General features: G+C 60.8%; 105 protein-coding genes, 3 tRNA genes and 2 pseudogenes (1 of these 110 cut by a window edge). 54 read left to right on the forward strand and 56 right to left on the reverse strand.

The features are described from left to right. Together HMPREF2743_RS00640 and HMPREF2743_RS00645 are read left to right on the forward strand one after the other, a co-directional pair. Positions 1-462 carry the 3' portion of a peptidylprolyl isomerase gene (locus HMPREF2743_RS00640; RefSeq protein ID WP_039672975.1) on the forward strand. Its footprint begins 69 nt before the window's first position, so the window shows 462 of its 531 coding nt (coding positions 70-531); its start codon lies off the left edge, out of view; its stop codon occupies positions 460-462. A gap of 70 nt (positions 463-532) precedes the next feature. Beyond that, positions 533-1,177, forward strand: a complete 645-nt coding sequence (locus HMPREF2743_RS00645) for a rhomboid family intramembrane serine protease (RefSeq protein WP_070817999.1) — start codon at positions 533-535, stop codon at positions 1,175-1,177. 668 nt (positions 1,178-1,845) lie between these two features. Here the strand turns inward: HMPREF2743_RS00645 and HMPREF2743_RS00650 are convergent. The 13 genes from HMPREF2743_RS00650 to HMPREF2743_RS00710 all read right to left on the reverse strand — a co-directional run bounded on the left by HMPREF2743_RS00650 (position 1,846) and on the right by HMPREF2743_RS00710 (position 13,542). Beyond that, on the reverse strand, positions 1,846-2,088 hold the full coding sequence (locus tag HMPREF2743_RS00650) for a hypothetical protein (protein WP_039672984.1): 243 nt from the start codon (positions 2,086-2,088) through the stop codon (positions 1,846-1,848). A gap of 2 nt (positions 2,089-2,090) precedes the next feature. Next, positions 2,091-2,336 (reverse strand): ribbon-helix-helix domain-containing protein, encoded by a 246-nt coding sequence (locus HMPREF2743_RS00655; RefSeq protein WP_070818000.1) that lies wholly within the window; start codon positions 2,334-2,336, stop codon positions 2,091-2,093. 51 nt (positions 2,337-2,387) lie between these two features. Beyond that, entirely contained in the window at positions 2,388-3,041 is a 654-nt protein-coding gene (locus HMPREF2743_RS00660) for a response regulator (protein ID WP_070818001.1), read from the reverse strand. Positions 3,042-3,050: 9 nt separating this feature from the next. After that, on the reverse strand, positions 3,051-3,263 hold the full coding sequence (locus HMPREF2743_RS00665; RefSeq protein WP_070818002.1) for a hypothetical protein: 213 nt from the start codon (positions 3,261-3,263) through the stop codon (positions 3,051-3,053). 51 nt (positions 3,264-3,314) lie between these two features. Further along, the gene (locus HMPREF2743_RS00670; RefSeq protein ID WP_070818003.1) at positions 3,315-4,391 is read right to left on the reverse strand and encodes a sensor histidine kinase; all 1,077 of its coding nucleotides are present in this window, start codon (positions 4,389-4,391) and stop codon (positions 3,315-3,317) included. A 15-nt stretch (positions 4,392-4,406) separates the two neighbouring features. After that, positions 4,407-4,682 carry a cell division protein CrgA gene (gene crgA, locus HMPREF2743_RS00675; protein WP_010188168.1) on the reverse strand — a complete coding sequence of 92 codons (276 nt, stop codon included), beginning with the start codon at positions 4,680-4,682 and terminating at the stop codon, positions 4,407-4,409. 68 nt (positions 4,683-4,750) lie between these two features. Next, positions 4,751-6,691 carry a Stk1 family PASTA domain-containing Ser/Thr kinase gene (pknB, locus tag HMPREF2743_RS00680; protein WP_070818004.1) on the reverse strand — a complete coding sequence of 647 codons (1,941 nt, stop codon included), beginning with the start codon at positions 6,689-6,691 and terminating at the stop codon, positions 4,751-4,753. Positions 6,692-6,697: 6 nt separating this feature from the next. Next, complete coding sequence (locus HMPREF2743_RS00685; protein ID WP_070818005.1) at positions 6,698-8,110, reverse strand: serine/threonine-protein kinase; 1,413 nt, start codon at positions 8,108-8,110, stop codon at positions 6,698-6,700. Continuing rightward, the gene (locus HMPREF2743_RS00690; protein ID WP_070818006.1) at positions 8,110-9,540 is read right to left on the reverse strand and encodes a penicillin-binding transpeptidase domain-containing protein; all 1,431 of its coding nucleotides are present in this window, start codon (positions 9,538-9,540) and stop codon (positions 8,110-8,112) included. Before HMPREF2743_RS00690 ends, HMPREF2743_RS00685 begins: the two co-directional genes overlap by 1 nt. Then, on the reverse strand, positions 9,537-10,889 hold the full coding sequence (locus tag HMPREF2743_RS00695) for an FtsW/RodA/SpoVE family cell cycle protein (protein WP_070818007.1): 1,353 nt from the start codon (positions 10,887-10,889) through the stop codon (positions 9,537-9,539). Before HMPREF2743_RS00695 ends, HMPREF2743_RS00690 begins: the two co-directional genes overlap by 4 nt. Continuing rightward, a complete protein-coding gene (locus HMPREF2743_RS00700; RefSeq protein ID WP_070818008.1) occupies positions 10,890-12,224 on the reverse strand; it encodes a PP2C family protein-serine/threonine phosphatase in 1,335 nt (444 codons plus the stop codon). Beyond that, positions 12,221-12,673, reverse strand: a complete 453-nt coding sequence (locus HMPREF2743_RS00705; RefSeq protein WP_070818009.1) for an FHA domain-containing protein FhaB/FipA — start codon at positions 12,671-12,673, stop codon at positions 12,221-12,223. Before HMPREF2743_RS00705 ends, HMPREF2743_RS00700 begins: the two co-directional genes overlap by 4 nt. A 44-nt stretch (positions 12,674-12,717) precedes the next feature. After that, entirely contained in the window at positions 12,718-13,542 is an 825-nt protein-coding gene (locus HMPREF2743_RS00710; protein WP_070818010.1) for a DUF3662 and FHA domain-containing protein, read from the reverse strand. 190 nt (positions 13,543-13,732) lie between these two features. Here HMPREF2743_RS00710 and HMPREF2743_RS00715 point away from each other — a divergent pair. Further along, positions 13,733-13,817: transfer RNA gene (locus tag HMPREF2743_RS00715), tRNA-Leu, on the forward strand. Positions 13,818-14,341: 524 nt separating this feature from the next. On the opposite strand, the gene HMPREF2743_RS00720 is transcribed toward HMPREF2743_RS00715, so the two are convergent. Then, a complete protein-coding gene (locus HMPREF2743_RS00720) occupies positions 14,342-14,707 on the reverse strand; it encodes a VOC family protein (protein ID WP_046648644.1) in 366 nt (121 codons plus the stop codon). A gap of 118 nt (positions 14,708-14,825) precedes the next feature. Between HMPREF2743_RS00720 and HMPREF2743_RS00725 the strand changes: the two genes are divergently transcribed. After that, positions 14,826-15,791: a helix-turn-helix transcriptional regulator gene (locus tag HMPREF2743_RS00725; RefSeq protein ID WP_046648642.1), complete on the forward strand. Its 966-nt coding sequence runs from the start codon at positions 14,826-14,828 to the stop codon at positions 15,789-15,791. Positions 15,792-16,177: 386 nt separating this feature from the next. Here HMPREF2743_RS00725 and HMPREF2743_RS12570 read toward each other — a convergent pair. The 6 genes and pseudogenes from HMPREF2743_RS12570 to HMPREF2743_RS00755 form a co-directional block, all read right to left on the reverse strand. Continuing rightward, a pseudogene (locus HMPREF2743_RS12570) lies at positions 16,178-16,466 on the reverse strand (IS6 family transposase); the annotation flags it as partial. Between the two features lie 267 nt (positions 16,467-16,733). Beyond that, positions 16,734-17,348, reverse strand: coding sequence for a YdhK family protein (locus HMPREF2743_RS00730; RefSeq protein WP_049151221.1), 615 nt, complete (start codon positions 17,346-17,348; stop codon positions 16,734-16,736). A 47-nt stretch (positions 17,349-17,395) separates the two neighbouring features. Next, complete coding sequence (locus tag HMPREF2743_RS00735; protein ID WP_070524992.1) at positions 17,396-19,630, reverse strand: copper-translocating P-type ATPase; 2,235 nt, start codon at positions 19,628-19,630, stop codon at positions 17,396-17,398. 51 nt (positions 19,631-19,681) lie between these two features. Then, positions 19,682-20,008 (reverse strand): heavy-metal-associated domain-containing protein, encoded by a 327-nt coding sequence (locus tag HMPREF2743_RS00745; protein WP_019193801.1) that lies wholly within the window; start codon positions 20,006-20,008, stop codon positions 19,682-19,684. A 144-nt stretch (positions 20,009-20,152) separates the two neighbouring features. Further along, the gene (locus HMPREF2743_RS00750) at positions 20,153-21,280 is read right to left on the reverse strand and encodes a sensor histidine kinase (protein WP_070524994.1); all 1,128 of its coding nucleotides are present in this window, start codon (positions 21,278-21,280) and stop codon (positions 20,153-20,155) included. Beyond that, positions 21,277-21,999 carry a response regulator transcription factor gene (locus HMPREF2743_RS00755; protein WP_141761377.1) on the reverse strand — a complete coding sequence of 241 codons (723 nt, stop codon included), beginning with the start codon at positions 21,997-21,999 and terminating at the stop codon, positions 21,277-21,279. Before HMPREF2743_RS00755 ends, HMPREF2743_RS00750 begins: the two co-directional genes overlap by 4 nt. Before the next feature lie 403 nt (positions 22,000-22,402). On the opposite strand from HMPREF2743_RS00755, the gene HMPREF2743_RS00760 reads away from it, so the two are divergent. Both HMPREF2743_RS00760 and HMPREF2743_RS00765 read left to right on the forward strand, forming a co-directional pair. Continuing rightward, on the forward strand, positions 22,403-22,978 hold the full coding sequence (locus tag HMPREF2743_RS00760; RefSeq protein ID WP_070520399.1) for a CueP family metal-binding protein: 576 nt from the start codon (positions 22,403-22,405) through the stop codon (positions 22,976-22,978). 71 nt (positions 22,979-23,049) lie between these two features. Continuing rightward, entirely contained in the window at positions 23,050-24,531 is a 1,482-nt protein-coding gene (locus HMPREF2743_RS00765; protein ID WP_070524996.1) for a multicopper oxidase family protein, read from the forward strand. Positions 24,532-24,776: 245 nt separating this feature from the next. Here the strand turns inward: HMPREF2743_RS00765 and HMPREF2743_RS12900 are convergent, their stop codons facing one another. Continuing rightward, complete coding sequence (locus tag HMPREF2743_RS12900) at positions 24,777-25,055, reverse strand: hypothetical protein (RefSeq protein WP_246818764.1); 279 nt, start codon at positions 25,053-25,055, stop codon at positions 24,777-24,779. Between the two features lie 263 nt (positions 25,056-25,318). Between HMPREF2743_RS12900 and HMPREF2743_RS00775 the strand changes: the two genes are divergently transcribed. After that, positions 25,319-26,035, forward strand: a complete 717-nt coding sequence (locus HMPREF2743_RS00775; protein ID WP_070524997.1) for an ASCH domain-containing protein — start codon at positions 25,319-25,321, stop codon at positions 26,033-26,035. 48 nt (positions 26,036-26,083) lie between these two features. Then, positions 26,084-26,497, forward strand: a complete 414-nt coding sequence (locus HMPREF2743_RS00780) for a hypothetical protein (protein ID WP_070524999.1) — start codon at positions 26,084-26,086, stop codon at positions 26,495-26,497. Between the two features lie 2 nt (positions 26,498-26,499). On the opposite strand, the gene HMPREF2743_RS00785 is transcribed toward HMPREF2743_RS00780, so the two are convergent. Further along, on the reverse strand, positions 26,500-26,946 hold the full coding sequence (locus tag HMPREF2743_RS00785) for a hypothetical protein (RefSeq protein WP_246818765.1): 447 nt from the start codon (positions 26,944-26,946) through the stop codon (positions 26,500-26,502). A 182-nt stretch (positions 26,947-27,128) separates the two neighbouring features. Here HMPREF2743_RS00785 and HMPREF2743_RS00790 point away from each other — a divergent pair, with 182 nt between their 5' ends. Then, on the forward strand, positions 27,129-27,956 hold the full coding sequence (locus HMPREF2743_RS00790; protein ID WP_070525003.1) for an esterase/lipase family protein: 828 nt from the start codon (positions 27,129-27,131) through the stop codon (positions 27,954-27,956). Beyond that, complete coding sequence (locus HMPREF2743_RS00795) at positions 27,956-28,252, forward strand: CHY zinc finger protein (protein ID WP_070525004.1); 297 nt, start codon at positions 27,956-27,958, stop codon at positions 28,250-28,252. The genes HMPREF2743_RS00790 and HMPREF2743_RS00795 overlap by 1 nt, the downstream gene beginning before the upstream one ends. Positions 28,253-28,256: 4 nt before the next feature. On the opposite strand, the gene HMPREF2743_RS00800 is transcribed toward HMPREF2743_RS00795, so the two are convergent. Both HMPREF2743_RS00800 and HMPREF2743_RS00805 read right to left on the reverse strand, forming a co-directional pair. Beyond that, positions 28,257-28,727 carry a hypothetical protein gene (locus HMPREF2743_RS00800; protein ID WP_371441221.1) on the reverse strand — a complete coding sequence of 157 codons (471 nt, stop codon included), beginning with the start codon at positions 28,725-28,727 and terminating at the stop codon, positions 28,257-28,259. A gap of 41 nt (positions 28,728-28,768) precedes the next feature. Next, a complete protein-coding gene (locus HMPREF2743_RS00805) occupies positions 28,769-30,085 on the reverse strand; it encodes a M20/M25/M40 family metallo-hydrolase (RefSeq protein ID WP_070710488.1) in 1,317 nt (438 codons plus the stop codon). Between the two features lie 78 nt (positions 30,086-30,163). On the opposite strand from HMPREF2743_RS00805, the gene bioB reads away from it, so the two are divergent. From bioB to HMPREF2743_RS00820, 3 genes are read left to right on the forward strand one after another with little or no spacing between them, the layout of a single operon-like run. Beyond that, on the forward strand, positions 30,164-31,144 hold the full coding sequence (gene bioB, locus HMPREF2743_RS00810) for a biotin synthase BioB (protein WP_070745377.1): 981 nt from the start codon (positions 30,164-30,166) through the stop codon (positions 31,142-31,144). Further along, entirely contained in the window at positions 31,144-31,398 is a 255-nt protein-coding gene (locus tag HMPREF2743_RS00815; RefSeq protein WP_070525011.1) for a biotin synthase auxiliary protein BsaP, read from the forward strand. Before bioB ends, HMPREF2743_RS00815 begins: the two co-directional genes overlap by 1 nt. 11 nt (positions 31,399-31,409) lie before the next feature. After that, on the forward strand, positions 31,410-32,333 hold the full coding sequence (locus tag HMPREF2743_RS00820; RefSeq protein WP_070525013.1) for a Sir2 family NAD-dependent protein deacetylase: 924 nt from the start codon (positions 31,410-31,412) through the stop codon (positions 32,331-32,333). Here the strand turns inward: HMPREF2743_RS00820 and HMPREF2743_RS00825 are convergent. Further along, a complete protein-coding gene (locus tag HMPREF2743_RS00825) occupies positions 32,330-33,079 on the reverse strand; it encodes an esterase/lipase family protein (protein WP_070525015.1) in 750 nt (249 codons plus the stop codon). The genes HMPREF2743_RS00820 and HMPREF2743_RS00825 overlap by 4 nt on opposite strands. A gap of 168 nt (positions 33,080-33,247) precedes the next feature. Here HMPREF2743_RS00825 and amn point away from each other — a divergent pair, with 168 nt between their 5' ends. The 6 genes from amn to HMPREF2743_RS00855 all read left to right on the forward strand — a co-directional run bounded on the left by amn (position 33,248) and on the right by HMPREF2743_RS00855 (position 38,239). Beyond that, the gene (gene amn, locus HMPREF2743_RS00830) at positions 33,248-34,651 is read left to right on the forward strand and encodes an AMP nucleosidase (protein WP_070525017.1); all 1,404 of its coding nucleotides are present in this window, start codon (positions 33,248-33,250) and stop codon (positions 34,649-34,651) included. A gap of 53 nt (positions 34,652-34,704) precedes the next feature. After that, positions 34,705-35,220, forward strand: a complete 516-nt coding sequence (locus tag HMPREF2743_RS00835) for a phosphoribosyltransferase (RefSeq protein ID WP_070525018.1) — start codon at positions 34,705-34,707, stop codon at positions 35,218-35,220. Further along, the gene (locus HMPREF2743_RS00840) at positions 35,220-36,668 is read left to right on the forward strand and encodes a SulP family inorganic anion transporter (RefSeq protein WP_070525021.1); all 1,449 of its coding nucleotides are present in this window, start codon (positions 35,220-35,222) and stop codon (positions 36,666-36,668) included. The genes HMPREF2743_RS00835 and HMPREF2743_RS00840 overlap by 1 nt, the downstream gene beginning before the upstream one ends. Positions 36,669-36,786: 118 nt before the next feature. Then, positions 36,787-37,269, forward strand: a complete 483-nt coding sequence (locus tag HMPREF2743_RS00845; protein WP_070525023.1) for a ferritin — start codon at positions 36,787-36,789, stop codon at positions 37,267-37,269. Positions 37,270-37,332: 63 nt separating this feature from the next. Beyond that, a complete protein-coding gene (locus HMPREF2743_RS00850) occupies positions 37,333-37,728 on the forward strand; it encodes a hypothetical protein (RefSeq protein ID WP_070525025.1) in 396 nt (131 codons plus the stop codon). Further along, positions 37,661-38,239, forward strand: a complete 579-nt coding sequence (locus HMPREF2743_RS00855; RefSeq protein ID WP_070818014.1) for an HAD-IA family hydrolase — start codon at positions 37,661-37,663, stop codon at positions 38,237-38,239. The genes HMPREF2743_RS00850 and HMPREF2743_RS00855 overlap by 68 nt, the downstream gene beginning before the upstream one ends. Here the strand turns inward: HMPREF2743_RS00855 and HMPREF2743_RS00860 are convergent. Next, positions 38,236-39,312: an ROK family protein gene (locus HMPREF2743_RS00860; RefSeq protein ID WP_070818015.1), complete on the reverse strand. Its 1,077-nt coding sequence runs from the start codon at positions 39,310-39,312 to the stop codon at positions 38,236-38,238. The genes HMPREF2743_RS00855 and HMPREF2743_RS00860 overlap by 4 nt on opposite strands. A 97-nt stretch (positions 39,313-39,409) precedes the next feature. Here HMPREF2743_RS00860 and HMPREF2743_RS00865 point away from each other — a divergent pair, with 97 nt between their 5' ends. Further along, complete coding sequence (locus HMPREF2743_RS00865; RefSeq protein ID WP_070818016.1) at positions 39,410-39,979, forward strand: LOG family protein; 570 nt, start codon at positions 39,410-39,412, stop codon at positions 39,977-39,979. Positions 39,980-40,049: 70 nt separating this feature from the next. Further along, positions 40,050-41,711, forward strand: a complete 1,662-nt coding sequence (locus HMPREF2743_RS00870; protein WP_070525031.1) for a DUF885 domain-containing protein — start codon at positions 40,050-40,052, stop codon at positions 41,709-41,711. Here HMPREF2743_RS00870 and HMPREF2743_RS00875 read toward each other — a convergent pair. Next, on the reverse strand, positions 41,708-42,754 hold the full coding sequence (locus tag HMPREF2743_RS00875) for an AbrB family transcriptional regulator (RefSeq protein WP_246818767.1): 1,047 nt from the start codon (positions 42,752-42,754) through the stop codon (positions 41,708-41,710). The genes HMPREF2743_RS00870 and HMPREF2743_RS00875 overlap by 4 nt on opposite strands. A gap of 16 nt (positions 42,755-42,770) precedes the next feature. Here HMPREF2743_RS00875 and HMPREF2743_RS00880 point away from each other — a divergent pair, with 16 nt between their 5' ends. Then, positions 42,771-43,547, forward strand: a complete 777-nt coding sequence (locus HMPREF2743_RS00880) for a TSUP family transporter (protein WP_371441222.1) — start codon at positions 42,771-42,773, stop codon at positions 43,545-43,547. Here HMPREF2743_RS00880 and HMPREF2743_RS00885 read toward each other — a convergent pair. Together HMPREF2743_RS00885 and HMPREF2743_RS00890 are read right to left on the reverse strand one after the other, a co-directional pair. Continuing rightward, the gene (locus HMPREF2743_RS00885; RefSeq protein ID WP_070818017.1) at positions 43,544-45,733 is read right to left on the reverse strand and encodes an ATP-dependent RNA helicase; all 2,190 of its coding nucleotides are present in this window, start codon (positions 45,731-45,733) and stop codon (positions 43,544-43,546) included. The two genes, HMPREF2743_RS00880 and HMPREF2743_RS00885, sit on opposite strands and share 4 nt — an antisense overlap. Further along, a complete protein-coding gene (locus HMPREF2743_RS00890; protein ID WP_070818018.1) occupies positions 45,726-46,349 on the reverse strand; it encodes a sugar O-acetyltransferase in 624 nt (207 codons plus the stop codon). The genes HMPREF2743_RS00885 and HMPREF2743_RS00890 overlap by 8 nt, the downstream gene beginning before the upstream one ends. A 100-nt stretch (positions 46,350-46,449) precedes the next feature. On the opposite strand from HMPREF2743_RS00890, the pseudogene HMPREF2743_RS00895 reads away from it, so the two are divergent. The 8 genes and pseudogenes from HMPREF2743_RS00895 to HMPREF2743_RS00930 all read left to right on the forward strand — a co-directional run bounded on the left by HMPREF2743_RS00895 (position 46,450) and on the right by HMPREF2743_RS00930 (position 50,338). Continuing rightward, a pseudogene (locus HMPREF2743_RS00895) lies at positions 46,450-46,987 on the forward strand (NADPH-dependent FMN reductase). 5 nt (positions 46,988-46,992) lie between these two features. Next, positions 46,993-47,685, forward strand: a complete 693-nt coding sequence (locus HMPREF2743_RS00900; RefSeq protein ID WP_070818019.1) for an SDR family oxidoreductase — start codon at positions 46,993-46,995, stop codon at positions 47,683-47,685. A gap of 80 nt (positions 47,686-47,765) precedes the next feature. Next, on the forward strand, positions 47,766-48,413 hold the full coding sequence (locus HMPREF2743_RS00905) for a LysE family translocator (protein WP_083298938.1): 648 nt from the start codon (positions 47,766-47,768) through the stop codon (positions 48,411-48,413). A gap of 19 nt (positions 48,414-48,432) precedes the next feature. Then, a complete protein-coding gene (locus HMPREF2743_RS00910) occupies positions 48,433-48,711 on the forward strand; it encodes an RNA-binding S4 domain-containing protein (RefSeq protein ID WP_046648682.1) in 279 nt (92 codons plus the stop codon). Continuing rightward, entirely contained in the window at positions 48,711-49,415 is a 705-nt protein-coding gene (locus HMPREF2743_RS00915; RefSeq protein ID WP_070525044.1) for a VOC family protein, read from the forward strand. The genes HMPREF2743_RS00910 and HMPREF2743_RS00915 overlap by 1 nt, the downstream gene beginning before the upstream one ends. Then, on the forward strand, positions 49,387-49,680 hold the full coding sequence (locus tag HMPREF2743_RS00920) for an MGMT family protein (protein ID WP_070818020.1): 294 nt from the start codon (positions 49,387-49,389) through the stop codon (positions 49,678-49,680). The genes HMPREF2743_RS00915 and HMPREF2743_RS00920 overlap by 29 nt, the downstream gene beginning before the upstream one ends. Before the next feature lie 2 nt (positions 49,681-49,682). Further along, complete coding sequence (locus HMPREF2743_RS00925) at positions 49,683-50,033, forward strand: DMT family transporter (protein WP_070525048.1); 351 nt, start codon at positions 49,683-49,685, stop codon at positions 50,031-50,033. After that, positions 50,030-50,338 carry a DMT family transporter gene (locus HMPREF2743_RS00930; protein ID WP_070525049.1) on the forward strand — a complete coding sequence of 103 codons (309 nt, stop codon included), beginning with the start codon at positions 50,030-50,032 and terminating at the stop codon, positions 50,336-50,338. The genes HMPREF2743_RS00925 and HMPREF2743_RS00930 overlap by 4 nt, the downstream gene beginning before the upstream one ends. A 38-nt stretch (positions 50,339-50,376) precedes the next feature. On the opposite strand, the gene HMPREF2743_RS00935 is transcribed toward HMPREF2743_RS00930, so the two are convergent. Then, a complete protein-coding gene (locus tag HMPREF2743_RS00935) occupies positions 50,377-51,654 on the reverse strand; it encodes an HNH endonuclease signature motif containing protein (protein WP_070525051.1) in 1,278 nt (425 codons plus the stop codon). 273 nt (positions 51,655-51,927) lie between these two features. On the opposite strand from HMPREF2743_RS00935, the gene HMPREF2743_RS00940 reads away from it, so the two are divergent. Then, complete coding sequence (locus HMPREF2743_RS00940; RefSeq protein ID WP_141761375.1) at positions 51,928-52,695, forward strand: hypothetical protein; 768 nt, start codon at positions 51,928-51,930, stop codon at positions 52,693-52,695. A gap of 45 nt (positions 52,696-52,740) precedes the next feature. Here the strand turns inward: HMPREF2743_RS00940 and HMPREF2743_RS00945 are convergent, their stop codons facing one another. Next, positions 52,741-53,583, reverse strand: coding sequence for a PrsW family intramembrane metalloprotease (locus HMPREF2743_RS00945; RefSeq protein WP_070525054.1), 843 nt, complete (start codon positions 53,581-53,583; stop codon positions 52,741-52,743). Then, the gene (locus tag HMPREF2743_RS00950; protein WP_070520291.1) at positions 53,580-54,071 is read right to left on the reverse strand and encodes a hypothetical protein; all 492 of its coding nucleotides are present in this window, start codon (positions 54,069-54,071) and stop codon (positions 53,580-53,582) included. The genes HMPREF2743_RS00945 and HMPREF2743_RS00950 overlap by 4 nt, the downstream gene beginning before the upstream one ends. A 42-nt stretch (positions 54,072-54,113) precedes the next feature. Between HMPREF2743_RS00950 and HMPREF2743_RS00955 the strand changes: the two genes are divergently transcribed. Then, positions 54,114-56,030, forward strand: a complete 1,917-nt coding sequence (locus HMPREF2743_RS00955) for a M13 family metallopeptidase (protein WP_070818022.1) — start codon at positions 54,114-54,116, stop codon at positions 56,028-56,030. A 14-nt stretch (positions 56,031-56,044) separates the two neighbouring features. Next, positions 56,045-56,875: an alpha/beta hydrolase gene (locus HMPREF2743_RS00960; RefSeq protein ID WP_070525058.1), complete on the forward strand. Its 831-nt coding sequence runs from the start codon at positions 56,045-56,047 to the stop codon at positions 56,873-56,875. A gap of 3 nt (positions 56,876-56,878) precedes the next feature. On the opposite strand, the gene HMPREF2743_RS00965 is transcribed toward HMPREF2743_RS00960, so the two are convergent. From HMPREF2743_RS00965 to HMPREF2743_RS00985, 5 genes are all read right to left on the reverse strand, one after another. Next, the gene (locus HMPREF2743_RS00965; RefSeq protein ID WP_070818023.1) at positions 56,879-60,223 is read right to left on the reverse strand and encodes an arabinosyltransferase domain-containing protein; all 3,345 of its coding nucleotides are present in this window, start codon (positions 60,221-60,223) and stop codon (positions 56,879-56,881) included. Positions 60,224-60,254: 31 nt separating this feature from the next. Then, a complete protein-coding gene (locus HMPREF2743_RS00970) occupies positions 60,255-62,180 on the reverse strand; it encodes a galactan 5-O-arabinofuranosyltransferase (protein ID WP_070745412.1) in 1,926 nt (641 codons plus the stop codon). 38 nt (positions 62,181-62,218) lie between these two features. Next, positions 62,219-62,977 carry a decaprenylphospho-beta-D-erythro-pentofuranosid-2-ulose 2-reductase gene (locus HMPREF2743_RS00975; protein ID WP_070525064.1) on the reverse strand — a complete coding sequence of 253 codons (759 nt, stop codon included), beginning with the start codon at positions 62,975-62,977 and terminating at the stop codon, positions 62,219-62,221. A 14-nt stretch (positions 62,978-62,991) separates the two neighbouring features. Then, on the reverse strand, positions 62,992-64,395 hold the full coding sequence (locus HMPREF2743_RS00980; protein WP_070525066.1) for a decaprenylphosphoryl-beta-D-ribose oxidase: 1,404 nt from the start codon (positions 64,393-64,395) through the stop codon (positions 62,992-62,994). Positions 64,396-64,543: 148 nt separating this feature from the next. Continuing rightward, positions 64,544-64,822: a hypothetical protein gene (locus tag HMPREF2743_RS00985; protein ID WP_070525068.1), complete on the reverse strand. Its 279-nt coding sequence runs from the start codon at positions 64,820-64,822 to the stop codon at positions 64,544-64,546. 36 nt (positions 64,823-64,858) lie between these two features. On the opposite strand from HMPREF2743_RS00985, the gene HMPREF2743_RS00990 reads away from it, so the two are divergent. The 4 genes from HMPREF2743_RS00990 to HMPREF2743_RS01005 are packed head-to-tail and all read left to right on the forward strand — an operon-like array spanning position 64,859 to position 67,057. Continuing rightward, positions 64,859-65,281, forward strand: a complete 423-nt coding sequence (locus tag HMPREF2743_RS00990; RefSeq protein WP_070818024.1) for a hypothetical protein — start codon at positions 64,859-64,861, stop codon at positions 65,279-65,281. Between the two features lie 20 nt (positions 65,282-65,301). Then, positions 65,302-66,177, forward strand: a complete 876-nt coding sequence (locus HMPREF2743_RS00995; protein ID WP_070818025.1) for a plasmid pRiA4b ORF-3 family protein — start codon at positions 65,302-65,304, stop codon at positions 66,175-66,177. Positions 66,178-66,209: 32 nt separating this feature from the next. After that, positions 66,210-66,599 (forward strand): GtrA family protein, encoded by a 390-nt coding sequence (locus HMPREF2743_RS01000; RefSeq protein ID WP_070520260.1) that lies wholly within the window; start codon positions 66,210-66,212, stop codon positions 66,597-66,599. A gap of 2 nt (positions 66,600-66,601) precedes the next feature. Next, complete coding sequence (locus HMPREF2743_RS01005) at positions 66,602-67,057, forward strand: GtrA family protein (protein WP_070818026.1); 456 nt, start codon at positions 66,602-66,604, stop codon at positions 67,055-67,057. Here HMPREF2743_RS01005 and HMPREF2743_RS01010 read toward each other — a convergent pair. Next, a complete protein-coding gene (locus HMPREF2743_RS01010) occupies positions 67,054-67,959 on the reverse strand; it encodes a galactofuranosyltransferase GlfT1 (protein WP_070525076.1) in 906 nt (301 codons plus the stop codon). The genes HMPREF2743_RS01005 and HMPREF2743_RS01010 overlap by 4 nt on opposite strands. Before the next feature lie 42 nt (positions 67,960-68,001). Here HMPREF2743_RS01010 and HMPREF2743_RS01015 point away from each other — a divergent pair, with 42 nt between their 5' ends. Further along, a complete protein-coding gene (locus HMPREF2743_RS01015; protein ID WP_083298939.1) occupies positions 68,002-68,595 on the forward strand; it encodes a GNAT family N-acetyltransferase in 594 nt (197 codons plus the stop codon). A 2-nt stretch (positions 68,596-68,597) separates the two neighbouring features. Here HMPREF2743_RS01015 and HMPREF2743_RS01020 read toward each other — a convergent pair whose 3' ends face one another. Together HMPREF2743_RS01020 and HMPREF2743_RS01025 are read right to left on the reverse strand one after the other, a co-directional pair. Next, positions 68,598-69,395, reverse strand: a complete 798-nt coding sequence (locus tag HMPREF2743_RS01020; protein ID WP_010188329.1) for a galactan export ABC transporter ATP-binding subunit Wzt/RfbE — start codon at positions 69,393-69,395, stop codon at positions 68,598-68,600. Positions 69,396-69,407: 12 nt separating this feature from the next. Beyond that, on the reverse strand, positions 69,408-70,259 hold the full coding sequence (locus tag HMPREF2743_RS01025; protein WP_070525268.1) for a galactan export ABC transporter permease subunit Wzm/RfbD: 852 nt from the start codon (positions 70,257-70,259) through the stop codon (positions 69,408-69,410). A 196-nt stretch (positions 70,260-70,455) separates the two neighbouring features. On the opposite strand from HMPREF2743_RS01025, the gene HMPREF2743_RS01030 reads away from it, so the two are divergent. Further along, complete coding sequence (locus HMPREF2743_RS01030) at positions 70,456-71,667, forward strand: aminotransferase class V-fold PLP-dependent enzyme (RefSeq protein ID WP_070818027.1); 1,212 nt, start codon at positions 70,456-70,458, stop codon at positions 71,665-71,667. On the opposite strand, the gene HMPREF2743_RS01035 is transcribed toward HMPREF2743_RS01030, so the two are convergent. Together HMPREF2743_RS01035 and HMPREF2743_RS01040 are read right to left on the reverse strand one after the other, a co-directional pair. Next, a complete protein-coding gene (locus HMPREF2743_RS01035) occupies positions 71,664-72,620 on the reverse strand; it encodes an NAD(P)H-quinone oxidoreductase (protein ID WP_070818028.1) in 957 nt (318 codons plus the stop codon). The two genes, HMPREF2743_RS01030 and HMPREF2743_RS01035, sit on opposite strands and share 4 nt — an antisense overlap. Before the next feature lie 15 nt (positions 72,621-72,635). Beyond that, positions 72,636-73,532 carry an NAD(P)/FAD-dependent oxidoreductase gene (locus HMPREF2743_RS01040; protein ID WP_070818029.1) on the reverse strand — a complete coding sequence of 299 codons (897 nt, stop codon included), beginning with the start codon at positions 73,530-73,532 and terminating at the stop codon, positions 72,636-72,638. Between the two features lie 153 nt (positions 73,533-73,685). Here HMPREF2743_RS01040 and HMPREF2743_RS01045 point away from each other — a divergent pair. From HMPREF2743_RS01045 to HMPREF2743_RS01060, 3 genes are all read left to right on the forward strand, one after another. Further along, a tRNA-Ser gene (locus HMPREF2743_RS01045) sits at positions 73,686-73,773 on the forward strand. Between the two features lie 888 nt (positions 73,774-74,661). Continuing rightward, the gene (locus HMPREF2743_RS01055) at positions 74,662-74,913 is read left to right on the forward strand and encodes a type II toxin-antitoxin system Phd/YefM family antitoxin (protein WP_070818031.1); all 252 of its coding nucleotides are present in this window, start codon (positions 74,662-74,664) and stop codon (positions 74,911-74,913) included. Further along, positions 74,914-75,168 (forward strand): Txe/YoeB family addiction module toxin, encoded by a 255-nt coding sequence (locus HMPREF2743_RS01060; RefSeq protein ID WP_070818032.1) that lies wholly within the window; start codon positions 74,914-74,916, stop codon positions 75,166-75,168. It abuts the gene before it with no gap. On the opposite strand, the gene HMPREF2743_RS01065 is transcribed toward HMPREF2743_RS01060, so the two are convergent. Next, a complete protein-coding gene (locus HMPREF2743_RS01065) occupies positions 75,137-75,904 on the reverse strand; it encodes an NAD-dependent deacylase (protein WP_070818033.1) in 768 nt (255 codons plus the stop codon). The genes HMPREF2743_RS01060 and HMPREF2743_RS01065 overlap by 32 nt on opposite strands. A gap of 4 nt (positions 75,905-75,908) precedes the next feature. Then, the gene (locus tag HMPREF2743_RS01070; RefSeq protein ID WP_070818034.1) at positions 75,909-76,640 is read right to left on the reverse strand and encodes a DUF1648 domain-containing protein; all 732 of its coding nucleotides are present in this window, start codon (positions 76,638-76,640) and stop codon (positions 75,909-75,911) included. Positions 76,641-77,038: 398 nt separating this feature from the next. Between HMPREF2743_RS01070 and HMPREF2743_RS01075 the strand changes: the two genes are divergently transcribed. Further along, the gene (locus HMPREF2743_RS01075; RefSeq protein WP_010188343.1) at positions 77,039-77,353 is read left to right on the forward strand and encodes a DUF4288 domain-containing protein; all 315 of its coding nucleotides are present in this window, start codon (positions 77,039-77,041) and stop codon (positions 77,351-77,353) included. 137 nt (positions 77,354-77,490) lie between these two features. Here the strand turns inward: HMPREF2743_RS01075 and HMPREF2743_RS01080 are convergent, their stop codons facing one another. Genes HMPREF2743_RS01080 through HMPREF2743_RS01095 form a run of 4 tightly spaced genes read right to left on the reverse strand, consistent with a single transcriptional unit; the run spans position 77,491 to position 80,540 of the window. Then, positions 77,491-78,516 carry a ThiF family adenylyltransferase gene (locus HMPREF2743_RS01080; RefSeq protein ID WP_070818035.1) on the reverse strand — a complete coding sequence of 342 codons (1,026 nt, stop codon included), beginning with the start codon at positions 78,514-78,516 and terminating at the stop codon, positions 77,491-77,493. Further along, the gene (locus HMPREF2743_RS01085; protein WP_070818036.1) at positions 78,513-78,932 is read right to left on the reverse strand and encodes a molybdenum cofactor biosynthesis protein MoaE; all 420 of its coding nucleotides are present in this window, start codon (positions 78,930-78,932) and stop codon (positions 78,513-78,515) included. Before HMPREF2743_RS01085 ends, HMPREF2743_RS01080 begins: the two co-directional genes overlap by 4 nt. Beyond that, on the reverse strand, positions 78,922-79,392 hold the full coding sequence (locus HMPREF2743_RS01090; protein ID WP_070818037.1) for a MogA/MoaB family molybdenum cofactor biosynthesis protein: 471 nt from the start codon (positions 79,390-79,392) through the stop codon (positions 78,922-78,924). Before HMPREF2743_RS01090 ends, HMPREF2743_RS01085 begins: the two co-directional genes overlap by 11 nt. Further along, a complete protein-coding gene (locus HMPREF2743_RS01095; RefSeq protein WP_070525092.1) occupies positions 79,389-80,540 on the reverse strand; it encodes a molybdopterin molybdotransferase MoeA in 1,152 nt (383 codons plus the stop codon). The genes HMPREF2743_RS01090 and HMPREF2743_RS01095 overlap by 4 nt, the downstream gene beginning before the upstream one ends. A 40-nt stretch (positions 80,541-80,580) precedes the next feature. On the opposite strand from HMPREF2743_RS01095, the gene HMPREF2743_RS01100 reads away from it, so the two are divergent. Beyond that, positions 80,581-80,835 carry a MoaD/ThiS family protein gene (locus HMPREF2743_RS01100; RefSeq protein WP_070818038.1) on the forward strand — a complete coding sequence of 85 codons (255 nt, stop codon included), beginning with the start codon at positions 80,581-80,583 and terminating at the stop codon, positions 80,833-80,835. Here HMPREF2743_RS01100 and HMPREF2743_RS01105 read toward each other — a convergent pair. The 4 genes from HMPREF2743_RS01105 to HMPREF2743_RS01120 are packed head-to-tail and all read right to left on the reverse strand — an operon-like array spanning position 80,832 to position 85,378. Next, a complete protein-coding gene (locus tag HMPREF2743_RS01105; protein WP_070525095.1) occupies positions 80,832-81,203 on the reverse strand; it encodes a phage holin family protein in 372 nt (123 codons plus the stop codon). The genes HMPREF2743_RS01100 and HMPREF2743_RS01105 overlap by 4 nt on opposite strands. Positions 81,204-81,224: 21 nt before the next feature. Next, positions 81,225-82,283 carry a histidinol-phosphate transaminase gene (gene hisC, locus HMPREF2743_RS01110; RefSeq protein WP_070818039.1) on the reverse strand — a complete coding sequence of 353 codons (1,059 nt, stop codon included), beginning with the start codon at positions 82,281-82,283 and terminating at the stop codon, positions 81,225-81,227. 10 nt (positions 82,284-82,293) lie between these two features. After that, a complete protein-coding gene (locus tag HMPREF2743_RS01115; protein WP_070525099.1) occupies positions 82,294-83,967 on the reverse strand; it encodes an alpha-keto acid decarboxylase family protein in 1,674 nt (557 codons plus the stop codon). A gap of 13 nt (positions 83,968-83,980) precedes the next feature. Continuing rightward, on the reverse strand, positions 83,981-85,378 hold the full coding sequence (locus tag HMPREF2743_RS01120) for an amino acid permease (protein WP_083298948.1): 1,398 nt from the start codon (positions 85,376-85,378) through the stop codon (positions 83,981-83,983). A 113-nt stretch (positions 85,379-85,491) separates the two neighbouring features. Here HMPREF2743_RS01120 and HMPREF2743_RS01125 point away from each other — a divergent pair, with 113 nt between their 5' ends. From HMPREF2743_RS01125 to HMPREF2743_RS01140, 4 genes are all read left to right on the forward strand, one after another. Beyond that, complete coding sequence (locus HMPREF2743_RS01125; protein ID WP_070525101.1) at positions 85,492-86,646, forward strand: PucR family transcriptional regulator; 1,155 nt, start codon at positions 85,492-85,494, stop codon at positions 86,644-86,646. A 45-nt stretch (positions 86,647-86,691) separates the two neighbouring features. After that, positions 86,692-86,780: transfer RNA gene (locus HMPREF2743_RS01130), tRNA-Ser, on the forward strand. Positions 86,781-86,917: 137 nt separating this feature from the next. Further along, the gene (locus HMPREF2743_RS01135; RefSeq protein WP_070818040.1) at positions 86,918-87,247 is read left to right on the forward strand and encodes a hypothetical protein; all 330 of its coding nucleotides are present in this window, start codon (positions 86,918-86,920) and stop codon (positions 87,245-87,247) included. A 261-nt stretch (positions 87,248-87,508) separates the two neighbouring features. Then, positions 87,509-87,946 carry an NUDIX domain-containing protein gene (locus HMPREF2743_RS01140; RefSeq protein ID WP_010188359.1) on the forward strand — a complete coding sequence of 146 codons (438 nt, stop codon included), beginning with the start codon at positions 87,509-87,511 and terminating at the stop codon, positions 87,944-87,946. A 579-nt stretch (positions 87,947-88,525) separates the two neighbouring features. Here HMPREF2743_RS01140 and HMPREF2743_RS01145 read toward each other — a convergent pair. The 4 genes from HMPREF2743_RS01145 to HMPREF2743_RS01160 form a co-directional block, all read right to left on the reverse strand. Beyond that, positions 88,526-88,888: a DoxX family protein gene (locus HMPREF2743_RS01145; RefSeq protein WP_010188361.1), complete on the reverse strand. Its 363-nt coding sequence runs from the start codon at positions 88,886-88,888 to the stop codon at positions 88,526-88,528. Next, positions 88,885-89,460 carry a TetR/AcrR family transcriptional regulator gene (locus tag HMPREF2743_RS01150; RefSeq protein WP_010188362.1) on the reverse strand — a complete coding sequence of 192 codons (576 nt, stop codon included), beginning with the start codon at positions 89,458-89,460 and terminating at the stop codon, positions 88,885-88,887. Before HMPREF2743_RS01150 ends, HMPREF2743_RS01145 begins: the two co-directional genes overlap by 4 nt. 942 nt (positions 89,461-90,402) lie before the next feature. Then, positions 90,403-90,795 (reverse strand): NUDIX hydrolase, encoded by a 393-nt coding sequence (locus tag HMPREF2743_RS01155; protein WP_070524603.1) that lies wholly within the window; start codon positions 90,793-90,795, stop codon positions 90,403-90,405. A 20-nt stretch (positions 90,796-90,815) separates the two neighbouring features. Beyond that, a complete protein-coding gene (locus HMPREF2743_RS01160) occupies positions 90,816-92,000 on the reverse strand; it encodes an Nramp family divalent metal transporter (RefSeq protein ID WP_011272788.1) in 1,185 nt (394 codons plus the stop codon). Between the two features lie 174 nt (positions 92,001-92,174). Between HMPREF2743_RS01160 and HMPREF2743_RS01165 the strand changes: the two genes are divergently transcribed. The 6 genes from HMPREF2743_RS01165 to HMPREF2743_RS01190 all read left to right on the forward strand — a co-directional run bounded on the left by HMPREF2743_RS01165 (position 92,175) and on the right by HMPREF2743_RS01190 (position 99,624). After that, positions 92,175-94,715 carry a YhgE/Pip domain-containing protein gene (locus tag HMPREF2743_RS01165; protein ID WP_070818041.1) on the forward strand — a complete coding sequence of 847 codons (2,541 nt, stop codon included), beginning with the start codon at positions 92,175-92,177 and terminating at the stop codon, positions 94,713-94,715. Continuing rightward, on the forward strand, positions 94,715-96,763 hold the full coding sequence (locus HMPREF2743_RS01170; protein WP_070818042.1) for a YhgE/Pip domain-containing protein: 2,049 nt from the start codon (positions 94,715-94,717) through the stop codon (positions 96,761-96,763). The genes HMPREF2743_RS01165 and HMPREF2743_RS01170 overlap by 1 nt, the downstream gene beginning before the upstream one ends. A 92-nt stretch (positions 96,764-96,855) precedes the next feature. After that, positions 96,856-98,220 (forward strand): TrkH family potassium uptake protein, encoded by a 1,365-nt coding sequence (locus HMPREF2743_RS01175; RefSeq protein WP_070818043.1) that lies wholly within the window; start codon positions 96,856-96,858, stop codon positions 98,218-98,220. Between the two features lies 1 nt (position 98,221). Beyond that, positions 98,222-98,905, forward strand: a complete 684-nt coding sequence (locus HMPREF2743_RS01180; protein ID WP_070818044.1) for a potassium channel family protein — start codon at positions 98,222-98,224, stop codon at positions 98,903-98,905. Positions 98,906-98,965: 60 nt separating this feature from the next. Then, entirely contained in the window at positions 98,966-99,328 is a 363-nt protein-coding gene (locus tag HMPREF2743_RS01185) for a YidH family protein (protein WP_070525120.1), read from the forward strand. Beyond that, entirely contained in the window at positions 99,325-99,624 is a 300-nt protein-coding gene (locus HMPREF2743_RS01190; protein ID WP_070525122.1) for a DUF202 domain-containing protein, read from the forward strand. The genes HMPREF2743_RS01185 and HMPREF2743_RS01190 overlap by 4 nt, the downstream gene beginning before the upstream one ends. The last annotated feature ends 108 nt before the right edge of the window (positions 99,625-99,732 follow it).

Below are 99,732 nucleotides of genomic sequence, written 5' to 3' on the forward strand. Positions count from 1 at the left end.
CTGTTCGGTAACCACGCACCGGTAACCGTTGAGAACTTCATCGGCCTGGCCAAGGGCGAGAAGGACTACACCACCCAGAACGCCAAGGGTGAGCAGTCCGGCCCGTTCTACGATGGCGCTATCTTCCACCGCGTTATCGACCAGTTCATGATCCAGGGCGGTGACCCCACCGGCACCGGCCGTGGTGGCCCCGGCTACCAGTTCCAGGATGAGTTCCACCCGGAGCTGCAGTTCGACCGCCCGTTCCTGCTGGCCATGGCGAACGCCGGCCCGGGCACCAACGGCTCCCAGTTCTTCATCACCGTGGCGCCGACCCCGCACCTGAACAACCACCACACCATCTTCGGTGAGGTCACCGATGCGGCTTCCCAGGAAGTCGTGTCCAAGATTGCGAAGGTCTCCACCGACCGCATGGACCGTCCGGCTGAGGACGTTGTCATCGAGTCCATCGAGATCGCCTAAGCGTTTTAGCTTTTCATCTGAGCCCGCTGCCACGTGATGTGGTGGCGGGCTCGTTGTTTTAGGAGTCTGCGTGAAAAATTATTTTCGTTCGGCGCCAGTCACCATGGTGCTCATGGTGCTGTGCATTGGGGCATGGTTGGTCACGGCCATCCAGGCCAAGACCCTCTCTACGCCCTACTATCGCAGCTTGCTGGCCCAAGACTGGACGCTGTGGGGCCCTGAAGTGTCCGAGCACCCCGCAACTGTCATTACCGCGGGCTTTATGCACCTCGACGCCGGGCACCTCTTGGTCAACATGGTGATGCTGTTCTTTGTGGGCAGGGAAGTAGAACGCGCCCTGGGCAGCGCGCTGTATGTGGCGGCCTATCTCATCTCCATTGTTGGCTCTTCCGCCGCAGTGCTGTGGATGGACTTCGGCACACCCACGGTGGGCGCCTCCGGCGCCCTCTTTGCGCTCATGGGACTACTCATCGGCGTGTACCGCAGCCGCGGTTTAGACCTGCGAGCGCCCATCGTCTTGGTCGTAGCAAACGTTGTCTACAGCTTTGTGGCGGAGAACGTCTCCGTGTGGGGGCACTTGGGCGGTTTGCTGACAGGACTGCTGTTGGCACCATTCCTCTTTCGCCAACGGGCGTGGCTGCGTTGGCTGGGGATATGGCTTATTGCTGTCGTGGTAGCCGTGTTAGCGGCGCTGCGAGCTGGGCTTTGGGGATAACTCGGGCGTGTTATCCACCAAAACCTCTGTGCGAAAGAATTCCACATCAGTTATCCACATTGTGGATAACTACATTTTTGTAATTTACCGAACATGTGCGCCAAGATAACCGCAGATCAGCAGCGTATTAGGTTGTGTTCGAAGTTTTTGTGCGGGCTGTGGGAAGCGTGAAAACACTTATCCACAGGGTGTGGAGAAAGGCTGTGGAATTCGTTCTCCACAGAGTTATCCCCACCCTGTGGATAACTTTGTACCCAAGGTGTTAACGGTGCTCCGGTTGCGGGGTGGTGTTGGGAATCGCGTACTTTCGAATAGCGGTTGTCTACGTGGAATTCCCAAAGGTGGCTTATCGAAACAGAGCTCCCGTTAGCGCTATACGACGCCTCATGCCTAGCGAGTAGGTTTTGAGCTGCTGGTCGTAGCGGTGTGACATATCGACCAGCTCTAAAATCTCTTGTACCCGATGCTTATCGACGTCATATAGCCTCGCCATTGCGTGGAGATGCCGTGAGGTTCGCGCCGTGGACAACCTCATGTCCGGCGAAGGAGACGGTGATGTCTCGAGCAGTGAATACGGTGTTCATACCTCTGACGATATTGATCAGGGGCATGAGAAACATCGCCTAAGCAGGCATTCTTTTGCCTCCGCCATTTGGGGGAGAAGCCCGTTAATCGAGCAGAGCGCGGTACTGCTTGCGGGCCTTCATGGAATGAATGATGGTCTCGGTCCCGTCGTCCCAGATAAGAACAACGAGCTCAAGTAATCTCATTGAGCCGTCGAATCCGAGGCGAAGTTCTCGCTGTGGGTTCTCGTCGTCGAGTGGAGCTTTAAAGACACAAGTTGATGTTGCTGCGGTTACGGAATCCTCCGGCTTGATGCCGTGTTTTGTGGCGCTCCGGCGAACCTCCATTTTTAAATGGCTTTTCTTAGCGCTTCACGGATTGCTTGTGACCTAGACCATCCATGCGCTGCGGCATACTTGTCCAAGTCTGCAATTTCATTGGGCGAAAGGCGGATCGAGATAATCTTTGCGGCCTGGTTGTCGCGGGGTTTCCGCCCCCGAGTACGAAGAGTCTCCACGTCGTAACCATTTTCGGCTTCCATTACCCATTCATCAATTTGCTCTTCGCTGATCGGCTGTCCATTGATAGTCTTCATAACCGTAATCGTATTACGAAAAGAGGCTCTGTCGCTAGAGTGAAGTTCGGACTAGGAGCCAGCGCCGCCCAGAATCTTGGTCACCAGGTTCAGGCGCGTGCTGGCGCCGAAGATGGTGATGAGGCGTGAGACATGCTTCTTCACGGCGGACTCGGAATAGCCGGTGGCGGCAGCGATCTCTGAATTTGAGTTGCCGGCGAGGAGGAGTTTGAGGACGGCAATTTCGGCGTCGTGAAGCTCGTGGCTATCAATGGCGGCGGCGACGGGATCGCGTGGGGTGGCGGGCTCACCGATGTAGTCCACCAAGCGATGCATGGCGGCGGGTGCCACGACGGTGCCACCCTCCACGGCGGCGCGAACCGCCTCGATGATTGAGCGCGGGCGTTGGTTCTTCAAGATATAACCCGCGCCGCCCGCCCGGAGGATCTTCAGCATCGTGTCATCCGAGTCGAAAGCGGTTACCGCCAAAAACGTCGGAGGATTCGGCGCGGAGTTCAAGTGCTTGAGCAGCGTGATGCCGTCCATGTGCGGCATGTGAATATCGGCGAGGACGAGGTCCGGCTTGGCTTCTTCAAGCTGGGTCAAGCAATCCGCGCCGTTGGTTGCCTCACCGACCACCGTGATGTCCTCGGTGGTCTGGAAATAGACGCGGAGCGTCGAGCGAACGAGCTCATCATCGTCAACGAGGAAAACCCGAATGCTCATGGGAACAGTTTAGCCGCACCACCAACGCTGGGGGCTGGTAGAGCAACGGAAGTGGTCGGCGAATTCGCCCGCGAAAGACTTGTAGAAGGTGAATCCGGTGGACTCAGTGCTCTCAGTAGCGGTGGTTTCAGCGGTAGCTTCAACAGGAGTCTCGGCAGCACTGGCGATTGGTGCGGAAAACAGCACGAGAGCTGCGGCGGCAACGGTGAGGGAAGAACGCATGTCTATTTACCTTGTGAGATTTAGAATTCGGTGAACTACCGGGCAAGTTTACTATGTTTTTCTTAGGTGGGCGGTGGGAAGAGTAAGGCGAGTGATCCAGTGATCACCTTCTTTGCCGCTGCCGAATGTGCCGTGCATTCGGCGAACGCGGCGGGCGATTTCCCCCAAGCCCAGATTCGTCGTCATGTATTGACGTGATTGTTGTGCCGCAATCTCGGAAGTGATCACGAGGTCGATGGACTTGGAGTTGCCAGTGGCCTCGATGCTCACACGGGATTCAGGGCGAGCGTACTTGAGGATGTTGATGGCGAGCTCAGAGAACACGAGGGAGAGCTTTTCCGGCAGCGCAAGCTCACCGTTCTTGCCCATATTGGTCTGTGCTTCGCACTGAAAACCATGACTGCTCAGGAAGCTAACCATGGTGTCGAGGTCTTCTTCCAAGGACTTAACTCCCTGAGTCACGCTCTCATTCTTCATCACGCGTAGCAGGTCGCGGACCTCGCCCATGGCCCGGCGGGCGTCGTCAGCAATCGCTTCCGCGGAGTCGGCCGCAGAAGGATCCGTTTGGGTCAACGCCAAGGTTTCGGAGCGCATGACCACGGAGGTGAGCGTCGCAGCTACCGAATCATGGAGGGCGGTCATCAGCGCCTCGCGCTGCTCGGCGGCGCGATGCTCAGCGGCGAGACGCTGGTCCCGGGTTTTGCGCAGCGCGGCCCCAATGACGATGGAAACCGCATACAAGACGAACGGTATCGACAGGTTTAACGGGTCGAAATCAGGCAGATAATTAATCGAAGGATCCGTCGTGACGAGGTATGTGTACACCACCGCTGGGGGAACCGACCACAGCCAGCGTGTACGAAACGCCACGATGCCCACGATGACGGGGCTCCACGCCAAGAGGAGGAAAGACCGCCAGTCTGGGCACCACATAGCAAGCGCAAAAAGCGCACCGTACCCGCAGGCCGCCGCAAGTGGGCGGCGGATGGCCAGTGGCGTCAGGGAAACGCCGAGGCCGGCAAGTACGAGTGCGCCGGGGGTGAGGAAGTTTTTATCCAGCGTGACGGTGAGCATCACCAAAATGATGCAGCCAACGCCAGCGATGCTATAGAACCTCGAGGAGCTCATCGGCGGCGATGAAAACTAACGCCAGCCCATCGTCATCAACAGACCGATGATGGCCAGGCCGAAGCCGATGCCGTAATTCCACGGTCCCAGCTCCTGCATGAACGGAATGGACTCGCCGGCCAGGTAGTTCACCACCAGCCAGAGCAGGCCGAGGAGCATGAGGCCCAGCATGATGGCGATGTACCACTTCGGGGTGCCCTCAGAGTTGATCTTGACCGGGGTGCGGTTAGTAGCAGAGCTGGAGGACTGCGGGAGTGCAGAGCCCTCCGTCGTGATCTTGGACTTTGGCATTATTACACCTTCACGAAGAATAGGGGTGGTTAATCTGTGAGATACCTTAGCAGCTGCGGCAATGAGAGCTACTGCGGCAGCAGTGCTGCCGGGTCAAACTCCCAGAACCGGACCTGGATGGTCTCATCCTTGCGGATGACATCGCCGCGGCTTGCCGACGCCCATCCGATCTTGTTGCTGTCGATCGGGTTAGACGTTGGGATGCGTTCGCCCACGTCGAGGGAACCGGACCAGCCCTTGGCACGCAGCGCGGATTCGGCTGCCTGCTGCGTGGAATGCGTAATATCCGGTGCCTGGATGAGCATCGAGTTGGAGACTTCCAGGGTGACCTGGCTGCCCTTGGGTAACTTCTGGCCCTGCTCGACAACCCTGAGCACCTGGTTCTCCGGCAGCTCAGAATCCACCGAATGCACGGTGACGTCAAAGTCCATGGAGGACAGCATGTCCACTGCGCGATCACGATCCATGCCGCTGACGTCTGGGACGCTGACTTCCTTCTGGCCCTTGGACACTGTGACGCGTACCTTCGAACCCTTGGATAGCTGCGCGCCGCCCGCTGGGTTCTGGGAAATGATCTCGCCCGCGGGTGCCTCATCATTCACCTGCTCCACGTCGGTATTCAGCTCTAAGCCGGCTTCCTCCAGCGCAGTGGTAGCTTCATCCAGCTTCATGCCGGTGATATCAGGGACCTCGGTGACCTCTTTGCCAGAGGATACTGTCAGCGTGACCGAAGAATTCTTCTGCAGCTCTGATCCTTCCGCCGGGTTGACGCGGATGACCTTGCCGCGCGGCACATCGGGGCTGGGTTCTTCGTTGACGGTCACCAGCAGACCAAGCTTTTCCAGCTCTTCGACCGCTTCATTGCGCGGGCGGTTGGCCACCTTCGGGACAGTGACCATGTTCGCGCGCTGAGCTGCTTCATGCTGCTCCTGTTCGCGCTCGCGGGCCTCTTGGCGGGAGCTATCCCAGAAATCCCAGGCAAAGTAGCCAATGATGGCGATGAGGGAAGCGGCGAGCAAGGCCGCCAGCCACTTCAAGCCCGATCCGGATTCCTCGTCCTCCGAAGGGCGGGTGGAGGCCACCGGCGCACGGTGTTGTGCGGCTACGGGTGCCACCATCGTGGTGGGGTGATCTTCGTCGTTGACGTGGGAGCGCGCCGCCTCCGGCAGCTGGCCCTGCGCCAAACGGTCAAGGTCATCGCCCATCTCCCAGGCGGATTGGTAGCGATCCGCCGGGTGCTTGGCCATTGCCGTGAGCACGACGGCGTCGACGCCAAGACGCTCTCTCTCCGTGAGCTCTTCGTCGATGAGCTCCGAGGGGGGCGTTGGATCCTCCTGCACGTGCTGGTAGGCCACAGCGAAGGGCGTTTCACCTTCAAACGGGGTGCGCCCAGTGACCGTTTCATACATGACGCAGCCGAGAGCGTAGACGTCGGAGCGGGCGTCGGCAGGCTTGCCACGGGCCTGTTCCGGGGAAAGATACTGCGCAGTACCGATGACAGCAGAGGTCTGCGTCATCGCCGACGTGGAATCATCCAGCGCGCGGGCGATGCCGAAGTCCATGACCTTCACTTGGCCTGTGTTGGTCAGCATGATGTTGGCCGGCTTGATATCGCGGTGGATGATGCCGGCCTCATGGGAGGACTGGAGGGCCTCCGCCACCGGCTTGAGCACGCGCGCGGCCTCCGCCACCGACATGGGGCCATCCTCTCGGACGATGTCGCGCAAGGTGCGGCCCTGCACGTATTCCATGACGATATACGGCACCATCAGGCCGTCGACGTCCTTTTCACCGGTATCGAAGACAGCAACGATGTTCGGGTGGTTGAGTTTGCCGGAGTTCTGGGCCTCGCGGCGGAAGCGCTCACGGAAGTTAACGTCGCGCGCCATGTCGGGGCGCAGCATCTTGATGGCGACGGTGCGCCCCAAGACGGAGTCTTCGGCCTCGTAGACCTCGGACATGCCGCCGGAGCCGATGGACTGGCGGAGGTGGTACCGATCACTGACCATGGCGGGTTACTGGCCTCCCTGTAGTGCGGATTCTTCGGTGGGGTTGTTCTGTGAGTCTAGTTCGGGTTCGGGCAGCGTGTTGTCATCGACCTGCGGTTGCGTCTCCTCCGGAGGGAGCGTCGGCAGATCGTGTTGGGTGGTCCGCTGCGCGGTCGTGGGCGGGGAGGGAATGACTGAGTGCGTCGTGGTGACGGTGACTTGAGTAGGTTCCTCTTCCACAGTGGTAATCTCAACGGTCTCAGGGGCTTCCTTTTCCTCTTCTTCCGTTGTTTCCGGCTCCACGGTTTCGGTCACAATGACCTCCGTTGGCGTGGGCTGTGGGGTCGGTGTCGTGTTCCCCCACAGCCTATAAGCCATGAACCCGATCGCCACGAGGGCCGCGATAGCCACCGCGATGAGCAAACCAGTGCCGAAACCTCCCTGCTTGGAGGGGCGCTCCTCCGTCTGGGCTGCAGAAACGGCCGGACGCACCGTGGTGGGGTGCGCCATGTTGGCCAGCATTTCAGTGGACGCGGAAGGAGAAGGTTCAGCGGCGATGGGAGCCAAGGCCGCGGACTTCGGCTGCGGTGGACGCTGGCCTTGGCGCACGGCGGAGATCGCGTTGGTGAACTCGTTGCCGTCGGCGAAGCGGGTGCCCGGGTCCTTGCGCAGAGCCATGCCGATCAGTTCACGGGTGGGCGCGCTAATCGACGTCGACAAGGGCTCCGGCGCCTGGCTAATGTGCGCCAGCGCCACCGAGACTGAGGAATCGCCGCTAAAGGGGCGTTTTCCGGCCAGCATTTCATAGCCCACGACACCGAGCGAATAGACGTCAGACGACGGGCCAACCTCGTAGCCCTGGGCCTGCTCGGGGGAGACGTACTGGGCGGTGCCGACGACCATGCCGGTGCGGGTAAGAGGCACAGCGGCGGCGGCTTTGGCGATGCCAAAATCGGTGATCTTGACCTGCCCATTCTGGGTGATCATGAGGTTGCCGGGCTTGATATCGCGGTGCACAAGTCCCATGTGGTGGATCACGGACAGGCCGTGGGAGGCCTGCTCCATGACGTCGAGCGCCAGTGTCTCCGGGAGTGCGCCCTCGCGCGCCAGCAGGTCCGCCAGGGATTCGCCGCGAACATACTCCAGGGCCATGTAGCAAAAGGTGCGGCCGTTGTCCTCGAGCTCGCGGTAGTCGTAGGTAGCCACGACATTGTCGGAATCGATGGATTCCGCGGCCTTGGCTTCGTTGCGGAAGCGAGAGAGGAACTCATTGTTATCGGAGAACTCTGGGCGCAGGACCTTGAGTGCGACCTCGCGGTCGTTGCGCACGTCATCCGCCAGCCACACAGTGGACATGCCGCCGTGGCCGACGATCCACTGCAGCTGGTAGTCCCCGCCGATCAGCGCTTGGAGGTGCTCCTTGTTATCTGCGCTATTCACTACTGCTCACCTCCGTATGCGCGCAAGATGGCGCGACCGATGGGGGCGGAAACCTGGCCGCCGGTTGCGCCTTCACCAAGGTGTCCGCCATCTTTGACCACGACGCCGACTGCGATGTCCTTGTCCGGGTCGAAAGCCACGTACCACGCGTGCGGGGCAAGGCCCTCGCCGTGCTCCGCGGTACCGGTCTTGGAGGCGAAACCGTTGCCGTCGAAGCCAAAGGTGTTGCGCTCGGAGGCGAACATGAGGTCCTTGATCGTATTGGCCGTTTCTTCATTCACGGCTTCAGCGGCCTGACGCGGTTTGGTGGCGCGTAGTTCCTTCATCTGGGCATCGGTGATGCGGTTGACCAGGTAGGGCTCCATACGCTTGCCGTTGTTGGCGATGGTGCCGGCCATGATCGCTGCCTGGAGCGCTGACATGGTCACGTCGCGCTGACCGATGGCGGATTGGGCGACTTGGGCGCCGTCGCTAAGCTCGCCGAGCGCTCCGGCGGACGTGCCTACGCCCAGGGAGTACCTCTCACCCACGCCGAAGCCTTCGGCGTACTTGCGCAGCTCATCGGCGCCGATGCTCTCCGACATCTGCACAAAGGCCGTGTTGCAGGACAATGCGAAGGCCGTCTGCAGCGTCACGCTTTCCGCGCCGCCGCAGGACTGGTTGCCGTAGTTGGTCAGTTCCGTGACGGTATCGGGCAGCGTAATGGACGCCGCGCCGGTCAGCGTGGAGTTCGGCTCGAAACCGTTGTTGAGACCAGCGGCGGTGGTGATGATCTTAAAAATTGAGCCCGGGGGCAGGGTGTCCTGTGCAGCATGGTTAACCAGCGGCGTGCCCTCCTGGTTCTGCAGCTGTTCCCACCTCTCGTTGGCGTTATCACCGAGGAGGTCGGACACGTTAAAGCTCGGGGTGGAGGCCATGGCCAAGATCTTGCCCGTCGAGGGCTGGATAGCAACGGCCGCGCCGTTATAGCCCGGTCCAGCGAGCTGGTCGTAGGCGGCCTGCTGCAGGGCGGGATCGATGGTGACCTCCACGTTCGCGCCCATCTGGGGCTTGCCGGAGAGCACATCGAGCCAGTTGCGCGCCAACAGCGAATCATCCTTGCCGTTGAGGATGTCATTCTGGGAGGCCTCCAGCTGCGAGGCTCCGAAGCGCTCTGAGAGGTAGCCGGTGATGTTGGCGAAGGCCGGGGAGTCGGCGGGGTAGGAGCGGGAGTAGTTGCCCTCGGCGTCGGCCGTGGACTGCGCCAGGACCGTGTTGCCGGCGAAAATCTGGCCGCGCGGAGTCGTGCGCATTTCCAAAAAACCGCGGACATTCTTGGGGTTATGGGCGTATTTATCGGTGGAAAACGCCTGTACCACCGTGAGGTTCACGAGGAGTATGGCGGTAAGTATCAGGGAAAAGAGGGCCACGAGGCGGATCGATCGGTTCATCGGCTTGCCTCCTGGATGGCAGGGAACATAGATGTGTCAGTGGGTGCGTTTGAGCTCAGCTCACGCGCCGGGCGGCGGGCCGCGTTCGAGATCCGCAGCAGGATGGCCAGCAGCATGTAGTTAGCCATGAGAGAGGAACCACCCGCAGACATGAACGGCGTGGTCAAGCCCGTCATGGGCAGCAGCGCGGAGATACCGCCGGTGACGACGAAGACCTGCACAGCCAAGGTGAGCGAGAGGCCTGAGGAAACCAGCTTGCCATAGGTATCACGGCAGGTCAGCGCGGTGCGGAAGCCGCGGGAGACGAGCATGGCAAAGAGGACAAGCACAGCGGTAAGGCCAATGAGGCCGAACTCCTCACCGATGCCAGCCAGGATGAAGTCGGAGTGCGCCACCGGAACCATGTCCGGATGCCCCTGGCCTAGGCCGGTGCCGGTAATGCCGCCGGAGGACATGCCGAAGAGTGCTTGGGAGAGCTGGTAGCCGGTGGAATCATAATTGGCCAGCGGATCCAAGAAATTGGAGAAGCGCTGTTGGATCTTCTCCGATATCTGGTAGATGCCGAAGCCACCGACGCCCACGAGGATGACGCCAATGAGTAGCCAGCTCACGCGGTTGGTGGCCATGAAGAGCATTCCGAGCACGGTGCTAAAAAGCAGCAGGGCTGGGCCGAAGTCATTGGAAATACCCATGATGACAATGGCAATACCCCAGATCACCAGGATGGGAGCGAGATCCCGCAGGCGCGGCAGTGAAATGCCGAGGAACTTGTAGCCAGCCACCGTAAACAGCGAACGCTTCTGGGTCAGCAGCATGGCGAAGAACAGGATCAACAGGATCTTGGAAAACTCACCCGGCTGGATGGAAAATGGCCCGAGCCACAGCCAGATGCGGGCGTCCACGCCCGGGGGCTGCGGCCACACGAGTGGCAACGCGAGGAGGATGAGGCCAAGCGCGCCCAGGATATAGGAGTATCGGGTGAGCGAGCGGTGATCACGCAGGAGAACCAGCACCAGCGCGAAGAGGATGAGGCCCACGATGGTCCACATCACCTGCCGCACCGCCAGGCCGCCGCCATTCGCCAGGTCGAGGCGCTGCAACAAGATGAGTCCAGTACCGTTGAGCACCGCGACGATGGGCAGCATGAGCTGATCCGCGTAGGGTGCGAGGAAGCAGAGCACCAAGTGAGCGACGGCGAAGACGCCGATGAAACCGCCGATGAGGTAGAGGACATCGAGGGTCAGCACGTTGCCCTGCGACAACTCGAGGCTGACCAGGGTGATGGCGAAGACCACGGTGGCGAGCACGAGCAGGCCGAACTCGGTGCCGCGGGAAAAGAACTTACTCATCTACTTCACCTCCCGGCAGTTTCCTTTGGATTCGCTCTTGGCATCTTTGTTTTTCTCGTCCTTCGACGCCTTCGGGCAGGGCTTGAGCGCCTTGTCCGAAAGCTGCGAAAGCTGCGTTTGCACCTCGTCATAAGAACCGGAGGGCAGATTGCCCACGGCAGCGCGTTCGGATTCGGGCAAATCCTTCAGCGCGAACGGTGCGAAATCACCGTCGCAGGCGCCGTGCCCCAACTTGAGCGCGTTCTCCTTGCTCAAGCAGGCATTTTGATACGTGTGGTGTAGCGGGCGGCCGAAGATCTCATAGTCCGCGCCTTCTTGGATGGTGAGGACGCCCTCTTCATCCGTGGCCACGTAATAGTTATTGCTCAGATAATTCTTCATCCAGAGTCCGCCGCTGATGACGAGCACGATGATGATGGCAAGGCACGCAATGACCTTCCACCCAATCCGGCTTCGCTGGGGCCGCCGCTGTGGTTCGTCCTGAGGCTCCTCCTCAGCGGCCTGCGCTTTTGGGGGCGAGATCAGCTTGGCAGCACGGCTCGCGGAGGAATCCGGGTGTGTTGGCTCCGGGACGACGCCCTGGATCGCGCCCACGGTCACTGGGGCGTTCTCATCACCCTCTCCCTCCACGACCTCTGCCACCACGATGGTGACGTTGTCCGGGCCGCCGGAGCGCAGCGCCAGATCCCGCAGGGTGGTGGCGGCCTCTTCGACCGTGCCCTGCTTCAGCGCCTGCTCGATGGTAGAGGCCGTCACTGGATCCGAGAGGCCATCCGAGCACAACAGGAGGCGGTCGCCCGGTTTAGCATCGAGCATGAAGAGCGTCGGCTCCACGGGCCGGCCGGTATAGGCCTTGAGAATCAGTGACTTCTGCGGGTGGGATGACACATCTTCTGGGTCGAGCTTGCCCTCATCCACCAGGGACTGCACATAGGTGTCATCCTTGGTGATCTGGGTCAGCTTGCCCTCACGCAGCCGGTAGCCGCGGGAATCACCCACGTGGCACACGCCGAACTCCGAGCCGTTAAAGAGCAGGGCGGTCAGCGTGGTGCCCATGCCCTCGGTCTCCGGGTGCTCGTCCACGTGCTCGCGGATTGCTGCATTGGCATCTTCTGCCGCCGCGCCGAGCAGGGCCAGCATGTCATTATCACCCGGATCCCGCTCGAGGGAGGCCATGTGTTCCACCATGGTGGTGGAGGCGACCTCGCCGGCGGCGTGTCCACCCATGCCGTCGGCAAGCACCAGCAGGTGCGGGCCCGCGTGGGCGGAATCCTCATTGTTTTCGCGGACCAATCCGCGGTCCGTCACTGCAGTAAAAGTCAGGCTTAAAGTCATGCCATCAACCTCACGGTCGTTCGGCCAAGTTTGATATCGGAGCCGACTCCGACTCGTTCTGGCTGGTCAATGCGAACGCCACCAACAAAGGTGCCGTTGCGGGATTCGAGGTCCTCCACGAACCACTCGCTGCCCCTGCGGAACAGGCGGGCGTGGTGGCCGGAGGAGAAATCATCACCAGTGACAAAGTCACAGTCCTGTGCGCGGCCCATCGTACAGTCTTCGAGCGTGCCCAGTTCCATGTGGGAACCGCGCAGCGGCCCGTCCACGATGGCGATCTCACGCGGCGCTTCGCGACGCCTCTGGGATCCCTTCACCGGGGACGATGCTTGGTAGACGCCGGCAGCCTTGTTGGCGTCGCGGCGCATGGCGTTGAGCGCGACCAAGATAAACAGCCACAGCAACACCAGCAGGCCGATGCGCAGCGAGAGCAGCACGATCGAATCCATGGAAAATCCTTACGCTAAAAATCTATAATCGTTGCCGGGGTGGTTTAATAGCCTTGGTTCTCGAGGCCGGTGATGCGTACCTCGATGTGGGAGTGGCCGAGGGTGATCACGTCGCCGTCGGCAAGCAGCCAGTTCTCAATAGGGGTGTCGTTCACGGTGGTGCCGTTCGTGGATTGCAGGTCCACCAGCACGGCGTCCTGGCCGTTCCAGGTGATCTCCGCGTGCTGGCGGGAGACACCGGTATCCGGCAGGCGCAGGTCCGCGTCATTGCTGCGGCCCAGGATGTTGGAGCCCTCCTGCACGTGGTAGACGCGGGAGGAACCGTCCTGCAGCATGAGCGTCACCGCGGGGCCCTGCGGTGCAGGCTCGTTCGGGGTGGGAGCCATAAAGGCGGTGGTTGCGGCCTCATCGGCGTTGTGCGGCTGGGTCATAGAGTCCTCCTGACCATGGTCGTGGTGGAAAATCGCATCAAATCCGGTTTCTTCGGTGGGCTCGTGATCCAAAAAGGAGGACACGCGCAACTGCCCAGTCCGCAGTCCCGACTCCTCCGCGATGCGTACGATGACCGGCCCGGCGAGGGACCAGCCACTGTTACGGATGAAGCGGGTGAGCTGATCAGCTAGATCCTTGGGAACACCCCGGTCTTGGGAGAGGTTCTCGATATCTTTGGAGGATACGCCGACGGTCATGACGTTGGGGCTATACAGCTTGCCATCATCACCGCGGGACAAATTGTCCTGCGCCTCCTGCTTGAGAAGCTCCTCAATCTCAGCGGGGACGACCTTACCGCCGAAGACAAAGGCCATGCCGTTGTCCAGTCCGCGTTGCAGGGAAGAATCCAGCTTGGCGAGCTTATCTAGCAATGCCATAGGAAGGGCCGTCCTCCTTTCGGGATGTTTTCAGGGAGAGATATAGCAGCGATCAGTATAGGGTGCTTTCCTTGACTTAACGTAGACGCGCGCGGCAAAGTTCCCTGGAAAGTTCAGGTTTGCCAGCGGATTTGTAGATTCGCTGGGGCTGCGTGCTAAAGTTAGCTAGTCGCCAAGACATCAATACCCTGCCCGGGTGGCGGAATTGGCAGACGCGCTGGCTTCAGGTGCCAGTGTCCTTATAGGACGTGCGGGTTCAAGTCCCGCCCCGGGCACGCTGAGCAGTTGAACAAACTGCGACACCGGAGGTAACAAACTCGAAAGGGTTCGTGACCTTCGGTTTCTTTGTTTTTCTGAATTTTGGCGGTCGAGGATTAAAAGTGTGGGGATTTACATCCTAAATCCCGCCCGAGCCGGTCGACACGTCTTTCGAATTTTGTTTTCGATGGTGTCAACAAGTCATCTTGATCTGGCACCCTTCTTTTGAGTTTCGGTTTATTGTGTAGGCAGTCAGTCCGAGGCTTGATGTTTGCTTAGGTTTGGTTGGCAGGGTCGAGAGGATAATAGTTTTATTGCATGATCTCGATCTCGTAGTTCGATTTGGGACCGGGCCATTACTTTCGGTGGATCTCTGCTGCGCCCATAGGCCAAGCAGTTTTAGGGGTTCGTTGTACGGGAAAGCTGGTGTGCCTAAACCATCCTTGACTTGAGATCCTACTTAGGGTCACTTGGAATCCTCCAACTGAGGTGTTTCCCGGGTGTTGGAGGATTTCCTAGTCGTTGAATCCTGATCTAGGAGTTAATCGACTGGGCTGACGCGGATAAGGTTTCCATCAGGGTCGGCAACAACGAAGGTGCGGCCGAAGACATCATCGTAGGGTGGCTGCACAATTTGGATTCCTTTCGATTTCCATAGACGGTATGTCTCATCGATGCGGCTTGCCGGTCCATCCAGCATCAAACCTATTTCGCTCGTTCGCGGTGTCTGTTTCTCCATGTGGGTGTTATGGCCGGTCCACACAGCAAACAGGACATCCTTTGAAATCTCGAATGCTACATATCGAGGACTGATGAACGATGGCTGCATATCGAATAAGTCGCTGTAGAAGGCAGTCGAGATCTCTGTATCGGAGACATAGGTTAGGAAAAGATTGGGGGTTGGCATCGCCATTCTCCTTTCGGTGAGTGGTGTTGTTTACGTGGACGCAGTGCATTGGAGCAAACAAACCTGACAAGGAGTGTCATATTCCGGAAAATATTGTGGTTCCAGTGATAATTACGGCATGAGATCGGCGCGCTTGTTGTCTATGCTCTTGCTATTGCAAACCCGAGGCCGTGCTACGTCTGCCGAGCTGGCTTCGCATTTCGAGGTTTCCCAGCGCACAATACTGCGTGACGTTGATGCACTCTCGGCCGCAGGAATACCTGTTTATACGGAGCAAGGTATGCATGGTGGGATTGTGCTCGATAGGCGCGCTCGATTGAACGCTTCTCGATTGGATCCGACTGAGATTCAGCTGATGAGGATTCTTGGCGTCGGGGCAGATTCACTCGCACACTTGGGGTTTGGCCAAGACATCGCCCTGCTGCAGAAGAAAATGAACGCAGTCTCATTCTCTAAAGCGTCCGATACTCATAATTTGGAAGAAAAGGTCCTACTTGATTCCAGTGGCTGGTTTAGCAATGAAACCCAAAACGACTTAGAAGAGTTGCTAGAGGCTGTACGGAAAGAAGCTCGAATTGAGGTGTCCTATCGCCGAAGCGGGGACAAGAAGCAACAACGTGCTGTGGCTGATCCTTATGGGCTTGTACACAAGGGTAGAAGTTGGTACTTGGTCGTCGATATCGATGGGGAACCAAGGATGTTGGCAGTCTCGCGTTTAGAAACCTTTCGAGTTTTAGGTCAAGCTGCTCAGCTTCGTCCAGGGCAAAGTTTGGCAAGGGTGTGGGCGCAGCTCGTTGAGCAATTAGAAGAAGACATGCCAGTTCGAATCACCGCACTTCTTCGAGCGACTCGGCTTGATATGGCATCTCGTATTTTGGGATCACGGCTTATCCATTATGAACCCGTGGACGAAAACTTTGTCCGTATCGTGGTGGGATATGCGGATATTCAGGGGGTAAGGCAATTGCTTCAGTTTGGGGACCACATCTGGGTCACTGATCCCCCGGAAGCAGTAAAAATCACTGCTGATCTAGCTAATGAACTTGCGAAACGACATAGTGGGACCACAAATCCTGAATCGTAGAGACCGAAGATGGGCACTGGGATGCCGTCGTAACAGGCCTGCTGAAAACGGTAAGAGGTGCGCTAACAATCTAGGAGCTCTCGTGGATCTTATGATTGGAGAAAAGTAAGTAACGATGGCTTTCGCTTCACTCGCAGGGTGGTGGAGTAAGGGCTTTGGAGGTTCAGAGCGCCTTCAAGGCGGGCGAGGGCCTCTTACCACTGGTGAAGCCGCAGCGTAGTGCGGGCATCTTAGCCGGTCTACAATCTTCCCACTTCACATTGAGGGTCTTTACCATGACGATTCTGTGTGATCTACCAAGGGTGTGAGAGCAGGTTTACATGTCACTCATGAGAATTCAGGTGAGCACGACTTAGAGGTTGAGGTACGCAAAATATTTCGGCCATAGTGATCGCCCGATAGAGGTAGCACCCCCTGCCGCCGATCCGGATATAGGTCTCACCACCCGCCAGGAACTGGCCTGCCAGTCAGGTACCTGTCGGTACCACCGTGTTTGCTTGTCCAGCTCAGGGGCGTATTTCTGGACCCAGCGGTAGATCGTGGTTGATCAACCGGCAAACCCCGCTGAAGTCATCATTTCCTCCAAGTCTCGGTAGCTCACCCCTAGCGGCAGTACCACCGCACTGCCCACAGAATGATGTCACGGGGGAAATGACGACCGGAGAAGATACCCATGGCTGTGATTATTTCACGTCGCTCTTCCTACTGCCCCAACTTTGCAACAGCACCCAAAGCCCTGGAATGAACTCCTGTCACCAGGGTCATTCCAGGGCATATTTCCCTGACTAAGAGAAGCAGTGACACAGAAGGCCTACCTCAGCGTGGGCCCTGTGGGCGTGCAGGTTCCGTGTGTGGCTGGTTTGCTTCGGCATGGTCGGCAGCGATTGATGACCGACTCTGGAGCGGGTGCCTTGTCTGGTCTCGCGGTTCAGGGTAGGTGGACTATTCGGCGGGTTGGATCTCGCTCTCGGTGACCCACTTGTGGTTGGTCATCGTCATCCCGTCGACGGTGAGATCAACCATGTAGACCGTCTCCTCGGTGGAGTAATCGATGGTGGCCTCAGCACCCTTCATGCCGGACATGTGCTCGGCATCCAGGACAACGCTTGCCCCGTCGGGCAGGGGGGCCTGACCCGGATCGACGAGCTCCTCATGGACGACCCAGCGGTGGTCGGTAACCGGGGCCCCACCCTCGGTGGGGGTGTAGCTGACCGAATAGGTCGTGGTGTCAAACGCCCCGGAAATGGTGGCTGTGGCCCCGTCCATGCCGGGCATGTGGTCAGCGGTGAGGATGACCTCGGTGCCCACCGGGTACGTGGGATCCTCGGCCTCTTCAATGCCTGCCGGCGGTGCCCCGCCGTCGGCAGGGTGGTCGTGCCCGCCGTGCTCTTCGTCGGCAGTGGTGGTGTCTTCCTGATGGGTCTCGTTGGTCTCTGCGGTTGCCGTCGTGGTGCTGGTGGTGTCGGCATCGTCGGAGTTGTCGGTGGCGTCGCTGCAGGCGGTCAGCGCCAGGGTGGAGGTCAGTACCAAGGCGGCGAGGGTAATGCTGCGTTTCATGAGCGTTCCTTTCAAAGGTGGTGTGAGTTAGGGGTCGAGAGACAAGGTCAGTCAGTAACGGTTACGGGGGATATCGACCCACTGTGTTCCTCCTTCCCGTCGGTCGGAGCCAGGTGAGCCGGATCCAGATCAATGCGGCGCAACAGCTGGGCGTTCAGGGCCACCACGATGGTCGAGGCAGACATCAAGATCGCGCCCACGGCCGGGGACAGCACGAACCCGATCGAGGCGAGCACTCCGGCGGCCAACGGCACGGCGAGGATGTTGTAGCCAGAGGCCCAGATCAGGTTCTGGATCATCTTGCGATAGCTGGCCTGGGACAGCTCAATCATCGACAGCACTGCCCGCGGGTCATCACTGGCTAGGACCACCCCGGCAGATTCCATGGCCACATCCGTGCCGGCACCGATGGCGATACCGACTTCCGCGCGGGTCAGAGCGGGGGCGTCATTGACACCGTCACCGACCATGGCCACGCTCAAACCCCGGTCCTGCAACTGCGTGACCTTGGTGTCTTTGTCCTGGGGCAGGACCTCGGCGAAGACCTCATCAATGCCTAAGTCCTGACCGACGGCGTGGGCCACCTGCTGGGCGTCGCCGGTGATCATCGCGACCTTCACCCCGCGGTCCTGGAGGGCTTTCACGGCGGCGCGGGATTCGGGGCGGATCTTGTCCTCGACGGCCACCGCACCGATGATCTGACCGTCGCGGACAATATGGAGCACACCGGCCCCACGCTCGGTCCAGGCACTGGTGGCGTCGGTGAGCTCGGCCGGGGTGGTGAGGTTGAACTCGCGCAGCATGTTCGGCCCGCCCACGAGGATCTCAGCGCCATCGACAGTGGCCCGGACCCCCCGGCCGGAGGCGGCGTTGAAACCAGTTGCACGGATTTGCCGACCGGAGGCCTCGGGATGGGCGGCCGCAGCCGCCACGATGGCGCGGGCCACGGGGTGCTCGCTGTCGGCCTCCGCGGCGGCGGCCAGGGCCAGCAGCTCGCCCTCGGTGACGCCGGCAGCTGCCGCGACACCGGTTACCGCGTGCGCACCCTCGGTCAGGGTGCCGGTTTTGTCGAAGAGCACCACGTCGATGGTGCGCATCCGCTCGAGCGCCATCCGGTCCTTGATGAGCACCCCGGATTTCGCGGCCCGCTCGCTGGAGATCGCAATGACCAGCGGAATCGCCAGGCCCAGGGCATGCGGGCAGGCGATGACCAGCACCGTGACCGTGCGCACCACGACATCGTCCGGGCTGCCGATGATGGTCCACACCACCGCGGTGATCAGAGCGGAGATCAGCGCGAACCAGAACAACAACGCCGCCGCCCGATCCGCCAGGGCCTGGGCCCGGGAGGAGGACTCCTGGGCGTCGGCAACCATGCGTTGGATCCCAGCCAAGGCGGTGTCCCCGCCGGTAGCCTCCACCCGGATGCGGACGGTGTTGTCGGTGGCCACGGTACCGGCGACCACCTTGTCACCGGTGTCGCGGAAGACGGGACGGGATTCGCCGGTGATCATCGCCTCATCGAATTCGGCGGCTCCGTCGAGGATGGTTCCGTCGGCCGGCACCCGGGCACCGGCCCTCACCAGCACGACGTCGTCGACGACCAGGTCGGAGATGGCCACGGTGCGGGTGGTTCCGTCGATGACTTTCTCGGCCTCATCCGGCAGCAGGGCAGCCAGCGCGTCAAGCGCGGAGGACGCGGCCCCGAGAGCGGACATCTCCAGCCAGTGGCCCAGCAGCATGATGGTCACCAGCAGGGCCAGCTCCCACCAGAAGTCCAGCTCAAAACCGCCCAGCCCCCGAGTGGTGACCCAGGAGGCGACAAACGCCACGGTGATGGCCATGGCGATCAGGAGCATCATCCCGGGTTGGTGGGATTTCAATTCTCTCCATCCGCCCTTGAGGAAAGGCGTTCCGCCGTAGACGAAGATGATCGTGCCCAGCACCGGGGGGATCCAGGTGGATCCGGGGAATGCCGGGAGTTGGTAGCCGAGCAGCTGGGCGACCATGGGGCTGAAAATAACGACGGGAATGGACAGAATCAGCGACCACCAGAAGCGGTCCCGAAACATTGCGGTGCTGTGTCCGGCGTGTTCGCCGTGACCATGAACGTGGTGGTCTTCGTCCAGGGCGGAGTGCGGGTGATCGTGGGGCATCGCCTGGCCGTGGGTGTCGGCATGTGCGTGGTGTTCGTGGCTGGCATGATCCGGGTGGTGGGTGTGGTCTGTTTCCGGAGCGGGGTGATCACCATGGTGATCACCCGAATGGTGGGGAGTGCTCATGACGTTCCTTTCGCTCAACCCGGTCGGGGTCGAGATGATGGGTAAAACTGATCAGGATAAGACGGTGTAGCCGGCCTCCTCGATGGCCCGGCGAACCATCTCCGGAGGTACGGCACCGGTGACCGTGACGGTGGAAACACCACCAGCAGCGAGATCAATCTGGACGTCGTCGACCTGGGGGAGGGCCTGAAGGGCCTGGGTCACGCTTTTCGCGCAGTGCCCGCAGGTCAGGCCGGTGACCTGGTAGCTAGGGGAGGACCCTCCTGCTGACGAGTCGCTGGCGGCAGGGATGGAGGCAGTGTCGGCACGTGAGGCAGGTCCGCAACAGCTGCAGCCGTGGGAGGCCATCGGCAAGAGGCGGGGCGGGGAGGTGATCATGGGAAAGCTCCTTCGGTTCGGTGGGGTGCGGCGATGCCGCTCTCTAGCGGATACCCCCCTGGGGTATATTCCCTAGCGTATACCCCCCCGGGGTATATTTTCAAAGGGGTGAAGGGCACGGCCCTCACGCGGGGCAGGGTGTGGTCACCGAGCAGCCTCCTCACTGTCGGGAGGGGACAGCGGGAGGCGGAGGGCAAACACCGCTCCGCGACCGGGTCCGGGGGAGGTGGCGGTGAGAGTGCCGCCGTGGGCCTCGATCAATGCCTTGGAGATGGTCAGGCCGATACCGGCCCCGCCGTTGTCCCGGCTACGGGCGGCATCCCCCCGGTAGAAGCGTTCGAAGATGTGTCCGAGCTGGTCAGGTGGGATGCCCTCGCCGTCATCGGCGACGTGGATGAGCGCGGTGGACGCCCTCTGTCGGTGGACGCTGATCCGGACCTGCCCGCCGGCCGGGGTGTGCCGTAGCGCGTTCGACAGGAGATTGCTCATCACCTGGCCGAAACGTTGCCGGTCCACGAGCACCCGGGCGGTGTCCGTAATGGTCTCGACCTGTAAATCGACGCCTTTGTCAGCATAAGCTTCCCCCGCGGCGGCAGCGGCGGTATGGAGCAGATCCCCGAGCCCTTCCTCCGCCAGGTCCAAATCGATCCGGTGTTCCTGGGCCCGGGAGACATCGTCGATGTCTTCCATCAACCGGGTCAGGCGGGTGAGTTGGTCAGCCATGATCGTGTGGGTGGCATTATTCCAGTCCACGACCCCGTCCTGGAGACCATCGAGGTAGACCGTGAGCACCGATAAGGGGGTGCCCATTTCGTGGGCCAGATCAGAGAGCATCTGGCGGCGGACCTGTTCGGTGTGTTCCAGCCGGTCGGCCATGGTGTTGAAGGCATGCGCCAGGGTGGTGACCTCGGGGCCTGCTTTTCCGGCGGGCACGCGGATACGGGAGTTGCCGGCCGTCAGGCTGGTAGCGGCGCGGGTGAGATCCTGCAGGGGGGTGCGCAGACGACGCGATAACCACAGGCTGGCCAGCAGGGCGCTGATCAAGGCGGTGGGCAGGGCGACGGCCAGGGTGATCAGGTTGGCGCCCCGGTAGGCCTGCTCGGCATGGAACAGCTCCAGCGAGGGGTCCTCCTGGCCGGTCATCAACATATGATCATGGAACAGGGTCGGACCCACCATCGTGGCCACGGCCGCGGCCACCAGTAGGCTAATCACCACGACCAACACCTGGGCGGCCAGGAAGCGGAAGGTCAGGCCGGGTCCGTGATTCATGGTTGCCCCACCCGGTAGCCCACGCCACGCACGGTGTCGATAAACCCCCGGCCCTGGGTGTCGGTGCCGAGCTTGCGACGCAAGTTGCCGATGTGGACATCGACGATGCGTTCATCACCGACCCAGGTGGTGTCCCAGACCTCGGTGACCAGGTCGTGGCGGGTCAGCACCTGGCCGGGGCGCAGGGCCAGGGCAACCAGCAGCTCGAACTTCGTCCGGGTGAGCTCCACGGTCGTCTCCCCTACCCGCACCTGATGGGCGATGGGGTCAAGGATGAGGTCACCAACGATCAAGGGGGTGGTCACCTGCGGTGGGGTGGTGCTGGTGCGCGGGCGGCGTAGCACCGCATGCACCCGGGTCAACAGTTCCCGGATGCTAAAAGGTTTGGTGATGTAGTCATCCGCCCCCAGGGTCAAACCGCTGATCTTGTCGTCCTCGCTGCCACGCGCGGTGAGCATGAGGATGTAGCAGTCCGAGAAGGTGCGGATCCGTCGGCACACCTCCAGGCCGTCGAGTTCGGGCAGCCCCAGATCCAGCACCACAACATCGGGGGAAAAGCGACGGGTCTCGTCCACGGCCTGAGTGCCGGTGTGCGCCTGGCGGGTATCGAAGCCGGCCCGGATGAGGTAGGAGGCCACCATCTGAGCCAGGGGTTGTTCATCATCGACGACCAGCACCCGCCCCGGGGGCGTGGCGGTGGTCGGTGTGCGGTTAGCCATGGACCCCAGTATCGCTCCGGCCAGGGGGAATATCACCCTCGCTCAGTGCCCAGCGGGGAAATCTTCATCAAATCTTCAAACATCACCCTTCGACCGCCGTCACCCCTGCGCCCCACCCCGGGCCGGCGGCATCGCCTCCCCTGGTCGGTTCAGCAGGCGCCACCAGGGATTTCACTGCCTGCACCGCATACCCGGGGCGGGTAGAAGGACATCGCCCACGGCTGTGGGGTGGTGTCCCGGTGGTGACCCAGCCCACCGAATTCGCCCCCTTTTCGCCCTGTTATAAGGCTGTGAGCAGGGGTTTTGATTTCTAGTCCGTCAGGCACCCGTGCTAGATAAAGGTATGGCATCGACCTTGAGGCGGTGTCTTCTCACGGTCTTACCACGATCCAAGGAGATTGACGTGAAACGAGCAGCGATCGCAGCCGCCGCCCTTGCCCTCGCCCTCACGGGGTGTTCGGCCGCCGACCCGGAACCCACCGCCGACGGGACGGTGTCCCAGGATACATTCCTGACTACCCATGGCCTGGCCGGCATGGACGCGGTGGAGATCATTGATCACCTCGACCGGCAGAAGGTCACGGAGCGTCCCACGGATCTGATCGCCTCAGTGCGTGCCGATGAACTGCTGCTCTCGAGCGATGACCAGGAAGTCGTGGTCGATCTTCCCGACAATCAGACGTATGTCTCGATCGCACCCTATCTCACCTCCACCCACGACTGCTTCTACCACAGCCTGACGACCTGCCTGGGGGAACTCGACAATGAGGATATCCAGGTCACGATCACCGATGAGGCGACCGGTGAGGTGCTGGTGGACGAGGCGACAACCACCTTCGACAACGGGTTTATTGGCTTCTGGCTTCCCGATGATGCCACCGGCCTGATTGAGGTCAGCTACCAGGGGCGTACCGGCACCACGGAGTTTTCCACCGCCGACGACGGTGCCACCTGCGTCACAGACCTGCGCCTGACGTGATGGCTCAGCAGGGTCCTCACCTGCACCTGTCTCCCGTGTCACTGAAATCTAGCACCAAGGAAGGTTAAATCATGATGAACGCGTTTCCCCGACGACAGTTTCTGCTCGGCGGGCTCGTCCTCGCCGGCACCGGGGCCGTGGCCGCCTGCACCAGCGACCCTGGACCCGCTGCCTCGGCACCAGGTTCCTCTCTTCGCCCCACTCCCACCCCCACTGCGCTCGGTGAGCCGACGGTGCGCCGGACACTGACCGCCCGGCCCCTCTCTCTGGATATCGGCGGCATCGAAGCCAAGACGTGGGGATACGTCTCTGAGACCGGGGATACGGCCATTGAGGCCACCGCCGGCGACGTCCTCCAGGTCGATATCACCAATGAACTGCCTGAGAGCACCTCCATCCACTGGCATGGCATCGCACTCCACAACGCAGCCGACGGTGTGCCCGGCATGACCCAGGACCCCATTGAACCTGGCGAGTCTTTCTCCTATGTTTTTGAAGTCCCCCACGGTGGCACCTACTTCTACCATTCCCACTCCGGCCTGCAGCTTGATCGCGGCCTCCACGCCCCACTGATCGTCCGTGACCCGCAAGACGCTGAGGACCAGGACGTCGAGTGGACCATCGTGCTCGACGACTGGGTCGATGGCATTCAGGGCACTCCCGACGATGAGCTCGACAAGCTCACCGGAATGGGCTCGGGCGACCATAACGGGAAGAAGGGGATGGGAGGCCACGGCCATATGATGCACGGCACCCCGGACCGGGTACTGGGCGGGGATGCCGGCGATGTGATGTATCCGCACTACCTCATCAACGGACGTATCCCCCGTGCTCACCGGACCTTCGAGGCTCGCCCGGGTGACAAGGCCCGCCTGCGGTTTATCAACTCCGGCGGTGACACCATATTCAAGGTGGCCCTCGGTGGTCACCGCATGACCGTCACCCACACCGACGGCTTCCCCGTCCAGCCCCGGGAGACCGAATCGATCTACCTGTCGATGGGCGAGCGTGTCGACGTCGAGGTCATCCTCGGCGACGGCATCTTCCCGCTCACGGCTTTGGCGGTGGGTAAAGACGACCGCGCCTTCGCCGTCATCCGTACCGCCGGCGGCCAGGCCCCTCACCCCGATGTCGACTTCCCCGAGTTGTCGTCCACCGGACTGCTTCTGTCCTCCCTGAAGCCAGCAGACCGTGCACTCCTGCCCGAGGACACACCAGACCGAGAAGTCAGCATCGACCTGGGCGGGCAGATGATGCCGTATGAATGGAGCATTCTCACCGACGGCCAATCCTCCTCCGCGACCGTGCAGGCGGGCCAGCGCCTGCGGATGGTCATGCGCAACAGGACCATGATGCCCCATCCCATGCACATCCACGGCCACACGTGGGCGCTGCCCGGCAGCGGCGGGCTACGCAAGGACACCGTCCTTCTCCGCCACGGTGAAACCATGATCGCCGACCTGATCGCTGACAACCCCGGTGAGTGGGCATTTCACTGCCATAACGCCTATCACATGGAAACCGGGATGTTCAGCTCGCTTCGCTACGAGTAACCCGGCTCTTTTCCGCTTTGTCCTGCGGTATACAGCTAAGGTCGTTGTGCCCGTATATCGGGGGCTCGGGAATTGTCCTTGATCCATGCTTCGGCATGTGGATCAATAAAGCGTGCCACCATCTGGATGGCGTTATCAACGGAGTCAAGATCTTCAAACTGCTGTCTACTGTCAGGTGTTCTCTTCAACGCTTTTTTAACCTGAGGCCAGACACTCGCCTGATAGTGACTACTTAGGAGGAAGCGTCAGAAGTCGAAGCTGAGTTCAGCGATGATTTTTCCTGGTGGTGTATCCTTCTCCCCGGCCCGTTTCTTTGCTTTGCGGATATTCTTCTTCGCTGCATCGTTGAAAGGGATTCGATCGTCGTCAAACCATCGCTCGCCGTACCTTCCGGTTAGGGCATTGTGAATGCTATTTCGGAGGAGTACTTCCAGGTGTTCGATGTCAGCAAGATAGGTTTTCGTGAGGTGAGTATTCCAAAGGTAGAGCGTTTCTGGTGATGGATGATCGGCGTACCTGCTCATTCGCGCAGATGAAAACCACTGGGACAGCTGTACTTGGGCTGGGCTTGGATATCCATATGGATATGATAATGTGCGCTTTGAAAACCCCGGAACGATCCCTGCACTACGAAAGTAGGAGTAAATCGCCGGGGTTATTGATATCTTCGGGGAATTATAGCGGCCAGAAATTCGAAGTTTTTCGCCCTTATTTACCGTGAATGACAGTGACAGATTTGTGATCCCTTGGGCTTAGGAGTTGTGGCAGTAACAGCTACCTTTGAAGGATGATTACTAATGAACTCCGAGAATTACTGACCGTAGTCACGACCCATGCGCAGCGCTTCCACGACGAGGAAGATCACACCGTAGCCGCAGCCCTCCTGACTGAATCCGGCAAACACGTGCTCGGTTTGAACGCATACCATTTTCTCGGTGGCCCCTGTGGTGAAATCTCTGCCTTAGCTAACCACGCTGCTAGTCATCCCGAGGATCCTATCCGAGCGGTAGTCGCCGTCCATGGTCCGACTGGCCAGGTGCTTTCGCCCTGTGGAAAGTGCCGCCAAGTGCTATTTGATACTGATCCGTCTATCCGGTGCATCGTGCGCGGAAGCAATGGGCTTGAAGCACTCACCGTGGAAGAGCTCTTACCATTCGCATATAACTGGCGTGACATGGACAAAGAGCAACGCATCTATATGTGGGAAGGCTACGAGAAATCAATTCGAAGCGGAGAAAAGCAACAAACAATTCGGGTGGATGACCCCTTCCACGAAGGAAGCGCCCAGATTGTCTTCGAGAAAGAATCCGGAGAGGTTGTCACCATTCCCGCAGAGGTCACATCTGTCGTCTCTACCCAGCGGAGGTCCTTGACGGAGGAACAAGCCCGAAGGGATGGCTTTGGTTCTCTTGCTGAGCTCCACGAAGCGCTTGATACCCACTATCCCGGATTAGCTGGGGATGACGAAGTCGACGTTGTTGAGTTCACGCTCCGCAAGGCCTAAAAGCTTTGGCGAAGCCCACGTGGACATGGTTTTACCTAGACTGTCGGTATGTTCGGCCCCGCTTCCGCCCAGCCACCGCGGCTTATAGATTTCCCAGTGCTGCGGTTACCGTTTGTGGAGTTCGTGTTTGTTGGGCTGCTGGTGGCCGTCTTTTTCGTCGATACGCAAGGAACTGATGCTGAAAGTGGCTTCCTTGCGGTCTTTGTGGTTCTTCCCGCACTCGTGTTTCTGGGAATTGCCTACCTTATTTCCCTGCCCATGCAGCGGAAGGAAATTACAGATTTCCGCCTGGATGCCGTTTTCGTCGTTATCGGGGTGCTTGGTCTTTTCGGCTGGATCGGACAGATGCTCATCGCTTTGCCCTTCCTGTGCTGCCTGCCCGTAGGGCTTTCAGCACTGATCCGCAGAGGCATCGCCTTTGCGTTGTGGAAGAAGGGTAAAGGCCCTCAACTGCCGGAATGAGGTTACGCGCTTTGCCAGCGCATCCTGCCGTCCGATGCCGGGGCGCACGTCATCGGGACACCTCTCTTTGATACCCCGCTTCCGCCGTTGCAATACGCGCCGGGGTGAACGTAGTTCTCTTCAACGGCGGGTGCTTCATACACAGCGGCGGCTTCTTGCACTGGGGGATTCGCAGCCATCATTTCGTCGGCGCACTGCTGTGTCCAGCCAGAGGTTCCATCGCTGAAGAATGTCGTTCCGGTTTCGTGTAGCGAGACGTCACCGCAGGATTCGATGGTTTTCTCCATCGGAGTAGGTTGCGCAGCATCGGGGGCCTCGGTGAAGCCGATGACTTCTTCTTGCGGCTGATCCACGTCGACGTCCTCGGCGCTGTCCTCCGCTGCGGGGAGGGTGGGGCGTGGGGCGTCTTCAGTAACGCTGGTGCTTGTGCTTGGTGGCGTCTCACTCATAGGAGTGGATTCAACGTCGAGTGAGGAACAGCCGCTGAGTATAAAAAGTGCAGCGGCAAGAGGGAGAAGTCGCTTCATTTCAGGTCCTTTGTTTATCTACCTCTATGGTAGTGACGGGCACCCTAGTTGCGCACAGGAATCACACAGTAGCTGGCCAGGCTCGGGGGATAGGATAGTGCCTCATGAAAAACGGCTTTTTACAGCGCGCTTTCCTTGCAATCCTCCTCGGCACTGCCGCCCCTGTCCCGGCTCATGCCCAGACCATGGAGACCTCCGCCGCGCAGGATCTCGGCATCAATGATCCTGACTGTAAGCCCACGGGTTCCGTCACTGAACCCGTTGTTTTATTGCACGGTACTTCGGCAAACTCGGCTGAGTGGAACGATCTCATCCCGAAGCTCAAGGACCAAGGCATGTGCGTGTGGGCCTTCGATTACGGCGCCGAGGACATCGCGTACCAGAATGCCTACGACTACATGAAGGGGATTGCGGATCTAGATTCTTCAGGGCGCGAGATCGCCGGGCATATCGAACACATCCGTGAGGTGACCGGAGCAAACAAAGTAAACCTCGTTGGTTTCTCCCAAGGTGGCCTACACACCAAGACTTTCACGCAGCTCTACGGTTCAGCGGAAGAAGTAGATCGCGTGGTTACTATTGGTGCGAACTTCCACGGGACGACGTGGGGTGACAGAGCAACACCCCTCAAGACGGCCGCAAGAATCGCGCCCGATGTGGTTGATTTCCTCGGCACCAGCGCTGGCATCGAGCAGTTGGAGGGCTCGGATTTTATGGAGAATCTCAACCAGTTTCCGGATACCGCGCCTGGTGTCACCTACACGTCCATCTACTCGCCGGCGGACAATACGGTGACACCGAATCAGACCTCTGAGCTCAGCGCTGTTCCGGGCGCGGACGTGGTCAACGTGGAATCTGCCCCCGTCGAGCACGGGCAGCTGCCCCATGATCCGCGCGTGCACGAGCAGATCATATGGGGGCTGACGCGCTAATGACACAGATTCACGGCGCCATCGACGCGGAGGGTCGGTGCCGTCACTGGCACACGCTTGTCGACGTCATTGCGAACAAGTGCCACACCTGCGGCGGATGGTTCGCGTGTTCGCTGTGTCATGCGGAGCTGACAGACCATGACTTCGGGCCCATGCCGAAGGACGAGCTGTGCGTCATGTGCGGGGCCTGCGGCCGAACAATGACCTACGCCGAATACTCGGCATATAAATGCCCCGCGTGCGGGCACGCCTTCAATTCAGGCTGTGCGCTGCACGCGGGGACGTATTTCAGCTAGCTGCCTACGGCAAAAGCTGGGCCAGCGGGGTGCCCTCGACGAGGGTCTTAAGGTACGCCAGAATGTCCGGGACGTTGAAGGTGAAGTTGCCGATGGTCACCGGGAAGGTCGGAAAAGCGTTGTTTGCTGGGGCGTTATTGCCGTTATTGGCCGGGGCAGTGTTGTTAGCTGGGGCACCACCATTGTTAGCAGTGTTGCCGCCACCGTTCAGGCCGCAGCGCGCGATGGCCTCGTCGGCGCGGGCGACGGCGTCGCGGATCTCGCCGCCACGCGGGTGGAAGTTAGCAGCAGCCAGCGCCTGGGACTTCTTGCTGTTGTAGTCAGACGGATTGGTGTAGTACTTGGTGGCCTGCTCACAGGAAATCTGGCCGGCAGGGACCTTGGCCAGGTAGTCATCCACCATGTCGGCGGATGCGGTAGGGGCGGACAGGCCGATGGCAGCAGCAACGGAGCAGAGGACAAGCTTATTTCTCATGCGCCACATTGTGCCACAGCTTTTACACGTTTGCGCAAGTCCTAACGCGCCAGGAAACGATTTACCAGCGAAAAATACGCCTTCACAGTCAAATCCAAGTCTTCCAGGTAGAGGTGCTCATCGTGGCTGTGCAGCTGCGAGTTTGCGCTGGCCATGTCCCGATCCTCCGCATGCAGTGCAAAACCGTAGGCATTGCCGCCGCGGCGACGAGCCACGCGCAGGTCGGAACCACCCGTCGCCAGCACTGGCAGCACTTCCTTATCCGGGAAGAATTCGTGGGCGGTCTCTTCAATGCAGCGCCACAGCTCAGTATCAGTCGAGGACTGTGTGGCGTCCTCAGTAATAAGGTGCTCGATTTCTACCTCCTCGGCCATATCGCCGAGCGCTTCACGTAGGAAATCATCAAGCTCCTCCTGGGTCTGGCCGGGGAAGGGGCGGATGTCCATCTCTAGGTAGGCGTGGGAGGGCAGCACGTTGATGGCACCACCTGCGCGCAGGACCGTTTGAGCAATCGTCGTGTGCGAGAAGGCGTGGGCGTAGGCAGACAAATTACCGAACTTTTCGTAGTCGGCGGCGTCAGCGGAGCCGTCGAGAAGCGCTGCCTCCGTTGCGGGATCGAAGCGGAAGGTCTTGACGAATCCCTGCCACACCTCATCCGTGGCCACTGGTGGCTCGGCGACGGCGATGCGGCGAGCAACTTCACCAATCTTGACGATGGCAAAGTCCTTCCCAAACGGCGTCGAGCCATGGCCGGCATCGCCGTGCACGTGCAGGCGGCGCTGGCCCGCGCCCTTCTCACCGACGTTGAAGCCGAGCGCGCCGGGCAGGTGGCTGCCGCCGGTCTCCGAGAGACAGTTGCGCACCGAGTAGGCCTCCGGGTGGTGCTTATCCATCCAGATGGAGCCCAAACCGCCGCGGGCCTCCTCGTCCGCCATACCCACAAACGCCAGGGTGCCGCCGGGGTTGCCGCGCTGAGCCACATCGCGAGTCACCGCCGCCATCGTCGCCGTAATAAAGAGCATGTCCACCGCGCCGCGGCCGTAGAGCTTGCCATCCTCGATGACGGCGTCGAAGGGTGGCTTGGTCCACTTGGGCTGGTCGACGGGCACGACGTCCGTGTGGCCCATGAGCGTGAGCGGCTCCTTGTCCGGGTCACCCGGAACGGTCACCACGATGGTCACGCGGCCGGGGTGCGATTCATAGCGTTGAACCTCCACCGGGGTGCCTGCGAAAAACCGCTCCAACGTGTCGGCATTGCGGACCTCGTGGCCGGAATCCGGAGTGAGGTCATTCACGCAGGCATTGCGAATAAGCTCCTGAAGCAGTGCAAGGGTGTCGTCGTAGAGCGTGGAATCCATGGCCTAGAGGTTAGTCCGGACTACATGAAACCGGCAGATTTACCACAACTTGAACGGTGTTCAAGTAATGTTTCCCGCATGAGCATCGTAGACATCGCACGCGAGAAGGCCCTGGAGCAGGGCATCGGCCTCAACGAAGAAGAACTCTTGCAGGTTCTCCAGATCCCGGATGAGCAGCTGGAAGAGATCGCGGACATCGCCCACAAGACCCGCCTGAAGTGGTGCGGCCCGGACGTGTCCGTGGAAGGCATCATCTCCATTAAGACCGGCGGCTGCCCGGAGGATTGCCACTTCTGCTCGCAGTCGGGGCTTTTCGAGTCCCCAGTACGCGCCGCGCGCCTCAACATCCCGGAGCTGGTGGAGGCCGCCAAGAAGACCGCCAAGACCGGCGCCACGGAGTTCTGCATCGTGGCTGCGGTCAAAGCACCAGATGAGAACCTCCTGTCCCAGGTTGCCGAGGCCATCCCGGCCATCCTCGATGAAGTCGATATCGAAATCTCCTTGTCCCTCGGTACTCTCACCCGCGAGCAAGCCCAGCGCCTCAAGGACATGGGCGCCCAGCGCTACAACCACAACCTGGAGACCTCCAAGTCCTTTTTCCCCAACGTGGTCACCACGCATACCTGGGAGGAGCGCAAAGAGACCCTCGAGAACGTCCGTGCAGTCGGCATGGAAGTCTGCTCCGGCGGCATCATCGGAATGGGCGAATCACTAGAAGACCGCGCCGAGTTCGCCTACCAGCTGGCCCAGATCGAGCCCTGCGAGGTGCCGATGAACTTCCTTGACCCGCGCCCGGGCACACCATTCGCGGACTACCCGCTGGTCCCGCTCGGTGAGGCACTGCGCGCAGTGGCTGCCTTCCGCCTGGCCATGCCGTCTGTAACCCTCCGCTTTGCGGGCGGCCGCGAGCTCTCCCTGGGTGACGACGGTACCGAAAAGGGCCTTCTCGGCGGCATCAACGCCATCATCGCCGGCAACTACCTGACCACTCTGGGCAAGCAGATTGAGAAGGATGTCGACATGCTCGGCCGCATCGACCTGCCCATCAAGGCGCTCTGATGAGCAATTCGACGGAGCTGGCCGCTGCCGTCCTCGCCGGCGAGGAGCCGCTGTTCCACCCCAACACTGGGAAACCACTGAGCGAGGAATTCACCTTGCACCCGGCGGCCGCGGCCGGCCTGGACGTCCCGCGCTATTGCCAGTTGTGCGGGCGCCGCATGGTGGTGCAGGTGCGCCCGGATGGTTGGAACGCGCGCTGTTCGCGGCACGGCGAGCTTGACTCGGACCACCTTTATGAGGAGGCACTTCCGTAAGCTGGGGCACCATGGATCCCGCTGTTGCCCACGCCCATCGGTCTGCGCTGCGCTCGATTTCCCGCGTCGTCACCGAGATTGCGACCCCGACGCCTCCACAACAAGCGTTGAAGGCCGTCGCCGAGCAACTGCGCCGCGGCAACGTCATGGTCCTCACCGGGGCGGGTGTGTCCACGGAATCAGGCGTGCCCGACTACCGCGGCCCGCACGGTTCTCTCAGCCGGCACCGCCCCATGACCTACCAGGAGTTTCTGCACGACCCGCAGGCCTCGCACCGCTACTGGGCCCGTGCTTTCGTTGGCTGGCGGGTCATGCAGGCCGCGCACCCCAACCGCACGCACTATGCCCTCGTCGAGCTTGAGCGCGCCGGGCTCCTTACAGGTGTTGTCACACAAAACGTCGACGGCCTGCACGAGGAAGCCGGGCAGGGCAACCTCATTGCCCTGCACGGGGACATGCAGCACGTGGTGTGCTTGAGCTGCGGATATGAAGAGACACGCGCGGATTACGACGCCCGAGCCGCCACAGCCAACCCGACGTACCTCCAACGCTGGGCAGTCAACAAAGAGGACGTTAACCCCGACGGTGATGTTGCCCTCAGCCAAGAAGCGGTCGAAGAATTTGTCATGCCCGGCTGCGTGCGGTGCGGCTCGCAGCGCCTCAAACCAGACGTGGTCTATTTTGGGGAGCCCGTCCCCACCCATAAGAAGGACGCCGCCTACGCGATGGTCAACGTGTCTGACTCCCTGCTGGTAGCTGGTTCTTCGCTGGCGGTCATGAGCGGCTTCCGCTTCGTTCTGGAGGCCAAGAAACAGGGCAAGCGCGTGGCCACCATCAATGGTGGGCCGGGGCGCGCGGATGACCGTGTGGACACGCTGTGGCGCACCCAGGTGGGCCCGGCTTTCGACGCGATTCTGGACGAGCTAGAACTCTAGAGTCGCTCCAGTTCTTCGAGCACTACCTGGCAGACCCGTTTATCCATGGGCATATCCTCGTGGCGAATAATCGCAAGGCGTTCGATGTCCTGAATGTAGATATTTCGTACCTGCTCGCCATTGAGGAAACAGGTGTTGGGCGGAACCACGATGGCATCGGAGCGGGTGGCGATGCACGTATAGCTCACCCCGGGTTCGACCTCGCTGCCCCGGTTCGTATCCTCCACAATCTTGCTGCCGGCCACTTGCTGCATGCCGGCGGGGCCAAACCAGCCGTCGATAAGCGAGCGCGCCACCTCCTCCTGTCTTTCGCTGCGAAAGAGAGGGCTGGCAATTCCGCCCTGGGTCGTTCCGTGGTTGGGAGCACTGATGCAGACGACGTGCCGTACAAACTCCGCGCCGTCGTGCATGCGCATCCAGTAGCGAGCCAGCAATCCGCCCTGGGAATGCCCCACGAGGATCACCTTTTCCGCGCCGGTGATGGTGCGTACGGCATTGATGTAGGCGTCGAGCTGACGGGCGGATTCCTGCAGGGGAGCGGTGGCGCGGGTCCCGTAGTCAGGCGCGAAGGTGGCCCAGCCAGCGGCGCGGAGCATGTCTGCGAGGACTTGCCAGACGCCTTTGCTGTCGCAGGTTCCGTGGATCAAAATAACCGGCCAGGGTCGTTCGGCGGTGGGGCGCGCGGACCAGTCGTCTTCGCACACGCCTCGCGTCCGCCTGCGGGCACCGAGGGGGAGTGTGGTCATGGGATTGCAGTTTACCCTTGACGCCCCTCCAACTTTTTTACTAAGCTAAGGCTTGCCTAATACGGGCCGGGCGGTGAGCTCCACACCGCACGCGTTACCGGATTAGTCATGGGGATAGAGCCCGCCGCCTCACCGCGGCGGGCTTCTTTCATGGATACACTCGCGAGCATGACCGACCTGCAGCATGTCCACTCCGTCAATGAAGCGATTTCCCGCCTCAGTGAGCTCTATGACAGTTCCTGCGAGCTGGCACGTCACGCTCTCGCCTCGGGGGACCACGACGCCTACCGCCACGTGGTCTACCCGAAGATCACCGTGGATATCCGCCAATGGACGCCCATCGACCGCTCCGAACCTTTCGGCTACGTGGACCAAGAGGGCCGCTACTCGGCAGTGATATCAAAACCATGGCTGATTCGTAGCTACCTCACGGAGCAGCTCACGCGGCTCACCAATAACTACCCCTGCGATATCTACGTCGGTCAATCGGATGAGCGCATCCCGCCGGAATATATCCGGGGGATTACAGAAATTCCCCAGGACCGCGGCGACATACCCCGGCCCACCCTCGATGCGGTTCATGACGGAATCGTTGACGGCGCGTGGAAGGCCTTCCATGGGAAAGAAAAGCCGCTCTTTCACTTTGGCCCGCAGCGCTTCGACATCGCCTGCGCTCGCATCGAGCACTACACCGGCATCGAGGTGGACACCGTGCAGAAGTACATCCTGTTCACCAACTACGCCATGCACACCACCGAGTTCGTTAAGTTCGGCCTGCGCGAGCTGGCCCGGGAAGACTCGCGCTACACCGCGCTCGTGCTGCCCACGGGGGAGACCATCCACTCCAATGACGCGGTGCTTCTCGACGTCGACGAGCTCACCCTCACCTCCCGCTACCAGATGCCCCGCTTTGATCTCATCACCGCCGGCGGCGATGGCATCACCATGATCAATATCGGTGTAGGCCCCTCTAACGCCAAGACCATTACGGACTGCTTGGCGGTCCTGCGCCCGGAGGCCTGGATCATGATCGGACACTGCGCGGGGCTCGATGGCCGCATGCGCATCGGCGACCTCATCCTGGGCAACGCCTACCAGCGCGAGGACCACATCCTCGACGGCACCGTCACCACCAGCAACCCGATTCCCGCCATTCCAGAAATCCAGCGCATGCTGGAGGCCGCCGTCGACGAGGTCTATGGGAAAGACAATTCACTCATGCGCACCGGCACGGTGCTCTCCACCGATGACCGCAACTGGGAGTGGCGAACCTCACGGGACTTGTGGGAATGGCTGCGCCACTCCACCGCAGTGGCCGTGGACATGGAATCCTGCACCCTCGCCGCCAACGGCTACCGCTACCGCATCCCGTACGGCACGCTATTGTCGGTTTCTGATTTGCCCCTGCACGCCGTACCCAAACTTCCCGCCCAAGCGCAGGCCTTTTATTCGAATTCGAAGGAGGCCCACGTCATGTGCGCGGTGCGCGCGGTGGAAGCTTTGGCGGAGAATCCGGAGCGTCTGCGCACCCGCAAATTGCGGCGAACGGTGGCAGAGGTTCCGTTCCGCTGAGGGAGATGATTAGACTGAGGGAAATGCAAAATCTGGCGAAGGAGACCTAGACGATGAGCACCCCGGATTGGTGGAACCCGGAACGCGAGAACCTGACGTGGGAGGTCTTCGGTGAGGCCAGCCGCTACCTTTCGCAACAAATCGTGGATTCGGGCTGGTTCCCAGACCTCATCGTGGGCGTTGCTCGCGGCGGGCTGATCCCTGCCGGCGCCATTGGCTACGCCATCGGCGTCAAAGAAATGGGCGCTATCAATGTGGAGTTTTACACCGATATCGGTGAGACCCTCCCGGAGCCGATTCTCCTTAACCCGCAGCTGGATACGGATTCGCTGAAGGGCAAGAAGGTCCTCGTCGTTGATGACGTGGCGGATTCTGGCAAGACCCTCGACCTCGTGGTTAACCTGCTTGAGCAGACCGCATCCGAGGTCAAGTCCGCGGTGATCTATACGAAGCCGACCACCATCTTTGAGCCGGACTTCTCGTGGAAGAAGACCGACCAGTGGATCAACTTCGCGTGGTCCGTCCTGCCGGTCATCACCCGCGATGGCTCTTTCCAGGAAGGACATTAATGCCAGAAGCCTCCGCCGGTTCTTTCCGCGCGGCCTTCAGCTCGCCCGCCCGCTTCCGCAAGGAGGTGTTTGGCGGGCTTGCTGTTGCGCTGGCCCTCATCCCGGAAGTTTTAAGTTTCTCCATTCTCGCCGGGCTCGACCCTAAGGTGGGGCTCTTCGCCTCCGTCATTATGGCGATGTCCATCGCCATCACCGGTGGGCGCCCGGCCATGATTTCCGCTGCGGCGGGCTCGGTCGCCGTCGTCATCGCGCCGCTCGCTCACGAGCATGGCTTGCAGTACGTGCTGCTGACCATCTGGATGGCGGGAATTCTGCAAGTAGTGATGGCAATGCTGGGCGTCGCCAAGCTCATGCGTTTCATCCCCCGCAGCGTCATGCTGGGTTTTGTCAACGCGCTGGGCATCCTCATGTTCACCGCGCAGCTGGGCCATCTGTGGCAGGTGCCGTGGCTGGTCTATCCCCTTGTCGCGCTAGGTCTGGGAATCATGGTGGTGTGGCCGCGAATCACCACGGTGATCCCCGCGCCGCTCGTGGCGATCGTGGTTGTCACCATGTTGACTGTGATTTTCGGCTGGCAGGTTCCCGACGTCGCGGATCAAGGCGAGCTGCCGACCTCCCTGCCCGGTTTCGTCATTCCAGACGTGCCGTTTAGCCGCGATACCTTCCTCCTCTGCCTTCCCTATGCACTGGGGGTGGCACTCGTCGGACTCATGGAATCCCTGCTCACCGCCAAGCTTGTCGACGACCTCACGGATACCCACTCCGATAAAACGCGCGAATCCGTAGGCCAGGGCATCGGCAACATGCTCGCCGCTGCCATCGGCGGCATGGGCGTGTGCGCGATGATTGGCCAGACCATGATCAACGTCAAGGAATCGCAGGCACGCACGCGCTTGTCGACGTTCCTCGCCGGCGTCTTCCTCCTTATCCTCATCCTCGTGTTGGGGGACACCGTAGGGAAAATCCCCATGGCTGCTCTCGTGGCGGTCATGTTCATGGTGTCCTTTCACACCGTGGATTGGCGCTCGGTGCGCACGATTCACCGCATGCCTCTGAGCGAAACCCTCGTCATGCTGGTGACGGTGATTGGCACCTTGGCCACGAATAACCTGGCGGTCGGTGTGATCCTCGGTGTGCTCACTGCCTCGGTGGCCTTTGCACGCCGCGTCGCCCACCTCGTGTCGGTGGAGCTAGAGGGCAACGTTTATACCGTGCGCGGCCAGCTCTTCTTCGCCTCTTCGAACGATCTGGTCTATGCCTTCGACTACACCCTGCCGGTGGAGAAGGTCATCGTGGATTTCTCAGAGGCCGATATTTGGGATGCCTCAACCGTGGCGGTGCTTGAATCCGTGGAAAACAAGTACGCAAGCCGGGGAGTAGCGGTGGAATTCCGCGGCCTCGATGGTGTGAGCCTCGCGCGCTACCAGAGGATTTCTGGTTTGGGTTAGGTAAACCTACCAGAAAAAGTGTTATGACGTGCGAGTTTGCTTAAGATCGCCTTGCTAGCGCGTCCTGAGTTTTCCTGTATTGTGGGTAACACAAAAACGGATGAAAGGAAGCACCCTCATGGATGAGAAGCTGCAAACCCTCCTCAACGAGCAGGTCAACAACGAGCACGGCGCGGCCCTGATTTATACCCAGCTGGCATATGAGATGGACAATCTGTCCTTCCCGGGCATGCGCGATTGGTTCTTCAAGCAGGCAGAGGAAGAGCGCGAGCACGCGCAGAAGTTCGCCGAGCACCTGCTGGACCGCGGCTACCGCGTGGAGCTGGAGGATATCCAGGTTGGCTCCGTCAAGGCCGCTACGCCGCTGGATGCCTTCGAGGCATCCCTCGCGCATGAGCAGAAGGTCTCGGAGCAGATCCGAGAGATCGCCCGCACCGCAGATGCGGCTGGGGACCTGGATTCCCGTGGTCTCATCAACTGGTTCCTCGAGGAGCAGGTTGAGGAAGAGTCCTCCGTGTCTGAGATCATTGACCAGCTCAAGCTGGTGGGCAATGACGGTTCGGGCCTGTTGCGCGTCGATGGCTCGCTGGCGCAACGGTAACGAAGCCATATAGTTTGCGTGGATTCTCCCACGGCCCCCTGCGGTTGGTGGGAGAATTTTTTTATGACTACAACGCGCCTCATGCTCATCTGCGGTGCCCTTGCCGGGCTAGCGATTGCATTGGTCGGTGGCATGTGGCTGGCGGCAACGAACATGGCTCTGGGAACCTTTTTCTTCGCCCTCGCGGTGATGCTCGGCCCGTTTGCCGGGCTTGCCCTCTTATTGTGCGCCGCCGCGGCGGCGACGGCGCTGAGCCGCTCCCTGTTTAGCGTCGGCGGCTTGTTCCTAGTGGGGGCAACCTCGACGCTGTGGGCGCATGGCACACTATCGCTTCCGCTCTTCGTAGCGGGCACGCTGACTGGCGCTCTTGCGGTCTGGCTACACTGGGCGCATGGCCACTTTGCTCTTCGACCTCTACGGCGTGCTCATGCGGTCAGCTACGCCCGCCGGGAACGCTGAGCTGGAGGATTACCTCCGTCCCGACAATGTAGAGCACTTTTGGTCTCTTTATGAGGAGTTTCGCCCTGCATATGACGCTGGGCACCTGAGCGATGCGCAATATTGGGGCCGCATTCGCGCGCTGGCCGGTCTTGCTCCTTTTGATGTCAGCCACGCTATCGAATTGGACACCGAGCATTTGCTGGTAGCCGACGAAGAAATGGTTCGTGCGGTCCTAGGGTTTATTGGCCAAGGCCATAGTGTTGGCATCCTGGCGAATGTGCCAGCGGCATTGGGAACCAGGATCCGCCAGACGCAGCCCTGGCTGGAAGAATGCGCCGCCGTGACGCTGAGCTGCGATATCGGGGTGGCCAAGCCGGATCCGGAAGCCTACCTCGTGGCCGTGGATGCCCTCGGGGCCCAGGCCAAGGACACGCACTTCTTCGATGATCGGCCGGACTTCGTCACCGCCGCCCAGCGTCTCGGGCTCAAGGCTCACCTTTTTACGGGAATCGACTCGGTTTACTTTTAGGCAGCTTTCGCCTCGCGGCCGAGCTCCAGCGGAACTCGCAGCAGCGGATCGAGCGCCACGGCGCGGGTGCAGGCGCGAACAATCTCGGTGTGCGAGGGAATCATGCGCAGCTCCACTGGGTGCTCAGTGGCTTGGCGCACGGCGGAAGCAAAGAGCTTCGGAGCCGCCGGATCATCCGAGAAAGCGCCGCCGGCCACCACGAGGGTATCGGGCTTATGCTGCGTCAAAAGTTCAGCAGCGGTGGCCCCGAGGGAGCGCGCGCGGTCGTCGAGAAGCGCCCGCGTTTCTTCATCAGCATGCGCGACCACGTCTGGGAATGAGTCTCCGCCAGTTGCCGAAAGCACTGCCTGCGTGGCTAGGGCATCGGCTTCGTCGAGTTCGAGCTGCACAATTTCATCGCCGACTGTGAGCGCAGCACCAACGGAGTCATCCGCGTAGAGCACCATGACGGGTTTCTCCGCGCCCAGCTCCGCGGACTGCGTCTCGGATCCCAGGATGGCGGGGATGACGGAGGATACGACAACCGGAACGCCGAACTGGTACTCCAGACGGCTAGCAATATCCATCTCGTCCCAGCCCAGGTTGTGGGCGGTAATGCGTCCAGCTTCGTTCACGCTGCCGGAGGTGGTCACGCCGACTGAAACCAAACGTCGATCCAGGCCGGTCATCAGGCGGTTGACACCAGCGATGATGTGCTCGATGACATCACTTGCACTCAAGCGTGACACCGGGGTAGCCACGTCTTCCTCGCGCAGGGTGCGCCCCTTGGTGTCGAAGAAGGCGATGTGGGTGAAGGCGGTACCGACCGCGATGCCGGCCAGCATCCAATCATTATCCGCTACTTCCAGGGGCACGGTGGGGCGCCCGCGGCCGCGGGACTGCGTCAAATCCGTGCGCTCGCGAATCAGTCCAGCGCCCAGCAGCGCAGCAGTGGCGCGGGTAATCGTCGGCTGGGAGAGTCCCGTGGCTTCGACAAGTTCACTGCGGGTAACAACGGGGTTGAGTCGAATGATGTGGAGGCACTTCGCCGCCGGGGTGCGGGGGCGAGTGAACACGGGACCAGATTTAATCATGGCGCAAGTATAAATTCACCAGACCGCATTGTCTAATAGAAATTGGGATTCAGTAGACATCATAGTCTAGAAATGTGCCTGCGTTAGAGTAGTATTCATGGATTCTGTTGCTGTGTACTGCGGCTCCGCCGCTGGAAACTCTGAAGCCTATGGCCAAGCCGCGCACCATTTGGGGGAGGAGCTCGCGCGCCGAAACCTCACCCTGGTCTATGGCGGTGGTGACGTAGGCCTGATGGGTATCGTTGCGGACTCCTGCCTTGCCGCCGGCGGAACCGTCATTGGAGTAATCCCGCGCCAGCTCGTCGATTACGAGCTTTCCCACCAGCGGGTAACCCAGCTCGAGGTGGTCGACACCATGGCCCAGCGCAAGACGCGCATGGAGGAACTCGCGGATGCCTTCGTGTGCCTGCCGGGTGGCGTGGGAACCCTGGAGGAGCTCACCGAGGTGCTCACCCTGCAGCAATTAGGCAACCTCGACGGCCCGGTGGGTCTGGTAGACGTCAACGGTTTCTGGCAGCCTTTCGTGCAGATGTACTCCGCAATGGTGCAGGAAGGCTTTGTTCAGAAGCGCTTCCTCGATGCTCTCGTGGTCAACCCTTCCCCGGCCGGGGTACTCGATGGATTCTCGTCGTGGACAAGCCCGGGAAGTAAGTGGAGCAACAATTAGCTAACAACCTGGTAAATAAGGCGGCGCTGGGTTGGCCCAAACCCCTGGATCTTCGTTAGACTTCGCCCTTATGAGTTTTGACCAGAACGCAGAGCGCCAGCCTTCGCTGCTGGACGCGTCGTGCGATAACTTCGTCCACGACCTCGCGCAGCTCACGCCCACCGATGCCACCGCGTGGGGAATTCCCGGCTTCGACGGTGAGTTGGAAGATTTCTCCCCGGAGTACTACTCCTCAGTGGCGGATCGCACTCGTGAGATGATGGCGGATCTCGATGCCCTCGATGACACCACCGACGAGTCTGATGATGACGATGACTTCGATGAAGTTGACTACGTCACCGCCGCCGTCTTGCGCGACCGTCTCTGCCTGGATCTTGACCTGCACCATGCCGGTGAGGACATCCGCTGCCTTAACAACATTGCCTCCCCGGTGCAGACTATCCGCGACACCCTCATGCTCATGCCGAAGGACACCCCGGAGCAGCTTGATGCACTGCGTTCGCGCCTGTCGAAGGTAGCAACCTCGCTCAACGGCTACAAGGAGTCCCTTACCGAGGCGGCCTCGCGTGGCATGGTGGCGCCGCAGCGCCAGATCTCCGATGTCTTCGTGCAATGCGAGCGGCTTGCCGACGCCGGCTCCATGCTCGAGGACCTTGGCGTTGAGGGCCCAGAGGTGGACGCGGCCAAGGAAGCCTTCGGCGAATTCGCCGATTGGCTCTCTAACGAGCTCCAGCCGCAGGCTCCATCGCAGGATGCGGTGGGCCGCGAGCGCTACGAGCGCTTCTCCAGGCTCTTCGTCGGCGATGTTGTGGACCTCGATGAGGCCTATGAGTGGGGCATGGACCAAGTGCGCTCCATCAAGGCGGAACAAGAAAAAATCGCCCACGAGCTCTATGGCTCCGACGCCACCGTGCGCGCGGCCATGCGCAAGCTCAACGAGGAAGAGCGCTACCAGCTGCACGGCACCGACGCGTTAGTGGAGTGGATGCAGTCCACCGCGGACCGCGTGATCAAGGACCTTGACGGCAACGCCTTCGACATCCCGGAGGCCGTTAAAGAAATCGAGTGTTGCATCGACCCGGCAGGCACCGGCGGCATCTTCTACACCTCGCCGTCTGATGACTTCTCCCGCCCCGGCCGCATGTGGTGGTCCGTACCCGCTGGTCAGGAGCTTTTCCACACCTGGCAGGAACTAACCACCGTCCACCATGAGGGCGCGCCGGGCCACCATCTGCAGATTGGCGCCGCGCTGACCCAGCCGGATCTCAACCTATGGCGCCGTGCGGTGACGTGGAACTCTGGCCACGGTGAGGGCTGGGCGCTCTATGCAGAAGCCCTCATGGCGGAGCTGGGATACATGGATGATCCGGGCTTCCGCATGGGGCTTCTCGACGCCCAACGCTTCCGCGCCGCCCGCGTCGTGGTCGACATCGGACTTCACCTGGGTAAAGCCCTTCCGGATTGCACCGCGTCCGGCGTCTGGGACAAGTCCCACGTCAAGACCTTCATGCGTGAAAACACCGCGATGGATGACGCCAACCTCTCCTTCGAGGTCACCCGCTACCTGGGTTGGCCGGGCCAGGCGCCGTCTTATGCCCTGGGCCAGCGCCTGTGGCAGCAGACCCGCGACGCCGCAGTTGAACAAGGGATGGACGTACGTGACTTCCACTCCCAGGCGTTGGCCCTAGGCTCGGTGCCGATGTCGATTCTGCGCGAGACCATCCTGGACTAGCGGCGGAATAGCCGCAAAATCTGCGGCAGGTAGCCGGCGATAACCAGCACGATGATGAGCCGGATAATCTGCACGGCTACCACGGCGGGGCCCGCCCCGCCTTCCGCAGACAGCGCAAGCACCGTCTCCAGTGCGCCGGGGGAGGTGGCGAGGTAAGCCTCGAAGTAGGTGATGTCCAGCCATGCGGTCAAAGGCAGGGCGGTCAGTGCGCACACGCCGATCACGACAATGATAAAGAGGATCGTCGCCGGCAGCTGCTTGGCGAAGGCCCGCAGTGCCGGTACCGACAGCCCACCACCGCAGACCCAGCCGATGGACATAAACGCCATGATTTTGAACACGTAGAGCGGCTCCAAAGTGTGGCCGGCTGGAATAACCTGAGCGACCAGCACCGTCAAGATGAGCGGCCCCAATACAGCAGCAGCGGGCAAACGCACCAGCTTGCCCAGCTTTTCACCAACCACAGCGATGGCGAGGGTCAGCAGCACGATCCACCACGTGATCTCGCCGTCAACGCTCATGTCCACGCCCTTGCCCGCGGGGGCGTCTAACAAGGAGACCACCAAAGGCAGCGATACCGAGACCGCCAGAAGGCGCAGGTATTGCGTCAGCGCCACGTAGCGGTAGTCAGCACCCAGCTCGCTAGCCAGCGCGGGCATGAGTGAGGCTCCGCCGGGCAGCATGGATAAAATGCCCGTTTCCCAGGAAATATCCTTCGGCTGTGAGCGGTGTAGCAGCACGCCGCCGGCGACGCCGATTAAAACAGTTATGAGTGACATCGTCACCGCGGCCGGCACAAAGCCAATGAGCGTGGAGGCAGGAACCAGGGTTAGTGGTATGCCGGCCATCATTCCGATGAATCCGCGGGCGACAGAATAGAAGTGCTTATTAACGGCGAGTTCTTTGCCCGTCGTCAAGGCCATGGCACCCGAGACCACGATGGCGCCGAGGATCCAGGCTGCGGGTACGTGAAGGTAGCTAAATAATGCCCCGAGTGCTGCAGACCCCGGGGCCACGATGACCCATCTCGTACGAACAGACATGGAATCGAGTTTAATGATGGACATGGATTTCGGATTAAGCGGTTGGGCGATACTCACCATTGGCGCTGCCGTGGCCGGATGGATCGATGCCGTCATTGGCGGCGGCGGGCTCGTGCTCATTCCGCTCATCCTGGCGGTCGCACCCCAGCTTGCTCCCGCCACCGCCCTGGCCACGAACAAGGTGGCGGCGGTCTCTGGAACGGCCTCTGCTGCCATCACACTGGTCAAGAAGGTGCGCCCACCGAAGGGCGAGCTCATCCGTATGGGCCTTATCGCCCTCCTATGCTCCGGACTCGGCGCTGCAGCAGCCGCACTCATGGACAAGGACGTCATGCGGCCGGTCATCATCGTGCTTATGGTGGCAGTCGGCCTCTTCGTGGCCTTTCGCCCAGACTTCGGCAGCGGCGAAGGAGAGGGTATCCGCGGCGGCTGGCGCACGTGGGCAGGGTTAGCCGCTGTAGCAGCCATTGCCTTCTACGACGGCATCTTTGGCCCCGGCACCGGTATGTTCCTCATCATGGCCTTCACCGCCATCTTTTCCCAGAACTTCCTTACCTCCGCCGCGATGTCCAAGGTGGTCAACACGTGCACCAACGTTGGCGCGCTCGTGGTCTTCATCGTGGGCGGCCACGTGGTGTGGGGCCTCGCCTTAGTTCTCGCAGCAGCAAATATCATTGGCGCGCAACTGGGCGCGCGAACAGTGCTCGGCGGCGGTGCGAAGCTCATCCGTTATGCACTCCTCACGCTCGTCGTGGTGATGAGCGTGTACCTGGCCTGGCAGCAGTGGGGTTAAATCCTGTTCTTCGTCTTTGCGGTGGCCACCGCAATCCACGGATCCTCCGGCCACGGGTGCTTGGGGTAGCGCCCGCGCATGTCCGCGCGCACACCGGCATAAGGCCCGGACCAGAAGCTCGCTAGATCATCGGTGACGGCGAGCGGCCGGCCGGCGGGGGACAGTAGATGGAATTGCACTCGGTGGCCGCAGTATTCGGGAGACTCCGCCAATCCGAAACACTCCTGCAACTTGATGGAGACCACTGGGCGCTCGCCGGACCAATCGATCCTCGCAGCACGTCCGGACGGAACTGGCAAACGTTCCGGTGCGAGCTCATCCAAGCGGCTAGCTTCGGGCCACGGCAGCAGACGCTGCAGCGCTGGATACATGTCTGGGCGCCCGCCAATCGCCAACTCATGCAGCTCCGGCTCCAGCCAGCTCAGGTCATCGCTGTCCACGTCTGGCCAGGGCTCACCGTATGCTTTATGCAGATGCCGCATACGTTCCCGCAGGTTCTGGGCCTTGTCGTTGAAGTGAAACAGGTTTAAACCCTGTCCGGAGTTGCGGAGCGCCTCCACCGCGTCATCACCGGAGACCTTCACTGGCGTCTCCGACAACACGATGGCGCCTGCCGCACGCACCCGCACGCCGCGCACTGTGGAGCCGTCGAGAAAAGCTCGGGTTTCCTCCGTCACGCCGACGATGTCGAGCGCGTCCTTCTCCGCGATGGGCACTGCTTCACGAATGATGGCGTTTCCAGATTGCGCCAACGACACCTCCGCCACCGCCAACCAGTCGTGACCATCCTCGAGAAACCGCGCACGCGTACCGCTGGCGAGCAAAAACTCCTTGTCACCCACGCGCTTAGCCACGAACTCCGGGAAGGCGCTAGCGACCACCACGCCTGGGTCCACCGGACCTTTGTTGGGCACCAAGCGGGCCAGCCGCTTCGGATCCGAATCATCCAGCCGGGCAATCGTCTGTGCTGCCCCCGCGCCGTACTTTAACAGTGCCGCGCCCCACCGTGGGTGCGTCGGCAGCAGCGCCAGCTCTTCTCCAGCATCGAGCAGATCTAGGGTGCGGTGGGCGTCGGCAAGCGCGGCCTTCGGCGGTTGATCAAGCAAGGGGAAGTCCGGCCCTGCGCCCCAACAATCCATGAACAGCGCCGCCTGCGTGAGGTCCGCGGAGAGAATCTCTGGAATCACGTGTGGGGAAAAGTGCTGGTAGTCCTCCTGTGAATAGCAGCGGATGACGGTACCGGGCGCCTCACGTCCGGCACGTCCGGCGCGTTGATCGGCGCTGCTTTTCGACGTCGACACCGTCACCAACCCACTCATCCCGCGCTGCGCATCTCGCTTGGGAACGCGAGATAGCCCAGCATCGACGACGGTGCGCACACCCGGCACGGTCAGTGAAGATTCCGCGATGGACGTCGCTACCACGATGCGCTGCTCTCTGGTGTAAAGCGCAGCGTCCTGCTCCTGCGTGGTCTGGCGGCCGTGGAGCGGAAAAACGTTATGGCCGCTCAATGCATCACACACCAGGTTGACCTCGCGCACGCCGGGAACAAAGACCAGCGTGGACTCGTGCTGCCGCGCGGCAACCTTGGCCACGCCTTTCCAAAAGTCCCGATCGCCCGCGGCACGTCCTGGAATCGGTTCATAGGAGAGGCTGAGCGGGTACGTTACCGCCTCAGTGGAATGGATCGGAGCCCCTCCCATGAGCTGGGAGAAGCGGGAGGCGTCGACAGTCGCGGACATGGCAATAACCCGAAAATCATCGCGGAGCTGCGCCAACTCCAAGCACATGCCCAGTACCAGATCGGTATCGAGCTGGCGTTCATGAACCTCGTCGATGGCCACGGCGGAAATCCCTTCAAGTTCCTGATCCCGCAACAGTCGGCGCAACAGCACGCCGGGGGTAACAAACTCGACGTCTGCGCCTTTGCGGGAATCACCGCGTACCGCATAGCCGATGCGCTGGCCTGACAACTCCTGAAGGCGGTTTGCCGCCGCACGCACAGCTACGCGGCGCGGCGCGGTAACGAGAACCTTGCCCTCTACCTGGTTGGCCAACGCCGGTGGAATAAGCGTGGTCTTACCCGTGCCGGGCGGAGCCTGGACTACGACGTGACCGGCGGAAGGCAGAGAATCAATGGTTTCCAGGACGGGAAGTCCTGTGCCGATCGCCTTGAGATCAAACATCGAGATCTTGGCGCTCCCACCTATCCTCGTTGCCCTCCAGCGTGCGTACCACACGCCCCGGTGAGCCCAGGACCAGCGAGTTATCGGGGATATCCTTAGTCACCAGTGTGCCTGCTCCCACGACGCAGTTCTTGCCGATTGTCACGCCCGGCAACACAGTGACATTGGCACCAAACCACGTGTTATCGCCGACGCTGATAGGCTTCGCAATCTCCCAACCTTCTGCCCGCATCTCATGATCGTTGACAGGATGCCCCACGGTAATAAGCGAGCAGTTCGGACCAATCATGACGTGGTCCCCGAGGGTTACAGGCGCCTGTGCCAGGATCGTCGCACCAAAGTTGATGAAGACGCCCTTTCCGATGGTCACATTGCAGCCATACTCCAAGTTGAGCGGGACGTGCAGCCCGGGAACCTCGGACTCCGGCGAAAACAGCTCCCGCAAGATCTCCCTCGCGCGCTCTGGATTGGTGTTGTGCAGCTCATTGAGCTCCTTGACCAGCAGGAAGCCGCGTCGATGTTCGGTGCTGACCTCCTCGTTGACACCGGGCATGAACCACTGCCCGCTGGTCATGCGTTCAAAGGATCCGCGATCCGCCAAGTTCTCCTGTGACATGGCAAAAGAATAGACATGTTGGGGTGGAAATGTCGATTGCGTCGGCATATCGGCGTAGGCTCAGACGTTGACACGTTAACAAAATGTGAAAGGTATATCTATGGCGAAAATCGGCATCATCCTCGGCTCTACCCGCGACGACCGCGCCGGGCTGGCCATCGCTCAGTGGGTCACCGACCTCGCTCAGGGGGGGCGACGTGGACTACGAGCTCATCGACCTTAAGGCTTTCGACGTTCCGATCCTCACCTCCTCCGTTGTTCCTATGGCGGCAAACAAAAACTATGAGGACCCGAATGTGCAGGCCTGGTCCGATGCTATCGATTCCTGCGATGCCTTTATCTTCGTCACCCCGGAGTACAACCACTCCGTGCCGGGCGCTTTCAAGAACGCCGTCGATTCCCTAGGTGCCGAGTGGGTGGCCAAGCCGATTGCTTACGTGGGCTACAGCTTCAGCGGCGGCATCCGCGCGGTAGAGGCGTGGCGCCTCATCATGGCGAACTTCTCTATGAAGCAGCTGCGCACCCAGCTGGATATCTCGCTGAATACCGACATGAAGGATGGCACCTTCACCCCGGCTGATTTCAAGGTCGGGATCGTCGAAAACATCTGCGCCGAGCTGGAAGAAGCCCTATCCTAGGGCGCATGGAAAAAGTAGCAGTCGTTACAGGAGCGTCCTCGGGGATTGGGGAGGCGTCGGCAAGAGCGTTGGCGGCTGACGGCTGGCATGTCGTCGTCGGCGCGCGGCGCGTGGAGCGCCTTGAGGCCCTCGCGAACGACATCGGCGGCGAGGCCTATGCCCTCGACGTCACTTCGGACGAATCCGTAGCCGAATTCGTTTCCCACCTCGACCGCGTTGACCTCTTGGTCAACAACGCCGGTGGCGCGAAGGGCCTGGAGCCCCTCGTGGAGACCACCATCGAGGATTGGCAGTGGATGTATGAGGTCAACGTCCTTGGCACCGTTCGCATGATCCAGGCACTCATGCCGAAGCTGCGAGGCGGGCTCATTATCAACATGGGCTCCGTGGCCGGGTGGAACGTCTACGAGGGCGGTTCCGGCTACAATGCCGCCAAGCATGGCGTCCGCGTGATTTCTCGTGCACTGCGTATTGAAGAGCACGGCGTTCGCGTTACCGAACTCGACCCAGGCCGTGTAGCTACAGAAGAGTTTTCCCTCAATCGCTTTCGGGGCGACAAAAAGCGTGCCAATGCCGTTTATGACGGCGAGCTCAACCTCACCGCAGAAGACATCGCTGAGGCAGTGCGTTGGGTGGCGTCCCTGCCGGAGCACGTCAACATTGACACCATGACTATTAAGCCGCGTGCGCAAAGCTAATTTACCTGTTTCGCTGCAGGTGAGATGCCTCTTATAGTGGCATGCGTTAGTGAAAACGCATGTGAGTATGGGGGTGTTAGGTGGCTTTCAGCGCCATAGTGGCCTTGATGGGTGTGTGGTTCGCGGCGATGGCTTCGCCGGGGCCAGACGTGGTGCAGATTATTCGTTTGGGCGCACGCTCTACGCGCGCGGCGGTGTGGGCCGCAATCGGTAGCACCACCGGCTTGATGCTGTGGACCGTTGCTTCGCTAGCGGGGCTTACCGCATTGATTTCGGCGCATCCGGAAATCCTGGTGGCGCTGCAGGTTGCCGGCGGCAGCTATCTGCTGTGGATGGCATTTTCTGCAATAAGCAGCGGCATCAAAGAGCGTCGTGCTCCAGCAACCATCAATCCGCAACCGCGCGGGTTTACCCCGGACGGCATCATCAGACTCGGCACGGCGTACCGCATGGGCCTAGTCAGCGATCTTTCTAATCCCAAGGTACTCATCTTCTTCGGCGCTATTTTCGCCAACTTCATCGATCCGGGCATGGGATTGAGCGCGAATGCCACGGTTGGCTCTGTGTTGATTATTGAAAGCCTCATCATTTTCGTCGGCGTTGCGTTGTGCACCCGTGCGGTGGCGAAGTGGATGGCAAAGAATTCCGCCGGGGTAGATATCTTCAGCGGAGTCGTGTTTGCCCTGCTTGGCATCATCATTCTGGCAGAGGGAGTTCTTGCGCTTTGAGCTGGGTATGCTGGTCAACATGCTAGAAGTCTCAATTAAGGGAGAATCCATTAAGCTCGGCCAGTTCCTCAAACTGGCCTCCTTGGTCGCCACCGGGGGTGAGGCCAAAGAACTCATCGAGCAGGGGCAGGTCACCGTCAATGGGGAGGTGACTAAGCAGCGCGGAGCAACGCTGGCGCTTGGCGACGTCATCTGCGTCTCCGACACCTGCGCCCGCGTCGTCGAAGACGACGACGATTATTTTGATGAAGCCACCGCCGATGATGACTTCGACCCGGAGAAGTGGAGGAACCTTTAATGCCTGCATTTGAAGCAGAAGTAGGAATGCCCTACTGGATTACCCTGGCCAGCTCTGATGTGAAAGCCTCCGAGAAGTTTTACTCGGCCGTGCTGGGCTGGGAATTCGAAGATGGCATTGCTCGGCTGCAGGGCCTTCCCATCGCAGAAATTGTTCCGGGTCAGGACACCTGGGCTACCTACTTCCTCTCCCGCGACTTGGAAGCCGACTGCGCCCGGGTTGAACAACTCGGCGGAAAAATCCTCGCTTTAGGTGCCCCGCTGGCGCTCGTACTCGATAAGTCCGGTGCCATGTTTGGTTTGACGCAGCCGGAGCTCGACCGCTTTGTCGCCGGTGGTGAGCCTGGCACACCGGTGTGGCACGAGCTGACGGTCTCGGATGATTTCCACTCCGCGCTGGACTTTTATGGCGAGCTCTTCGATTGGGAAATCCGCGGCGATGAGCATTACGCGGTTGCGGAGGAAGAAGGCGCTGCCTTCGCTGGATTCTGGCACGCGGAAGGTTTGCCGAGCTTTTGGCAAACCTACTTGGGTGTGCGGGATATTGACCAGGCAGCGAAGGCTGTTACGGACAATGGTGGGCAGATTATCCGCGAGCCCCACGATTCGCCATTCGGCCGCCTGTGCTTGATTGAGGATTCCACGGGCGCGGCACTTACCTTGTGTGAGGTCGAGGATGCCCCCGAAGAACCCATCGAGCTCTAGAGTCACGGAGGTAGTTCTCCGCATACCTCTTGGCAATGTCTCCACCTACGGAGAGATTGCAAAAGTGGCAGGGGTCGGCCCGCGGTATGTGGGTTGGGGAATGTCGAAAAGCGCGGATCTGCCCTGGTGGCGGGTGGTCAACAGTACCGGCCGCGCCCACACCTCTGCCGCCCAGGCCCATTGGGATGAAGAAGGAATCCCGCACCGCGGTGACCGCGTGGTGCTCTCTGAGTGCGGGCTGGATGCGGCGGATCTGGGAGGGTGAAAGTGCGCGCTTGGCTCTTTTTGAGCATCGCCATCTTCAGTGAGGTGTTGGCGACACTAAGCCTCAAAGTGGCGCTGGAGTACCCTGCGGTCTATATCGTGGTGGTGGCGGGTTACGTCGTCGCTTTTTCCGCCCTGCACCAAGTGTTGCGCTGTGGCATGCACGTGGGTGTGGCCTATGGGATTTGGGGCGCAACCGGAGTGGTGCTTACCGCAGGGCTGTCCGCATACCTTTTTGGCGAACAGCTCACGCCGCTCATGCTGGTGGGCATGGGCTGCATCATCGTCGGCGTAGTTTGCGTAGAGATGGGCGGCCGGGCGCCGAAGACAACGCTCGTGGAAGTGGAGACATGATCTGGTTATCCCTTGCCATCCTCATCGAAGTTGCTGGCACTTTGGGCCTGCGCATGCTGGCCGTTCACGGCCAGAAGGCATGGGTGGCGTGGGTCGTCGTGGCCTATGTGTCCTCTTATGCTTTCTTGTCGTTGGCGCTTCGGCAGGGCATACCGCTAGGCGTGGCCTATGGAATTTGGACTGCCTCGGGCGTAGCGCTTACTGCTCTTTTGTCCTTCATGCTTTTCCGTGAGCCTTTCACCTGGTTTAAGGTCTTAGGGGTCGCGCTGATCATTGGTGGAGTTCTTCTAGTCGACATGGGGTAGACGACGATCCCTTCGTCGTTTTAAACGACGGACCTTTCTTAGAAGGGGATCTCCTCTCCGCCTTCAGATCCCTTGTTCTCTGCCTTTTCTGTATGTGCGTGGTTTACGGCTTCTTGTTGTTCTTTGTCTAGCTCAGTTTTAAGTTCTTGGGCCTCACGGTGTTTCCGGGCGCGGAATTCCTCAATATCTTGTGCCACACTTCGCGCCCAACGCTTGTTCTTAGGGGCTAGTGGTCCGGAAGGTTCGGTGATTGCCCACGTCCCATCCTCAAAAAGCCAGACCACATCCCCGGTATCCGGGTCCAAAATATAAAAGGCCCGTCCGTCGGTCTTCATGTTGTGGTGATGCTGGCATAGCGCGACCATGTTGTCTGGGTGCGTTGGCCCGCCATCGGCGTAGTTAATACGGTGGTCCAACTGACATAGCCACGCAGGCATTCCGCAACCAGCTGCACGACAGGTGCCATCGCGGCCCTCAACGTATTTGCGTACCATCGTGCTTGGTCCGTAGCTTTGAGAGGCTTCCGGCTTAGTGCTCAAATCCCTTTTTGTTTCGGCCTGCGCGGGGATATTGCCTAGCTGCCAGCCATGACCTTCTACATATACTGGTGCATCCGCGACATCACTAGCTTGATAGGCGTGGAGTACTACGCGGGCTGCTTCTGGCTCTACTTTCCCAGTGACGAGAAGGATGAGTGCTTCGGCCATCGACACCTCATGCTTTTCGGCCGCTGCTTTAATAGCCTCATGAATAATGACCCCGATGCTGCTGTCAACTTCTAGTTCGATGGTGGCGCGCTGGGCGCGCGTGAGTATGGAATACCGGTTCTTCGGGCGTGTATCTTCCACCGCGATGGAGTCATCATGAACCTTGACCAGATCACGCATGCGGCGGCGAATCTGCGAGGTGCTGGGAAACGCCTGGTTGGGCTTCGTCGGAGTGAACCAACGGGCCAACGAAGTATCAATGGCAGCTACTACCTCTGGGGAAGGCTGACCCAGCTTAGCCATGACCTGGTCAATGGCAATCAAGGCAGGCAGGTCCAGCAAATAATAAGCATCTTGCAGGGCTTTGAGCTGGGGGAGTTCTCTAAGGCGGTAAATCCCCATGACTATGTGAGCAACTGCCCCGGCCGTTTTGCCGGTCTTGAGCCCAAGGCGCATACACGCTGTGTCTGAGTCTTCGTCCAAGGCGGGAAGGACGCTAGACCAGAACTCGTAGTCTGCTTGGCGTATGTCTTTACCTTTCATACATACTGGGTCGCTCGGATTGGAATGAGAAAAATAGGAAACAACAACGTCTGAAGTGGAAGACACTTCAACCCCCTACTATTGGTCGAGTTACTGCGAAGGGACGAACCCCCACCGTTCGAAATCCCTTTCGAAGTAAGAGCTTATTCGGTATCTCTGGGGGAGTCCATACCGCGGAAGGAAGTTGTGATTAAAGGGGTAAATGGGAAAACTGATGCTCCACGCTCTCTGTGGGATAAGAGCTGGATGAAACGAACATTCGAGACTTCCAGTAGGGGTTTAGGGCGTTAAAGCTCCAATTAGGGCTGTTAAAGCTGTGACTTGAGTTAATCTATACAAGTGTTTAAGTCTCGCTCCTTTATTGTTGGCCTTGCACTGGCGGCCACCACCGCGCCTACTGCCCAGGCTCTGACGTTCGATCCTGGAAAAGTCCCACCACGCACCCAGATGACCGTGCGCTACGCCGATGGAAATTCAGTTTCCACTGGGAATAGCCACGAGTCCCGCCCCGCGCTTTCCCTGGTGAAGCTGTATCTCGGTATGTGGGTGCTGAAATATGGCGCATCGGAGGATAAGGCACGGGTGGAGAACATGATTCGTTTTTCTGAGGACGGCACCGCCAGCGACTTGGAGCGGAAGTACCCACAGGCCATTCCCTCCATCATCGGGGAGTATCGACTGGGGGAGACTCACCACAATGGTTATTGGGGAAATACTACGACGTCGACGGAGGATCTCACTCGCTTCATAGGGGCGATATCTGGCGATCCGGTTGCCGCGCCGCTCATGAAGGGCATGGCGACGGCGGCGCCTGTAGCATCAGACGGCTACCGCCAGGACTTTGGCACCGCACGCATCCCGGGCATCATTGGAACGAAATTCGGGTGGTCGGATAACCGTCAGGTTCACGCTAGTGCTTCTTTCGGTCCTGGATATAGCGTGGCGGCTAATACCTATGGATCCCCTGCGGATCTCACGGGGGATGTGCTGGGAGCAGTGGAGGTTGCACCGCAGGTGCCTGGCTTGCCGACGCCTCTACAGGACGCGCGCGATCGAGCGTGTGCGGAACTAAAGCGGGCGGTGCCGAGCTCTTCGCAGGCATGCTAAGCGTAGCCATTGTGAAAATACCCTTGGCGGGGCACCTCGACTAAATCACTGCAGGCTGGCGAGGCCGGGCGAGTGCGAGTAGGTATCATCCGTCTTAGCCAGACGGTGGGCCCGAATCCCTAGAGTGATGACGGTGGGGTAGAGGATGAGTGCGACGACAATATACTGCGTGACCAACTGCCACGTCTCATCCCACATGTAGTTCCATGCAAAGTGGAGACAGAAGGAAGCAAAGAGCGCTCCTACGCCTACGCCGAGACGCCACCACCAGGTTTTATGGGCAGCGTAAATGGCCCAGCCGATGCCGAAACCCGCGATGGCCGTCAGTGACATGTGCAGGCCTGGGCCTGCCACAAGGCGGAGTCCCCACATCTGCAGCATGCCGATCCAATCAGACGTCGGGTGCATCACGGCGCCGAGGGAAACGTAGAGGATGTTCTCAAAAACATCGAAAGCCCAGCCCACAAGCGCACCGACGATAAACCCATGCCAAGGTCGGTTGAGCTGGCGGAAGCTGAGCAACACAAAGACCACGCCCAGCGCCTTGGCGAACTCCTCCGGATAAGCGCCGGACCAGGACATCATGGATTCCTCCCAGCCCACTCCTTTGGTGAGGGAGGTGAACGGAAGCGCGGAGAGGAGAGCCAAAGACACCGCGGTGCCGGCTCCCCACAACACGCTGGCTGTAGCCCAGCCCTTGGCCGGTGACGCCCACATTGGGCTGAGATGCCACAGGTATAGACCCAGTGCGAGGAAGGCTAGTCCGATGAGCAGGCTTATCAGGCCCGGCAGCGGGGCAACGATAAAGGAACCCAACAGATTGATCAGAGCTGCGGGTAGGCACACGCCAATGAAGACCCACAGCGCCACGCGGAAGATCTTGCTCACTTGAAGGCCTCCATAAACTGATCGGCGATTTCTTCTGGGTTTCCGTCTGAAAAGACGAGCTCGTAGTTGAGATCGTCCTTGGCCACGCTAAAGGCAACGACCGGGATGTATGTATACGTTCGCAGTACGAGGATGCCGTCTTGGTTTTCTACTTCTTCTTTCGGCATCGACCCGAAGGTCGTGGCGCGCACAGCTCGGCGCAGGGCCAGCTCGTCATCGTCGACATCAGAGGTGAGGTAGGCCTCGACCAAGGTATCGCCGCAATCCCACGCCTGGTTGGCCACGGAATCGTAGTTCACGCTGCATTCGACGCCGTCGATAGGCTGACGCCACTCAGGATCGTCGAGGACAACAGGCTCGGTTTCAGGATCGTGGTCCGGCAGCGCCAAGCTGAGGACGGCGGGCGTGCCGAGCACGAGGAGGGTCACCCCAAGCACAGCGAAAAACGGCCCCGTCATCTTCGCTGGCGGGAAACGATAAGAAGTCATGCACACCACACTAATGGGTACATCTGACATAGAGTGAAGTGCATGAAGGATCTGTATCAGTTTGTTAATGGCCCTTGGATCGAGTCCCACGTTATTCCCGACGATCGCGGTGTCGACGGGACTTTTCACGCGCTTCGCGACGAAGCCGAGGAACTCGTCCACGACATCGTTAAGGAAGACACGGGCCGCCCAGGGATCGTGTATTCCTCCCACATGGACGTTGAAGGAGTTAATGCTGCGGGAACGGCACCGCTTTCCGAGGATCTGGACAAGCTGGTGGCGGCGGACCCGGAGGAGCTGGCACATAACCTGGGAGTGCTGGAGCGCGAGGGCGTCGGCGCCCCGGTTACCTTCTGGGTAGAAAAGGACTCCGGCGCCGAGGAGGCGGTGGCCTACATTATTCAGTCCGGTTTAGGTCTGCCGGATGAGGCTTATTACCGCGAGGAAGCTCACGCGCAGACGCTCGAGGCCTACGAGAAGCACGTTGCGGCGATGCTTGAATTCTTAGATCCCGCGCGCCTCTTCGGGCTGGGTGCGGATGCGGCCGCAACGCGCATCGTAAACCTAGAGAAGGAAATCGCGGCCGGCCACTGGGACGTGGTGGCCTCGCGTGATGCGGTGAAGACGTATAACCCGGTGGACGTCGCCAAGCTGCCCAGCATCACCCGCGCCATCCTGCAGGGTGGGGGACTGCCCGAGCACCGTGTGGTGGCTATGATGCCATCTTATTTTGAGCACCTCGAGGGCCTGTTTACCGCCGGCCGTATGGCGGATTGGCAGCTGTGGGCGACGTGGCACATTCTGCTGTCGCGCGCGCCGTACCTTACTGAGGAGATCGGTAAGAAGAATTTCGAGTTCTACGGAACCAAGCTTTCGGGCGCCACGGAGCAGCGTGATCGCTGGAAGCGCGCCGTGGGCTTGGCGGAAAACATGGTGGGACAGGAGATCGGCAAGGTTTTCGTGGACAAGCACTTCCCGCCCTCCTCGAAGTCCGAGATGGATGAGCTGGTGGAGTACCTTACCGCCGCTTATCGTGAGAGGATTTCGCAGCTGGAGTGGATGACCCCGGCTACCCGCGAGCGCGCGCTGGAGAAGCTCGCCCAGTTCAAGGCTAAAATCGGTTATCCAGATACCTGGCGTGACTATTCTGACCTGGAGTTTTCACCGAAGGGCGCGGACTTGGTGGCCAATGTGCGCGCGAGTAATGCGTGGAACCACGATTATGAACTGGCCAAGATTGGTAAGCCGGCGGACCGCGATGAATGGTTCGCCACCCCGCAAACGGTCAATGCTTTTTATAATCCAGTGGTCAATGACATCACCTTCCCGGCAGCGATTCTGCGCCCGCCGTTCTACAATCCTGAGGCGGACGCCGCGGAGAACTTCGGTGCTATCGGTGCGGTGATTGGTCACGAGATTGGCCACGGTTTTGATGACCAGGGCTCGCAGTACGACGGCCAGGGTAACCTCAACTCTTGGTGGACGGATGAGGACCGCGTGGCCTTCGAGAAGTTGACCGCGAAGCTGGTGGACCAGTTCCAGGGGCAGGTGCCGAAGGTGCTGGAGGGCACTGATTCCGCAGGCGTCAACGGCAGCTTCACCCTGGGTGAGAACATCGGTGACTTGGGCGGATTGGGCATTGCCGTGGTGGCCTACAAGAACTACTGCGCCGACAAGGGCCTGGACATCAACGGCCAGGTCGCGCCGTTTGAGGCCGAGGGCGCTGAGCCGGAATTGGCAGAGCACGAGTACACCGGTCTGCAGCGCTTCTTCCTGGCGTGGGCGCGCGTGTGGCGTACTGCCATCCGTCCGGAGATGGCCACGCAGTATTTGGCCATTGACCCGCACTCGCCGGCAGAGTTCCGCTGCAACATCATCGCCGAGAACATCGATGAATTCTACGAGGCTTTTGATGTCGAGGGTGGTCTTGCACCGGAGGAGCGCGTCACCATCTGGTAGTACTCTTGGGGGCCATGAGTGAGTGGAATATCGGCGGCCAGGGTCGCCAGCTAAGCCCTGAACAACAGCTCGAGCAGCTCTCCTCCTACATGGAGGTGCACTACCCGCTGCCGGATTTCCGCCCGCCGTGGGCTGGTGGAGGTTCGCCGGATGCGGACCGCTATTGTGCGCTGCTTCCGGACCGCATCGTGCAAGCCTCCATGATGGTGCTGGGCTCCGCAGTGGATCACTCGCTGCCCGGCACCGCCTTTACGGAAGGCGTGAGCGTTGAGGACTCTGAGGTGGGAGCGATTTTTGTTCCTTCAGAGCCGAATGGCCGCTGGGCAGTGTCGCTGCACTCCGGCGGCTGGTGGCGCGGTGACGGCAAGGCACTAGAAATGCAATGGCGGCCCGAAGTTGCTGCCGCAGCGCAGTTGTCGGGCACGACGATCATTGATGTCGATTATCCGTTGGCGCCGGAGCGCACCGTGGCGGAGATGGTCCAGTCGGTTCAGGCGGCCGTCGATTATGCGCGCGACCATGGGGCCAACCGCGTGACGGTGTGGGGATATTCCTCCGGTGGGGCGCTCGCAGCGCTGGTGCCTGCCGACGCCCTCCTCCTCACCTTCCCCGACTTCGGCGCGCTGGCCAAGCTGCCGGAGGAGATCCGCGGCGACTACGTCCTCGATGTTGAGAAGCTGCCGGGGCTGTATTCTGACATCTTGGTCCAGACCGCGGCGCAGGACGAGATTGCTGAGCGCGTGGAGATCCCCGGTGCACAGACTGCGGAGTATGTGTCCATGCACCGTATTTCGACCCCGACCGTGGCGCGTCAGCGCATTAAAGATTCGGCCGAGTTTCTCTAATCCCTACTGCTCACCCTCCGGGCGAATCTTCATCTCGGAGTTCTTCCACAGTCCGGAGCGCTGGATGATTTCCTGGTCGATGTCCGCCTCGAGCGGGGCCTCGCCGCGGGAGTTGGTGCGCAGCTCATACTTTTCAATGGAGCCCCAGTCGCGCGCCCAATCGTTGTTGAGGTAGCTCGGGATCTCATAGGAGTAGTTCACTGCCTCCGCGGTTGCCAGCGCACCACCACCGGAGAAGGACTGGAAGTCCGTGAGGGAGGTCTGTGCGGCGGCGTCGGGAAGAATGCGGAACTGCGGGATCTCGGTCACGCCGGCGTAGTGGTCGAAGGTGCGCTGGCAGGGGAACTGCAGGGCCACGGACCAGTCGAGGAGTGCCGGGGTAGAGGAATCGAACTGGGAGTTGATGGTGGCAAGCTCCGGGACGCGCGGCGGGGTAAACGCCATCCAGTCGTCTTCATCGGTGGAATCGTCTACCGCAACGAGGCGCACAACGTTGGCCTCCTCTGGGAGCTCGTCCAGAGCAATGCGGAGGTTGCGCCATTTGGGGGTCGCGCCGACGTCGGAAAGCTCGGCCTCACCCTTGTTGGTGACCTTGCCGTCCTTGAGGGTGCCGTACTCCAAGGTGAGCTCGGTGCCTTCCTGCTCCACGCCGTTGACGTCGTGGTGATAAATCTTACCGGCGGCAGAGACCGCGAGGACGGGGGTGTTTTCTCCCGGCTCCGGCAAGTTGTACCACTGGGTGGTGATGGTAGCGGTGGAGCGCTGCGACTCATCGTAGGAGCCCATGACCGGGACCTTCGTGTAATCCAGGTTGAAGGGCAGGTGCATCTCGGAGCCGTTGATGCCTAGGGTTCCGCGCACGCCACCGGCGGAAGAGTCGGTGACTTCGGTTGCCTTTTCCTCGGATTCGGTGAGTTCCTTTTGTTCATTGGACGCAGCCGAGTCATCACCTGTGGTGTTGGCAATGGCGCCTACTGATGCCGAGTTGAGGTTCTCCGGCTCAATATCTTCCTTGATCATGTTGGGGCCGAAACCGAAGTTGTCCTCATCCTCATCAACCAGCGAATCCTTGAGGTCGCCATTGACCGGAGTGAGGAAGGAATCGTTGGTGTTGGTTTCCACCATGGTGGCATCTGCCAGCGAGCAGACATCGCCGTGCAGGGATGCCAGGTTGCCCTTGCCCACGGAGTAGGAATCCGCCTGGGCCACGTAGCCCTTGGCAAAGGAGGCGCAGGAGAAGGCCACGATGAGGATGCAGGCCATCGCAATCGGTGCGGACATGGCGCCTGCCCAGCGAGAGACCTTGGCGGCGTTGGCGGCCTCGAATTCCTCGAGGGTGCCGTCGGCTTCAGCCTTGTTCTTGCGGTAGCTGTGGACGAGAGATTGGTAAAGGCCAATCGCTAGGACCACCATGGCGATCGCGAGAACCACGGTGTTGGCCTCGATGGCCTTGAACTGCACCGTGCGGTCCCACCACGGGATGCCGAAGGAGGACACGTACCACCAAGCGTTCCAGCCACCCAGGGAGATGGCGAGGAGGAAAATCACCGCGGCGATGGAGAAGGTCCGGGCGCGCGGGGAGCGCATGGCGATCTGGGAAAGGACCACCGAGCCCAGCGCGGCGATGACACCGGCGATACCGGCGTAGATACCGAAGTGGTGCGTCCACTTCGTCGGCGTGAACATGAGGAAGAAGGCCGAGAGCGCCATGATGGCCAGCAGGCGCTTGGTGGGATCTGCCTCCGCACCGACGACGCGGTGGTTCTTGATGAAGGCGTAGATGATGAGCGCCAAGCAGAAAAGCATGGTGAACATGGCGAAACGGCGCGTCAGGGAGCCATCCACGGAGGGCTCGAAGAGCGTGGAGTAGCGGACGAACTCGGAGTACCACGGCAGGGACGGGCCGACCGCGGAACGCACGCGCGTGGATTCGATGACTGACGCTAACGTTTGGTCCCCGAAGGCGGCAACCATAACCGCAGTGCCGCAGGCAAGGAACGGGGCAATGAGTGCCGGCCAGGTGACTTCGGGGGCGCGCGTGCCCATGATGCGGAACAGCGCGGGCAGGCAGACCAAGAAGATGCCTACCGCGGTCAGGCCGGTGGGGCCAGCGGCCAGGGTGATGGTGGCGATGATGGTGCCCACCGCTGCAGGCAGAAGACGCTGGGTGGAGATGGCGCGCTCGAAGGAAGCCCACGTAAGCATGACACCGAGGGCCACGATGGGCTCTGGACGTACGCCGTTGTTATAGGGCAGCCAGAAAGCCAGGAACATGAACGCGGCGGTCCAGTGCGCGAGGCGGCGCTCGTTCACGCGGGCACCGAAGCGCGGGAGCATCTCGCGCGACAAAACGAACCAGATGATGAGCGCCGAGATGAGGGAGGGCAGGCGCACGATGATGGAGGCGCTGGAGATTTGCGCCAGCCATGCCACGAGGTCGTAGTAAGGTGCGCCGAACGGGGCCTCGGGGACGCCGTACCAGCGGTAATAGTTCGCCATGTAGGTCGCGTGATCGGAAACGCGTCCCATGGTGAGGATGAAGCCATCATCGGAGGTATTGGCGCCGAAGACATACCACCAGCCGAGTACAGCTGCCACGACGCCATCGAGCGGTCGGATCTGCTTCCAGGTTTCGGGCATGAAGCCCAGGCGTTTGCCATCGAGGCGGTCAATCCTCCACAGGCAGACCAGGCTGATGACCACCATGGCCAGGCCCAGCCACATGGCGAGGAGCTTGAGCGGTGTCGGGGAGGAGGTAAAGCGGGAGTTGATCTCGACGTGGATGCGGAGGTCGTCGCCAAGCTCTGCGAGGTTCTCCGGAGTGTCGTCGATCTCGGTGTAGACGCCGGTGACCTGCGGGCGCAGATCTTCCTCGGTGGTTTTCTTGTGCTTGCCCACGGAGACGGTGGTCCCATCCCCCGTGGAGGCGATACTGAGGGTGGCGTCCTCTGGCAGCTTCGCCACCTGCTCGGCGGTGAGAGAGAAAATGACCTCATCGAGGCTTGTCACCGAGAGGCCACCCTCGCCGGCGCGGACAAACATGCCGCGGTTGGAGGCCTTCTTGGACTCCGGGGGCACGGTGCCGTAGAGCAGGTCCTGGCCATCGCGCAGCTTGTCGACGGCTCCCAGGGGGATCTCTGCATCAATTTCTTCCGGCGCCACCGAGATGAGCGGGGCGTTGATGGACTGCAGGGAGCCCTGCTGGGGCCAATCGAAGGAGGATTGGGTCTGGTTCACCGGCAGCAGCGGCGTCGCCACGAAGCACAGGAAACCAATGAATCCAGCGATGATGGCGGTGAGTCGCAGGGACTGCGGTGCACGTAATGAAGAGGTTTTCCGATCTGACACGGCGATCAGTCTACGTCACCGCCTTGGCTTCTTAAGATCGCGCCGCCACGATGAAGGGGCCGATTTGTTGCGTGTTCCACCCTTCCTCAAAGACCTCCGGGTTGAAGAACACCGCGCGGTAGCGCACGTTGGGCTGGTTGGGGTAGATGTCTTCAGCCAAGTGCGTCTTATAACCATCGCCGGGCTCTTCTAGATCACCGCGGAAGATGAGGACGTCCGGCCCGCGCCACGGCGCGGACTCAAGCGACTCCGCAAACTCTTCCGGAGTTTGTTCCCAGGACTTGGAAGCCCACTCCTCGATCTGCAGGTTGCGGGTGCTGAACTCTCCCAGCGGGTTGGCGTAGTTACTGGTGAAGGCGTTGAAGCCGTAATAGGGGTTATAGGCCATGAAGAGCTTCTCATCGGTCAGGACAACCGTGTCGTTGGCCTCGTAGCCCTGGGCATCGATGAATTCACGGATCTTGCCGTAATTAGCGGAAGAATCGCTGGTGTAGCGGTCCGCGCGCTCCCCGTAGCCGTCGGTATCGGTATAAGCGTGGTCCAAGGCGGTCACGTTCGTTGCCGGGATCTGCTGCGCATAGTAAATACCGCCCAGCCCCATGATGATGGCAAAGACCAGGGTCACGCGCTTGCTGGTGGCTTCAGAGAATCCTGCCGGATAAAGCGTGGGAAGGCCCATGAGGCGGACGTCGGCCAGCGCGAGAATGCCGGCCGTGGCGAAAAGCACCGCGACGATAAGCTCCAGGCGGAAGCCCAGCAGCGTGCTGCCGGCAAGGGTCATGACCATGGAGGCCAGAGTCCACAGGTAGGTTCCGACAAGCGCGGTGCCCATGGCTCTGATTTCGGGTTCGTCAACGCGCAAGATGAGGTAGATCAGGCCAATAAGGCTGAGGGCGCCGATGACGGACAAGGAGAGGAAGGGCGCCGGGATTTGGGTGCCTTCCTCCGGCAGGTAGTGCTGCGCGGTGGATTCTAGCGGGGCGGTGGCGTGCAGGACGGCGTGCAGATACGGTGCCCAAGCAATCGCGGCGATGGCCAGGGATCCGGCCGCGATGGCGGCGAGGCGCACGAGGGGAGTCCACGTACGGTCGCCCACGCACGTGACGAGTGCAATGAGGCTGACGATGGTCAGCGCCACGGCGCCCGTGTACAGCGTGTAGAAGCAGGCTGAGATTCCCAAGTAGATAGCGATTGCGGCGGTGGAGAACCAGGAAGCCCTATAGAAAGCGTGCGAACACAGGACGGCGACCGCTGGGACACCCATGGCGATGACTGCGGAATAGGGCTCCTCAGCACCGATGGTCAGGGTCACCGCCGTGGTGGTCAAGGCAATGGCGGTGGCAACGGGCAGGGATCCGGTAAGCCGTTGCCACAGCGGAACCAGGATGCACCCGGCCATGGCCAGGGAGATGAGGCTCCAGGGTTGGTAGACCTCCCAGCCCGGCATGTTGAGAAGGTTGGCGAGCCGCCCGCCCATCCAGAACCAGCCCAGCGGGTAGAAGGTAGGCAAGCCCTCGTAGTTCATGTCCGCATAAGAGCTGGCCTCTGTGGCGCGGGTGAGGAATTGGGTGCGGAATACCTGGTCGACTTGGACACCGTCGAGCCACAGGCGGGAGGCCGAAAGAGGCAAGCCGATACTGGTTAGTGTGAGCAGCGCGGGCGAAATGTAGCACACAGCGGTGGTGAGCCACGTCCGCCAACGGGGGCGCGGCGAAGCGCCAATCACCCACCACGCGCACAGAGCTCCCACCAGCAGAACGGTGAGTGCAGTTCCCGCCGTGCTCAACGCGCGGGTCACCATCGACGTACTGAACGCCGGGAGGGAGACCGTCTTAAAGGCAAAGAAACCAATCAACGTAACAAGGCCGCCACCTACAGCGGCGGCGGCAATGCCCACGAGACTGGCGCGACGCGAGAGGCGGTCGACGTCATATTCAATGGTGGGAGACTCAGTCATGTAAGTAGTCTCCCACACGCCGTGGACTTAGCGGAACTTTAGAAAGGCAGCTTCCGGAAGATTGCCTGCGGGATGAACTTGAATCCCAAGGACACGTACTCAAACAGCGGGTGCACGAAGATGGACTGCTTGCCATCCAGCACCGCCTTGACGGTGGCCTTAGCCACGTCGGAGACGTTGACGGTCAGTGGCGCTTCGCCGGCTTCCGCCGACATCTTGGTGCGCACCTGGCCCGGGCGAACTACGAGCACCTTGGCGCCGGAGCCGCGCAGGGCCTCACCCAGGTTGATGAAGAAGCCATCCACGCCGGCCTTAGAGGCGCCGTAGACAAAGTTGGAGCGGCGCACGCGCATGCCGGCGACGGAGGAGATCGCCACGATGGTGCCGTGGCCCTGCTCCTTGAACTTCTGGCCGAGCAAGACGCCGAGGGAGACCGGTGCGGTGTAGTTGGTCTGGGCGGAGGCGACCGCCTTGGCCTGGTCCTGCCACAGTTCTTCCTGGTCACCGAGGGTGCCGAAGGCGATGATGGCAACGTCGACGTCGTCGCGCTCAAAGGCGCGCTTGACGACGTCCCCGTGGCCCTCGAAGTCAGTCGCGTCAAAGTCGATGACCTCGACGTCGCCACCGCGGGACTCGATGGTCGCGCGGGCATCCGCGATGCGCGGGGAGTCGGCGCGTGCCGCGAGGGTGACCTTGGCCGGGCCGCGCTCGAGGAATTCTTCGACGATGCCCAGGCCGATTTCGGAGGTGCCGCCGAGAAGGAGGATGTGTTGTGCTTGGCCTACTGCATTCAGCATGAGGGTGTTCCTTTCTAGTGCAGCTCGAGGCGGCGGGACATATCGGAGGCGAAGACGCCGGTCGGGTCGATGTCGTTGCGGGTCTTGAGCCAGCCCTCGAGGCCCGGGTACATCTTGTGGAAGTTCTCCGCCGAGGTGCGGGACTCCTTGGCCAGGTAGAGGCGGCCGCCGAATTCCATGACGCGCTTATCCAGGTCGTCGAGGAAGGCGCCCAGGCCCGGCTTGATGGGGAAGTCCACGCAGACATTCCAGCCCGGCATCGGGTAGGACAGCGGGGCCTTGTTACCCGGGCCGAAGAGCTTGAACACGTTGAGCGCGGAGTAGTGTCCGGACTTCTGCATGTCGCGGATGATGTCCTTGAAGGGCTCGACGGCGTCGGTCGGCACCACGAACTGGTACTGCAGGAAGCCGTTGGAGCCGTAGCCACGGTTCCACTCTCCGATAAGATCCAGCGGCTGGTAGAACTGCGTGAGGTTCTTGACCTGGTTACGCGCCGGGGCGCCCATGAGGTAGTAGGCCTCGCCGATAGCCATGAGCGAGAGCTTGTTCATGGTGAAGTTCGGGAAGATATCCGGAACCGTCATCAGCTGCGGGGCATTGAACTTCAGCGGGTCTTTCGCCAGCTTCGGGGCGAGCTCCTCGAGCTGCTCCAGGGTGGCCAGGGAGCCGCGGGAAATGGTGGAGCGGCCCAGCTTTGGTTCCGGGGAGATGACGTCGAACCACGCGGAGGAGTACGTGTAGTTGTGCTCCGAGCCATCGGAGTGGAAGGCCACGGTTTCATCGAGGTTATCCGTGCGGTCGGTATCCGCGATGAAGTAGGCGGTTTCCGTCTTCGTCATCTTGATCTTGGCGCGCAGGATGATGCCGGTCAGGCCCATGCCGCCGACGGTGGCCCAGAAGAGATCGCTGTTCTCACCTTCCGGTTCCAGGTGTAGGACTCGGCCGTCTGCCACGAGCAGCTCCATGGAGGTGACGTGGTCGCCGAAAGAACCGGCGGAGTGGTGGTTCTTGCCGTGGATGTCCGGGCCAATAGCACCGCCGATGGTGACCTGGCGGGTACCCGGCAGAACAGGAACCCACAGGCCGTAGGGCAGGGCGGCCTTCATGAGCTGGTCGAGGGTGACACCACCGTCGACGTCGACAATGCCCGACTCCGGATCGATGGAGTGGATCTTGTTGAGCGGTTGCATGTCGATGACGAGGCCACCGGCGTTCTGCGCGGGGTCGCCATAGGAGCGGCCCATACCGCGGGCGATGACGCCGCGGCGCAGGTGGGAAGGCTTATCAGCATTGTCCTCAGCCACCTGGGCGACGGCGGTCTTGATGACGTCGACGTCTGGGGTGGACAAAACGTGGGCGGTTGTCGCCGCCGTGCGGCCCCAACCGTGGAGGGACTTCTCAGTAGTATGCAGTTCCATCTCTTACTCTTTGATTCGATGTGATGGGTCGGTTTTCTACACTACCTAGGCGGTAGTGCCTGTGGCGGGAGTGAAAACGTGAGATTAGGTACAAAAGCCAAGTAAACGGAACGTTTGTATTGTCCGAGTCTGTGGTTTTAGTTCGGAATTAGTACAGATCCATGATCTCTCGGATTTCTTCCGGCAGTTCTTCTTGGGAGCTAATCTCTGGGCCGTCATACTCACGCAGGATCTCATAGACGCGGCCGCGCGAAGTGGAATCGAGGATGGGAAGTTCCTCGGCGATGAGCCGCGTCATAAAACCATTGAGCGGTAGCGACGTGTGTTCTGTCGCCAGAAAGTGGCCGTGGCGCTTGTCTTCCTCGGCGCGCTCATCTTGCGCTGCTCGCTGTGCTGGGGTGAGGTGCTCTTTTTTAGAGGAGTACATGCACGGTAGCCTACCGCCCGCCTAAAGTGGGGCGGTATGACTTCTCCCAAGCAAGATAATTATGCGCTGGATGACACCCTTGCCGGACGCATCACCCAAGCCGCGGCCGTGGGCATTATGACCGCGTTCCCCGACTGGATTAAGAATAAGACTGCGCTCGTTCTCGCCTATGTGCTGTCAATCCTCGGGTTCGGCGCACTCGTGGCCATTACTAATGCCGAGAGCCACGAGGACCGGCCGGAGCCGGAGACTCCCGATGTCCCCGTGTGGGCCATCCCGGTTGCCTTCGGCATTCTGCTGCTGGGCGGATGGATCACCGTAAAGACTGAGCGCAGCGTGGTGCGATTTATTCGCCGCCGCGGGGTGGCAAGACCCTGGACCGTCTGGGGTGGAATCAGTGCCGCCATCGTTTTCATTCTCAGCGAGCTTGAAGCACGCGAGCTCACCGCCCGCAACTAAAAGTGCGTATGGTGGGGCACATGAGCTCAAAGGTCACAGATTTGGCGCAGGTCCGCGCCAATCGTGGTGATTCTGCTCGAACCCTGCTGTGTCAGGTATCTAACGTCCGCGCGGATGCCGAGGTTCACCGTCAGATCGGTTTTTCCGATGCGCTCACGTTGGAAGAGCTCCACCATATTCTTGAAATCTGCTTCGGGCTGCCGCACGAGGATTCACCGTGGCACTTTTTTGAGCACACAGATGCCCGCGGCCAGCGCATCGATCCGAGCCACACCGTGCGCGAATTCTTGAGCCGCGAAGGCGAGCAGGTTGATTATGCCTGGGGGCTGTGGGATTTCGAGATCGTTGTGGTGGAGACCTACCCGCGCGATAGCGGGACGCCGGAGGCCCTGTGCGTGGGCGGTTCCGGTTCTTTCCACACACCCTTCGATCTCACCGCCGTGAATGCGGAGCTCACCGGTCAGGAAACAATTGATGAGGTTCTGGAACTTGTGGCTAGTCCCGTTCGCGCGCTGATTGAAAGAACCCGGCTCTATGACTTCGTTCCACTTCTCCAAGCGCTGGATTTGAAGCGTGAGGTGAGCATTGATGCTGGGGTGTTTCGCCAGCTGCGCACTTTGCCGCGTGAGGTGACGAACGAGGGTAAGGATGCTTTCTGGTCGTTGGCTCTAGCGCTGTCCTGCATGGGCGGGCGCGAATTGACCGATTCCGTAGCGGAGACCTCTATGGCCGCGCTGGGGTGGGTCGACGATGATGGCGAGGAGCTGCGTGGCCCGGAAATTCGGGAGCTGTGCTTGGCTTCGCTTAAGGTGCTTTCTTCTCTCGGCGCCTATGGCGAAGATGCCGTCGCGCCCGTGGACCGCCTGGACATTTACCGCGCCCTTGTCCGCGGGTAGAGTATTTCGCCGTGACTGAACCTACCTCTAGCATGAAGACCCAACTCGTGCGCTTCGTATCCGTCGGTGTTTTCACTGCGGCGATTGATTATGGCCTTACCCTCTTTCTGACGTACCTAGGCCTGCACCGTTCTTTGGCGAAGGCGATTGGCTGGGTCTTCGGCACTATCGCCGCCTATGTGGCGAATGCCCGGTGGACTTTTGGCGCCCAGGTTTCTGGTCGCACCGCCGGTGCCGTGGGCTTGTTGTATTTATCCACCTTCGCCGTACAGAATTTCCTGTATTGGGTGCTCAACGCCCCGCTGATCAGCTTGGGCTTTGAAGGCGCGGTCAAGGACACTATCGCCTTCGTCATCGCACAAGGCGTTGCTACGGTGACCAACTTCGCCATTCAGCGCGCCTTCATCTTCAAAGGAAAGTAACCATGGCTGGTCGCGCCGAACGCCTCTCACGGTCGAATTCCCTGCAGGCGCAGGGCGCGAAGTTCGCGATCACGGGAGCCATTGCCGCGCTTATCGACGTCTCCCTGACCTGGCTTTTTCAAATTGGTTTAGGTCTGTTCGGCGATGTGGCCTCGAGAACTATTGGCTTTGCCGCCGGCACCTTCGCGGCTTATTTATTGAACCGGCGGTGGACCTTCAACGCGCGGGCTTCGAAGCGCCGCTTTGCTGCCGTGTTTGCCACCTACGCCATGACCTATGCGATCAACATTGTGCTGTATCGCTGGGCTTTCCCCTTCTTTGATCACACGCTGGACTGGCCTTCGTCCTGGGCGCTGACAGTGGCTTTCGTGATTGCCCAGGGCACGGCAACGCTTATCAACTTCTTTGTGCAGCGGTGGGTGATTTTCCGCAGCACGCGCAAGTCCTTTGAGGTTTAGGGCCGGCGGAAGTCTTCCTTGCGTCCGCGGTTGTGGAGGCGCAGCCATTCCATGAATCCCTTCACGTCGTGCTGCTGCACGATGAAGAACCAGCCGAAACGCGCGAATTCCTGCGGCAGCAGCTTGCGCATGCCGCGCTGCCACAGAAGGTAGCCGCGGTTGCGGTAGGTGAAGAAGCGCTTGAACTCGCCCTCCGGATACTGCGTGTGCATCTTGCCGCCGAGGATGGGCTTGAATTCATCGGAGCCATCCGGGTGCAGGTAGCTGGTGGTCAGCGCGGTGCCGAAGCTTAAGCCTGAGTTGACCAGGCGGCGGTGGTACTCCACTTCATCGCCACGGATGAACAGGCGGTAGTCCGGTACGCCGATGATCTCCATGGCTTCGGCAGAGATGAGTGCCCCGTTGAAGAGAGAGGCAATGCCGGGGAGGAAATCACCCTCTAGTTCGCTCATGTAACGCCGCCACACCAGGCCCTGGCGCAGTGGGAAAGCCAGCTTGGCGGGCTCGTCGATATTGCACACGGCTGGGGAGACTTCGTGGAGGCTGTTGTTTTCCGCAACTCGGTAGAGCTCCTCGAGCACGTGGTGGTCGGCGGGGCGGCCGTCATCGTCAGCACACCACACTGCATCCGCGCCGAGGGCCAGAGCTGTCAGGAATCCCAGCGCAAAGCCGCCCGCACCGCCAAGGTTGGTTTCCGAAGGCACGTAGACGCCGCGCTCGCCGGCGAGTTCGTGGAGGAGATCCTCTACTGCTGCTTCCGCACCGTTATCCACCACGATCACCCACTGCACCGGGTGTGTCTGGTTCACCACCTGCTCAAGGGAGGCGCGCAGCAGCTCCACGCGCTGGTGGGTGACGATCACAGCGGCCGTCGTTCCGGCCTGGGACAGGGTGGCAGTCATGGATTCTATTGTGCCATCCGTGATGAGTTATACGATGCTGCCATGGCTGTAAAAAGTATCGAAGAGATGTGGGCTCCATTCAAACTCACTGTGCAGGTCGGCGAGCTGACCTTGCGGGTGCTGCGTGATAGCGACATCGCCGCCATCCACGGTGTTAGTGCCACTGAGATTTTTGGTGAGCCGCTTCCGGAGTACACGTTCCCGTGGTTGAAGCAGAAGCCGGACCCGAGTTTCCGGTGGGCGCACCGTGCGCAGATGTCTCCGGAGGAGTGGTCGTTGGACTTCGGCGTGCACCTTGGCGGTGAAGTCATTGGTTCGGTGGATCTGCGGGCGCAGAATTTTCCCGATAACCATGAGGTCGTAACCGGATCGTGGATCTACCACCGTCTTCAGGGTCGCGGGATAGGTACGCAGGTCCGCCACGCCGCTGCGGTATTTTGCTTCGAGTACTTGGGCGCGCGCCAGCTGCGCTCCGAGTGGGAACTGGGCAATGAGGCTTCCCAGGCTGTATCGCGCAAGCTGGGCTACACCATCGAAGGAAACAAGGCCGTGCTGCGCAAAGAGGATTATCAGCCGGGGCCGGAAGTGACTGTGGCCGGGATGAGTGAAGAGCTGCGCGAAATGCTTGGGTATTAGCTCTAGACGTTCTCCTCGTTGTCGAAGCGCTTGCGCAAATCCCGCACGTACTGGCCCACCTCGGGGCCTTCGTACTCGCCGACGACCTCGGAGACCTCGCCTACCGAGCGAATCTGGCCGTGGTCGATCCACAGGGCGGTATCGCACAGCTGCGCCAAGAAGTCGTTGGAGTGGGAGGCAAAGACTAGGATGCCGGAGCGCTTCACCAGGTCCTGAAGACGGACGCGGGCCTTGGCCATGAAGGCGGCGTCGACGGCGCCGATGCCTTCGTCGAGAAGCAGGATCTCCGGCTCAATGGAGGTCACCACGCCCAGTGCTAGGCGCACGCGCATACCGGTGGAATAGGTGCGCAGCGGCATGGAGAGGTAATCACCCAGCTCAGAGAATTCCGCGATCTCATCCATCTTGGCCTTCATCTGCTTGATGGTCTGGCCCAAGAAGAGGCCGCGGATGATGATGTTGTCATAGCCGGAGACCTCTGGGTCCATGCCCACGCCGAGGTCGAAGACCGGGGCCACACGCCCGCGGACGTCGGCAGCGCCGCGCGTGGGTTCGTAGATGCCGGAGAGCAGTCGCAGCAGAGTGGTTTTGCCTGCGCCGTTGTGGCCGACGAGGCCGACGCGGTCGCCCTCACGCAGGTGGAGGTTGATGTCTTTGAGCGCTTCCACCATGACCACGTTCTGGTCATTCTTGCCAATGGAGCCACCGGCCGTGGAGAGCATCGCCTTCTTGAGGGAGCGGGACTTGGCATCAAAGATGGGAAAGTCCACGCAAGCGTTATACGTATCAATGGAAACCATGGACGATCCTTTCTAGACCCAGTAGGAGACGCGGAAGCGCCACTGGCGCATGGCCAGGCCGGCGATGAGCAGGCCGGCGACGGTGCAGCCGATGACGATGAGCCAGTGATAGCCGGCGACGGGCTCGCCGATCATGGGGGCGCGGATGATCTCCATGTAGTGGTAGAGCGGGTTGATCTCAGCGATGCGTGCGCGGCTGGCCACGGCACCTCCCTGATCCTTCAGGGTGTTGGTCATCCACACGATCGGCGTGACGTAGAAGAGCAGCTGGGTTAGGGCCTCCAGCAGCGGGGCAACGTCACGGAAACGGGTGGCGATGATGCCGAAGAACATGGCTACCCACACGCCGTTGACTAGGAAGAGTCCTAGCGCCGGGATGAACAGGAAGAACTCCCAGCCCAAGTGGCGCGGGAAAATAAGAATGAGCAACAGCCAGATGATGAGGTTGTGACCCAAGAAGAGGGTCTGCCGCCAGACCAGGCGGTAGACGTGTACCGACAGTGGTGCGGGCAGCTGTTTGATCAGGCCCTCGTTGTCGATGAAGACCGTCGAGCCTTCCTTGATGGCACCCGAAATGAAGTTCCACATAATCAGGCCCACAGTCACGTGGGGCAGGAACTCTGCCACGGGGATCTGGAAGAGCATGGAGTACAGCAGGCCCAGGGCCGCGGCCATCACGCCGGTCGCGATGGTGATCCAGAAAGGCCCCAGCACCGAGCGGCGGTAGCGCTGCTTGATGTCTTGGATGCCCAGCTTGAACCACAGCTCGCGCTGGCGAGCGCCTTGCAACAGATCGGCGAAGGCCGCCGACATGGTCATGGAACGCGAGGCCGGCTCCTCACCGGGTGCAGGCGCGGAGGTCATGCGGGCGACGTCGTCACGCAGGTTTTTCTTGTCTTGCACGTCCTTCACCCTAGCGCGCACGTCCGGCAAACACCTACACACACGCCCTTAACCTGGGAAAACACGAGCGAGCTGGGAAAATCGAGGGTTAGGAAAGATTTACGTGGGGCGTATAGAGTAGGGAGCGTTCATCCGCATCGGGAGGAAGGGTTGAAGCATGACGGAACAGTATGACGTCGCCAGCGTGCGAGGTCTTTACACTGGTCTGTCCGATGGTTGGACCTACCTGAACGCGCATGCCGCGCCGCAGATTGCGGAGCGCGTGGCCTCTGGCGTGGCCCGTTCTTTCCGCATGTCCGCCACGGTGAAACCGTTGGAGGATGCCGTGGGCGCGCACTCGGCGCATCACGACCCAGGAGAGCTCCACGCGGCGGATATGTATGCTTCTGCGCGCCGGGCGGTGGCCGATCTCACGGGAGCGACGGCGGAGCGCGTCATCCTGGGCCCGTCGCTGCCGGTGCTGTACCAGGCTTTGGGCGCTGCACTGCGCCCGCTACTGCGCCGCCAGTCCTCGGTGGTGCTCTCCCGTTTTGATTCTCCGGAGTTTACGAGCGCGTTCGCACACCTCGGTACTGACATTCGGTGGGCGCAGCCGGACTTGGGCACGGGCGAGCTACCGGCCTTCCAGTACGCCGATCTGGTTGATGGATCGACGCGTTTCGTGGCCTTTTCTGCCGCCCACGAGTTGCTGGGTACGGTCACCTCGGCGTCGGAGATTATTGACTCGGTCCATGAGCGCTCGCGCGCCTGGGTGCTTGTCGACGTCTCCTCGGTCGCCCCTTACCGCCTCCTCGACTTTGATGCGATTGGGGCGGATATCCTCGGCGTGGATGTGGGCGCGCTGGGTGGCCCGCAGATGGCGGCGCTGGTCTTCCGCGATACCGCGATGTTCCGTCGCCTCGATGAGCTTGTCGTTGGCCCGGTCTCTGCGGGCTTGGCGGGTGGCGTTGGTCCCTTGGTGGATCATCTAGCAGAACTCGCCGGCGGGGAGCGCGGCTCGCGCCGCGTGCGCCTGACGCGTTCGATGCAAGCTCTCTCCGGTTATATGGAGGAACTCACCGGGGATCTCTACAGCTTGTTGGGTACGCTGCCGGCCGTCCACATCCTTGGCGTGACGGGTGAGGCGGCTGCCGACGCCTCCGATGACCGCCTCCCACGCCTCACCTTTGCCGTGCGTGATGTGCCTGCGGACGTGATCCACCGCCGCCTCTTCGATAATGGTTTGGTGACTACCATCGCCCCGCACACCCCGCTGCTCACGGAGATGGGCGTGGAAGAGGTTGGCGGTGCCGTTACGGTCTCGCTGAGCCCGTTCAGCACTTACCACGACGTCGAGCACCTCACTCGCGTGGTTGCGTCGTTGGCTTAGACCTCGAGGACAAGCTTGCCCGTGACCTTGCCGGAGTCGAGGGCTTGGTGGGCTTCGGCAGCGCGAGCAAGCGCAAATGTGCGGTGCAGATGGTGCTTGACGCTGCCGTCCTCCAGCCAAGGCCAGACGTTTTTAACGGTGTCCGCGACGATGGCGGCCTTGCCCTCCAGCGAGCGGGAGCGCAGCGTGGTGCCCTGCAGGGTCAGGCGCTTGTTGAGGAGGATGCCCATGTTGAGCTCCGCTTTTGTTCCGCCCTGCATGCCGATAGTGACCATGTGGCCGCCCTTGGCTAGCGCGATGAGGTTCTTCTTGAGGTACTTTGCCCCCATGATGTCGAGGATGACATCGCACTGATTCTTCAGCTCTTCGGCGAAATCCTGTTCGTTGTAGTTGATGAGGATGTCCGCGCCGAGCTCCTTGCAGGTCTCGAGCTTTTCTGCTGAACCCGCCGTCACCGCGACGGTGGCGCCGAGTTGTTTCGCCACCTGGATGGCGAAGGTGCCGATGCCGCCCGCGCCGCCGTGAATGAGGATGGTCTGGCCCTTGTTGAGTTTCGCTTCCATGGCGATGTTGGACCACACGGTGCAGGCCACTTCGATGACGGAGGCGGCCTCGGCAAAGGAATAGCCGCTGGGGATGGGCAGCAGCTGGCCCTTGGGTACGGCCACGTACTCGGCGTAGCCGCCGCCGGCCAGCAGTGCGCCGACCTTGGAGCCAACCTCGACGTCGGTGTTACCGGCATCGACGACTTCACCTGCGACTTCGAGGCCGATAATCTCCGATGCGCCCGGCGGGGGCGGGTAGTGCCCGCGGGCCTGGAGCAGGTCGGCGCGGTTCACGCCGGCGGCTTTGACTTTAACGAGGACTTCGCCGTCTTGGAGCTGTGGTTTATTGGTCTCCCCCAACTCCAGCGAGTGTGGGTCTTCCATATTGGTCTGAATGATGGCTTTCATGCCACACCACCGTACTTAAACCCAATCATCCTCGACGAGGAACGCATTGACCGCGATGGCTGCGGCGTTGGCCTCGCCCATCGCCACTGCCACCTGCGCTGGCGGGTTAACCACGTTGCCCACGGCCCAGATGCGCGGGTGGCTGGTGGCACCGGCTGGGCCCACCTTGATGAGGCTTCCGCCCATCGCAGCCGGCGGGCTGTGGCGCTCGAGGTCGAGGTCAGCGAGGAACTCATCGTGCGGGTGGGGGACAGGCATGTAGAACAGGGCATCGACGGCATGGGGTGTGCTCCCAACCAGGACCTTTCCATCTTGGAAGGAGGTGACGGGGCCGTCGACAAGCGCAAGGCCCCGCCGAGTCAGGTCCGCGCGCTGCTCCTCGGTGAGCTCCATGCCGTTGGTGAAGAAGGTGATGTCCTTGGACCACTGGCGCAGGAGTGCCGCATGGTGCAGGGAGAACTCGCCGATGCAGAGAACGCCGAGCTTCTTGTCCGCCACCTCGAACCCGTGGCAGTAAGGGCAGTGGAGGACTATATCTCCCCAGTTTTCTTCGAGGCCCGGGATGTTTGGATGTACGTCGTCCACGCCGCTGGCGACGATAATGGAGCGGGCCGCGACGGTTTCGCCATTGCTCAACGTGGCGGTGAGCGTGCGGTCATTATCGGTGACGGAATCCACGGTGGCGTTTAGGATCTGCACGCCGTAGCTGCGCAGCTGCTCTTTGCCGCGCTCCTGGAACTCAAGGGGTGGCGTGCCCTCGAGGGCGATGACACCGTGGATTTCGTGGGCGAAGCGGTTGCGGGGAATGGCGGAATCAACAACGAGGACATTGCGGCGCGCGCGGACCATGACCAGTGCTGCCTGAAGGCCGGCCGCGCCACCGCCGATGATGAGGGTATCGACTGTCTGCATGGACCCGAGTAAACCAGAGCAAGGTGCGTGCGGCAATGGTTTTCAGTAGGTTGTGGCAGGCGCTTTGTACAACGTGATGAGGCGAATTCTTCTCCCGTGGCGGAGTCTAGTACTCTGAACGTGTTGCGCGCGGTGCATGCTGACGCGTGACGAGGAGGCGTGGCAGAGCGGCCGAATGCACTGGTCTTGAAAACCAGCGTGGGGAAACTCACCGCGGGTTCAAATCCCGCCGCCTCCGCCAATATATTGCGTATCTTCAGCAGTGGCGCTGGGCTATTCTAGTTCCATGGCCAATCGGCAAATATTCCTTCGCCCAGAGCACAGCCACCCAAGTTCGTTGTGGCCGTCTGAAGAACTCATAGTTTCTGGGGCTAACAGAGTCGGATTTTATCTTCCTGAAGACTTAGGAATTGAGTCCGATCTGGGACGCGAAATCCTTGAGTGGACGGAGGAGTTTCAGCAGAATTTCCTCGAGAAACCCGATAGCTTTCGCCAGCGTCCGCGTTGGAAGGGGCAATTCGATAGATTTCGATGGTACGACGCGGGATGGCGTATTACTCACCAATTGAGGGAGCTTTTTCCATCGGTACAGATTGTTCCCCAGTTCGCTCAATTCGTTTTCTCCGTTAATGAGCGAAGAGAAAATGCAGGGAAGAAGCCCTTATGCCTCCCCGGAGAACAACTCACAGGGTTTGTATCCATTAGGGATGTGAGGAATGACGATTAAGGGAAGTTATCGCTCTACGGCGTCAGGCATTGTCTCCGTTGTTCATCGCTGCAGTCACCCAGCTCAGAACGCATCCCACTAGTAGGAACCCGCTAATTTGCAGGTGGGTGGCCCAGTTTCCGCCGCCGCCAGGCAAGGCGAGAAAAACTGAAAATGCAACTGCGGCAAGGCAGTGGAGGGTCAACCGGCTATGTGCGCCTAGACGTCGTTGTGGCCAGGCTTTCCCGATGGCCCAGCTCACTGCTGTGAGAATGGCGTAAAAGGTGATTCCCGCTAAGGCTCCTGGAACAAGGTAGAGCATAGATTCATCTCCTTTGGATGAGGAAATGATTGTAGCGACGAAGATAGCACCTTACAAGTGTTCTGGTACCGTATTATTGTACCACAACGTGGAGGTTGGACATGTCGATTAGTGCTTCGGAAGCTCGCCGTACTCTTTTCCCCCTGATCGAGAAGGTAAATCAGGATAGGGATGCCGTAGAGATCGTGTCCCGCAATGGGAACGCTGTCTTGATGTCAGCGGACGACTATTCGGCGTGGGTGGAGACTGCTTACCTTTTCCGATCTCCAGCTAATGCCCGCCGGCTATTGGAGTCTTACGAGCAAGCGCTTAATGGAAAAGCGGAAGAACACGACATCAATCTGGATGCGTAAATGCTTTTGTCATGGACCCCGCACGCGTGGGATGACTACCTGTACTGGCAGCGCAAGGATCGGAAAGTCCTCAAGCGAGTCAACCAACTCTTGAAGGACATGATGCGGGACCCTTTTGAAGGAATCGGAAAACCGGAACCGTTAAAGTACGGAATCCCGAATGCGTGGTCGCGGCGAATCACGGACGAGCACAGGATTGTCTATCTAGTCGAAGACGGCGAGCTTAGGATCTTGCAGGCTCGCTATCACTACTGATCCGCCCCGCCAGGATGCGAGGCAGCGACTCTGCTGCGGTGGCGGTGACCACCACGCTGGCAAGCGGCGAGAGGTCGGTGGGCTGCGGGGTGACTTCCACGATGGGGATGCCGCGTGCGTGGGCAATCTGTGGCAGGCCGGCGGCGGGGTAGACCACGCCGGAGGTGCCCACGATGAGCAGTGCGTCCGCGGTGGACATGCGGCGCTCGGCCTCAGCCCATTCGTCGTCGGGCAGGGCTTCGCCGAACCACACCACGCCCGGGCGCACGAGCCCGCCGCACACGGGGCATTCGGGTGGGGTGATGCTCTCGACCGGTTCGTTCGGCAGCGCAATGTCCTCGTCATACGGCGTATCGCAGTCGGTGCAGCGGAAGGCGAACAAGGAGCCGTGTAGGTGAACCACGTCCTGGCTTCCGGCGCGCTCGTGCAGGTTATCGATGTTTTGCGTGGTCACCGTCATGCCGCGTGCGGCAGCAATCGCGCGGTGCCCGGCGTTGGGCTCGGCCCGCTGCGCCAGCTGTGCGCGCCACAGGTACCAGGCGAACATGGGCTTAGGCTCGGTTCGCCATGCGCTTATCGACGCCATCGCCACCGGATCCACATTCTCCCAGATGCCCGTCTGCGCATCGCGGTACGTGGCGATGCCGCTGTCCGCGCTCATGCCCGCGCCGGTGAAAACCTCGACGTGGGTGGCATCAGAAAGAATCGAGTGTGCGCGCTCAAACAGCTGCTCCATGCATCTAGAGTACGGCGATGAGCACGCAGAATGCCATGGATGCGCTAAGGGCGATGCCCATGCGCCACAGGTAGCGCCGGCCCGGTTCGTGCGCGGTGTTGATCTGCAGCTTCGAAGGGTTCATGGAAAAGACCGCCATGCACATGGGGTCTATGGGCTCGTTGTAGATGCCTATGCTGCCGGCAAAACGAAGTGCTTCGTTGCGAACCTGTTCATCATCGTCGGTTGGTATGGCTTTCACAGCCTTCGCAGATGTCAGCGTCAATCTGACGCCCTGAATCATGATGAACACGGTGAAGGCTATCCACGCGGCCACGAGGAGAAAGCCCGAGAAGGGGATGTCCGGAATGACGGTGCACACCGCGGTGAGGCACAGGCAGACCGTCATAGTGAGGACTGTTTGGGCAATGAACATGGTGGTCTTTCCAGTGAGCAGCTCCGCGCGCTGGGCGGTGGCCTCGGAGAACGGAAGAGCTGACTCTGCTGGAACCTGCGCTGTCTTTCGAGCCAGCGAGAGCGGCGGCACGCACAACGGAAGCGCGATGGCGAACACAACGCCGATCCACACGAGGACCGTTGCGTTGAGGAATGACTTTGGCTCGAAGCGGTCCGGGTTGCCCGAACCATCGAAGTGGACCGGGATGGGATCGGGCACCGAGCCCCAGCGCAGCAGCATGTACGCCAGCGTGAGAGCACACACCACAGCGGTAGCGACGTAATACTGGCGGCTTCTCATGCCAGTGAGTTTACAAGGCGACCGGCCGAGGACCTCTGCGAAAGGCGTCTGGCAAATGGCATCTGTCAAAAGGCATCTCTGGGATCAAAAACGCCATTTGCGCGGGGGTAAAAGGCGTTTTGTCTCTGAAAACGCCTTCTGGTTGATGCCTTTTACAAGATGCCATGTGAGCAGAGGAGACTGAGCAAGAGTGCGAGCTATGTGTCGTTGTGCTCTTGCCAGGTGTCGATGCCGCCGCGCAGCGAGCAGACGCTGCTGAAGCCGTGGGCGCGGAATGGATCTTCATTGGAGATGAGCTTAAAGGGCGACCGGCTCATTCTTTCCACGCTACGTGGTCTGGGTGAGCAGGTAGAGTCGAGCCCAAACTGACCAAGAACCGGAAAGGACAGTAGCCGGCAATGGAACCTTATGTTGGAATTGTCGTGATGGAGCTTGCTAAGAAGTCCAGTTCATCTGCCCAAAGCTTCTTCCGCGAGGACTTTTATATTGTGTATGCGGAGTCGGAAGAGAAGGCTCGAGAGCGCGTTGAAGCGATGGCGAACGAGCAGGCCGATGGTGAGGACGTGAAGGTACGGCATATCGTGGATGTCGCGCCAGCCCTCTATGGTTATGTAGACCGCGATTGTGATCTCTACTCGCGGCACTTTGCGAACCTAGAGGACTACGAGCGTTTCGAGATGAAGCTCGGCGGAACCGACCCGTTGGCTGATTAATCGTAGACTTCGCGAAGAAACCTGCTGACTCTCTTCTGCGTTGGCTTGGCTAGCTTTCGGAAGGCTTTCGCACCGCGCGGCGTGAAGTTAATTCTCCACGCCACGTTCGGCCTCTAGGTCATCGAGAGAAATGGTCTCTAGCTCGCCTCGGCGTCGGCTTCGGCCGAGAGTTCGGAGATGTGCTCTTGCCAGGCGTCGATGCCGCCGCGCAGCGAGTAGACGTTGCTGAAGCCGCGGGCGCGCAGAGCCTCGACGGCCTGGGCGGAGCGCAGGCCGCTGGCGCAGTAGAGGACGGCGAGGTCTTCAGAGTTTAGAGGCGGGTTGTGGCCGGCGAGGATCTCATCGAGCGGGAGGTGCTGCGAGCCGGGGATGAGGGAGGCGGCGCGCTCGGGGGCGGTGCGGACGTCGATAAGCGTGGCGTCCTCTGGGATGACGCGGATGTCCGTGGGGTTGTCGGGGCGTGCCGGGGTGGCGCCGTTCGCGCGCACGGGGATGTATTCCCAGGTCCCGGCGAGGGAATCGTAGTAGCCCAGCGTGCCGATGAGCGGGGTGCCGATGCCCGTGAGGAGCTTGAGCGCCTCGACGGCTAGGGCGGAGCCGGCCACGCCGACGACCGGTCCCATCACGCCGGCCTGCGAGCAGGAGGGCACCTGCGGATCGGTGGGAAAGAGGTCTTCGTAGACTGGGCCGTGGCCGGAATGGAAGACGGTGAGCTGCGCGTCGTATCCCAAGAGCGAGGCCCACACGTGCGGAATGCCCAGTTCGTGGGCAGACCAGGAGGCGAGGTGGCGGGAGTAGAAGTTATCGGTTCCGTCGATGATGAGGTCAGCGCCGCGCAGCTGGTCTAAGGCGGTATCGGGTGTCAGGCGCGAGAACTGCTCGACGGTGCACTCCGGGTTGAGGGCGTTCAAGGCCGCAGCGGCGGATTCGGTTTTGGGCTGGCCTACGGTTGCTGTGCTGTGGATGACTTGGCGGTGCAGGTTGGAGAGGGAGACGGTGTCGTCGTCGAAAAGCAGGATGCGTCCCACACCTGCGCCTGCGAGATAGAGCAGGGCAGGCGAGCCCAGGCCGCCGGCGCCAATAACGGCGACGGTGGAAGCGCGAAGCCGTTCCTGTGTGGAGGTGCCCCACAGGGTTTCCTGGCGTGCGTAGCGTGAACTCATTCCAGGCCTACCCAGGTGGTGGTGTCATCGGTGTGGAGCTGTTCCTTCCAGATGGGGACTTCCGCCTTGACGCGGTCGGCGCAGGTAGAGGCGGCCTCGAAGGCGTCCTTGCGGTGCGCGGAGGCAGCGGCGACGATGAAGGCGGACTCGCCGATTTCTAGTGCTCCAGTGCGGTGCGCGCACCAGAGGCGGACGGCAGGGAAGGCGGCGGCGACTTCGCCGGCGACGCGCTCGATCTCCTGCTGGGCGGTGGGGTGCGCGGTGTAGGTAAGGAGCTTGACGCCGCGGCCGGAGTCGTGGTTGCGCACGATGCCGTCGAATAAAACGACGGCACCCGTTTCCGGGGTGGCGATGTCCGGGGCCGTGATGGGCTGGGCGCTGATGTGCGCGCCGAGTAGGCCGAAATCAGTGGTCATTGATGCCTTCCAGCTGGTTGATGAAGTGGTGAAGAATTGGTTCGAGGACCGCGCAGCCGTCTTTGGCCGCACCCGTAGAGCCGGGGAGGGCCATGGCGAAGGTCTTGTTAGAAACTCCGGCAACGGTACGCGAGAGTGCCGCGGTGGGGATGGCCGCCGAGTGTGCGTAGAAGGCGTGGGCCAGGCCGGGCAGTTCGCGCTCCAGGTGTGGGGTGAGCGCTTCGACGGTGCGGTCATCCGGCGTGATGCCGGTGCCGCCGGAGGTGAGGATGACGGAGGGTGCATCGGCGAAGGCAGTGGCCAGGGCGGAGTCGATATAGGCGTCCGCGACGACGAGGGGCTGCGGGGTATCGAAGCCCTGCTCACGCAGGAAATTCACCAGGATGGGGCCGGATCGGTCCTCGTATTCGCCAGCGGCGGCGCGGGTCGAGGCAACGATAACGAGTGCGCGTCGGGTCATGAGAGTGGGAACACCTCCACGAGGTCGCCGGCTGAAAGCTGCGTGTTAGCCGGGATGCGGATGAGGGCGTTGGCGCCGATGGCCTGGGACATCAGGTGGGAGCTAGTACCGCCGAGGAAGGAGGCTTGGGCAGTGCCGTCGGAGATGCTGATAGTTCCACGGCGGAACTGTTCGCGGTTGTTGAGGCCTTCGGCGGGCTCAGTAAGGTGTGCGCGAACCGGCTCCCAGGCATGTCCAAGGACGGGGGCCAAGTAGAGGCGGAAGCTCACCAGCGTGGAGATGGGGTTGCCGGGGAAGCAGACGACGGGCACCTCGCCCAAGCGTGACAAGCCCTGCGGGCCGCCGGGCTGCTGCGCCACGTGGCCGAACCAGCCGTCCTCTTCGAAGATTTGGCGGATGACCTCAAATTTTCCGTGGGAGATGCCGCCGGAAGTAGCGATGACATCGGGGCGGTGGGTGATGACTGCTTCGGCGAGGTCCGCGCGCAGGGCAGAAGGATCGTCATTCGTGCGCACGAAGCCGGCCACCTCTATGCCGTATTGCGCGGCCAAGGCCGCGAGCATCGGTGCGTTGGAATCGGGGATGGTGGCCTCGCCCGCGCCACCGATTTCCGCGCCACCGGTGCAGATGAGGATGCGGGCGGGCGCGAAGGTGAGGACCTCGGTCAGGCCTTGGGAGGCGAGGGCGGCGATGGAGGGGGCGTCGAGAAGCGCGTGCTCGTTGACGAGGGTTGTGCCGGCCGTGACATCGGAGCCCGCGCGGCGGATGAACTGCTCGGGGGCTGCCGGCACAGTGACCGTGGCACCCTCCGATGGGAAGTGCGGGGGCTCGCAGTGCTCGACGGGGACGATGGTGGCAGTGCCCTCAGGGACCTTCGCGCCGGTCATGATGGGGAGGGCGGTGCCTTCATTGAGTGAACCCGGGGGATCTCCCGCCGCAATGGTGCGGCCTACGGTAAAGGTGCCGCCATCACATGTGGAAAGCGCATAGCCGTCCATCTGCGAATTATCGAAAGGTGGAAGGTTGTGTTCCGCGCGGTACGTCGCGGCGGCGCGGCGGCCGAAGGCGTTGGCCAGGGGAGTGGAGACCGCCCGGGGCTGCGGAAGGGCCGCGCGAACGGCGGCGAGGTGTTCCTCATAGGTGCGCATCGGGTTCCTTCCTGTCACAGAGGCTGGCATAGTGGCAACCATGGTTGACATACACTACTTTGCCGCAGCCCGCGCCGCCGCGGGGCGCGCGCAAGACACGGCGCAGGCGGCGACCTTGGGGGAGCTGTTGGGCGTGTTGCGTGCTCGGCATACCGGCAGCACCGAGGCCGGCATGAGCTTTGCGGAGGTGTTGGAGCGCTGCACCTTCCTGGTGGATGGCGCGAGCGCTACCGAGGACGCCGTGCTTGGCCGCGCCTCCCGCGTCGACGTTCTCCCGCCCTTTGCTGGGGGTTAGTGTCGAGTTCGCAGCGGACTGGTGAAGAAGTTCACCACGCCGGAAACAATGGCGAGGACAACCGCGCCGATGATGGCGGCACCCCAGCCGTCGATGACGAGTGAGTCCATGAGCGCGCTGACGAGGAGCAGGACCGCGCCGTTGATGACGAGCGCGAAGAGGCCCAGTGTCAGGCAGGTCAGCGGTGCGCCGAGGAAGCGGAGCACCGGGGTGACGACCTCGTTGACGATGATGAAGACCGCCGCGATGAGCAAGAAATTCTGGGTGGTCGCAGGGACGATGTCGATTCCGGGGACAATCGCTACCACGGCCCAGAAGGCCACCGCGACGGCAATGACGTTGAGTGCAAAATTGATAAATGTCTTCACAACTGCACTCTAACGCGGAAACTAGCTCCGTGCAGCGAAGGCGGCGTCCCAGGCCTTGAGCAGCGTCTCGGTCTCCTCCGCCGTGGTGACGGTGACGCGTACGCCCTCGGGGAAGGCGCGGACCAGGACGTCATTCTCCGCGAGTTTTGCGGCGACGTCCTGCGGGGAGCCCAGCTTCGCAATGGAGTCGGCGGCGAACCAGATGTGGTTGGCCTGGGACTCCGGAACGCCAAAGTCCGCGAAGTGCTCCACCAGGCGGTCGCGCTGCTTAACGGTCTCATCGGTGCGCTCACGCAGCTCCTTCTGAGCGGCCAGCGAGGCCGCTGCACCAACCTGCGCCACCGAGTTCACGGAGAAGGGGATGGCCACCTTGCTCAGTGCCTCGATGATCTCGGCGTTGCCGAAGGCATAGCCCAAACGGATGCCGGCCAGGCCATAGGCCTTGGAGAAGGTGCGCAGGCCAATGACGTTGTCGTGGGTGTGGACATAGTCGGTGGCCAGCGGGACGGCATCGTTGCGGTTGTATTCGATGTAGGCCTCATCGAGCGCCACGATGACGTCCTTCGGGACCTTGGCCAAGAAGGCGTCGAACTCCTCCTTGGTGATGATGGAACCGGTGGGGTTATTCGGGTTGCACACGAAGATCAGGCGTGTCTTGTCCGTGATGGCAGCCGCCATGGCCTCCAAGTCCACGCGGTGATCCGCGGTGAGCGGGACCTTGACCGGGGTGGCGCCCACGACCTGCGCGAAGATGGGATAAGCCTCAAAGGAGCGCCAGGGGAAGACAATCTCATCACCGGGCACCGAGGTGATCTGCACCAGCTGCTGGCAAATCGCGGAGGAACCCGCGCCGGTGGTGACCTGCTCAGGGCTAACGCCAAGGTTTTCGGCGAGTGCCTTGCGGATTTCCACCGCACCCATGTCCGGGTAGCGGTTAACGTGCGCGACGGCAGTCTCCATGGCCTTGAGCGCGCCGGGCAGCGGCTCCTGGGTTGCCTCGTTGGAGGAGAGCTTCAAGGCGTGCTCGGCATTCTTGCCGGGGACGTAGGCGGGCAGGGAGGAAAGGTCTGGTCGAATCATGTTCTCCACCTTAGGCGTTGCGGGGGCCGCGGGGCCCGAAGTCGAATTCTGCAGTTTGCGGGCCGAAGGCCTGAAGTCCCTTCGGCGCATCGAAAGCGTCGAGGCGCACCTCGAGGAAGGCACCGCGCTCCGGGTGGGCGGCGATATCCTCCAGGGCCTTGGCCAATTCGCCCTCGGTCGAGGCCACGTAGGACTCCATCGTGGTGTCCTTCATGAACACCTTCGGCAGCGCCGTGTAATCCCACATTTGGATCTCGTTGTACTCGCGCTCCATGCCCAGGATGTAGCGCTCGATGGTGTAGCCATCGTTGTTGACCAGCACGATGATGGGCTTGAGGTCCTGGCGCACGATGGTGGAGAGTTCCTGGGCGGTGAGCTGGAAGGAGCCATCACCGATGAAGAGGACGTGGCGGCGCTCCGGGTTAGCCAGCTGCGATCCGAGGACGCACGGCAGGGTGAAGCCGATGGAACCCCAGATGGTGGAGTTGATGTACTGCACGCCCTCGGGCATGCGCTGCTGGCCCAGACCGATATTGGAGGTGCCAGCCTCGGCGATGACCACGTCATCTTCCTGGATGAAGCCGAGCATCTGCGGCCAGATGCGCTCCTGGGTCAGCGGGGCATCCGGGTTCGGCTCGAAGGGCTCGGGCTCGAAAGCCGCGCTTGTCGATGCCCCGGCTTCCGGGATGCGGTCGAGGAGGACGTCGAGAAGCTCCAGCGTATTGATGCCCACGAAGAACTCGCCGTCGGCGTTGAGGTGCTGGTCGCCGAAGTTATAGACGCGGGCATCGGCCAGGTTGTGGGTGAAGGAACCGGAGTTGACCTCGATGAAGCGCGGGTTCGTGGTGACCAGGAAATCAGATTTTTCAATGCGCTCCTGCACGCCCGGGGCAGAGGCCGCGCCGTTATAGGTGCCGATGAAGAGCGGATGGCGCTCAGACAAGATGGCCTTGCCGGAGGAGAGCTGGGAGTAGGGCAGCTGGGCCTTGTCGATGATGGCGCGGAATTTCTCAGTGAAACCGTGGCGGTTGGTGTCCTGGTCGATGAGGATGATCGGGTCCTTGGCCTTCGCTAGGTGTTCCAGCACGTAGTCCGCAGCGGCGTTCAGGCGTTCCGGATCGGAGGTTGCGAGCTCGGTGGAGAAAGGCTCGTCGGGGACCTCGATGGTCAGGTGAGTGATATCGGAAGGAATCTGGATGTGCACTGGGCGCTTCTCGCGCAGGCAGGTGTGCAGGGCGCGGTCGAATTCCTCGACCACGTTCATGGGGGACACACGCGTGGCCACCTCGGTGAAGGGTGCAAAGGAATCCAGCATGTTGGCAAAGTCGCCGTCGGCAAGCGAGTGGTGCAGGTTCCAGCGGAACTCCGTGGCATACTGCGGCGGCGCGCCCGCCAGCGACACCAGCGGGACGTGCTCGGCGCGGGCACCGGCGATGCCGTTGAGGGCGGAAAGCTCGCCCACGCCATAGGTGGTGAGCAGGCAGCCGACGCCTTTCTGGCGGGCATAGCCGTCGGCGGCATAGGCGGCGTTGAGCTCGTTGCAGGCGCCGACGAAGCGGATGCCCTCGGAAGCCTCAATCTGCTCGAGGAAGCTCAAGTTGAAGTCACCGGGAACGCCGATGATTTCGGTAATGCCGATGGCCTTGAGGCGGTCCAGGATGAAATCACCAATGGTGGTCTGCATGAGAGGGTCCTTTCTACTTGGTTCGTGCGTCGTGGCGCTTCTTGCCCAGCCAGATGAGGGCCAAGGTCACAATCCAACAGGGTAGGACAATGGCGCCGGTGCGGTAGTCGGGCAGCATGAACATCAAAGCGATGACAAGAGCGAAGAAGGCCAAGCACAGGTAGTTAGCGATGGGATAGAGGGGCGCGCGGAAAGCGGCGTCAGGGCAGCGCTTGCGGAAGTTCAGGTGTGCTAGCGCGATGGCGGACCAGGAGATGAGCTCTGCGCCAACGATGATGGCGAGGAGAACAATCAAGATCTTGCCCTCGAAGAGGAAATTAAGCAGCACCGCCGAGCCCATGAGCAGGGAGTTGAAGAGCAAGGCGCGAACCGGCACGCCCTTGGCGCTGACGGAGTTGAAGAAGGGCGGGGCTTGGCCGCCGCGGGAAAGATCCCGCAGCATGCGCGCGCCGGAGAAGGTCATGGTGTTGAACACGGAGACGGCGGCGACGAGCACGATGAGGTTGAGGCCCGTGGCCGCGGCACTAATACCCAGGGTGCTCAGCGCGCGCACGAAGGGCGAGGTAGAGGTATCAAGTTCATTCCACGGGGCGAGCAGAACGATGATGCCGATGCCGCCGACGTAGAAGATGAGGATGCGCCAGATGACGTTGTTGATGGCCTTGGGCAGGCTCTTGGCGGGATCCTGCGCCTCGCCCGCGGCGGTGCCGATGGAGATGATGCCGCCGAAGGAGAAAATCACCGCGACGAGGGAGAAGAGCACACCGGCGGCACCGTTGGGGAAGAAGCCGCCGTGCTCAGTGATATTGCTTAAGCCGAGGGCTGGCTCCGGGGTAAGGCCGAAGACGATGGCCGCGCCGACGACGATCATGAGGATGAGCGCGGCGACCTTGATGAGGGAGAGCCAGAACTCCGCCTCGGCGAAGGCGCCGACGTGCACCAGGTTGATGGCGGTGACGATGACGAGCGCGACGAGGGCGGTGAGCCAGTGCGGGATGCCGGGGAACCAGAAGTCCATGATGGTGCCCGCGGCGGTGAGCTCCACCATGCCGACGACGATGGTGGTAAACCACCAGTTCCAGCCGGTGACAAAACCGGCGATGGGGCCGATGTACTCGCGGGCATAAGCGCTGAAGGAGCCCGCGACGGGGTGCTCCACGGCCATCTCACCGAGCATGCGCATGATGAGGAAGATGATGAAGCCGCCGATGGCGTAAGCGGCGATAACGCCGGGGCCGGCCTCCTGGATGGAGGCGCCGGAGCCCAAGAAGAGGCCCGTGCCGATGCACGAGCCAAAAGCGATCATCTGCAGGTGGCGCGACTTCATGCCGCGCTGCAGGCCGTCGTCTGCACTGGTGTTGTCGCTGGCGACAACGTCCTGTGCCCTGACGGAATTGTTGGTTGTGGTCATGTAGACGCCCTTCATGAACGTATATGTGTGACGTGGGTCATTTAGCTGTAGGAGATTATTGCGCAGCACAGTTTTGTTTGTCACTAGACAAGAAGCGGAAGTACCTTTGACATATGTCAAAAGTACCGCCCCCGCAGCTGACGAGTATCCAAGATATCGTCGACGAATGCGCCCAGATCTTGCAGCGCTCCGTTGAGGTGACCACCCCCGCCATCGCGGTGATTGCGGCTAGTGCGCAAATCGGTGCCATCGATAAGAACAGGGCGGCCTCGATTCTTAATCGCACCCCGCCCCCGGAGCCCATCCCGTGGATGCTCAGCTTCGGCGTCCAGGAGGCTGTGCTGCCCGTGCGCCTGCCCTCCAACCCGCGCTATGACATGCTGCCCCGCGTGGTCATTCCCCTGCGTCACGAGGACAGGCTGGTGGGCTACCTGTGGATTATTGATGAGCCCGCGCTGGGCGACGCCCCCTTGGCCCACCTGGATTCATTGCTTGCGCCCCTTGCCAGGCTTATCGACGCACGCGATGCACCCCTCGCTGCCCGCGCCCAACAGCTCGGTGAGCTGGCCCGCGAGGTGCTCACCGGCGATCAGGCCGCGCTGGCTGGTGCGCGGGAGCGCGATCTCCTGCCCGCCGATGGTGAGCCGACCGTGCATCGCGTGCTGGTGGAAGGCGATCAGCGCGCGGTGGCCGTGGAACTTGCCCGCCCGTTGGTACGCCGGCCTTTCTTGGTCGCGGACTCTCACGATTCCCTCGTGCTTGTCGAATGCCGTCGCGACGACAAGGACACCGAGGCCCTCATGGAGGAGCTGCAGAGTGCCGCGCTTGTCGCCGGCGCTGAGGTAGTGGCGCGCGGCTCGGCGCCGACGGCCCCGCAGGCGCGACTCATGGCGGACGTGGCCAAGCTCTGCGGCCAGGATTCGCTGCGCTGGGAGGAGGCCGGCGCGTGGCGCCTGCTGCGCGGGTGGGAGCTGACCCCGGCAACCGTGGTGGAGATGAGCCCCGATGCCGCCGTGCTTCTCGACGACCCCCGCAATTCCTACTGGCATACCCTGCTGACCTACTTTGAGCATTCCCGCAACGTCTCTGCGACCGCCGCTGCGCTCTACATTCACCGCGCTACACTGCACTACCGCCTAGACCGCGTGCGTGAGATTCTCGGGCCCGGCGTGCTGGATGATGGCTGGCGCTGCGCGGCTCTCTACGTGGCCCTCAAGCTGCATGCGGCGCTTCAGGGAAAGAATAGGGAAGCCCCATTTTGTCCCTAGGGGAAGCGCTCAGGTAGAGTGATGGACGATTCATTGCGAATCGCTGGAGACGTGCCAGAGCGGCCGAATGGGGCTCCCTGCTAAGGAGTTGACTTACTTGCGTAGGTCCGGAGGTTCAAATCCTCTCGTCTCCGCAAACTACAGAACCCGAGTCATCGTTTCACCGGTGGCTCGGGATTTTACGTTTTCAGTTCCTTCGTATGCCGACAGCCCGTGAGCAGGGAACTTAGAATGAAGGCGCTGACCTTAATCTGTGCTGGCTGGGAGCGTCATGGAGTTACTAAAAGAGCCAATTTGGGATGTGGAAAGTAACGCGAACATCGATCCCGATGAGAGCTTTGTTCGAATTAGGCTGCATGAAGACAGCGTTGTAGCTGAATTTACTATTGCCGAGCTGTGTAGTTTCTTTGGAATTAACGGTTTCGATTGCTTGCAGCGACAATTCAAGGCTTGGTATGGCTTGAACGCTTTCGCGTGGGATTCAAAAGGTAAAGTTCACTGTGAACAGATCCCTTTCTCCGAATATTTTGCTCTTTCCAAAATTCATGAGTGCTATTCCCCGCAGCCACTTCCCGAAGCAACGAACGGCATAGTGAGATAGGGGATGAAAAAGAAGTAATTATCGGGCGAATGTGCTTGATGGCGAAATGGGGGCAGGGTGGTTCCGAAGAATTATTGGTCACCTAGTTCAGCACTTGCGTCCTGTGGCTGCGAGGCACTCTAAAACCGGAAGGGCCGCTTTAGCGCAAGCTTCTTCTGCAGGATACCCATTCGTGCTTTCGGTAATATTGGTAACGGGAATTTGCTCAGCTACAGATTTTTTGTCCCCAAAAGCATTCAATAACGTGATCTAAGGAGAAAAATGATCGACTCTCAAACTGGATGGTTTTTTGTTCACGCTAGTGTGAAGGTTATTCCAGTCCTCGGCGGTAAGGTGCTATTGGGGCTTAATCCTAGGGGGGATTGGGAGCTACTCGGAGGCTGGCCGGACAGGGGAGACTTATCGCTTCGCGAGACAGCTCAGCGCGAGTTGAAAGAAGAGGCAAATTTAGAGACTCTCCCCGATACCCTAGTAGATGCGTTTCTTCTAAGAGATCCGAAAGTGGAAAATCCGGTTGCGATTATCGCATATGGGGTCACCGTGTCATTGAATGAAGGGATTGATATTAGTGAAAGCATCGAGCATGAAAAGCTAGGTTTATTTGGAAAGGATGAGATTTCGGGTTTGCAAAATCTCTTGCCGGAATATAAGACCGTGATTTTGAAATATCTGGAGATGGGTGGAAATAACAAAAGCTAGTCAATATAAACAGAGGCTCGACAGAGATCCTTCCGAAGGTCTTAAGCGAAAGCTATCGGCTGATGAGGTGATGAAGTTGACGAACGAACTTGGAGACTGGCGTTCGTTTACTGCAGTCCCAGAGAAAATTAGAGAGTATTCTGAGGAACCAAGTTTTCGTGCTGCGTTGTCTGCCTTTTCAGATATGGATAGTGGAAATAAGCGTCAAACTTTACAGGGGATTTGCCAAGTTACCATTGAGCCTGATGGCAGAGTTTTAGGTGCCTGTTGCCACAACATCCAGGAGCTCAATTGTTTCATGCCGATTCAGAGCACTACTTAGCCACTGTTGAGCGGGTTCATGTTGTGGTGCTGCGGAGTGGAAGGCATGAACGAGAATGTTGACATCAGGAATGATCATCGAGCGCCGCCCACACGGCTTCCTTGTCGCTGAGATCAACTAGAGCTGGTCCGCCGCAATCGAAGGAGGGGAGGTCTATCCTGGTGCGCATACGTTTAGAGTAGAAAGCATCAAGTCATCAATCAAGGGGTGCAATGATGCATCTGCCTTCAGGAAGCCGTGAAAGGTTGACTGGTGTCTTAATTCAGTGCGAGCGTCAGGATCAGTACTCCGATGGAGAGTGCGAGCATGCCTAAGCAGTTGATCCAGAATGCGCTACCGAGGAAGTGGGCGCGGACATGGGCTGCTGCGGCTGCGCAGAAGTATGCGATGACGCCAACCATGGTTGCAATTCCTACGCCGGGGAACCAGAGGCCGGCAATGAGTCCTGCGGCGGCGAGATACTTGATGACAATGAGCGCCCACCACCAGTCCTTGGGGAGTTTGACGCCGCTGAGGCAGGCTTCGATAAAGGGGACTGGTTTGAGGGAGAGGGCGGCGTCGCCAAGCAGGATGGCAGCCAGTAGCAGGGAGGGCCAAGCGGGGGAGGATTCTAGGATCATTGGGTTACTCCGAATGCGGTGTTGAGGCGTTCGATGGATGAGGCGGCTTGGGAGGTGAGTTGTTCGGTGTCGTAGAGGCCCGCGGCCCACCCGATGAGAAAGCCGAGGTAGACGTTGTATAGCAGGTTGGAGTACTCGGCTGCATCGTCACTGTTGAGTCTGGAGCCAAGGCGCAGGGTGATTTCATCGGTCAGGAGTGTTTTGAGCGCGGTGAGTGCTTCGCCTTGATTTCCTTGTTGGATGAGTGCCGCGCCGAACGCACGGGAGAGTTCTTCGTGGCCGGTGAACATCTGGAGGAATGGCTTGAGGACATCGAGGAGGCTATCGGATTGCCCCCGAATCTCGTCGTGGAGCTCTGAAATGTGTTGGCCAATGGTGCGGATGAGCAGCGTTTGTTTGTCGCCGACTCCCATGACGGTTCCCACGCTGACGCCAGCCTCGGATGCGATGGTCCGGATGCTGGTGGTGGCGTAGCCCTGGGTGAGGAAGAGATCGTAGGCGGTGGCCAGGACCTTGCTGTCGGTGCCAGCTTTGGCGGCCGAACGCGATGGGTGAACGTGTTCAGTGAACATGTTCAAAAGGGTAGCTCTTGATGGCTTCGGGGTCAATGACGCCGAAGTGTTGACAGTTGGCGCTAGGCCAGCGCGGGGAAGACGCGGTCGCGCAACAGATGCGCAAGTTCGCGGTCGGGTGCAGCTGGGTTGACCCAGGCGGTGTCGCCGATTTCGGCGGCGGCGTGGGGCTCGTCGGTGGTGACGGTGCGTGTGCAGGTGAAGATGGTGCCGACAATGACAGAAGCAGCAGGTAGGCCGAAGCCTAAAGGAGGCTAAATGTCAGCAGGGCGAATTGCGGCAAGATACGCCCTCTTGCGGGCTCTCGCAAGGATTTTTGGGGAAGTGTATACGTTCGTCTACGGTTTCCATTTTTGCTTCCAAATTTGTCTACCACATGTAACTCTAGGGGGTGTCCGAGTTCTCGGCCATCTTCTCGCGAAAGGGATAAGGGCATGTATTGCCCCAAGAAATGTGCGCCTCTGGTAGTGCTGATTGCGGCAGTATCAGTTCTCGCTCCAGTTAAAGCACTTCCTCAGCGGGTTGGTTTTTGAAAACTATCGTTGCACTAAATGGCGAAGGTTTTAGGGTAGCGTGCTTGGAATTTCGCCATATGGACGTTGCTGAACTGTCTGGAGAGCAGTCAAAGAGAATCTACCGGTTAGGGAGAATAATTTATGTGGAAAAAAATCTTGGCCACTATTGGCGTTATTCTGATGACGCTTTCCGTTTATGTTCAATGGCCGTATGCTGTCACGATTGCTCTAGCAGTTTTGGTCATTGTCCTTGTGTTTCTTCCCAGCGGGAAGAAGTAAATGCCTGAGTAGGGGTGGGTATTTCAGCGGACCTGCCTCTGTCTTATGTTGATGAGCCGAGAAAATGGGCGCGGAGGTGCGCTGCTACAGATGCGTAGAAACAGGCGATGCGGCCTGTGGCTTCGAGATGCAATTTACGAAAACGTACCTACCCAGCCAGCGCGGGGAAGACGCGGTCACGCAACAGGTGCGCAAGCTCGCGGTCGGGTGCTGTTGGGTTGACCCAGGCGGTGTCCCCGATTTCGGCGGCGGCGTGGGGTTCGTCGGTGGTGACGGTGCGGGTGTAGGTGAAGATGGTGCCGACGACGACCTCGCCCGGTTCGTTGGCGGCGGGAGCGTCGAAGGTGCCGAGTTTGTTGAGGCTCTCGGCGTCGAGAGTGAGGCCTACTTCTTCGGCGACTTCGCGCAGGGCGGCGTCGACAAGCGCCTCGCCCGCCTCAGGCTTGCCGCCGGGCAGTTGGTACTTGGTGGAGGACTTCTTGCGCACGGTAAGCACGTGGCCTTGTGGGTTGCGGATGACGACGGCTGCTACTTCAATCATGGCTGCTGATTGTAGGCGGCCTAGAGCAGCGGCAGGAGCACGAGGGCGAGATTGAGTGCGATGACCAGCGCGGCAAGCGTCCAGCCCACGGCCATAGACCAGGGTTTCGCGGCGAACTCACCCATGACGTCCCGGGAGCCGGCATAGCGGAAAAGCGGGATGATGGCGAAGGGGATGCCCAGGGAAAGAAGTGCCTGGCTGACCACCAGTGCCATAGTGGGGTCGACCCCGCAGCCGATGATGACCAGCGCCGGGATGAGCGTGACCAGGCGGCGGACTAGTAGGGGGACCTTGATGTGAAGCAGGCCGTCCATGATTTCGGAGCCGGCGTAGGCGCCCACTGACGTCGAGGCGAGGCCGCTGGCCAGCAGGCCGATGGCGAAGAGAACGCCGGCCAGCGGGCCGAGGTGGCTGGCAATCGCCGTGTGGGCCCCGGAGATGGTCTCTGTGCCGTCCACGCCGTAGAGGGCCGAGCCCGCCAGGACCAGCAGGCCCACGTTGACGAGCCCGGCGATGGACAGCGCCACGGCGATGTCCGCGCGGGTGCCGGCCAGCACGTGGGGGATTTCCAGGTCGGGGTAGCGCTGCTTGGTCAGGGAGGAGTGTAGGTAAATGGCGTGCGGCATGACGGTGGCGCCCAACATGGAGGCGGCCAGCAGGATGCTGTCCTTGCCCTCTAGGCGGGGGATGAGGCCGCCGGCCACGTCGGCGGGGTCGGGCGGGGCGATGGCGAGGCCGGCAAGGAAGCCGATGCAGATGACCAGGAGCAGGCCGATGACAAGCCCCTCGAACCACTGGTTCTTCTTCTGGAAGATGAGGAGAATGATGGAGACCGCGCCGATGATGAGCGCGCCCGCGAACAGGGGGAGGTTGAAGAGGAGTTGCAGGGCAATGGCGCCGCCGATGACTTCGGCGAGGTCGGTGGCCGCGGCGATGAGCTCGGCCTGGGCCCACATGCCTAGGCGCGCGCGGCGGGAGAGACGCTCGCCCATGATTTCCGGCAGGGAGCGGTGGGTGACTAGGCCCAGTTTGGCGGAGTGGTACTGGATGAACATGGCCATGAGGTTGGCCACGACGAGTACCCACACCAGGAGGTAGCCGTAGTGGGAGCCGGCGCTGATGTTGGCGGCTACGTTGCCGGGGTCGACGTAAGCCACTGCAGCAACGAAGGCGGGGCCGGTGAGGCTGATTAAGGTCTTACGCATAGGCATCTCCATACCAAAAGTTCAACTACTTGAAGTCTAGTTTTCATCGCCATATGTTCAAACCAGGGGTTTGATCCGGCAAACCATGTTAAAGTTTATTTGTTAATTATTTAAATTACTTTATGTATTTCGGCAGGTTAGAGACTCGAAGCTTCAACGGGTACACTGCCTTCAGTGCGCCAAAGTTGGAAGATTTTTATTAGAGATGTAGCCAGGCTTGGCCGCGTCCCCAGGGCGTGGATCATCCTCATCGGGCTTATCATCACCCCCGCGTTGTATTCATGGGTGAACATCGCGGCTTTTCGTGACCCCTACGGCCATACCAACAACATCAAGGTGGCCGTGGTCAACGAGGATAAGGGTGCTAACAACGAGCTGACGGGGAAGATAGATGTCGGCAGCGAGGTCATTGAGAAACTCAAAAAGAATGACCAGCTAGGCTGGCAATTCCTCGAGCGCGACGAAGCCGAGAAAGCCCTTTTAGAGGGAGACGTGTATGCCTCGGTGACGATTCCTGAGGACTTTAGCGAGAACCTCGTGAGCATGCTCGACGGGAAGTTCACGCAGCCCCAGTTGGTCTACCGCGTCAATGAGAAGAACAATGCCATCGCCGTGAAGATCACGGATGCCGGTGCCAAAGGTCTGGACAAGCAGATCACGGCGGCCTTCAAGGAGCAGGTGGCCACCGTCGCGGCGGAGAACATCAAGGACACCGGTACCGACTTCGAGCGAAAAGTCACGCGCGCGATGAACAACACTAGTTCGGCCTTCGGGGAGACCGCGCAGGAGATTGACGGCAACCGTGAGAACCTCGCGCGCATCCAGGGAAAGCTTGACGCCGCCGCTGATTCCACGTTGGGCGCCAAGTCCACGGTGGCTGATGTGAGTGCTGCGCTGGGCGACGCCCAAACCGCCCTCGCCGAGGTCTCCTCCCTAGTCGAGCAGGCCCAAGGGGGCATCGGTGACTTCACCGACCAGACCACCGGTGCCTTCGTCAGTGGTGCAAGTGCGGTGGCGGACGGTACCGCCAAGGCGCAGGAATCCATCGCGGATGTCACTGCGGGCCTGAACCAGGCCGGTGACCGTTTCGATTACGCCACGCAGCGGGCGAACACTGCTATTGATGCGAGCGCGGAGTCGATTGCGCAGCTCAAGGCGTTGCGCGATTCCGCAACGCTCTCGCCGCAGGTGGCCAAGGAGATCGATGACGCCATCCAGCGCCTCGATGAGGGCAATGAATCCAACCGCCAGCTGGTGGGGAACCTGAATGCGCTGAGCAAGGATACCCAGGCCGCAGCGGACAACGTGCAGGCAAGTGCGGAGGCCATCAACCAGGCGGCGGCAGATACCAAGGCCACCTCGCAAACGCTGCGCGATACCGTGACCACCGCTGTGCCCGAAATCAACCGTGCCATGAGCAATCTGAGCTCCATGGCGAGTGCTTTGAGCTCCACCCTGGAAGCTCAGAAGGGAACCATGCAGGAGGCCAATGGTCTCCTGGACGGCGTGGCCCAGCAGCTGCGCGCCACGAAGGACACCTTGTCCGATTTCGATACCAACCTCCTGGCCCTGCAGGACAGCCTGCGCGCTATGCAGGGCGATGTGGGTTCGCTGCGTGCCGCGATGAACTCCAAAGTCGTTCAAAATGTCACCGGGCTGGACGCGGAAGAAATCGGTAAATTCTTTGCGGAGCCCATCGAGCTGAAGACCGAAACCGTGTACCCGGTGGACAGCTACGGCTCCGCCATGGCGGCGCTGTTTACTAACCTCTCTCTGTGGATTGGTGCCTTCGTCCTCATGGTGATCTTCCGGGTTGAGGTCGATAAGGAGGGCTTCGACCGCATCACGGTGGGCCAGGCCTACTTGGGCCGCTTCCTCCTCATGGCCCTGATGGTCATCATCCAGGCCGTCACGGTGACCGTGGGTGATCTGCTCATCGGCGTGCAGACCGTGAACGCGCCTGCCTTCATTCTGACGGGCGTGCTCGTGGGGCTGGCCTACTTGAGCATTATCTATGGGTTGTCGACGTCGCTGGGGCACCTCGGCCGCGGCCTCTGCGTGGTCTTTGTCATTATCCAGATTCCGGGTGCTTCGGGCCTGTACCCGATTGAGCTGTTGCCCAACTTCTTCCACACCATCTACCCACTACTGCCATTCACGTACGGCATCGATGCCATGCGTGAAACCATCGGTGGGTTCTACGGCAACCACTATTTCAAGAACATGGGCGTGCTCGCCTTCATGTTCATTCTGTTCTTCGTCTTCGGCCTGTTGCTGCGTAAGGCTTTGGCGCACTTCAACGTCATCTTTAACCGCGAGCTGCGGGATACCGAGCTCTTTGACTATGAAAATGTGCAGGTTGTCGGCTCCGGCTACCGCATCGCGGACGTCATCCAGGCGTTGGATAGCCGCAGTGGTCTGAAGAAAGATTTGGACCGCCGCGCGCATGACTGGGGCTACTGGCTCAAGCTGGTGGCCATCGCCGGTGTTATCGGAGTGGTGATCCTCATCGTCGTCTCGGGTCTCTTGCCCGACCAGAAGCCGCTGCTTCTGGCTATTTGGACGGCATGGTGCTTCCTCATCATTATCGCCGCGGTCACCCTGGACTACCTACGCATCAGTCTGAAGCAGTCCGCAGAGCTGGTGACGTTGGATGAGGATGACATCAAACATCCGGCTCGCATCGGGGCCGACTCCACGGAGGGGGATAACTAATGCGTGGAACACTCGATCTTTTCGTCAACGACATGCGCACCGCATGCCGCAACGTGATGAGCACGGTGATGCTCGTGGGCCTCGTCGTTATCCCGATGCTGTTCACCTGGTTTAACGTTCTGGCCAGCTGGGATCCCTTCGATAACACCAGCCAGCTCAAGGTGGCGGTGGCTAGCAAGGACACCGGCTATAAAAGCGATCTGTTGCCGGTGCCCATCAACGTCGGCGACCAGGTGCTCAATGAGCTACGTGCAAACGAGCAGCTGGATTGGGTTGTGACGACTTCCGATGAGGCGATTGAAGGTACCAAGTCCGGTGAGTATTACGCAGCCATCGTGCTGCCGGAAGACTTCAGTACCGACATGATGAACTTCTACACGGATGGTTCCCAGCCCGCGGATTTATCCTTCTATATGAATGAGAAGAAGAACGCGCTGGCGCCGAAGATCACCGGTCAAGGCGCAGAGGGCGTGTCGGCTCAAGTGGCTGAAGCTTTCACCACGACGGTCGGTGACGTCTCCTTCGATCTGGTCACCTCACTCTCCGATTTCTTGAGCCAGGGTGATACCAAGGCTGTGTTGGACCGGATGCAGGCGCGCGCGGATGGCGTGCAGACCCAGCTCGATATGGCCGCCCGTACCGCGCGCTCCCTGGCTGGACTCGTGGATACCGCGGTTCCGCTCATGGAAAGCGCCCAGCGCATTGCGGACTCGGCGGACCTAGAGCTGCCGGAGGTTCAGTCCTCCTCGCTCAGCATTTCCACGGACGCCCTGCAGCAATCCCTCGATGCCACCAGCGCTAGTTATGACGTGGTGCGCCAACGCATTGATGCGCTTTACGCCGACGCCTCCGCCTCCCGCGCCGACCGCGTCGCCACGCTCAACACCTTGGCCGGCCAGGTAGAAGGCACCATCGCTCAGTATCAGAACCTGCACGGACACATCGAGGCCCTGCCGCTTCCTGCCGGGGATAAGGAGAAGGCGCTCAGCCGTATCGAGGAGGCCATCGACGCTCAGCGCACTCTCCACGCGCGCCTCACGGCGGCCGCGAACGCTCCCGAACCCACGAAGCCGGATCTCTCCAGCCTCGATGATGCCAAGAAGGCAGTGGAGGGAATCTCCACCTCCGGTCTGCGTGAATCCCTGCGCGCGCTGCAGGATTCCCTGGGCCAGGTGAGCGCGGATCTGGATACCGCGAAGACTCCCGTCACCATTGATTCCTCTTCCCTGACGGATGCTCGGGATGCGGTACAGAAGCTCGCCTCTGGCCTGCAGGATAAGGCCAACAAGTTCGGCGACCTGCGGAAGGATATCGACTCCGCTGCGGCATCTGGTGACCTGAAGAAGTTGGCGGACCTCATTGGTTCCGATCCGGATGCCTTGGCGCGTGCGATTGCGGCGCCGGTGGACGTCGACAGGCAAGCGGTCTACCCGGTTAAGAGCTTCGGCGCCGGCATGACGCCGATGTACACGGCGCTGGCGCTGTGGGTGGGTGCGCTGCTGACTGCGGTGAGCGTGCGCACGGATGTGGTGGATAAGGATACATATTCGCCGATGCAGCGCTTCTTCGGCCGCTTCGGAATGTTTGCCGCGGTTGGCCTCGTGCAGTCGACGATGCTGATTCTGGGCCTCATCTTCTTCGTGGGCATTGAGCCCGCGCACCCGATTCTCATGCTGTTGGCGGGCTGGGTTAGCTCGCTCATCTTTATGCTGATTTGCTACACGTTCGTGGTCTCCTTCGCCAACGCGGGCAAAGCCTTGGCGGTGCTCATGCTGGTGGTCCAAGTATCGTCGTCGGGCGGTGCCTACCCCTTGCAGGTGCTCCCGGACTGGTTCCAGAACATTAGCCCCTGGTTGCCAGCGACCTACACCATCCGTGCACTCCGCGCGGCCATCGCCGGAACCTACCACGGTGATTTCTGGCTCTCCCTGTTCGCTCTCTTGCTCTTTGCCGTACCGATGCTCATTCTGGGCGTGGTCTTCCACAAACCGCTGGAGAAATTCACCAACGGCTGGGTGGAGACCTTGGAGAAGACCAAGCTGATGTAGCGCTCCGCCGATGCTATTTACATAAAACTGTGGAGATATTCACAGGTTTGTGGGGTCCCGTGAAACGGCGCCCAGCGGTAGGCTGAACCGCTGTGAAACGCGGTCACTTCCTGGGCCCAGCTCGGCTCACCGCCGTGGGCTTTATCCTGCTCATCCTCGTGGGAACGCTGCTGCTGATGCTGCCGATTTCCGCCAATGTGCCGCAGTGGACTCCGTTCCTGCCGGCACTCTTTACGGCAACCTCGGCGGTCTCCTTGACGGGTCTCGTCGTGGAGGACACCGGTACCTATTGGACGTCCTTCGGCCAAGCGGTCATCATCGCGCTCATCCAGCTGGGCGGCCTCGGCATTATGAGCCTGGCATCGCTATCAGGCATGCTTCTGACCGGTCGCATCAGTTTCAAAGCCCGCCGGACCATGGCGGCGGAAGGTCGTGCTGTGGCTTCCGGCGGCATTCGGCATGCCCTGCTGCTCACCCTGATGATGACTCTGATCTGCGAGGCCACAGTTGCCGTGTTCATCGGTGTGCGCCTAGCCACCGAACACGGCGTGGCACCAGGGCGCGCGGTGTGGGAAGGTATCTTCCACGCTATTTCAGCCTTCAACAACGCCGGGTTCAGTACCTATTCAGACAGCGTCATTTCCTTCGCCGCCGATGGCTGGATTTTGATTCCTCTCGCCTTCGCCCTGATTGTCGGTGGTCTGGGCTATCCCTTGCTGGCGGAGTTCGTGCGACGGGCCCGCGCACGGCTAACGCGCTGGCGCGGCGGCACGCCCCGCATTCACCGCATGTCCATGACCGCCCGGATGACGTTGGGCGCCACCGCGTTCTTGCTGCTGGGTGGCACCGTGGTCTTCTTCCTCTCCGAGGGCTCCGGTGTGCTGCATGGGATGCCGCTGGGCCAGAAGCTGATCAACGCCTTCTTCATGAGCGCTTCGCCCCGAACGGCAGGTTTTAACGCCATCGATTACGGTGAGGCGCACCCGTTGACGCTGATGGTGACGGACATCTTGATGTTTATCGGCGGTGGCTCCGCCGGTACTGCGGGCGGCATCAAGGTCACCACCACATGCGTTCTGGGCGCCGCGATGATCTCGGAATTCTTGGGCCGGGAGGACACCTCCATCGGGCACCGGCGTCTGCCGCTGTCCACCTTCCGCCAAGCCCTCGCGCTCACGGCCGCCGGAATGGTGGTCGTGGCCCTCGGCGTGGCGACGCTGCGCATCTGGGACCCCGAGTTCACCGCGGACCAGGTCACCTTTGAGGTGATGTCCGCCTTCGCCACCGTGGGTTTGTCCACGGGCATTACCGCAAGTTTGTCAGCACCATCGCAGCTCATGCTGTGTCTCATCATGTACGTTGGCCGCGTAGGACCCACCACCTTCGTGGCGGCACTGGCCGCCCGGACCATTACCCTGCGCTACCGCTACCCAGAAGAAAGGCCGTTCATTGGCTAACATGTTCAGCGCCCTGCGGCGCGAAAAGTCTTCTATTAATATCCCACCGGTCGTCGTCATTGGCATGGGCCGGTTTGGTTCTTCCCTGGCCCGCGAGCTGATGGAGCACGGCGTGGAGGTCCTCGGTATCGATGCTGAGGAGAAACACGTGCGCGAGCACGCCGCGTACCTTACCGAGGCGGTGACCGCCGATACTACCGACGCCGAGGCCCTTCGCCAGCTCGGCGTCGATGAGGTAGAGCGAGTGGTAGTGGCCATCGGTTCGGATCTGGAGGATTCCATCCTTACGGCCTCCAACCTCGTGGAGCTCGGGGTGAGCGATATCTGGGCCAAGGCTGATTCAGATGCTCATGCCCGTATCCTGCGCCAACTCGGAGTGCACCACGTGATTCGCCCAGAGCGCGATACGGGTCGCCGCGTGGCGCACCTGTTGGGCGGACGCTTCGAGGACTTTGCGGAGATCGCCACCGACTATGGTGTGACGGCGATGACCCCGCCGGCGTCGATTAGCAAGCGCCCGCTCAACCTCCACCAGGTGTGGAAGGAGCACAACGTTCAGCTCATTTCTCGCTGTGAGGGCCCGGGCCAATGGCGCCCGCTTGTCGACGGCACCGAGCTCACCCACCGCGACCTCATCGTCGTCGCTGGTAGCCCTGCGGATCTGGAGGCCTTCTCGCAGTCCTAGTCGGCGCGCTCTGGGCGCCTCACACTGTGGAGCGAGGAGCGGGGCGCTACAGTAGCGCCTATGACGAAGGCACGTTTCCCGGGCTCGGTGTATGGAACAGGGGAGGAACCCGACCCGCGCTTCAGCATGGCTAATGAGCGCACCTTTTTGGCGTGGATCCGCACGTCATTGGCCTTTATCGCGGGTGGCGTGGCTCTGGAGACCTTCGAGTTGCCGCTGAACACCACGCTGACTCGCGTCGTCTCCGTCATCATGCTGATCGTGGCCATCATCCTGCCGGCGGTGGCGTGGTTTCACTGGGGTGCCTCTGAGCGCGCGATGCGCCATGGGCGTCCGCTCCCGGCTAGCCCGGCGTTGGCGCTGATTGTCGGCGTGGTGATCCTTATTGGCCTGATGATTCTGGTGGGCGAGCTGCTAGCGTGAGCGAACTTTTTGATCCCGGCCTCCAACCCGAGCGCACCCGCTTAGCCTGGCAGCGCACGGGGCTTGCAGGCCTCATCGCGGGGCTGCTCGTCGTGCGCTCCATTGCGCCATGGGCCGCGCTGATTGTTGGGGTAGTGGTGGCGGTGGTGCTGTGGTTGGCCACCACCAAGCTCCGCGACGCTGACGAGATCCTGGCCCGGGCTGCGTCGCCCGCCCTGCCCGGTGCCCCGGCGCTTGCCGCCGTTGCGCTGGGGACGATGCTTCTTGGGGTGGTTGCTTTCTTCGCGCTGTGGTAGCACCAAAACCCAAACCCCCAGACCTCGATCCCGAAACTCCCTGGTGGACGGTAGGGCGTCGGCAAGCGCTTGGCGACGCCCACCTGCAGGTTGCGGGATCGAGGTCTG

This window comes from Corynebacterium sp. HMSC036D02 (genome assembly GCF_001836165.1).
Taxonomy (GTDB): Bacteria; Actinomycetota; Actinomycetes; order Mycobacteriales; family Mycobacteriaceae; genus Corynebacterium.

What these genes read in the sequence shown, in the direction of transcription:
- HMPREF2743_RS01080 (WP_070818035.1), bottom strand. Translation starts at nt 78,516, where the DNA reads ATGAGTTCACGCTACGCACGCCAGGAAACCCTGTGGGGCACCTCCACA.
- HMPREF2743_RS00670 (WP_070818003.1), bottom strand. Translation starts at nt 4,391, where the DNA reads ATGAGCTCCTCGAGGTTCTATAGCATCGCTGGCGTTGGCTGCATCATT.
- HMPREF2743_RS01040 (WP_070818029.1), bottom strand. Translation starts at nt 73,532, where the DNA reads ATGCAGACAGTCGATACCCTCATCATCGGCGGTGGCGCGGCCGGCCTT.
- HMPREF2743_RS01135 (WP_070818040.1), top strand. Translation starts at nt 86,918, where the DNA reads ATGGAGTTACTAAAAGAGCCAATTTGGGATGTGGAAAGTAACGCGAAC.
- HMPREF2743_RS00900 (WP_070818019.1), top strand. Translation starts at nt 46,993, where the DNA reads ATGGAAAAAGTAGCAGTCGTTACAGGAGCGTCCTCGGGGATTGGGGAG.
- HMPREF2743_RS01095 (WP_070525092.1), bottom strand. Translation starts at nt 80,540, where the DNA reads ATGCGCACCTATGAGGAACACCTCGCCGCCGTTCGCGCGGCCCTTCCG.
- HMPREF2743_RS00765 (WP_070524996.1), top strand. Translation starts at nt 23,050, where the DNA reads ATGATGAACGCGTTTCCCCGACGACAGTTTCTGCTCGGCGGGCTCGTC.
- HMPREF2743_RS00950 (WP_070520291.1), bottom strand. Translation starts at nt 54,071, where the DNA reads ATGACTTCTTATCGTTTCCCGCCAGCGAAGATGACGGGGCCGTTTTTC.
- HMPREF2743_RS00690 (WP_070818006.1), bottom strand. Translation starts at nt 9,540, where the DNA reads ATGAACCGATCGATCCGCCTCGTGGCCCTCTTTTCCCTGATACTTACC.
- HMPREF2743_RS00890 (WP_070818018.1), bottom strand. Translation starts at nt 46,349, where the DNA reads ATGTCACAGGAGAACTTGGCGGATCGCGGATCCTTTGAACGCATGACC.
- HMPREF2743_RS00985 (WP_070525068.1), bottom strand. Translation starts at nt 64,822, where the DNA reads ATGTACTCCTCTAAAAAAGAGCACCTCACCCCAGCACAGCGAGCAGCG.
- HMPREF2743_RS00910 (WP_046648682.1), top strand. Translation starts at nt 48,433, where the DNA reads ATGCTAGAAGTCTCAATTAAGGGAGAATCCATTAAGCTCGGCCAGTTC.
- amn (WP_070525017.1), top strand. Translation starts at nt 33,248, where the DNA reads ATGACCGACCTGCAGCATGTCCACTCCGTCAATGAAGCGATTTCCCGC.
- HMPREF2743_RS01015 (WP_083298939.1), top strand. Translation starts at nt 68,002, where the DNA reads ATGGCTGTAAAAAGTATCGAAGAGATGTGGGCTCCATTCAAACTCACT.
- HMPREF2743_RS00915 (WP_070525044.1), top strand. Translation starts at nt 48,711, where the DNA reads ATGCCTGCATTTGAAGCAGAAGTAGGAATGCCCTACTGGATTACCCTG.
- HMPREF2743_RS00710 (WP_070818010.1), bottom strand. Translation starts at nt 13,542, where the DNA reads ATGGCATTGCTAGATAAGCTCGCCAAGCTGGATTCTTCCCTGCAACGC.
- HMPREF2743_RS00885 (WP_070818017.1), bottom strand. Translation starts at nt 45,733, where the DNA reads ATGTTTGATCTCAAGGCGATCGGCACAGGACTTCCCGTCCTGGAAACC.
- pknB (WP_070818004.1), bottom strand. Translation starts at nt 6,691, where the DNA reads ATGGTCAGTGATCGGTACCACCTCCGCCAGTCCATCGGCTCCGGCGGC.
- HMPREF2743_RS00845 (WP_070525023.1), top strand. Translation starts at nt 36,787, where the DNA reads ATGGATGAGAAGCTGCAAACCCTCCTCAACGAGCAGGTCAACAACGAG.
- HMPREF2743_RS00725 (WP_046648642.1), top strand. Translation starts at nt 14,826, where the DNA reads ATGAGATCGGCGCGCTTGTTGTCTATGCTCTTGCTATTGCAAACCCGA.
- HMPREF2743_RS00775 (WP_070524997.1), top strand. Translation starts at nt 25,319, where the DNA reads ATGATTACTAATGAACTCCGAGAATTACTGACCGTAGTCACGACCCAT.
- HMPREF2743_RS00975 (WP_070525064.1), bottom strand. Translation starts at nt 62,977, where the DNA reads ATGCTGAATGCAGTAGGCCAAGCACAACACATCCTCCTTCTCGGCGGC.
- HMPREF2743_RS00795 (WP_070525004.1), top strand. Translation starts at nt 27,956, where the DNA reads ATGACACAGATTCACGGCGCCATCGACGCGGAGGGTCGGTGCCGTCAC.
- crgA (WP_010188168.1), bottom strand. Translation starts at nt 4,682, where the DNA reads ATGCCAAAGTCCAAGATCACGACGGAGGGCTCTGCACTCCCGCAGTCC.
- HMPREF2743_RS01070 (WP_070818034.1), bottom strand. Translation starts at nt 76,640, where the DNA reads ATGAGAAGCCGCCAGTATTACGTCGCTACCGCTGTGGTGTGTGCTCTC.
- HMPREF2743_RS00805 (WP_070710488.1), bottom strand. Translation starts at nt 30,085, where the DNA reads ATGGATTCCACGCTCTACGACGACACCCTTGCACTGCTTCAGGAGCTT.
- HMPREF2743_RS01030 (WP_070818027.1), top strand. Translation starts at nt 70,456, where the DNA reads ATGACGGAACAGTATGACGTCGCCAGCGTGCGAGGTCTTTACACTGGT.
- HMPREF2743_RS00785 (WP_246818765.1), bottom strand. Translation starts at nt 26,946, where the DNA reads ATGAGTGAGACGCCACCAAGCACAAGCACCAGCGTTACTGAAGACGCC.
- HMPREF2743_RS01180 (WP_070818044.1), top strand. Translation starts at nt 98,222, where the DNA reads ATGTTCAGCGCCCTGCGGCGCGAAAAGTCTTCTATTAATATCCCACCG.
- HMPREF2743_RS00995 (WP_070818025.1), top strand. Translation starts at nt 65,302, where the DNA reads ATGAGCTCAAAGGTCACAGATTTGGCGCAGGTCCGCGCCAATCGTGGT.
- HMPREF2743_RS12900 (WP_246818764.1), bottom strand. Translation starts at nt 25,055, where the DNA reads ATGAGCAGGTACGCCGATCATCCATCACCAGAAACGCTCTACCTTTGG.
- HMPREF2743_RS00730 (WP_049151221.1), bottom strand. Translation starts at nt 17,348, where the DNA reads ATGAAACGCAGCATTACCCTCGCCGCCTTGGTACTGACCTCCACCCTG.
- HMPREF2743_RS00815 (WP_070525011.1), top strand. Translation starts at nt 31,144, where the DNA reads ATGAGCAATTCGACGGAGCTGGCCGCTGCCGTCCTCGCCGGCGAGGAG.
- HMPREF2743_RS00695 (WP_070818007.1), bottom strand. Translation starts at nt 10,889, where the DNA reads ATGAGTAAGTTCTTTTCCCGCGGCACCGAGTTCGGCCTGCTCGTGCTC.
- HMPREF2743_RS00875 (WP_246818767.1), bottom strand. Translation starts at nt 42,754, where the DNA reads ATGTCTGTTCGTACGAGATGGGTCATCGTGGCCCCGGGGTCTGCAGCA.
- HMPREF2743_RS01005 (WP_070818026.1), top strand. Translation starts at nt 66,602, where the DNA reads ATGGCTGGTCGCGCCGAACGCCTCTCACGGTCGAATTCCCTGCAGGCG.
- HMPREF2743_RS00850 (WP_070525025.1), top strand. Translation starts at nt 37,333, where the DNA reads ATGACTACAACGCGCCTCATGCTCATCTGCGGTGCCCTTGCCGGGCTA.
- HMPREF2743_RS00855 (WP_070818014.1), top strand. Translation starts at nt 37,661, where the DNA reads ATGGCCACTTTGCTCTTCGACCTCTACGGCGTGCTCATGCGGTCAGCT.
- HMPREF2743_RS01115 (WP_070525099.1), bottom strand. Translation starts at nt 83,967, where the DNA reads ATGCAGACCACCATTGGTGATTTCATCCTGGACCGCCTCAAGGCCATC.
- HMPREF2743_RS00655 (WP_070818000.1), bottom strand. Translation starts at nt 2,336, where the DNA reads ATGAAGACTATCAATGGACAGCCGATCAGCGAAGAGCAAATTGATGAA.
- HMPREF2743_RS01145 (WP_010188361.1), bottom strand. Translation starts at nt 88,888, where the DNA reads ATGATCCTAGAATCCTCCCCCGCTTGGCCCTCCCTGCTACTGGCTGCC.
- HMPREF2743_RS00665 (WP_070818002.1), bottom strand. Translation starts at nt 3,263, where the DNA reads ATGCGTTCTTCCCTCACCGTTGCCGCCGCAGCTCTCGTGCTGTTTTCC.
- HMPREF2743_RS00800 (WP_371441221.1), bottom strand. Translation starts at nt 28,727, where the DNA reads ATGAGAAATAAGCTTGTCCTCTGCTCCGTTGCTGCTGCCATCGGCCTG.
- HMPREF2743_RS00745 (WP_019193801.1), bottom strand. Translation starts at nt 20,008, where the DNA reads ATGATCACCTCCCCGCCCCGCCTCTTGCCGATGGCCTCCCACGGCTGC.
- HMPREF2743_RS00650 (WP_039672984.1), bottom strand. Translation starts at nt 2,088, where the DNA reads ATGGAGGTTCGCCGGAGCGCCACAAAACACGGCATCAAGCCGGAGGAT.
- HMPREF2743_RS01065 (WP_070818033.1), bottom strand. Translation starts at nt 75,904, where the DNA reads ATGGAGCAGCTGTTTGAGCGCGCACACTCGATTCTTTCTGATGCCACC.
- HMPREF2743_RS01100 (WP_070818038.1), top strand. Translation starts at nt 80,581, where the DNA reads ATGGTTGACATACACTACTTTGCCGCAGCCCGCGCCGCCGCGGGGCGC.
- HMPREF2743_RS01150 (WP_010188362.1), bottom strand. Translation starts at nt 89,460, where the DNA reads ATGTTCACTGAACACGTTCACCCATCGCGTTCGGCCGCCAAAGCTGGC.
- HMPREF2743_RS01025 (WP_070525268.1), bottom strand. Translation starts at nt 70,259, where the DNA reads ATGACCTCCGCGCCTGCACCCGGTGAGGAGCCGGCCTCGCGTTCCATG.
- HMPREF2743_RS01060 (WP_070818032.1), top strand. Translation starts at nt 74,914, where the DNA reads ATGCTTTTGTCATGGACCCCGCACGCGTGGGATGACTACCTGTACTGG.
- HMPREF2743_RS00880 (WP_371441222.1), top strand. Translation starts at nt 42,771, where the DNA reads ATGGACATGGATTTCGGATTAAGCGGTTGGGCGATACTCACCATTGGC.
- HMPREF2743_RS00705 (WP_070818009.1), bottom strand. Translation starts at nt 12,673, where the DNA reads ATGGATTCGATCGTGCTGCTCTCGCTGCGCATCGGCCTGCTGGTGTTG.
- HMPREF2743_RS01035 (WP_070818028.1), bottom strand. Translation starts at nt 72,620, where the DNA reads ATGAAAGCCATCATTCAGACCAATATGGAAGACCCACACTCGCTGGAG.
- HMPREF2743_RS00820 (WP_070525013.1), top strand. Translation starts at nt 31,410, where the DNA reads ATGGATCCCGCTGTTGCCCACGCCCATCGGTCTGCGCTGCGCTCGATT.
- HMPREF2743_RS00955 (WP_070818022.1), top strand. Translation starts at nt 54,114, where the DNA reads ATGAAGGATCTGTATCAGTTTGTTAATGGCCCTTGGATCGAGTCCCAC.
- HMPREF2743_RS00755 (WP_141761377.1), bottom strand. Translation starts at nt 21,999, where the DNA reads ATGGCTAACCGCACACCGACCACCGCCACGCCCCCGGGGCGGGTGCTG.
- HMPREF2743_RS00735 (WP_070524992.1), bottom strand. Translation starts at nt 19,630, where the DNA reads ATGAGCACTCCCCACCATTCGGGTGATCACCATGGTGATCACCCCGCT.
- HMPREF2743_RS00930 (WP_070525049.1), top strand. Translation starts at nt 50,030, where the DNA reads ATGATCTGGTTATCCCTTGCCATCCTCATCGAAGTTGCTGGCACTTTG.
- HMPREF2743_RS01120 (WP_083298948.1), bottom strand. Translation starts at nt 85,378, where the DNA reads ATGACCACAACCAACAATTCCGTCAGGGCACAGGACGTTGTCGCCAGC.
- HMPREF2743_RS01155 (WP_070524603.1), bottom strand. Translation starts at nt 90,795, where the DNA reads ATGATTGAAGTAGCAGCCGTCGTCATCCGCAACCCACAAGGCCACGTG.
- HMPREF2743_RS01055 (WP_070818031.1), top strand. Translation starts at nt 74,662, where the DNA reads ATGTCGATTAGTGCTTCGGAAGCTCGCCGTACTCTTTTCCCCCTGATC.
- HMPREF2743_RS01090 (WP_070818037.1), bottom strand. Translation starts at nt 79,392, where the DNA reads ATGACCCGACGCGCACTCGTTATCGTTGCCTCGACCCGCGCCGCCGCT.
- HMPREF2743_RS01000 (WP_070520260.1), top strand. Translation starts at nt 66,210, where the DNA reads ATGAAGACCCAACTCGTGCGCTTCGTATCCGTCGGTGTTTTCACTGCG.
- HMPREF2743_RS00870 (WP_070525031.1), top strand. Translation starts at nt 40,050, where the DNA reads ATGAGTTTTGACCAGAACGCAGAGCGCCAGCCTTCGCTGCTGGACGCG.
- HMPREF2743_RS00780 (WP_070524999.1), top strand. Translation starts at nt 26,084, where the DNA reads ATGTTCGGCCCCGCTTCCGCCCAGCCACCGCGGCTTATAGATTTCCCA.
- HMPREF2743_RS00720 (WP_046648644.1), bottom strand. Translation starts at nt 14,707, where the DNA reads ATGCCAACCCCCAATCTTTTCCTAACCTATGTCTCCGATACAGAGATC.
- HMPREF2743_RS01020 (WP_010188329.1), bottom strand. Translation starts at nt 69,395, where the DNA reads ATGGTTTCCATTGATACGTATAACGCTTGCGTGGACTTTCCCATCTTT.
- HMPREF2743_RS01160 (WP_011272788.1), bottom strand. Translation starts at nt 92,000, where the DNA reads ATGCGTAAGACCTTAATCAGCCTCACCGGCCCCGCCTTCGTTGCTGCA.
- HMPREF2743_RS01085 (WP_070818036.1), bottom strand. Translation starts at nt 78,932, where the DNA reads ATGACCACTGATTTCGGCCTACTCGGCGCGCACATCAGCGCCCAGCCC.
- HMPREF2743_RS01075 (WP_010188343.1), top strand. Translation starts at nt 77,039, where the DNA reads ATGGAACCTTATGTTGGAATTGTCGTGATGGAGCTTGCTAAGAAGTCC.
- HMPREF2743_RS00700 (WP_070818008.1), bottom strand. Translation starts at nt 12,224, where the DNA reads ATGACTTTAAGCCTGACTTTTACTGCAGTGACGGACCGCGGATTGGTC.
- HMPREF2743_RS01185 (WP_070525120.1), top strand. Translation starts at nt 98,966, where the DNA reads ATGACGAAGGCACGTTTCCCGGGCTCGGTGTATGGAACAGGGGAGGAA.
- HMPREF2743_RS00990 (WP_070818024.1), top strand. Translation starts at nt 64,859, where the DNA reads ATGACTTCTCCCAAGCAAGATAATTATGCGCTGGATGACACCCTTGCC.
- HMPREF2743_RS00960 (WP_070525058.1), top strand. Translation starts at nt 56,045, where the DNA reads ATGAGTGAGTGGAATATCGGCGGCCAGGGTCGCCAGCTAAGCCCTGAA.
- HMPREF2743_RS01140 (WP_010188359.1), top strand. Translation starts at nt 87,509, where the DNA reads ATGATCGACTCTCAAACTGGATGGTTTTTTGTTCACGCTAGTGTGAAG.
- HMPREF2743_RS00750 (WP_070524994.1), bottom strand. Translation starts at nt 21,280, where the DNA reads ATGAATCACGGACCCGGCCTGACCTTCCGCTTCCTGGCCGCCCAGGTG.
- HMPREF2743_RS00860 (WP_070818015.1), bottom strand. Translation starts at nt 39,312, where the DNA reads ATGATTAAATCTGGTCCCGTGTTCACTCGCCCCCGCACCCCGGCGGCG.
- HMPREF2743_RS00825 (WP_070525015.1), bottom strand. Translation starts at nt 33,079, where the DNA reads ATGACCACACTCCCCCTCGGTGCCCGCAGGCGGACGCGAGGCGTGTGC.
- HMPREF2743_RS00835 (WP_070525018.1), top strand. Translation starts at nt 34,705, where the DNA reads ATGAGCACCCCGGATTGGTGGAACCCGGAACGCGAGAACCTGACGTGG.
- HMPREF2743_RS01010 (WP_070525076.1), bottom strand. Translation starts at nt 67,959, where the DNA reads ATGACTGCCACCCTGTCCCAGGCCGGAACGACGGCCGCTGTGATCGTC.
- HMPREF2743_RS01125 (WP_070525101.1), top strand. Translation starts at nt 85,492, where the DNA reads ATGTCAAAAGTACCGCCCCCGCAGCTGACGAGTATCCAAGATATCGTC.
- HMPREF2743_RS00970 (WP_070745412.1), bottom strand. Translation starts at nt 62,180, where the DNA reads ATGACTGAGTCTCCCACCATTGAATATGACGTCGACCGCCTCTCGCGT.
- HMPREF2743_RS00840 (WP_070525021.1), top strand. Translation starts at nt 35,220, where the DNA reads ATGCCAGAAGCCTCCGCCGGTTCTTTCCGCGCGGCCTTCAGCTCGCCC.
- HMPREF2743_RS00790 (WP_070525003.1), top strand. Translation starts at nt 27,129, where the DNA reads ATGAAAAACGGCTTTTTACAGCGCGCTTTCCTTGCAATCCTCCTCGGC.
- HMPREF2743_RS00980 (WP_070525066.1), bottom strand. Translation starts at nt 64,395, where the DNA reads ATGGAACTGCATACTACTGAGAAGTCCCTCCACGGTTGGGGCCGCACG.
- hisC (WP_070818039.1), bottom strand. Translation starts at nt 82,283, where the DNA reads ATGATTCGACCAGACCTTTCCTCCCTGCCCGCCTACGTCCCCGGCAAG.
- bioB (WP_070745377.1), top strand. Translation starts at nt 30,164, where the DNA reads ATGAGCATCGTAGACATCGCACGCGAGAAGGCCCTGGAGCAGGGCATC.
- HMPREF2743_RS00865 (WP_070818016.1), top strand. Translation starts at nt 39,410, where the DNA reads ATGGATTCTGTTGCTGTGTACTGCGGCTCCGCCGCTGGAAACTCTGAA.
- HMPREF2743_RS01170 (WP_070818042.1), top strand. Translation starts at nt 94,715, where the DNA reads ATGCGTGGAACACTCGATCTTTTCGTCAACGACATGCGCACCGCATGC.
- HMPREF2743_RS00920 (WP_070818020.1), top strand. Translation starts at nt 49,387, where the DNA reads ATGCCCCCGAAGAACCCATCGAGCTCTAGAGTCACGGAGGTAGTTCTC.
- HMPREF2743_RS00660 (WP_070818001.1), bottom strand. Translation starts at nt 3,041, where the DNA reads ATGAGCATTCGGGTTTTCCTCGTTGACGATGATGAGCTCGTTCGCTCG.